118 protein-coding genes, 1 tRNA gene and 1 pseudogene (1 of these 120 running past the window's edge) are annotated in these 107,623 nt (G+C 63.7%); 63 read left to right on the top strand and 57 right to left on the bottom strand.

Annotated features, from left to right (window positions below; all coding sequences use genetic code 11):
- On the bottom strand, positions 1-11 hold the 5' end (the start) of the coding sequence (locus tag ACO07D_RS05840) for a FlgB family protein (protein WP_421702010.1). It extends 382 nt beyond the left edge of the window; 11 of the gene's 393 nt are visible here — the first part of the coding sequence; it begins with the start codon at positions 9-11; the stop codon falls past the left edge of the window.
- A gap of 84 nt (positions 12-95) precedes the next feature.
- On the opposite strand from ACO07D_RS05840, the gene ACO07D_RS05835 reads away from it, so the two are divergent.
- On the top strand, positions 96-1,433 hold the full coding sequence (locus ACO07D_RS05835) for a FliI/YscN family ATPase (RefSeq protein WP_421702009.1): 1,338 nt from the start codon (positions 96-98) through the stop codon (positions 1,431-1,433).
- 27 nt (positions 1,434-1,460) lie between these two features.
- Here ACO07D_RS05835 and ACO07D_RS05830 read toward each other — a convergent pair whose 3' ends face one another.
- The 6 genes from ACO07D_RS05830 to ACO07D_RS05805 form a co-directional block, all read right to left on the bottom strand.
- Positions 1,461-2,261: a DUF1217 domain-containing protein gene (locus tag ACO07D_RS05830; RefSeq protein WP_421702008.1), complete on the bottom strand. Its 801-nt coding sequence runs from the start codon at positions 2,259-2,261 to the stop codon at positions 1,461-1,463.
- Positions 2,258-2,659: a flagellar biosynthesis repressor FlbT gene (gene flbT / locus ACO07D_RS05825; protein ID WP_421702007.1), complete on the bottom strand. Its 402-nt coding sequence runs from the start codon at positions 2,657-2,659 to the stop codon at positions 2,258-2,260. The genes ACO07D_RS05830 and flbT overlap by 4 nt, the downstream gene beginning before the upstream one ends.
- On the bottom strand, positions 2,656-3,018 hold the full coding sequence (gene flaF / locus ACO07D_RS05820) for a flagellar biosynthesis regulator FlaF (protein ID WP_421702006.1): 363 nt from the start codon (positions 3,016-3,018) through the stop codon (positions 2,656-2,658). The genes flbT and flaF overlap by 4 nt, the downstream gene beginning before the upstream one ends.
- Before the next feature lie 99 nt (positions 3,019-3,117).
- Positions 3,118-4,455, bottom strand: a complete 1,338-nt coding sequence (locus tag ACO07D_RS05815) for a flagellin (protein ID WP_421702005.1) — start codon at positions 4,453-4,455, stop codon at positions 3,118-3,120.
- Positions 4,456-4,682: 227 nt separating this feature from the next.
- Positions 4,683-5,045: a hypothetical protein gene (locus ACO07D_RS05810; RefSeq protein ID WP_421702004.1), complete on the bottom strand. Its 363-nt coding sequence runs from the start codon at positions 5,043-5,045 to the stop codon at positions 4,683-4,685.
- Positions 5,032-5,316, bottom strand: a complete 285-nt coding sequence (locus ACO07D_RS05805; protein WP_421702003.1) for a rod-binding protein — start codon at positions 5,314-5,316, stop codon at positions 5,032-5,034. Before ACO07D_RS05805 ends, ACO07D_RS05810 begins: the two co-directional genes overlap by 14 nt.
- A 1,716-nt stretch (positions 5,317-7,032) precedes the next feature.
- Here ACO07D_RS05805 and ACO07D_RS05800 point away from each other — a divergent pair.
- The 3 genes from ACO07D_RS05800 to ACO07D_RS05790 all read left to right on the top strand — a co-directional run bounded on the left by ACO07D_RS05800 (position 7,033) and on the right by ACO07D_RS05790 (position 9,118).
- Positions 7,033-7,473 carry a flagellar hook-length control protein FliK gene (locus ACO07D_RS05800; RefSeq protein WP_421702002.1) on the top strand — a complete coding sequence of 147 codons (441 nt, stop codon included), beginning with the start codon at positions 7,033-7,035 and terminating at the stop codon, positions 7,471-7,473.
- A 10-nt stretch (positions 7,474-7,483) separates the two neighbouring features.
- Positions 7,484-8,161 carry a flagellar hook capping FlgD N-terminal domain-containing protein gene (locus ACO07D_RS05795; RefSeq protein WP_421702001.1) on the top strand — a complete coding sequence of 226 codons (678 nt, stop codon included), beginning with the start codon at positions 7,484-7,486 and terminating at the stop codon, positions 8,159-8,161.
- 75 nt (positions 8,162-8,236) lie between these two features.
- Positions 8,237-9,118, top strand: a complete 882-nt coding sequence (locus ACO07D_RS05790; RefSeq protein WP_421702000.1) for a phosphotransferase — start codon at positions 8,237-8,239, stop codon at positions 9,116-9,118.
- Here the strand turns inward: ACO07D_RS05790 and ubiB are convergent.
- Together ubiB and ubiE are read right to left on the bottom strand one after the other, a co-directional pair.
- Complete coding sequence (gene ubiB, locus ACO07D_RS05785) at positions 9,104-10,633, bottom strand: 2-polyprenylphenol 6-hydroxylase (protein ID WP_421701999.1); 1,530 nt, start codon at positions 10,631-10,633, stop codon at positions 9,104-9,106. The genes ACO07D_RS05790 and ubiB overlap by 15 nt on opposite strands.
- A gap of 1 nt (position 10,634) precedes the next feature.
- Positions 10,635-11,384 carry a bifunctional demethylmenaquinone methyltransferase/2-methoxy-6-polyprenyl-1,4-benzoquinol methylase UbiE gene (ubiE, locus tag ACO07D_RS05780; RefSeq protein ID WP_421701998.1) on the bottom strand — a complete coding sequence of 250 codons (750 nt, stop codon included), beginning with the start codon at positions 11,382-11,384 and terminating at the stop codon, positions 10,635-10,637.
- A gap of 97 nt (positions 11,385-11,481) precedes the next feature.
- Here ubiE and ACO07D_RS05775 point away from each other — a divergent pair, with 97 nt between their 5' ends.
- A complete protein-coding gene (locus ACO07D_RS05775; RefSeq protein WP_421701997.1) occupies positions 11,482-12,150 on the top strand; it encodes a hypothetical protein in 669 nt (222 codons plus the stop codon).
- Here the strand turns inward: ACO07D_RS05775 and ACO07D_RS05770 are convergent.
- The 4 genes from ACO07D_RS05770 to era all read right to left on the bottom strand — a co-directional run bounded on the left by ACO07D_RS05770 (position 12,147) and on the right by era (position 14,846).
- Positions 12,147-12,812, bottom strand: a complete 666-nt coding sequence (locus ACO07D_RS05770; protein ID WP_421701996.1) for a DNA-3-methyladenine glycosylase I — start codon at positions 12,810-12,812, stop codon at positions 12,147-12,149. The two genes, ACO07D_RS05775 and ACO07D_RS05770, sit on opposite strands and share 4 nt — an antisense overlap.
- On the bottom strand, positions 12,809-13,534 hold the full coding sequence (gene recO, locus ACO07D_RS05765; RefSeq protein ID WP_421701995.1) for a DNA repair protein RecO: 726 nt from the start codon (positions 13,532-13,534) through the stop codon (positions 12,809-12,811). The genes ACO07D_RS05770 and recO overlap by 4 nt, the downstream gene beginning before the upstream one ends.
- A 74-nt stretch (positions 13,535-13,608) precedes the next feature.
- Entirely contained in the window at positions 13,609-13,941 is a 333-nt protein-coding gene (locus tag ACO07D_RS05760; protein ID WP_421701994.1) for a DUF1491 family protein, read from the bottom strand.
- Positions 13,938-14,846 (bottom strand): GTPase Era, encoded by a 909-nt coding sequence (gene era / locus ACO07D_RS05755; RefSeq protein WP_421701993.1) that lies wholly within the window; start codon positions 14,844-14,846, stop codon positions 13,938-13,940. The genes ACO07D_RS05760 and era overlap by 4 nt, the downstream gene beginning before the upstream one ends.
- Before the next feature lie 204 nt (positions 14,847-15,050).
- Here era and ACO07D_RS05750 point away from each other — a divergent pair, with 204 nt between their 5' ends.
- The gene (locus ACO07D_RS05750; RefSeq protein ID WP_421701992.1) at positions 15,051-16,985 is read left to right on the top strand and encodes a methyl-accepting chemotaxis protein; all 1,935 of its coding nucleotides are present in this window, start codon (positions 15,051-15,053) and stop codon (positions 16,983-16,985) included.
- Between the two features lie 6 nt (positions 16,986-16,991).
- Here ACO07D_RS05750 and rnc read toward each other — a convergent pair whose 3' ends face one another.
- The 10 genes from rnc to folK form a co-directional block, all read right to left on the bottom strand.
- Positions 16,992-17,672, bottom strand: coding sequence for a ribonuclease III (rnc, locus tag ACO07D_RS05745; RefSeq protein WP_421701991.1), 681 nt, complete (start codon positions 17,670-17,672; stop codon positions 16,992-16,994).
- A complete protein-coding gene (gene lepB, locus ACO07D_RS05740; protein ID WP_421701990.1) occupies positions 17,669-18,451 on the bottom strand; it encodes a signal peptidase I in 783 nt (260 codons plus the stop codon). The genes rnc and lepB overlap by 4 nt, the downstream gene beginning before the upstream one ends.
- A 67-nt stretch (positions 18,452-18,518) precedes the next feature.
- A complete protein-coding gene (gene acpS / locus ACO07D_RS05735; protein WP_421701989.1) occupies positions 18,519-18,932 on the bottom strand; it encodes a holo-ACP synthase in 414 nt (137 codons plus the stop codon).
- Positions 18,929-19,561 (bottom strand): LysE family translocator, encoded by a 633-nt coding sequence (locus tag ACO07D_RS05730; RefSeq protein WP_421701988.1) that lies wholly within the window; start codon positions 19,559-19,561, stop codon positions 18,929-18,931. The genes acpS and ACO07D_RS05730 overlap by 4 nt, the downstream gene beginning before the upstream one ends.
- Before the next feature lie 3 nt (positions 19,562-19,564).
- On the bottom strand, positions 19,565-20,542 hold the full coding sequence (locus tag ACO07D_RS05725; RefSeq protein ID WP_421701987.1) for an NADPH:quinone reductase: 978 nt from the start codon (positions 20,540-20,542) through the stop codon (positions 19,565-19,567).
- 54 nt (positions 20,543-20,596) lie between these two features.
- The gene (locus ACO07D_RS05720) at positions 20,597-21,349 is read right to left on the bottom strand and encodes a pyridoxine 5'-phosphate synthase (RefSeq protein WP_421701986.1); all 753 of its coding nucleotides are present in this window, start codon (positions 21,347-21,349) and stop codon (positions 20,597-20,599) included.
- A gap of 155 nt (positions 21,350-21,504) precedes the next feature.
- Positions 21,505-22,152 (bottom strand): DUF2062 domain-containing protein, encoded by a 648-nt coding sequence (locus tag ACO07D_RS05715; RefSeq protein WP_421701985.1) that lies wholly within the window; start codon positions 22,150-22,152, stop codon positions 21,505-21,507.
- 21 nt (positions 22,153-22,173) lie between these two features.
- Entirely contained in the window at positions 22,174-24,333 is a 2,160-nt protein-coding gene (locus ACO07D_RS05710) for a RelA/SpoT family protein (protein ID WP_421701984.1), read from the bottom strand.
- 12 nt (positions 24,334-24,345) lie between these two features.
- Positions 24,346-24,702, bottom strand: coding sequence for a DNA-directed RNA polymerase subunit omega (rpoZ, locus tag ACO07D_RS05705; protein ID WP_300515782.1), 357 nt, complete (start codon positions 24,700-24,702; stop codon positions 24,346-24,348).
- Positions 24,703-24,791: 89 nt separating this feature from the next.
- Complete coding sequence (folK, locus tag ACO07D_RS05700; protein WP_421704995.1) at positions 24,792-25,379, bottom strand: 2-amino-4-hydroxy-6-hydroxymethyldihydropteridine diphosphokinase; 588 nt, start codon at positions 25,377-25,379, stop codon at positions 24,792-24,794.
- 99 nt (positions 25,380-25,478) lie between these two features.
- On the opposite strand from folK, the gene ACO07D_RS05695 reads away from it, so the two are divergent.
- The 6 genes from ACO07D_RS05695 (at position 25,479) to ACO07D_RS05670 (ending at position 29,552) form a co-directional block, all read left to right on the top strand.
- Positions 25,479-26,078, top strand: coding sequence for an NYN domain-containing protein (locus ACO07D_RS05695; protein ID WP_421701983.1), 600 nt, complete (start codon positions 25,479-25,481; stop codon positions 26,076-26,078).
- A gap of 177 nt (positions 26,079-26,255) precedes the next feature.
- On the top strand, positions 26,256-27,206 hold the full coding sequence (ispH, locus tag ACO07D_RS05690) for a 4-hydroxy-3-methylbut-2-enyl diphosphate reductase (protein WP_421701982.1): 951 nt from the start codon (positions 26,256-26,258) through the stop codon (positions 27,204-27,206).
- A gap of 61 nt (positions 27,207-27,267) precedes the next feature.
- Complete coding sequence (locus tag ACO07D_RS05685) at positions 27,268-27,879, top strand: LysE family translocator (protein WP_421701981.1); 612 nt, start codon at positions 27,268-27,270, stop codon at positions 27,877-27,879.
- Positions 27,876-28,487: a class I SAM-dependent DNA methyltransferase gene (locus tag ACO07D_RS05680; RefSeq protein WP_421701980.1), complete on the top strand. Its 612-nt coding sequence runs from the start codon at positions 27,876-27,878 to the stop codon at positions 28,485-28,487. The genes ACO07D_RS05685 and ACO07D_RS05680 overlap by 4 nt, the downstream gene beginning before the upstream one ends.
- Positions 28,480-28,932: a ribonuclease HI gene (gene rnhA / locus ACO07D_RS05675; protein ID WP_421701979.1), complete on the top strand. Its 453-nt coding sequence runs from the start codon at positions 28,480-28,482 to the stop codon at positions 28,930-28,932. Before ACO07D_RS05680 ends, rnhA begins: the two co-directional genes overlap by 8 nt.
- Entirely contained in the window at positions 28,929-29,552 is a 624-nt protein-coding gene (locus ACO07D_RS05670; RefSeq protein ID WP_421701978.1) for a trimeric intracellular cation channel family protein, read from the top strand. Before rnhA ends, ACO07D_RS05670 begins: the two co-directional genes overlap by 4 nt.
- Before the next feature lie 13 nt (positions 29,553-29,565).
- Here ACO07D_RS05670 and speB read toward each other — a convergent pair whose 3' ends face one another.
- The 5 genes from speB to def (ACO07D_RS05645) form a co-directional block, all read right to left on the bottom strand.
- Positions 29,566-30,387 (bottom strand): agmatinase, encoded by an 822-nt coding sequence (gene speB, locus ACO07D_RS05665; protein WP_421701977.1) that lies wholly within the window; start codon positions 30,385-30,387, stop codon positions 29,566-29,568.
- 53 nt (positions 30,388-30,440) lie between these two features.
- Positions 30,441-30,677 carry a GlsB/YeaQ/YmgE family stress response membrane protein gene (locus ACO07D_RS05660; RefSeq protein ID WP_421701976.1) on the bottom strand — a complete coding sequence of 79 codons (237 nt, stop codon included), beginning with the start codon at positions 30,675-30,677 and terminating at the stop codon, positions 30,441-30,443.
- Positions 30,678-30,713: 36 nt separating this feature from the next.
- Positions 30,714-31,613: a methionyl-tRNA formyltransferase gene (gene fmt, locus ACO07D_RS05655; protein ID WP_421704994.1), complete on the bottom strand. Its 900-nt coding sequence runs from the start codon at positions 31,611-31,613 to the stop codon at positions 30,714-30,716.
- Between the two features lie 183 nt (positions 31,614-31,796).
- A complete protein-coding gene (def, locus tag ACO07D_RS05650) occupies positions 31,797-32,291 on the bottom strand; it encodes a peptide deformylase (RefSeq protein ID WP_421701975.1) in 495 nt (164 codons plus the stop codon).
- Positions 32,288-32,809 (bottom strand): peptide deformylase, encoded by a 522-nt coding sequence (gene def, locus ACO07D_RS05645; protein ID WP_421701974.1) that lies wholly within the window; start codon positions 32,807-32,809, stop codon positions 32,288-32,290. The genes def (ACO07D_RS05650) and def (ACO07D_RS05645) overlap by 4 nt, the downstream gene beginning before the upstream one ends.
- Positions 32,810-32,917: 108 nt before the next feature.
- On the opposite strand from def (ACO07D_RS05645), the gene ACO07D_RS05640 reads away from it, so the two are divergent.
- The 3 genes from ACO07D_RS05640 to ACO07D_RS05630 all read left to right on the top strand — a co-directional run bounded on the left by ACO07D_RS05640 (position 32,918) and on the right by ACO07D_RS05630 (position 35,391).
- A complete protein-coding gene (locus tag ACO07D_RS05640) occupies positions 32,918-34,099 on the top strand; it encodes a MalY/PatB family protein (protein ID WP_421701973.1) in 1,182 nt (393 codons plus the stop codon).
- Positions 34,100-34,164: 65 nt separating this feature from the next.
- Positions 34,165-34,704, top strand: coding sequence for a L,D-transpeptidase family protein (locus ACO07D_RS05635; RefSeq protein WP_421701972.1), 540 nt, complete (start codon positions 34,165-34,167; stop codon positions 34,702-34,704).
- Positions 34,705-34,758: 54 nt separating this feature from the next.
- The gene (locus tag ACO07D_RS05630; RefSeq protein ID WP_421701971.1) at positions 34,759-35,391 is read left to right on the top strand and encodes a LysE family translocator; all 633 of its coding nucleotides are present in this window, start codon (positions 34,759-34,761) and stop codon (positions 35,389-35,391) included.
- A 6-nt stretch (positions 35,392-35,397) separates the two neighbouring features.
- Here ACO07D_RS05630 and ACO07D_RS05625 read toward each other — a convergent pair whose 3' ends face one another.
- A complete protein-coding gene (locus tag ACO07D_RS05625; protein ID WP_421701970.1) occupies positions 35,398-35,748 on the bottom strand; it encodes a hypothetical protein in 351 nt (116 codons plus the stop codon).
- Positions 35,749-35,922: 174 nt separating this feature from the next.
- On the opposite strand from ACO07D_RS05625, the gene ACO07D_RS05620 reads away from it, so the two are divergent.
- On the top strand, positions 35,923-36,897 hold the full coding sequence (locus tag ACO07D_RS05620; RefSeq protein ID WP_421701969.1) for a glutathione S-transferase family protein: 975 nt from the start codon (positions 35,923-35,925) through the stop codon (positions 36,895-36,897).
- A 112-nt stretch (positions 36,898-37,009) separates the two neighbouring features.
- Here the strand turns inward: ACO07D_RS05620 and smpB are convergent, their stop codons facing one another.
- The gene (gene smpB / locus ACO07D_RS05615; protein ID WP_421701968.1) at positions 37,010-37,489 is read right to left on the bottom strand and encodes an SsrA-binding protein SmpB; all 480 of its coding nucleotides are present in this window, start codon (positions 37,487-37,489) and stop codon (positions 37,010-37,012) included.
- A gap of 119 nt (positions 37,490-37,608) precedes the next feature.
- On the opposite strand from smpB, the gene ACO07D_RS05610 reads away from it, so the two are divergent.
- Complete coding sequence (locus tag ACO07D_RS05610) at positions 37,609-38,037, top strand: CBS domain-containing protein (protein WP_421701967.1); 429 nt, start codon at positions 37,609-37,611, stop codon at positions 38,035-38,037.
- A gap of 199 nt (positions 38,038-38,236) precedes the next feature.
- On the opposite strand, the gene tsaA is transcribed toward ACO07D_RS05610, so the two are convergent.
- On the bottom strand, positions 38,237-38,713 hold the full coding sequence (gene tsaA, locus ACO07D_RS05605) for a tRNA (N6-threonylcarbamoyladenosine(37)-N6)-methyltransferase TrmO (protein WP_421701966.1): 477 nt from the start codon (positions 38,711-38,713) through the stop codon (positions 38,237-38,239).
- Positions 38,713-39,585 carry a 4-hydroxy-tetrahydrodipicolinate synthase gene (gene dapA, locus ACO07D_RS05600; RefSeq protein WP_421701965.1) on the bottom strand — a complete coding sequence of 291 codons (873 nt, stop codon included), beginning with the start codon at positions 39,583-39,585 and terminating at the stop codon, positions 38,713-38,715. The genes tsaA and dapA overlap by 1 nt, the downstream gene beginning before the upstream one ends.
- Before the next feature lie 144 nt (positions 39,586-39,729).
- On the opposite strand from dapA, the gene ACO07D_RS05595 reads away from it, so the two are divergent.
- The gene (locus tag ACO07D_RS05595) at positions 39,730-41,658 is read left to right on the top strand and encodes a lytic transglycosylase domain-containing protein (RefSeq protein WP_421701964.1); all 1,929 of its coding nucleotides are present in this window, start codon (positions 39,730-39,732) and stop codon (positions 41,656-41,658) included.
- Positions 41,659-41,772: 114 nt separating this feature from the next.
- On the opposite strand, the gene ACO07D_RS05590 is transcribed toward ACO07D_RS05595, so the two are convergent.
- Positions 41,773-42,639 (bottom strand): DMT family transporter, encoded by an 867-nt coding sequence (locus tag ACO07D_RS05590; RefSeq protein WP_421701963.1) that lies wholly within the window; start codon positions 42,637-42,639, stop codon positions 41,773-41,775.
- Positions 42,636-43,295 carry a tRNA (5-methylaminomethyl-2-thiouridine)(34)-methyltransferase MnmD gene (gene mnmD / locus ACO07D_RS05585; protein WP_421701962.1) on the bottom strand — a complete coding sequence of 220 codons (660 nt, stop codon included), beginning with the start codon at positions 43,293-43,295 and terminating at the stop codon, positions 42,636-42,638. The genes ACO07D_RS05590 and mnmD overlap by 4 nt, the downstream gene beginning before the upstream one ends.
- Positions 43,296-43,348: 53 nt before the next feature.
- On the opposite strand from mnmD, the gene ACO07D_RS05580 reads away from it, so the two are divergent.
- A complete protein-coding gene (locus ACO07D_RS05580; protein WP_421701961.1) occupies positions 43,349-44,389 on the top strand; it encodes an NAD(P)/FAD-dependent oxidoreductase in 1,041 nt (346 codons plus the stop codon).
- 16 nt (positions 44,390-44,405) lie between these two features.
- Here the strand turns inward: ACO07D_RS05580 and ACO07D_RS05575 are convergent, their stop codons facing one another.
- Positions 44,406-45,404: an asparaginase gene (locus ACO07D_RS05575; RefSeq protein WP_421701960.1), complete on the bottom strand. Its 999-nt coding sequence runs from the start codon at positions 45,402-45,404 to the stop codon at positions 44,406-44,408.
- 184 nt (positions 45,405-45,588) lie between these two features.
- On the opposite strand from ACO07D_RS05575, the gene ACO07D_RS05570 reads away from it, so the two are divergent.
- The 5 genes from ACO07D_RS05570 (at position 45,589) to ACO07D_RS05550 (ending at position 49,013) form a co-directional block, all read left to right on the top strand.
- On the top strand, positions 45,589-46,107 hold the full coding sequence (locus tag ACO07D_RS05570) for an invasion associated locus B family protein (protein WP_421701959.1): 519 nt from the start codon (positions 45,589-45,591) through the stop codon (positions 46,105-46,107).
- Between the two features lie 132 nt (positions 46,108-46,239).
- Positions 46,240-47,229, top strand: a complete 990-nt coding sequence (locus ACO07D_RS05565; protein WP_421701958.1) for a Hint domain-containing protein — start codon at positions 46,240-46,242, stop codon at positions 47,227-47,229.
- Positions 47,230-47,282: 53 nt separating this feature from the next.
- Positions 47,283-48,464: a 23S rRNA (adenine(2503)-C(2))-methyltransferase RlmN gene (gene rlmN, locus ACO07D_RS05560; protein WP_421701957.1), complete on the top strand. Its 1,182-nt coding sequence runs from the start codon at positions 47,283-47,285 to the stop codon at positions 48,462-48,464.
- A 66-nt stretch (positions 48,465-48,530) separates the two neighbouring features.
- Complete coding sequence (locus ACO07D_RS05555) at positions 48,531-48,683, top strand: ribbon-helix-helix protein, CopG family (protein ID WP_421701956.1); 153 nt, start codon at positions 48,531-48,533, stop codon at positions 48,681-48,683.
- A 135-nt stretch (positions 48,684-48,818) separates the two neighbouring features.
- Positions 48,819-49,013 carry a hypothetical protein gene (locus tag ACO07D_RS05550; protein ID WP_421701955.1) on the top strand — a complete coding sequence of 65 codons (195 nt, stop codon included), beginning with the start codon at positions 48,819-48,821 and terminating at the stop codon, positions 49,011-49,013.
- A gap of 42 nt (positions 49,014-49,055) precedes the next feature.
- Here the strand turns inward: ACO07D_RS05550 and ACO07D_RS05545 are convergent, their stop codons facing one another.
- Positions 49,056-49,901 (bottom strand): TIGR00730 family Rossman fold protein, encoded by an 846-nt coding sequence (locus tag ACO07D_RS05545; protein WP_421701954.1) that lies wholly within the window; start codon positions 49,899-49,901, stop codon positions 49,056-49,058.
- A gap of 175 nt (positions 49,902-50,076) precedes the next feature.
- Between ACO07D_RS05545 and ACO07D_RS05540 the strand changes: the two genes are divergently transcribed.
- Both ACO07D_RS05540 and dapD read left to right on the top strand, forming a co-directional pair.
- Positions 50,077-50,676: a GntR family transcriptional regulator gene (locus tag ACO07D_RS05540; protein ID WP_421704993.1), complete on the top strand. Its 600-nt coding sequence runs from the start codon at positions 50,077-50,079 to the stop codon at positions 50,674-50,676.
- Positions 50,677-50,785: 109 nt separating this feature from the next.
- Positions 50,786-51,613 carry a 2,3,4,5-tetrahydropyridine-2,6-dicarboxylate N-succinyltransferase gene (gene dapD, locus ACO07D_RS05535; RefSeq protein ID WP_421701953.1) on the top strand — a complete coding sequence of 276 codons (828 nt, stop codon included), beginning with the start codon at positions 50,786-50,788 and terminating at the stop codon, positions 51,611-51,613.
- On the opposite strand, the gene ACO07D_RS05530 is transcribed toward dapD, so the two are convergent.
- From ACO07D_RS05530 to ACO07D_RS05520, 3 genes are all read right to left on the bottom strand, one after another.
- Positions 51,591-51,893, bottom strand: a complete 303-nt coding sequence (locus ACO07D_RS05530; RefSeq protein ID WP_421701952.1) for a DUF6525 family protein — start codon at positions 51,891-51,893, stop codon at positions 51,591-51,593. The genes dapD and ACO07D_RS05530 overlap by 23 nt on opposite strands.
- Positions 51,894-51,967: 74 nt before the next feature.
- A complete protein-coding gene (locus ACO07D_RS05525; RefSeq protein WP_421701951.1) occupies positions 51,968-52,591 on the bottom strand; it encodes a hypothetical protein in 624 nt (207 codons plus the stop codon).
- Between the two features lie 94 nt (positions 52,592-52,685).
- Positions 52,686-52,874: a DUF1674 domain-containing protein gene (locus tag ACO07D_RS05520; protein ID WP_421701950.1), complete on the bottom strand. Its 189-nt coding sequence runs from the start codon at positions 52,872-52,874 to the stop codon at positions 52,686-52,688.
- Between the two features lie 68 nt (positions 52,875-52,942).
- On the opposite strand from ACO07D_RS05520, the gene ACO07D_RS05515 reads away from it, so the two are divergent.
- The 10 genes from ACO07D_RS05515 (at position 52,943) to ACO07D_RS05470 (ending at position 65,232) form a co-directional block, all read left to right on the top strand.
- Positions 52,943-54,184, top strand: coding sequence for an RsmB/NOP family class I SAM-dependent RNA methyltransferase (locus ACO07D_RS05515; protein WP_421701949.1), 1,242 nt, complete (start codon positions 52,943-52,945; stop codon positions 54,182-54,184).
- 211 nt (positions 54,185-54,395) lie between these two features.
- Positions 54,396-56,147 (top strand): heparinase II/III family protein, encoded by a 1,752-nt coding sequence (locus tag ACO07D_RS05510; RefSeq protein WP_421701948.1) that lies wholly within the window; start codon positions 54,396-54,398, stop codon positions 56,145-56,147.
- Between the two features lie 23 nt (positions 56,148-56,170).
- Positions 56,171-57,760 (top strand): bifunctional phosphoribosylaminoimidazolecarboxamide formyltransferase/IMP cyclohydrolase, encoded by a 1,590-nt coding sequence (purH, locus tag ACO07D_RS05505; RefSeq protein ID WP_421701947.1) that lies wholly within the window; start codon positions 56,171-56,173, stop codon positions 57,758-57,760.
- Between the two features lie 7 nt (positions 57,761-57,767).
- Positions 57,768-58,226 (top strand): signal peptidase II, encoded by a 459-nt coding sequence (lspA, locus tag ACO07D_RS05500; protein WP_421701946.1) that lies wholly within the window; start codon positions 57,768-57,770, stop codon positions 58,224-58,226.
- 51 nt (positions 58,227-58,277) lie between these two features.
- On the top strand, positions 58,278-58,814 hold the full coding sequence (locus ACO07D_RS05495; protein WP_421701945.1) for a DUF3035 domain-containing protein: 537 nt from the start codon (positions 58,278-58,280) through the stop codon (positions 58,812-58,814).
- A gap of 110 nt (positions 58,815-58,924) precedes the next feature.
- On the top strand, positions 58,925-60,265 hold the full coding sequence (locus ACO07D_RS05490) for a M16 family metallopeptidase (RefSeq protein WP_421701944.1): 1,341 nt from the start codon (positions 58,925-58,927) through the stop codon (positions 60,263-60,265).
- On the top strand, positions 60,262-61,578 hold the full coding sequence (locus ACO07D_RS05485; RefSeq protein ID WP_421701943.1) for a M16 family metallopeptidase: 1,317 nt from the start codon (positions 60,262-60,264) through the stop codon (positions 61,576-61,578). Before ACO07D_RS05490 ends, ACO07D_RS05485 begins: the two co-directional genes overlap by 4 nt.
- Positions 61,579-61,706: 128 nt before the next feature.
- The gene (gene mutL / locus ACO07D_RS05480; RefSeq protein WP_421701942.1) at positions 61,707-63,557 is read left to right on the top strand and encodes a DNA mismatch repair endonuclease MutL; all 1,851 of its coding nucleotides are present in this window, start codon (positions 61,707-61,709) and stop codon (positions 63,555-63,557) included.
- Complete coding sequence (locus ACO07D_RS05475; protein WP_421701941.1) at positions 63,554-64,774, top strand: DNA recombination protein RmuC; 1,221 nt, start codon at positions 63,554-63,556, stop codon at positions 64,772-64,774. Before mutL ends, ACO07D_RS05475 begins: the two co-directional genes overlap by 4 nt.
- A 65-nt stretch (positions 64,775-64,839) precedes the next feature.
- A complete protein-coding gene (locus ACO07D_RS05470; protein ID WP_421701940.1) occupies positions 64,840-65,232 on the top strand; it encodes a DUF3775 domain-containing protein in 393 nt (130 codons plus the stop codon).
- A gap of 79 nt (positions 65,233-65,311) precedes the next feature.
- Here the strand turns inward: ACO07D_RS05470 and ACO07D_RS05465 are convergent, their stop codons facing one another.
- Genes ACO07D_RS05465 through ACO07D_RS05450 form a run of 4 tightly spaced genes read right to left on the bottom strand, consistent with a single transcriptional unit; the run spans position 65,312 to position 68,790 of the window.
- Entirely contained in the window at positions 65,312-66,454 is a 1,143-nt protein-coding gene (locus tag ACO07D_RS05465; protein WP_421701939.1) for a saccharopine dehydrogenase C-terminal domain-containing protein, read from the bottom strand.
- A gap of 2 nt (positions 66,455-66,456) precedes the next feature.
- Positions 66,457-67,506: a saccharopine dehydrogenase gene (locus ACO07D_RS05460; protein WP_421701938.1), complete on the bottom strand. Its 1,050-nt coding sequence runs from the start codon at positions 67,504-67,506 to the stop codon at positions 66,457-66,459.
- 8 nt (positions 67,507-67,514) lie between these two features.
- Positions 67,515-68,129, bottom strand: coding sequence for a glutathione S-transferase family protein (locus ACO07D_RS05455; protein WP_421701937.1), 615 nt, complete (start codon positions 68,127-68,129; stop codon positions 67,515-67,517).
- 10 nt (positions 68,130-68,139) lie between these two features.
- Positions 68,140-68,790 (bottom strand): histidine phosphatase family protein, encoded by a 651-nt coding sequence (locus tag ACO07D_RS05450; RefSeq protein ID WP_421701936.1) that lies wholly within the window; start codon positions 68,788-68,790, stop codon positions 68,140-68,142.
- Positions 68,791-68,944: 154 nt separating this feature from the next.
- On the opposite strand from ACO07D_RS05450, the gene ACO07D_RS05445 reads away from it, so the two are divergent.
- From ACO07D_RS05445 to ACO07D_RS05435, 3 genes are all read left to right on the top strand, one after another.
- On the top strand, positions 68,945-70,126 hold the full coding sequence (locus tag ACO07D_RS05445) for a leucine-rich repeat domain-containing protein (RefSeq protein ID WP_421701935.1): 1,182 nt from the start codon (positions 68,945-68,947) through the stop codon (positions 70,124-70,126).
- A gap of 102 nt (positions 70,127-70,228) precedes the next feature.
- Entirely contained in the window at positions 70,229-72,994 is a 2,766-nt protein-coding gene (gene fdhF, locus ACO07D_RS05440; protein WP_421701934.1) for a formate dehydrogenase subunit alpha, read from the top strand.
- Positions 72,995-73,198: 204 nt separating this feature from the next.
- Positions 73,199-73,705 carry a pentapeptide repeat-containing protein gene (locus ACO07D_RS05435; RefSeq protein ID WP_421701933.1) on the top strand — a complete coding sequence of 169 codons (507 nt, stop codon included), beginning with the start codon at positions 73,199-73,201 and terminating at the stop codon, positions 73,703-73,705.
- Positions 73,706-73,750: 45 nt separating this feature from the next.
- On the opposite strand, the gene ACO07D_RS05430 is transcribed toward ACO07D_RS05435, so the two are convergent.
- The 5 genes from ACO07D_RS05430 to ACO07D_RS05410 form a co-directional block, all read right to left on the bottom strand.
- Entirely contained in the window at positions 73,751-74,107 is a 357-nt protein-coding gene (locus ACO07D_RS05430) for a VOC family protein (RefSeq protein WP_421701932.1), read from the bottom strand.
- Positions 74,108-74,217: 110 nt separating this feature from the next.
- Complete coding sequence (locus ACO07D_RS05425; RefSeq protein WP_421701931.1) at positions 74,218-74,379, bottom strand: hypothetical protein; 162 nt, start codon at positions 74,377-74,379, stop codon at positions 74,218-74,220.
- Positions 74,379-74,777 (bottom strand): MAPEG family protein, encoded by a 399-nt coding sequence (locus tag ACO07D_RS05420; protein WP_421701930.1) that lies wholly within the window; start codon positions 74,775-74,777, stop codon positions 74,379-74,381. The genes ACO07D_RS05425 and ACO07D_RS05420 overlap by 1 nt, the downstream gene beginning before the upstream one ends.
- A 64-nt stretch (positions 74,778-74,841) precedes the next feature.
- A complete protein-coding gene (locus ACO07D_RS05415; protein ID WP_421701929.1) occupies positions 74,842-75,543 on the bottom strand; it encodes a response regulator transcription factor in 702 nt (233 codons plus the stop codon).
- Entirely contained in the window at positions 75,540-77,459 is a 1,920-nt protein-coding gene (locus tag ACO07D_RS05410) for a PAS-domain containing protein (protein ID WP_421701928.1), read from the bottom strand. The genes ACO07D_RS05415 and ACO07D_RS05410 overlap by 4 nt, the downstream gene beginning before the upstream one ends.
- A 202-nt stretch (positions 77,460-77,661) precedes the next feature.
- Here ACO07D_RS05410 and ACO07D_RS05405 point away from each other — a divergent pair, with 202 nt between their 5' ends.
- The 6 genes from ACO07D_RS05405 (at position 77,662) to ACO07D_RS05380 (ending at position 85,033) form a co-directional block, all read left to right on the top strand.
- Positions 77,662-79,821, top strand: coding sequence for an AMP-binding protein (locus ACO07D_RS05405; protein ID WP_421701927.1), 2,160 nt, complete (start codon positions 77,662-77,664; stop codon positions 79,819-79,821).
- A 38-nt stretch (positions 79,822-79,859) separates the two neighbouring features.
- Positions 79,860-80,672 (top strand): ABC transporter ATP-binding protein, encoded by an 813-nt coding sequence (locus ACO07D_RS05400; protein ID WP_421704992.1) that lies wholly within the window; start codon positions 79,860-79,862, stop codon positions 80,670-80,672.
- A gap of 13 nt (positions 80,673-80,685) precedes the next feature.
- The gene (locus tag ACO07D_RS05395) at positions 80,686-81,684 is read left to right on the top strand and encodes a branched-chain amino acid ABC transporter permease (protein WP_421701926.1); all 999 of its coding nucleotides are present in this window, start codon (positions 80,686-80,688) and stop codon (positions 81,682-81,684) included.
- A 3-nt stretch (positions 81,685-81,687) separates the two neighbouring features.
- Entirely contained in the window at positions 81,688-82,764 is a 1,077-nt protein-coding gene (locus ACO07D_RS05390; RefSeq protein ID WP_421701925.1) for a branched-chain amino acid ABC transporter permease, read from the top strand.
- 82 nt (positions 82,765-82,846) lie between these two features.
- Positions 82,847-84,133, top strand: a complete 1,287-nt coding sequence (locus tag ACO07D_RS05385) for an ABC transporter substrate-binding protein (protein WP_421701924.1) — start codon at positions 82,847-82,849, stop codon at positions 84,131-84,133.
- Between the two features lie 75 nt (positions 84,134-84,208).
- Entirely contained in the window at positions 84,209-85,033 is an 825-nt protein-coding gene (locus ACO07D_RS05380) for an ABC transporter ATP-binding protein (RefSeq protein WP_421701923.1), read from the top strand.
- A gap of 89 nt (positions 85,034-85,122) precedes the next feature.
- On the opposite strand, the gene ACO07D_RS05375 is transcribed toward ACO07D_RS05380, so the two are convergent.
- A complete protein-coding gene (locus ACO07D_RS05375; RefSeq protein ID WP_421701922.1) occupies positions 85,123-85,911 on the bottom strand; it encodes a hypothetical protein in 789 nt (262 codons plus the stop codon).
- 130 nt (positions 85,912-86,041) lie between these two features.
- Between ACO07D_RS05375 and ACO07D_RS05370 the strand changes: the two genes are divergently transcribed.
- The 3 genes from ACO07D_RS05370 (at position 86,042) to ACO07D_RS05360 (ending at position 88,839) form a co-directional block, all read left to right on the top strand.
- Entirely contained in the window at positions 86,042-87,259 is a 1,218-nt protein-coding gene (locus tag ACO07D_RS05370; RefSeq protein WP_421701921.1) for a phenylacetate--CoA ligase family protein, read from the top strand.
- A gap of 111 nt (positions 87,260-87,370) precedes the next feature.
- A complete protein-coding gene (locus ACO07D_RS05365; protein ID WP_421701920.1) occupies positions 87,371-88,150 on the top strand; it encodes a hypothetical protein in 780 nt (259 codons plus the stop codon).
- Positions 88,151-88,242: 92 nt separating this feature from the next.
- A complete protein-coding gene (locus ACO07D_RS05360; protein ID WP_421701919.1) occupies positions 88,243-88,839 on the top strand; it encodes a L,D-transpeptidase in 597 nt (198 codons plus the stop codon).
- Positions 88,840-88,928: 89 nt separating this feature from the next.
- On the opposite strand, the gene ykgO is transcribed toward ACO07D_RS05360, so the two are convergent.
- Positions 88,929-89,054 carry a type B 50S ribosomal protein L36 gene (gene ykgO / locus ACO07D_RS05355; RefSeq protein WP_005850168.1) on the bottom strand — a complete coding sequence of 42 codons (126 nt, stop codon included), beginning with the start codon at positions 89,052-89,054 and terminating at the stop codon, positions 88,929-88,931.
- Positions 89,055-89,121: 67 nt separating this feature from the next.
- Positions 89,122-89,196 (bottom strand) — tRNA-Val (locus ACO07D_RS05350).
- A 157-nt stretch (positions 89,197-89,353) separates the two neighbouring features.
- On the opposite strand from ACO07D_RS05350, the gene ACO07D_RS05345 reads away from it, so the two are divergent.
- The gene (locus ACO07D_RS05345) at positions 89,354-90,217 is read left to right on the top strand and encodes an N-formylglutamate amidohydrolase (RefSeq protein WP_421701918.1); all 864 of its coding nucleotides are present in this window, start codon (positions 89,354-89,356) and stop codon (positions 90,215-90,217) included.
- Between the two features lie 3 nt (positions 90,218-90,220).
- Here ACO07D_RS05345 and ACO07D_RS05340 read toward each other — a convergent pair whose 3' ends face one another.
- Together ACO07D_RS05340 and ACO07D_RS05335 are read right to left on the bottom strand one after the other, a co-directional pair.
- Positions 90,221-90,607, bottom strand: coding sequence for a CZB domain-containing protein (locus tag ACO07D_RS05340; protein ID WP_421701917.1), 387 nt, complete (start codon positions 90,605-90,607; stop codon positions 90,221-90,223).
- A gap of 133 nt (positions 90,608-90,740) precedes the next feature.
- A complete protein-coding gene (locus tag ACO07D_RS05335) occupies positions 90,741-91,994 on the bottom strand; it encodes a DNA polymerase IV (RefSeq protein ID WP_421704991.1) in 1,254 nt (417 codons plus the stop codon).
- 34 nt (positions 91,995-92,028) lie between these two features.
- Between ACO07D_RS05335 and ACO07D_RS05330 the strand changes: the two genes are divergently transcribed.
- The 7 genes and pseudogenes from ACO07D_RS05330 (at position 92,029) to ACO07D_RS05300 (ending at position 96,158) form a co-directional block, all read left to right on the top strand.
- Positions 92,029-92,475 carry an NUDIX hydrolase gene (locus ACO07D_RS05330; protein WP_421701916.1) on the top strand — a complete coding sequence of 149 codons (447 nt, stop codon included), beginning with the start codon at positions 92,029-92,031 and terminating at the stop codon, positions 92,473-92,475.
- Between the two features lie 48 nt (positions 92,476-92,523).
- Entirely contained in the window at positions 92,524-93,420 is an 897-nt protein-coding gene (locus ACO07D_RS05325; RefSeq protein WP_421701915.1) for an SPFH domain-containing protein, read from the top strand.
- The gene (locus ACO07D_RS05320) at positions 93,417-93,686 is read left to right on the top strand and encodes an NfeD family protein (protein ID WP_421701914.1); all 270 of its coding nucleotides are present in this window, start codon (positions 93,417-93,419) and stop codon (positions 93,684-93,686) included. Before ACO07D_RS05325 ends, ACO07D_RS05320 begins: the two co-directional genes overlap by 4 nt.
- A gap of 407 nt (positions 93,687-94,093) precedes the next feature.
- A complete protein-coding gene (locus tag ACO07D_RS05315; RefSeq protein WP_421701913.1) occupies positions 94,094-94,276 on the top strand; it encodes a hypothetical protein in 183 nt (60 codons plus the stop codon).
- 30 nt (positions 94,277-94,306) lie between these two features.
- Positions 94,307-94,561 (top strand): annotated as a pseudogene (locus ACO07D_RS05310) (phage minor head protein); the annotation flags it as partial.
- Positions 94,562-95,244: 683 nt separating this feature from the next.
- Entirely contained in the window at positions 95,245-95,592 is a 348-nt protein-coding gene (locus ACO07D_RS05305; protein ID WP_421701912.1) for a hypothetical protein, read from the top strand.
- Entirely contained in the window at positions 95,589-96,158 is a 570-nt protein-coding gene (locus tag ACO07D_RS05300; RefSeq protein ID WP_421701911.1) for a contact-dependent growth inhibition system immunity protein, read from the top strand. The genes ACO07D_RS05305 and ACO07D_RS05300 overlap by 4 nt, the downstream gene beginning before the upstream one ends.
- A gap of 436 nt (positions 96,159-96,594) precedes the next feature.
- Here the strand turns inward: ACO07D_RS05300 and ACO07D_RS05295 are convergent, their stop codons facing one another.
- From ACO07D_RS05295 to ACO07D_RS05280, 4 genes are all read right to left on the bottom strand, one after another.
- Positions 96,595-97,689 carry an IS110 family transposase gene (locus ACO07D_RS05295; RefSeq protein WP_421701910.1) on the bottom strand — a complete coding sequence of 365 codons (1,095 nt, stop codon included), beginning with the start codon at positions 97,687-97,689 and terminating at the stop codon, positions 96,595-96,597.
- Positions 97,690-97,800: 111 nt separating this feature from the next.
- Complete coding sequence (locus tag ACO07D_RS05290; RefSeq protein ID WP_421701909.1) at positions 97,801-98,082, bottom strand: hypothetical protein; 282 nt, start codon at positions 98,080-98,082, stop codon at positions 97,801-97,803.
- Positions 98,083-98,097: 15 nt separating this feature from the next.
- A complete protein-coding gene (pyrF, locus tag ACO07D_RS05285; RefSeq protein WP_421701908.1) occupies positions 98,098-98,814 on the bottom strand; it encodes an orotidine-5'-phosphate decarboxylase in 717 nt (238 codons plus the stop codon).
- Positions 98,815-98,875: 61 nt separating this feature from the next.
- Positions 98,876-99,142: a hypothetical protein gene (locus ACO07D_RS05280; protein WP_421701907.1), complete on the bottom strand. Its 267-nt coding sequence runs from the start codon at positions 99,140-99,142 to the stop codon at positions 98,876-98,878.
- Between the two features lie 180 nt (positions 99,143-99,322).
- On the opposite strand from ACO07D_RS05280, the gene clpB reads away from it, so the two are divergent.
- The 7 genes from clpB (at position 99,323) to msrQ (ending at position 107,338) form a co-directional block, all read left to right on the top strand.
- On the top strand, positions 99,323-101,938 hold the full coding sequence (clpB, locus tag ACO07D_RS05275; RefSeq protein ID WP_421701906.1) for an ATP-dependent chaperone ClpB: 2,616 nt from the start codon (positions 99,323-99,325) through the stop codon (positions 101,936-101,938).
- A gap of 57 nt (positions 101,939-101,995) precedes the next feature.
- Entirely contained in the window at positions 101,996-103,345 is a 1,350-nt protein-coding gene (gene dgt, locus ACO07D_RS05270; RefSeq protein WP_421701905.1) for a dGTP triphosphohydrolase, read from the top strand.
- A gap of 74 nt (positions 103,346-103,419) precedes the next feature.
- Complete coding sequence (locus tag ACO07D_RS05265; RefSeq protein WP_421701904.1) at positions 103,420-103,875, top strand: DUF962 domain-containing protein; 456 nt, start codon at positions 103,420-103,422, stop codon at positions 103,873-103,875.
- 129 nt (positions 103,876-104,004) lie between these two features.
- Positions 104,005-105,498, top strand: a complete 1,494-nt coding sequence (locus ACO07D_RS05260; RefSeq protein WP_421704990.1) for an FMN-binding glutamate synthase family protein — start codon at positions 104,005-104,007, stop codon at positions 105,496-105,498.
- A gap of 105 nt (positions 105,499-105,603) precedes the next feature.
- On the top strand, positions 105,604-106,518 hold the full coding sequence (gene msrP, locus ACO07D_RS05255) for a protein-methionine-sulfoxide reductase catalytic subunit MsrP (RefSeq protein ID WP_421701903.1): 915 nt from the start codon (positions 105,604-105,606) through the stop codon (positions 106,516-106,518).
- Positions 106,519-106,520: 2 nt separating this feature from the next.
- Positions 106,521-106,727 (top strand): GDCCVxC domain-containing (seleno)protein, encoded by a 207-nt coding sequence (locus ACO07D_RS05250; protein WP_421701902.1) that lies wholly within the window; start codon positions 106,521-106,523, stop codon positions 106,725-106,727.
- On the top strand, positions 106,724-107,338 hold the full coding sequence (msrQ, locus tag ACO07D_RS05245) for a protein-methionine-sulfoxide reductase heme-binding subunit MsrQ (RefSeq protein ID WP_421701901.1): 615 nt from the start codon (positions 106,724-106,726) through the stop codon (positions 107,336-107,338). Before ACO07D_RS05250 ends, msrQ begins: the two co-directional genes overlap by 4 nt.
- The last annotated feature ends 285 nt before the right edge of the window (positions 107,339-107,623 follow it).

Raw genomic sequence — 107,623 nt, 5'->3', positions numbered from 1 at the left:
TTGTCGAACATCGGGGCTTCTCCCTCGATTGGCTTCAACCAAGGCTTAACCCTGATTCCTTTAGAAAGGGTTTCAGACAGACAGGAGACCCGGAAATGCAGACAATCGGTTTCGACCAGCTGACCGCAGAAGTGGCTGCCGTGCGCCCCGTGCGTGACATCGGGCGCGTGGTCGCGATCGGGCGCGGCACCCTGGAAGTGTCCGGCCTGTCCGATGTCGCGGCACAGGGTGACCTGGTGGAAATCGGTCCCCCCGAGGGAAAGGGACGATTGGGGGAGGTGCTGAACCTCTCTGCCGATACGGTGACCGTGCTGCCCGATGGCGATGTCGAAGGGTTGCAGATCGGCGCGGCCGTGTCCCTGCGTGGGGCCAACCAGATTGCGCCGGATGACAGTTGGATCGGTCGGGTGATCGACCCGTTCGGCCAGGCGCTTGACGGACGGCCGATCTTACGCGGGGCCGAACCGCGTCCCCTGCGTGGTGTGTCGATGAACCCGACCGAACGGCGCGTGCTGGGTGCACGGCTGGAGACCGGCATGGCCGTGTTCAATACGCTGTTGCCCCTGGTACGCGGGCAGCGGATCGGGCTTTTCGCGGGCTCCGGCGTGGGCAAATCCACCCTGCTCGCCAAGCTCGCGCGCGGGGTGCATGCGGATGTTGTCGTGATCGGGTTGATCGGCGAACGCGGCCGCGAGGTGCGTGAGTTCGTCGAACGTGTGCTGGGCCCTGAGGGCATGAAACGTGCGGTTGTGGTGGCCGCGACCTCGGATCAGTCACCGCTGGTGCGGCGACGCTGTGGCTGGGCCACGATGGCCGTGGCAGAGCATTTCCGCGACCAGGGCAAGCACGTGTTGCTGCTGGCTGACTCGGTGACCCGTTTCGCCGAAGCGCATCGTGAGATTGCCTTGGCCTCTGGCGAGGGTGGGTCCCTGCGCGGATTCCCCCCGTCGACAACTCACCAAATCACCTCGCTCTGTGAGCGGTCCGGCCCCGGCACGGGAACGGCGGGCGACATCACCGCAATCTATTCGGTGCTGGTTGCCGGATCTGATATGGAAGAACCGGTTGCCGATATTCTGCGCGGGGTGCTGGACGGGCACGTGGTACTGGATCGCAAGATTGCCGAACGCGGGCGTTTCCCGGCCATCGATCTATTGCGTTCAGTCTCCCGCGCCTTACCTGGTTGCGCGTCGGAGGCCGAGAACGCGCTCATTTCGGCAGCCCGCCAGCGGTTGGGGGCCTATGACCGGTCTGAGATGATGATCCAGGCGGGGCTTTATTCTGCGGGCACCGATCCGGCGCTGGACGCGGCTATACAGGCTTGGCCGAAGCTGGATGGGTTCCTGGCAGAGGATGAGTGGGACAATATCCAGGCCAGCTTCCGCCGTCTGGGTGCCTGCATGGTTGCTGAAACTCCAGAGAAGCCTGACTGATAACGGTGCGGGCGCGTGCGTCTTCAGTCAGCCGAAGGCGTTCTGCAGAAGGGTCAAGGCAATTGACCCGCCAGACAAAGTGGTGAACCCGTTGTTGAGTTGCGACTTTGCCAGGTAGAGGCGGGTAAGCTCTTCCATCCTCTGCGGATCACCGAACTGATCCACAGAACTGTCCCCGAAATAGGCCTCGGCCTTTTCCTGGAACCGCACGAGCTGATCATCCACATCCAGCGCAGCAAAGGAGCTGGGCAAACTGAACGCGGTTTCGAAAACGGATCGAAGCGCAGGGTTGCCCATGACCGAATACCATTTCCCGGCGTCTGAGGTCTGCCTGTCAACGATGTCGCCCAGGTCGCGATCAAGGCTCATCATGAGCCGCATATCGGTGTCCTGATCGCCAACGGCAATCTCGAATTGCCGCTCCTTATAGGCATCGACGATCTCTGTCGCGAAATCACTAACCTTGGTGCTTGGGATGCCGTAGTCACCGAACCCGAAGGCTTGGGAAAAGTCGAGATAGCGTTTGTCCGCCAGCTTGTTGGACAGCGCCTCCGGATCCAGGGTGCCGTCTTCGAGCACCTTGCGAATGAAGTATTTGCTGTCGATATCCTCGTCGAGACCGAATGCCCCGAGGGCCACGCTGAGCAACCGGCGGTCATTCACCAGCTGCTCGGCCGTGTCGATTTTGCCGATGTTTTCAAGAAAGTAGTCGGTGTCGCGCTGGATCACCGGGCTATCCTCGAAGGCATCCTGCTGGGCCTCCTGGGTGCGTTGCAGGAAGGCCCAACCGGCCATGCCGCCATAGGGTATGACCGGTTGATAAGTCATGACGCCGCAGCCATCAGCCGTTCCTCACGCGGCAGCAGAGACCGCAATGCTTTCAGCGCTTGATAGAACTGATCCTCCAGCACCGCCTCGGTCGCGTGATCCAGCTGGACTCTGCTGTCGTGGTCGGTCAGCACCTGGCTGAGCTGTTCGATCCCGCGTAGAAGCTGCATGCGTGCCTCTTCCTTATCGGCGTCACCGGACAGGACGAGTTGAGCGATATAACAGACGCGTCGGACCGGGGTATTCACCTCTTCCGGGTGGATTGCGTCGCGCAGGCGCAGGATGTTGGCATTGGGGGTCACGATCGACAGGCGCGACCGGCGGTCGCCGTTTTCGATCACCGCCCCATTGATGAGGACCCGTTCCTTGGGGCCGAGTTTCAGGACAAGACCGCTCATGCCGCTTCTGCCTTCTGTTTCAGACCACGCATGATGGCAGTATTGATTTCAACGAGAACAGCGACCTCTTCGGGGTCTTGCAGAACCTTGCGGGAATGATGGTTCGTGAACTCGTAGAGATAGAAGATCCGGGCGCGTAGCTCGGCCGGCAGGCCATTGTCCGTTGCGGAAACGTCGGCGGCCAGCAGGGTCCAAAGACGCCGGTTTTCGTGAATGGCCTGCGCCAGCTGTCCGAAGCCGTTGCGACCTTTCTCGGCCGAGGTTTTCAAGCGGTGTGTGATTCGGGCGAAGGCCTCGTATTCGATGCCGCGTGGGGTGCGGACCGAGTTTTGTGATGCCGCGTAGGCCGTTTTGGCCATGTTCATAGCGTTCACGGGATTTCCTTCCGTTAACGATTGAAGTCAGGGAGCGATAGGGGTAGGCGGGGCGCCCTTTTGTGCGCCCCGCCCAATGGTCCCTTAACGGAACAGCGACAGGATGTTCTGCGGCGCTTGGTTGGCGATCGACAGAGCTTGCGTGCCAAGCTGCTGCTGCACCTGCAGCGCCTGCAGTCGGGCCGAAGTCGCCTCCATATCGGCGTCAACCAGGGCACCGATCCCGGAGGTCAGCGAGTCCGACAGCGTCGAGATGAAGTTGCTTTGCGTTTCGATCCGGCCCTGGGCCGAACCGAAGGCGGCAGCTGCGTCGATCGACTGGCCGATCAGACCTTCGATGGCCGTCAACGCGCCGGTTGCACCGGAGTCCGTGGTCACGTCGATGGTCTGCAACGCGCCCAGACCACCGGACGAGGTCGTGGTCCCCGGTGTACCGCCGGTTTGTGCCCGCACGCCGACATTGATGGCGTCCGTAACACCGCCAGCCCCATTGGTAATGGTGAACTGGTTGGTGTTGCTGCCAGTACCCTGTGCGATCGAGTAGGCCTCGGTCGAACCGGTGGCCGCCGCGAAGAAGGCGCTGATCTGCGAGGTCAACTGCTGCGCGACGTCAGCGGTACCATCATTGGCGCCGGCCACATATTCGAACGTGCGTTGGCCAAGCGAGGTGCCGCCACCGGAAACATTGACGTTTACATCATCCAGGATCACCTGGTAGCTGTCGCCTTCGCTGACAGATCCGATGGTAAAGGTCAGAGTGCCGCCGTCGGCAATTGTCGCGACCGGTGAGGTCGGGTCGAACGCCGCGTCATCGAACTGGGTGTTGTTCGCAGCCGCCTGGATCAGCGCGTTGGCCGCGGCCTGGTCAGCCGGGTCGGTCGTGCCGAACGCGGCCGAGGTCACCGGCGTGGTCACCGACAGGTTCTGACGGTCGACGGCGATGTGGCGGGCGGTGACGCCGCCCGACGAGTCGCGGTCAAGCGAAGCCAGAACATCCATGGAGTCGGTGCTGGTGCCATCGATCAGGTTCAGACCGTTGAACTGCGCAGCGTTGACAACCGAACCGATCTGGTCGCGCAGGGCGGCGATGTCGGTTTGCAGTTTCGAACGATCGACGTTCTCTTCCTGCGCGGCAACGATCTTGCTCTTCATCTGGGTCAGCAGGTCGGTCACGGTTTCCGAGGCGTTCTGCGCCACCGCGATGGTCGATTCACCAAGCGACAGGCTTTCCGAGATGCCCTTGAAGCCTTGAACGTCGGATTCCATGACTTTTGAGATGGCCCAGACCGCAGCGTTGTCTTTCGCCGACCCGATTTTCTTGCCGGTCGAGATCTGCGACTGCGTATCTTGCAGGTTCGAGTTGATGGATTTCAGCGTCTGCAGCGCCACCATCGCGCTGTTGTTGGTCAGAATGCTGGACATTGACTAGTTCCTTCAGTCTTTTCAGCGCGTTCGCGCCGAGTTTGATTTTCTGCCCTTCAAGAGCAGGTTCATGGCCGTTCTGACCGCTACGGACATTCAGGCTTGGCCGGTCCGCGCCACCCCCTCTGGATGCAAGCACAGCCTGAAAGCGAAGTGCTAAAAGAACCCTAAGACCTGCCTCTGGAATGTTTCGAATTTGAGGGATTGCGCTGGCCTCCTGCCCGGGATCAGGCACGCCGTTCGAATTTCGACTTGCCCGGGGTCAATTGGGCCGAGCGCCCACCCTGGTCATAGGTCGAAAACCGTGCGCGTCCGCTCTGCTGTGCCTTGAGCGCATCAAGACGGCGCGACACGGTGCGCACGCCTCGGGCCACCGCCATCAGAAGCTGTTGATTTCGATCCGCCTTTTGCCGCAGGTGATCAAGCGCGTGCACCCCTCCGTGGGATTGCCCAAGCCGGGCCAGCAAACGTTCCTTCTCTGCCGAGATCTGCGCCAGTGCCTCGATGCGGCCAGACAGAATCAACTGCCGCTCCTGGTCAAGAAGCCGCTCCAGCGCGGCATCCAATGGTGTGGGTTTAAACAGCCCCATCGGCGCGCTCCTTCAATGCTTCAAACAGGCTTTCCGCCAGGCCGATACCTCCGGCGTAGACCATCTGTTCTGCCTGGGCCATGCGCAGGAAAGACCCGAATTGATCCTCGCCGCTGCCGCCGCCGAACAGCTCCGGCGTCTTGCCCAGCCCTGCACTCTTAAGCAATTCGGCCAGGAAGTTTGCCTCCAGGTCCTTGGCGGCCTGCATCAGTTTGTCATCCCGCGTGGGCGCCTGGGGTGCCCCTGCGGATACCGGGGAAATCGACGACATGGCGTTTCCTTCGATTGCTTCGATTTCCCCCACTATGACCCGCGGGAGTAAAGAAAGCGGTAACCCGGATCTGCCTATGATCAGCCAACGGAGTCAGAATACCCGGAGATGAACATGCAGATCGCCATGCCGATTTTCGCGCCTGCTTCCCCCGATGAGTCGGGAGGCGGTGGGTATGCCGTTCCTGTTGCCGGGACGCAGGAAGGGGAGGTGTCTTTCCTATCCATCATGGCGATAGAACAAGGCACAGGCATGCAACCCGCTCTGCCCGAAGGTTCGTTGCTGACGAACCTGCCCATGTCCGCCCAGGCCGGGCCCGAATCTGTCGCGGCCGACCTGTCCGAACTGGTCGGGGGGGACGGGGTGTTTCCGAATGCCGATCCTGCAGCCACTGGCCCGATCTTCAATTCTCAGACCCCTGAATTTTCACGAGGATCCTTTGTGAGTGGGGTTGTGGAGGCCGTGAACTCCGCCGACGGAACACGATTGAGGCGGCCGATCTCTGAACCTCAGGCAGAGGTCCCTGTCCTGCGTGGGGACATGGATGGGTGGTTGCCTGATGGCAGCTTGCCAGAAGCGGATGGTCCGGTGCTGGAGCCTGACCGCGCACGGCTGCAACCTGCTCCGACCACTGATTCAGTCGTGACAGCGGTCGGGCTATCTGGAGTCTTGGCGTCACCGACGAACGAGATGGGTGAAATCAACCAAGACCCTGGCGATCCAGCCGCCGCCTTGAATGCTGAGGTGATTCGCGCGCCCTCCGGGGAGGCGATCACATCACAGGTGGTCGTGGAGGTTTCCGGCCGTCCTCTGGGGCAAGAGGGGGTAACCGCCGGGATGGCAAAGGTCGTGCCGACACAGCTGCCCCCGCAGCCCCCGGTGCAGGGTATTGAAACCCTTGTGGCTCAGCCCCCCGCAGACAGGTTCGGCTCAGCTTCTGCCCCTGTGCGTGATCAAGCGGCACAGGTGCCAATCACGCACGACATCCTTCAAGCGCAGCCGCGTGAAATGGCTCAGTTGCCTGGTGCTGTGCAAATGGAAGCGAATCCACCCCGGGCACATGTCCCAACGCGAGCGGTAAACCCTGTCGAAGGTGAGGCGGTTGCGCAGGCTTTACCCCTCAAGCCGACTTCGGTTCCGCAGGAAAGGGGACAGGTTCCCTCCGGCCCCTTGGCTCCGCAAGCCCCTCAAGCCGACACGCGCATGCCACAAGTTCAGCCAATTCACCCGGCGACTACGGCTGAGGCACGCCCGAGCATGGCCGCGGTGCCCGTGGCCGATGCGCAAACGAAGAGCGCCCCTGTCCCGCAGCCGTGGGAAATGAGGGGCGCCTTTGTACATGAATCCGAACAAGGGGCTGGTACCGCCCAGCCCGCGGACGTGCCGACAGGAGTGCGGGGAGGGGAGGCTTCAGGCATATTGGCTGCCAGGGCGCAGGTGCAGCAGCCCAGCGGCCGCGGCAGGCCCGGAGCGTCGGAGACGTTCATTCCTGGCGAGGTTGCGGAACCCGCTCCCACCCCGGCCGCTGATCAGACCCGTCGCCAGGTGGAAAACACATCTGCGACACAGGCGATCCCCGCGACCATGGCTGCCCCGCCGTCGGTGGCGGCCCCGATCTTCTCCACCGCTGAGGTTGGCGAGCGTCGGGTAGGGGAGGCAGGCGATGCGGAGCTTGCGCCGCTTGAACTGAAAGGCATGGATCTTCCCTCCAGCAAAATGGACACCCTGTCTGCCCGCGCTGATCTGCCCCGCCACCTGGCGCAACAGGTGGCAGATGTCGCCCGCATGATGCCCGACCGCCCGGTGGAGTTGACCCTCAGCCCCGAAGAGCTGGGCCGCCTGCGCCTGACCTTTACCGTTGACGGTGGGTCGATGGCCGTTGCGGTCAATGCCGAACGCCCGGAAACCCTGGACCTTCTGCGCCGCCATATCGATGCGTTGGCCCAGGAGCTGCGCGAGATCGGCTATGAGAATGTCAGCTTTGATTTCAACCAGGGGGGCGATGCTCAAGGGGACGCCCAAGGCAAAGACGCTCTCGACACGGCGCTTTCGAGTTTTGAACAGGAGGGAGGCACCGCGACCCCCTCCACTCCAACCCACCCCGACCCCGCGCGCCTGCGCCTGACGGCGAGCGGCGGGATCGACATTCGTTTGTAGGGAGAGAAACATGGACGTGACCTCCAATTCATCTGTCGCTGGTTTCGGCGGCGCAACGGGTCAATCCCAGACCCAAACGCAGAACGATGCCTCGATGATCACCTCGGATTTCGAGACCTTTCTGACCATGCTGACCGCTCAGCTGGAAAACCAAGATCCGCTCAACCCGGTTGAATCGACCGACTATGCGGTGCAGCTGGCAACGTTCTCCGGGGTTGAGCAGCAGGTGCAGACCAATGATTTGCTCAAGGACCTGGCCGGGCAATTGGGCGTGATGGGCATGGCGGACCTCGCTAGCTGGGTCGGCAAAGAGGCGCGGGTGGCCGCCCCAGTGCATTTCGACGGCAGCCCGATCGAGTTGAACGCGAAGCCGCCGGCAGCGGCGGACCTTGCCTATCTGGTGGTGACAGACTCGACCGGCGCCGTGGTCAGCCGCACGAGCGTTCCCGTCTCGGACGAGCCGATCACCTGGGCCGGTGTGGACGAAGATGGCGATCCGCTGCCTGAAGGGGTCTACAAATTTGAACTGGAGACCTATGGCAACGGTGTGCATATCTCCACCGACACGATGGAAAGCTACGCGCGGGTGGCCGAGATCCAGACCGAAGGCAGCTCCATGTACCTGGTGCTGGAAGGCGGTGCGCGGGTGGATGCGGATGACATCACCGCGCTACGTGATCCGGTCTGAGGTCGCGGTCGGGCGCTTGTGTCGCCGGAGTGAGCCGCGTAGCGTGGCGCGACGCTCAACCCGCAGGATGCGCCCGTGCCTGACACCCGATCCCATGACCTTCCCGGCCCGTCGGCCGAAGCGCCCGCCGCACTGAAACGCCATTGGCAGGTGGCAGGTCGCGTCACGGCCGATGCGGTCTGGACCCCCCTGTCCGGCGGCCGCACCAACCCGATCTGGCGCATAGATGGGGATGCAGACCCGCTGGTCTGCAAGCTTTTCCTGCCGGATGCGGCCACGCCGCTCTTTGCCAATGATCCGGCGGCCGAATGGGCCGCGCTGAGGGTGTTGTCCGGCCAGGGCATTGCGCCGGAGCCGGTGGCCTCGTCGCGCACCGCGCTGGGGGACAGTCTGCTCTATCGTCATGTATCCGGTCAGCCGTGGGCCACCGATCCAACCGCTGTGGCCCGCCTGCTCAGGCAGTTGCATGATGCCCCGCCGCCCCGTGCCCTTCCGCGGGCCTTGCCGGACGCCACCGGGCTGATCGAACAGGGGCGCGCGATGTTGGCGCAGATTGGTGCGATGGGCGCGCTTCCCCCTGCGCCCACCGCCCATGCCGCTTTGCAGGGCGCGGCGTTTCTGCACGGTGATCCGATCCCCGGCAACATCCTGCAAGGGGGCGACCAGCTGACCTTGATCGACTGGCAATGTCCGGCGATTGGTGATCCCTGCCTGGACCTGGCGCTGTTCCTCTCGCCCGCCATGCAGAGGGTGAATGGAAACGCGCCGCTGTCGGCGGACCAGGTGACGGCTTTCCTGGAGGCCTATGGCGACCCGCAGCTCGCCCGGCGCTACCGGGCGCTCGCGCCGCTGTTTCACTGGCGCATGGCCGCCTATTGCCTGTGGAAGGCGCATCACGGCGATGCGGCCTATGCGCCCGCCATGCCGTTGGAGCTGGCCGCCTCAGAGCAGGGTTGAGATCCAGACCGCCGCCAGCGACAGCCCGCCGCCCAGGGCCACGTAAGCCATGGCACGCAGCGGGCGGGCCCGGTCGGGTTCGGGCTCGGGCATGGATTGTGCGATCAGCGCGGCCTCGGCCAGGGCAGGCAGGCGCGGGCCGAACCGGGCCAGCACGCGCGCGGTCTTCGCCAGGTCCGTCAGCAAAGCCTTCGGCCCGATCGAGTTGGTGATGTAGCTTTCCACCACCGGCTTGGCGACCTGCCAGATGTTGATATGCGGGTTCAGAGACCGCGCGACCCCTTCGACCACCACCATGGTGCGCTGAAGCAGGATCAATTCGGTTCGCGTCTCCATGCCGAATTTCTCGGTCACTTCAAACAGATAGTTCAGCAGGCGCCCCATCGAAATCTGCGTCGCATCCATGCCGAAGATCGGCTCGCCCACGGCGCGCAGGGCACGCGCGAATTCCTCGACATCGCGGTCGGCGGGCACGTAGCCGGCCTCGAAATGCACCTCGGCCACGCGGGTGTAGTCACGCATGATGAAACCATAGAGGATTTCCGCATAGACCCGTCGGGTGTATTCGTCGATCCGGCCCATGATGCCGAAATCAAGCGCGATGATATCGCCGTTCGGGGCGAATTTCAGGTTGCCCTGGTGCATGTCGCCGTGAAACAGCCCGTCGCGCAAGGCGTGGGACAGGAACAGCTGCAGCACGCGTTCGCCCAGCCGGTCCATGTCCAAGCCCGAGGCACGGATGTCATCAAGCTTGTTGGCCGGGATGCCTTCGCCCCAGCCCAGCGTCATTACCGTCTTGCCGGAATGACCCCAGCGTACCTGGGGCACGACGAAGCCTTCATCACCCTGGGTGTTCTCGGCAAATTCACTGGCCGAGGCGCTTTCCAGCCGCAGGTCCAGCTCGCCCATGACCACGCTTTCGAAATGCGCGACCACGTCCTGCGGGCGCAGGCGGCGGGTCTGGGGCAGCAGGAATTCGATCACTGCGGCCGAGAAATGGAAGGCGTCGAGGTCAGTACGGAAGGCGCGTTCGATCTTGGGGCGCAGCACTTTCACGGCCACTTCGGACCCGTCCACGGCCAGGCGCGCGCGGTGTACCTGCGCGATGGAGGCGGCGGCGACGGGTTCCGAGAACTCGGTGAACATCTCGTCGACCGGGCGGCCGAGCTCTTCCTCGATCATCTTGCGCGCCACATCCGTGGGGAAGGGCGGTAGCTTGTCCTGCAGGTATTGCAGCTGATCGGCCAGCTCGGCGCCGACCACGTCGGGCCGTGTCGACAGGATCTGACCGAACTTGATGTAGGCGGGTCCCAGCGCGGTAATGGCGCGGGTCACCGGCGGCAGGTCCGGGTCACCCTTCTTGCCGAGCCAGGCAAAGGGAAATCCGATGATGCGGGCGGCCAGGCGTAGCTGCGGCGGGGCGTCCAGCGCGTCCAGGACCACGCCCATGGCGCCGGTGCGCTGAAAGGTGGCGCCGGTGCGGATCAGGCGCCAGATATTGTGCGGACCCTTCATCTCAGATCTTCCAGCCCGAATGCAGCGCGGCAATGCCCATCGACAGGTTGCGGTATTTCACGTTCTCGAACCCGGCGGTGCGGATCATGGTCGCGAAGGTTTCCTGATCCGGGAATTTGCGAATGCTTTCAACCAGATACTGGTAGCTGTCCGCATCATCCGCGATCACCTTGCCCATCTTCGGAATGATGTTGAAGGAATAGAGGTCATAAAGCTTCTGCATGCCGTCATTGGGCAGCTGGCTGAACTCCAGCACCATCAGGCGGCCACCGGGGCGCAGCACGCGGTGGGCCTCGGCCAGGGCGTCGGGAATGCGGGTCACGTTGCGGATGCCGAAGCTGATCGTGTAGCGGTCGAAGCTGTTGTCCTCGAACGGCAGCGCCATGGCGTCGCCCACGACCCAGTCGAGCTTGTCGGCCTTCTGTCCCGCTTCGGCGCGTTTGCGCCCCTCGACCAACATGCTTTCGGTCATGTCGCAGACCACTGCAGAAGCCTCCGGCGCGCGGCCAAGGAACTTGAAGGACACGTCCCCGGTGCCGCCCGCCACGTCCAGCAGGCGTTGGCCATTGCGCGGGGCAAGCCAGTCCATCATCGCCTCTTTCCAGATGCGGTGAATGCCGACCGACATGACATCGTTCATGATGTCGTATTTCGAGGCCACATTGGTAAAGACCCCATGCACCTTGCCGGCCTTTTCCGACTCGGGCACGGTCTGGAAACCGAAATGGGTGGTTTTATCTTCGCCGGACATCTTGAGGTTCCCGATTTTTTCGACCTGTATACCGTGGCTGGACAGTGGCGTATATGCGTCATCCTTGCCCGGTATTGGCGTGACAGGAACCATAGATATGACGATTATTGAAGACCTAAAGGGCGTTTGGGCCTTTGCCAGCGAAGAACCGGTCCTGTTTTTTGGTCTGATGGCCGTGTTTCTGCCGCTGATCTGGTGGAAATGGCGGGTGATCGGCGGGGCTGAGCGGCGCGCGATGGCGCAGACGCGAGCTGGTTGGACCGAGGATGCCACCCCCGGTCAGATGCCGCATGAGACCGGGATCGGACAGGTGGACGTTCTGGTCATGCGGCCTTCGCAGAGCCTTGTGACAGTTCTGGCGATACTTGCCTTCTTCGGTAGCGGAGCCGCGTTCTACGCACTGGTCGTGCTGCCATCCGCCGAGGTCACGCCAAAGGATTGGGCGGTGTTTACCATCATGTGCGGGCTCAGTCTGATCGGGCTGCTGATCCTGTATATGTCTTTCACCCGCCTGTCCGTTGGCGCGACCGAGATCACGCGGTCGGGCCTGTTGCGGCGTGGGCGGGCATTTCCGTTCTCGGCATTGAGAGGCACGGAGCCTCTCGGCAAGACGATTGCAGGCGGGGTAAAGCTTGATTTTGGCGAGCACGGCCAACTGAAAGTGCCCGCGCAATATGCAGGTTATCGCCAGTTGCTGGCGCGGCTGGCGAAGAATGATCCGAAGTTGCGCATGATGATGCGCCTGTTGGACCCACGCCGGGGCTAGTCCGGCACCGCGTAGGCCAGCACCCGGCTGATCACCGCGTGGCTCTCGCCGCTTTCCTCGGCCCAGGCATTGAACGCCTCTTGCGCCGCCGTCTGCGCCTTTTTCGAGGTGGCCGCCCCGTCGATCACGCCCGCCAGGTTCAGCGCGGCGACCACGGATTTCGACAGGATGAAGTTGTCGTAACCGAGCGCGCGCAGCGCATAGGGCCCGGTCATGCCGCCCAGCCGCGCGCCGCGTTTCTTCAAGAGCGCGAACAGCCCCACCGCATCCTCGCGCGGCCAGTTGCCCAGGTGGCCCGCCGCCGAGCCATGTTCACGGGCGAGGTCGGACAGGAAGATGGCGTTGTCGCGCACCGACAGGATCTTGCCTGCGTGGCGCACGATGTCCGTGTTGCGCAGGTCGTTGTCGAGGTCCTCGTCCGACATGAAGGCGTTGCGCCCCACGTCGAAGCCGTGAAAGGCGGTCTCGAACCCGGGCCATTTGGCGTCTATGACCTTCCAGCTGAACCCGGCCTGGAACACGCCGCGGGCAAAGGTCGCCAGCACGCGGTCATCCGTCTGGTCGCGCAGGGGCACGGCGGGTGCGGTGGGCATATGGGCGGCCAGGAATTCCTCGCCCTTGCGGGCCACGGCCATCTCGCGCATCTCGGCAAAGCTTTTCATGCGGCCTCCCTCTTCAATCGATCCATCAGCCGTGCCCGGGCTTCGGGCAGGGGCTTGTCATGCAGACTATGGGCAAGTCGGGTGACAAGGAAGTGGCCGGTGGTCACAAGCCCTTGCAGCACGCCGGTCAGGTCGCCGCTGCCCACGCCCAGCAGTTCGGGGGGTAGGGGTAGCAGCCGGTCGGCCCAGTCACCCGCGCCTTCCGCACTGACCGCGCGGCCGGACTTCGGTGAGACATAAGCCAGGTCCTCGCGCACCCCGGTCACCGCGCATTCCGACAGGTCGAGGCCGAAGCCGAGTTCCTCCAGCAGTGCCAGCTCCCATTTCAGATAGGCCAGCGGCCAGGCCTCGTTGGTGGACAGAAGGTCCAGCATGGCTTGGGTGCGGGTGTAAAGCACCGGGTGGGGTTCACGTTCGGGCAGGGCAAAGACCAACAGCGCGCAGATCGCGTTCAGCCCGGCCAACGCGGTGCGATCCGACAGCACGGCGGCGCGGCTTTTCACCGGTTCGACGGTAAAGCTGCCGATATGTTCTTCCAGCCGGGCCCGCCAGGCCACGTCCAGCTGCGCGCCGGGTTGCAGGATCGGCGCGATCTTGCGGCTGACACCGCCGCGCACCACGCCGGCGTGGCGGCCATGTTCGGCCGTGAAGACCTCGATAATCGCCGAGGTCTCACCATGTTTGCGCGCGCTCAGTAGGGCGCCCTGATCCCGCCAGTCCATAGGGGTACTGTGCCGTCTCGTGGGGGTGGGTCAAGGGGAGAGGAGGTCCCGGGTCAAGTCCGGGACGGGAAAGGTCAGTCCGCCAGCCCCGGCTCGTCCAGCAGGTGCCGCCCTGCGCGGTCCTCGACCTCGATCACCCAGAGGTCCGGGTCGAAACTGCGTTGGCGGGCCAGGGCCTCGTCCACAGAGCGTTCCTCGCCTTCCGACAGCACCACCCAGGTGCGTTCGCCGCTCATCAGGTCAAAGCTGCGTTGATAGGCCGTGGCCTGGCCGTCCAGCGTGTTCAGCTTGACCAGCACGGCGCCCGCGGTCAGGTCGCCCTTCTTTACGACAAAGGCCGGAATGTCCTGCAGCCGTAGGCGGGTCAGATAGGCCGAGACCCAGACATCCGCCGTCAGCCGTGTCACGTGTTGCCGTCCCGGAAATCCAGACCCATTTCCGAATAGCGCTCTTTTTCTTCCAGCCAGTTCGGGCGCACCTTGACCTGCAGGAACAGGTGGATTTTGCGGCCCAGGAACTCTTCCAGCTCGGCGCGGGCGCTTTGCGAAACCGCCTTGATCGTCTCGCCCTTCTTGCCCAAGACGATGCCCTTGTGGCCGTCGCGCATGACATAGATGATCTGTTCAACCCGGGCCGAGCCGTCCTTGCGTTCCTCCCAGCTTTCGGTCTCGACGGTCAGCTGGTAGGGCAGTTCCTGATGCAGGCGCAGGGTCAGTTTCTCGCGTGTCATCTCGGCGGCGATCATGCGCAGGGGCAGGTCGGCGATCTGGTCCTCGGGATAGAGCCAGGGACCTTCCGGCATGCGCTCGGCCAGCCATTTGCGCAGGTCGTCCACGCCATGGCCCTTCTCGGCCGAGATCATGAAGGTTTCGATGAAGTTGAACCGCTCGTTCATGTCCTTGGTCAGGGCCAGCAGGTCTTCGGCCTGAACCCGGTCGATCTTGTTGATGGCGAGCGCGATCTGGCGACCACGACCGATTTCCTCCAGCCCGTCGAGGATGCGTTTCACCCCGTCCGTTACGCCGCGATGGGCCTCGATCAGCAGGACGATGATGTCGGCATCTGCGGCCCCGCCCCAGGCGGCGGCGACCATGGCGCGATCCAGACGGCGGCGCGGCTGGAACAGGCCGGGCGTGTCGACGAAGACGATCTGGCTGTCGCCCTCCAGTGCCACGCCGCGAATGCGTGCGCGGGTGGTCTGCACCTTGTGGGTGACAATCGAAACCTTCGCCCCCACCATGTGATTGGTCAGGGTCGATTTGCCTGCATTGGGCTCTCCGATCAAGGCGACGAAACCGGCACGTTGGGTCATGGCATGTCCTTTGTTGCGGTTTCGGGGTGTATCGCATTCCGGCGCGGGGGGCCAGTGCGTCACGTCGAGCACGTTCTGCGAGAATGCTGTGGATCAACTCCCTTATCGGGTGAAATACGACAGCTCTGCCGCTTTTTTACGCATTCTTGAGACATTCCCCTTAGTGGAAAGAGTGAACGCGCGCACCACCAATAAGGAAACAACATGTTGATGACCCTGTATCAACGCCTCTCCACCCGCATTTATGCGGTGGTGGCGCTTGCCGTCCTGCTGACTGCCTTATTGACGCAGTTCCTCCTCTCTCAGGCGGTTGTCAACGCCTACGAGATGCGGGAACAGCACTTGTCTGACGTGGTCGAAACCGGGTTGGGGGAGCTTCACGCCTTACAGCACGATGTTGATGCCGGGCGCCTGGCCCTGGAGGAGGCGCAGGAAATGGCCAAGGAGCATCTGGCCAGCCTGCGATTCGGCACGTCGGGTTATTTCTTTACCATTGATGAAGAGATGACGATCCTGTCCCATGGTGCGAAGCCGGACCTCGTGGGGACGAACCAGTCCGGCTACAAGGATGCCAATGGGCTCGCGCTCTATGTGGCGCTCAGGGATATGGCCGTCGACAATGGGCGTGGCATGGTCGAGTACGAGTTTTTCAAGCCGGGCTCAGACATTGCCGAGACCAAGCTTGGTTATGTGATGCATTTCGAACCCTGGGGCTGGATTGTCGGATCGGGGGCCTATGTTTCCGACATCCGCGCCGATCTGGCCCATCTTCGGTACGTGTCCTTTGGGGCGCTGGCGGTGATGCTGTTGTTGCTGATCATCCCCTCGGCCTTCCTGGTGCGCAGCGTGACCGGTCCAATCGGTGCGTTGATCGAGCGTATGAAAGGGATGCGCGCGCAAGACACTGAAACGCCGGTGCCGCATGTGGCATCGGGTGGTGAAATCGGGCAAATGGCGCGATCCATCGAGGTGTTCCGCGAAGGGTTGGTGGAACGTCGGCGGTTGGAACAGGAACAGGCGGCGCGGGATGCCGAAGTGTTGCGAGAGCGCGAAAAGGCGCTGGAAAAGGAAATGGCCTTGCAGGAGGCCGAGGCGCGGGCCGAAAGGGAGCGGCTGCAAGAAGACGCGCGCCTGCAGGCCGAACGTGAGGCTGAACGTGCCCAGATCGAAGCGGAGCGCGAAGCCGCGCGGGCCGAGCAGCAGCGGGTGACCGACACCTTGGCCGCAGCCCTTGAGGCGATGTCAGTCGGGGATCTGGACGTCCATATCTCTGAAACCTTTCCCGAGGCTTACGAGGGGTTGCGACAGGACTTCAATACTGCTGCGCGCACCATTGCCGATCTGATCGGCTCGATTGTGGAAGGTTCGGCCGTGATCAAGGGCGAGGCCCAGAATCTGAATGTGGCGGCCATGGAGTTGAGCCAACGGACCGAAGGTCAGGCGTCGTCCCTGGAAGAAACCGCCGCCGCCATTACCGAGCTTTCCGCCACGGTCGAGAATACCGTCGAAGGCGCGAATGAGGCGCGCGCTGCGGTCAAGAATACCCTGACCAGCACCGCCGCCGGGCGGGATGTGGTCAGCCGCACCATTTCGGCCATGACCGAGATTTCGGACAGTTCGCGCCGGGTGTCGAAGATCACCAGTGTAATTGACGAGATCGCTTTCCAGACCAACCTTCTGGCGCTGAATGCCGGGGTCGAAGCGGCGCGTGCAGGTGAGGCCGGGCGCGGCTTTGCGGTGGTTGCCTCCGAAGTGCGTGCCCTGGCGCAGCGGTCCTCAGATGCGGCGCATGAGATCGCCGGGCTGATCTCGACATCGGGTGAACAGGTGGACGCCGGGGTTGAGCTGGTCAATGCCTCCGGAAAGTCTCTGGAGGAAATTGAGGAACTGATCGACAAGCTGAACGGTTTGGTCGGTGCGATTGCTGAGGCTTCTGGTCAGCAAGCCGACAGCCTGTCCGAGATCACGACAGCGGTGAACCGGCTGGATCAGGTCACGCAGCAGAATGCCGCCATGTTCGAAGAAACCAGTGCCGCGGTTAACATGCTCGACGAGCAGGCGCGCGGGCTTGAACAGGACGGTGCCCGGTTCCGACTGCCGGGCAGCAATGGCGAAGAGGGGCTGGCGATCGCTTCGTGATCGGGGTCAGCCCTTGAGTTCTGCCAAAAGCGCCTTGGCGGCCGCCTGTTCGGCCGCCCGTTTCGATGGCGCCTTCGAAGTTGCGCTGCGTCCGTTTTCCAGCCGAACTTCGATTGTGAAGACAGGGGCGTGATCCGGCCCTTCGCGCGACAGCTCGACATAAGAGGGCGGGGGCAATTTGCGCGCCTGGGCCCATTCCTGCAGTGAGGTCTTGGCGTCGCGGGCATCGGCCTCGACATTCTGAATTCGGTCGCCCCACAGGGCCAGGATCACCGTCTGTGCCGCCTCGAACCCGGCGTCCAGATAGATCGCGGCAATCACCGCCTCCATCGCATCGCCCAGCAGCGCCAGCTTGCGGCGCCCGCCGGTCTTCATCTCGGATCGGCCGAGTTTCAGGACCGCACCGATGTCGATCTGACGCGCCACATCCGCGCAGGTTTCCTTGCGCACCAGCGCGTTGTAGCGCGGCGCCAGCGTGCCTTCGGGCGCATCGGGATCATCCTTCAGCAGCTTTTCGGCCATGACCAGGCCCAGCACTCGGTCCCCCAGAAACTCCAACCGCTGGTTGTCGGGCCGTGTGTTCGAGCTGATCGAGCCGTGCGTCAGCGCGCGGATCAACAGCTCTGGCCGCGCAAAGCTGTGACCCAACCGATCCTCGAAGGATTTGAGGTCGGTCGACAGTTTCACTCGATTGCCTCGAAAAAACGGTCCCCGCGCCAGGTCCAGAAGTAGACCAGCCGCTTGCCGGCGGAGGAGAAGATCACGCGATCAGCCCGTCCCAGAAGGTATTCGGCGGGCACCATACCGACACCACCTGCCTGCTGAGCGACCCGGCTGTCGGTTGAGTTGTCGCGGTTGTCCCCCATGAAGAAGTAATGCCCCTCGGGCACGGTGAAGACACGCGTGTTGTCGGTACCGTTGCGCATCGTGGCGTTCAGGACCGCATGTTCAACGCCGCCCGGTAGGGTTTCGATGAATCGCTCTTTCTCACAGACGCCGCCCTGGCCGACCGGGTCGTTGGAACAGCGCGGCACGGTGCCGAAACGCCCCTGCGGTGCCTTGATCTCCTCGAAGATGCCAGTTGGTTCCTGCGGCGCAGCTTCTCCATTGATGTAAAGCACCCCGTCCTTCATCTGGATCTTGTCGCCCGGCAGGCCGATCAGACGTTTGACGTAGTCGGTGTTCAACACCGGGTGACGGAACACGACTACATCGCCGCGCTCGGGTTCCGAGGCAAAGATCCGCCCGGAGATGGGGCACATCGAGAAGGGGCAGGAATGGCGCGAGTAGCCATAAGCCATCTTGTTCACGAACAGGAAATCGCCGATCAGCAGCGTGTCCTTCATTGACCCGGTGGGGATCCAGAAAGGTTGGAAGAACAACGTGCGGAAGAGGCCCGCGATGATGAGCGCCCAGAAGATCGTTTTCACGTTCTCCCAAAGGCCGTCCTCTTTCTTCTCTGCCATGATCTGTCCTGCCTGTTGCTGCGAGTGCGGGCTGTTCGGGGCTATGTGGGCGGATGGCGGCGCCAAGTCAACCCGAAGTCGGGGTGAGAGGTCGTGCCTCGATCACCACGAAGGCCTGCGCCCAAGGGTGATCATCAGTCAGGGTGACGTGAATGATTGCCTCATGCCCGGGTGGGGTCATCTCGGCCAGCCGTTCGGCGGCCCAGCCGGTCACTTCCATCACCGGCTGTCCGGTGCGCAGGTTGGTGACCGCCATGTCGCGCCAGGAGATGCCCATGGCCAGTCCGGTTCCAAGCGCTTTGGAACAGGCTTCTTTTGCCGCCCAGCGTTTGGCCAGCGTACCCGCCTCGTCCTTGCGGCGTGCGGCCTTGGCGAGTTCGGTTTCGGTAAAGACGCGGGTGCGAAACCGGTCGCCGAAGCGATCTAGGGTGCCTGCAATGCGCTCGATATTGGCAAGGTCGGTGCCGATGCCCAGGATCATGTGGCGTCCCCCAGTTTGGCAGTCAGCACCTTGAGGCTGGCAAAGCCGAAGAACCCGGCAAAGACCAGTTCGAACCAGCGGCGCAGGCGGGCATAGGTCGCGACCACGCTGGGGGTGGAAAACAGCACCGCATAACCCGGGAAGATCAAGAGCGAGCCGGAGTAGAGGAAGGCAAAGAGGCCGAAGACCTGCGCCGGAGAGGCCCCCGCGGGCAGGACTAGGGAATAGATCGAGGCCCAGCTGAGGATGGCTTTCGGATTGGTCAGGTGGATCAAGGCACCCTTGGTGAAGATCTGTGCTGCGGCCCCGCCATGGGCGCGGCCCTTGGTCGGCATCTGCGGGCTGAGCGCCGAACGCAGGGATTTCAGCGCCAGGAACAGCAGGTAGCTGGCACCTGCATAGCGCAGGATCTCGAAGATCCAGGCATTGGCCTGCATCACCGCGCTCATCCCGGCGGCGGCGGCCAGGCCCCAGCAGGCAGATCCGAACAGGATGCCGGTGGAAAAGACCAGGCCCGCGCGGCGCCCGTGGGTCATTGAGGTGCCCGCGATCGACAGGGTGGCCGGTCCGGGGCTGCCCCCGGCCAGGACCCAGGCCACCCAGAGCGCGATCCATTCAAGCCCGATCATCGCTCAGACCTCGACCACGACGGTGCCCAGCTTCTGCCCGGCTTCGACCTTGGCATGGGCGGCAGCCGTATCGGCCAGGGTGCCGCCGGGCACGACCGCATGGGTCAGCTTGCCTGCAGCCAGCCAGTCGGACAACTGCGCCTCACCCCGCGCATGGGTGGCATGGTCGAGCTGGTAGATGATCAGCATCTGCAGGGTCACGTTCAGAAACATGAACGGGTAGAAGGCCAGCTCCGGCGCCATCTGGCTGGCGGAGGCGTAGGAGGCGATGGTGCCGCCCGGTTTGATCAGCGCCAGGCTGGCGGCCTGGTTGGCGGCGAAATCGACCTCGACAATCCGGTCGACACCGTCGCCACCGGTCATGTCGCGCACCGTTTCGGCCACGTCCGCCTCGCGGTAGTTCACCCAGTCCGACGCGCCGCTATGGGCGGCCTTTTCGGTGGAGGATACCGTGGTGATCACCCGCGCCCCGCCCAGGGCCGCCATCTGGCAGGCATAGCGCCCGACCGTGCCCGCGCCGCCGGTGATAAGCACGGTCTTGCCCGCGATCGGCCCGTCGCGGAACAGCGCATACCAGGCGGTCATGGCGGGGATGCCCAGGCAGGCGCCTTCGGTGAACGATGTGCCGTCCGGCAGGGGCACGGCCTGGTGGGCGGGCAGGGCGACATATTCGGCGGCGGTGCCAAGGGCGCGTTGCCAGCAGGCGTTCCACAGCCAGACCCGCTGGCCGACCCGGGCGGGATCGACCCCTTCGCCCACCGCCTCGATCACGCCCGCGCCATCCGAATGGGGCACGATGCGCGGATAGGCCATGGTCGCGCCGGGCCGCGCGCCCGCGCGCAGTTTCACGTCCGAAGGGTTGATGCCGGAGGCATGCACGCGCACCAGAACCTCACCGGGGGCCGGATCGGGCGTGGGCATCTCGCCATGGATCAGCACCTGATCGGCGGGACCGAACCCTTCGTACCAGACTGCTTTCATGTCCCGTCCTCTCTGTTGCGCGACAAAACTTTTCTGAAAAGTTTTGGACCCGCTTTACGCCCGCGCCTCGTCCATCATCCGGCGCATTTCGGCGATGGCGGGGGTCAGGCCGCGGAAGATTGCTTCGCCAATCAGGAAATGGCCGATGTTCAGCTCCATCACCTCTGGGAAGGCCGCAACCGGCGCGACCGTGTCATAGGTCAGCCCGTGGCCCGCGTGCACCTCCAGACCCAGGGAATGGGCGAAGGCGGACATTTCGCGCAGGCGCTCCAGTTCGGCGTCGCGTTCGTCGAACCGGCCCTCGGCGTGGTAGTCGCAATAGGCGCCGGTGTGCAGCTCGACAACCTCGGCGCGGATGCGCGCGGCGGCTTCGATCTGGGCCCGGTCGGCGGCGATGAAGATCGACACCCGGCAGCCCGCGTCGCGCAGGGGCTTGATGTAATGGGCCAGGCGGTTTTCCTGGCGCGCCACTTCCAACCCGCCCTCGGTGGTCAGTTCCTCGCGCTTTTCGGGCACGATGCAGACCGCGTGGGGTTTGTGACGCAGGGCGATTTCCTGCATCTCGTCGGTGGCTGCCATTTCAAAGTTCAGGGGCACGGTCAGCGCCTCCATCAGCGCATCGATATCCGCGTCGGCGATGTGGCGGCGGTCTTCGCGCAGGTGGGCGGTAATGCCGTCGGCGCCGGCCTCCTCGGCCAGTTTGGCGGCCCGCACCGGGTCCGGATAGGCCGAGCCGCGCGCATTGCGCACGGTGGCCACGTGGTCGATGTTCACACCCAGCCGCAACGGGCCCAGAAAGTCGGTCATCGCGCGTTCCTTTTCGCCTAAAGCGTTTCGTCCAAAACCTGAATCACAGGTTATGGAGGAAACGCCCACAACATTGATATGTCCCGTAGCGTCACGCCTTTACCCTGACCCAGGATAAAGGCGTGACGTTAGTCTCAGGCGAATCCATAGCGCCTTTATTCGGCTACGTCAGCCTCCGTGCGCGCGGCCATGCGTTTTTCATATCGCGCGCGCAGCTTCTTGATGCGGCGACGTTGATAGGCGTGGATGACCGGGCGCGACAATCCGTAGGCCATCATGCCTGATCCCACTCCGGGCAGCAGTCCGCCAACCAGGTAGGGCAGAAAGACGCGGTGAAAGAAATGGTGCAGATCACGCCAATCGGCACGCGCATCGGAAAAGGCCGCCTTGAAGTTGAACCACAGGTCGCCCAGCGCAGCGCCGAAGGCTTCGACGATCTGGGGCAGGTGGATGTCCATCGGCAGCCCCATGAACCGCGCGCCCAAGCTGATCGACAGTTCGGCAATCAACGGAAAGGTCAGTGGGTTGCCGAAGAAGGTTGCAAGCAAAGAGGCCAGGATATTGCCGCGAATCACCCAGGCGACAATTGCGGCGAACAGGAAATGCATGCCGAAGAACGGGGTAAAGCAGACGAAGACCCCGGCGGCGATCCCGCGCGAGATACGGTGGGGCGGATCAGGCAACCTGCGCACGCGATGGATCACGTAGCCCGCCGCACGATACCAGCCACCGCGCGGATAGAAGAACTCCGCGACGATCCTGAGATAGCTGCGTGGGTTGCGCTTGAACACGCTTGCCCCCATCTGGCTGGACCTTGCGGCCGGTTACGGTTTTCGGTCGAGATCCCGATGGCGGCGCAGAGCGGCCACGTCACTGTCGGCCTCGAGCGCAAGCATGACAGCATGCAGATGCTCAAGATCACGTAAATCGACATCGACGATCAGCCGGAAATAATCCGGCTTGCGATCCAGGAACCTCAAGTCCGAGATATTGGCCTTCTGCTCGCCAATCAATGTGCAAATACGCCCAAGCACGCCAGCGTCATTCGCAATCGTGGTGTCCAGGCTGACCGTGTGCACCGCAGGGTGGCGGCCGGAATGCCATTGAATGTCGACCCAGCGGTTGCTTTCGTCCTCAAGTTCGGCAAGCGACTTACAGTCGATCGTGTGCACCATCACGCCCTTGCCGCGATAGGTGATGCCGACGATGCGTTCGCCCGGCACCGGTTGGCAGCAATCGGCGCGTGTAAAGGCCTGGCCGGGTTCCAGCCCGACCACGGCGGCGTCCACGTCGATCTCGTCGCCCACGGAATGAAGCTCCGGATAGACCGTGGCAATCACCTCGACCCCGGTCAGTTCGGCGCTGCCTAGCCGGGCCAGGACTTCGCTGGCGTCCTTCAGGCGCAGCTGCTTGGCGGCGGTCTCCAGCACCCGGTCGGTGACCTTGCGCCCGACATGTTCAAAGGCCACGCGGGCAAGCTCGCGGCCCAGGCGGATGAACCGGTCGCGGTCCTCTTCGCGCAGGCGGCGGCGAATGGCGGCCTTGGCGCGGCCGGTGACCACGATGTCGATCCAAGTGGCCTGCGGGCTCTGCCCCTCGGCGGTCATGATCTCGACCGATTGGCCGTTCTTGATCCGGGTCCACAGCGGCACGCGGATCCCGTCCACCTTGGCGCCGACGCAGCTGTCGCCAATCTTGGTGTGGATCGCATAGGCGAAATCCAGCGGGGTCGCACCGCGCGGCAGTTTCACCACTTCGCCCTTGGGCGTGAAGCAGAAGACCTGGTCCGAATACATCTCGAGCTTCACATGCTCGAGGAATTCGTCATGATCATCCGCGGTCTCGAACCGTTCGGTCAGGGTGGCGATCCACTTGGCCGGGTCGACCGCGAAGGGGTTTTCGGACCGCACCCCGTCCTTGTAGGACCAATGCGCCGCGACGCCGGTTTCGGCCACGTCATGCATCGCGCGGGTGCGGATCTGCACTTCGACCCGCTTGCCGTCGCGCCCCGATACGGTGGTGTGGATCGAGCGGTATCCGTTCGATTTCGGCTGGCTGATGTAATCCTTGAACCGGCCCGGCACCGCGCGCCAGCGTTGGTGGATGGCACCCAGAGCGCGATAGCAGTCGCCTTCGCTAGCGGTAATGATGCGAAACCCGTAGATGTCCGAGAGGCGTGAAAAGCTCTGCTCCTTCTCCTCCATCTTGCGCCAGATCGAATAAGGTTTTTTGGCACGGCCCAGCACGGCCGCGTCGATCCCGGCTTTGGCCAGCTCGATGCGGATGTCGCCAGTGATCTTCTCGATCACGTCACCGGTCTGTTTCTGCAGGCTGAGGAAACGGCGCATGATCGACATGCGCCCGTCCGGGTTCAGAACGGAAAAGGCGAGGTCTTCCAATTCCTCGCGCATCCACTGCATGCCCATGCGCCCGGCCAAGGGGGCATAGATGTCCATCGTCTCGCGCGCCTTGATGATCTGCTTTTCCGGTCGCATCGCCTTGATGGTGCGCATGTTGTGCAACCGGTCGGCAAGTTTGACCAGGATCACCCGCATGTCCTTGGACATGGCCATGAAGAGCTTGCGGAAGTTTTCGGCTTGCTTGGTCTCGGACGAGGACAGTTGCAGGTTGGTCAGCTTGGTGACCCCATCGACCAGTTCGGCAATCTCGGCGCCGAATTTGTCGGTGACCTCGGAGTAGGTCGACCCGGTGTCTTCGATCGTGTCATGCAGCAGAGCGGTGATGATCGTGGCATCGTCCAGTTGCATGTCGGCCAGGATCTGCGCCACCTCGAACGGGTGGGTGAAATAGGGATCCCCGGAATGGCGATACTGGCCAAAATGCATCAGGCCGCCATATTCGAAGGCGGCCCGGATCAGGTCCGAATTGGACTTGGGATTGTAGGTGGCGATGAGCTCGATCAGCCCGTCGATGTCGAGATGCTCAAGCTCGTCTTTCCAGCTCGCCACCCGCGATGCTCCCATTCGCAGAGGGGGTTAGCCCTGGCCTTGCGCTTCCATCAGCGCGCGCAGCAGCTTTTCTTCGGACATGTCGTCCTCGGCCGGCTTGTCGGCAGCTTCGGCACCCATGAGCAGGGCCATCTGGTCCTCCTCGGGTTCGTCCACCTCGATCTGAGTCTGGTGGCTTTCGATCATGCGCTCGCGCAGCTCGTCCGCCGTCTGGGTCTCGTCGGCGATTTCACGCAGCGACACGACGGGGTTCTTGTCGTTATCGCGATCCACGGTAATCTCGGCACCAGCGGACACTTCGCGCGCACGATGTGCGGCGAGCATTACCAGCTCAAACCGGTTCGGGACCTTGTCAACGCAATCTTCGACCGTCACGCGGGCCATGTGCAGCTCCATCCTTGCAAGGGGTGTGAAGTGCCTATTTAGGGGCTTGACCGTATGAAGGCAAGCCGATTCGCTGCAGGGCCGCACCGCTAGAGCGGCGCAATCTCGTCAATTTCGCTTTCTGGCAGGGCGGCCAGCATTTCGGTGACGGTCCGGCCCAGTTGCGGGTGGCACCAGTCAGGCGCGATGTCGGCCAATGGCACCAGTACAAACCCGCGGTCCTGAATGCGCGGATGGGGCAGAATCAGTTGGTCCGGTGCTTCTCGGGTCTGGCGTTCCAGCGGCAGGTCAATCCAGTGGGCCAGTGTTTTCGAGTCGGGCAGAACCCGTTCGCCCATGGCCAGAAGGTCCAGGTCGACGACCCGTGCCTCCCATCGGTTGTTCCGCTCACGGCCCAACTCAGCTTCTACCTTATGCAGGCGCTCAAGCAGGACATTCGGGGCAAGATGTGTTAATATCACAGCTGCGGCATTCACGAAATCCGGGCCCGCACCGGGAGGAAAACAAGGCGTGCGGAAGAAACGAGACACGGCCGCGATTTCAATGTCCGGGGCTGCCAGCGCTGTCAGGGCGTGACGCAGAATTTCCTCGGGCCTACCATGGGTAGAGCCAAGGTTGCCACCTAGCGCGATTAGCGCATTTTCGCCTGAATTCGACGCGGATTGGGGTTGCGACATGGCCAAACTTCCCTAAGTTGCCTAAATCTTTCGTCGGCGTATAGATCAATCCCATACCACTCACGACATGTTCGGCGAAAGAATTCGAAAGGATGCATTATGTTCTACCGAGACGAACGGCTCGCGCTGTTCATAGATGGATCGAACCTCTACGCGGCGGCGAAGTCGCTCGGGTTCGACATCGACTACAAGCTGCTCCGACAGGAGTTCATGCGCCGAGGCAAACTGCTGCGTGCCTTCTACTACACCGCACTTTTGGAGAATGACGACTATTCTCCGATCCGTCCGTTGGTGGATTGGTTGCACTACAACGGTTTCTCGATGGTGACGAAACCGGCCAAGGAATATACCGACTCGATGGGACGGCGTAAGGTCAAGGGCAACATGGATATCGAACTGACCGTCGATGCCCTGGAAATCGCTGCCCATGTGGACCATATCGTGCTGTTCTCCGGCGATGGCGATTTCAAGCCGCTGGTGGCTGCGCTGCAGCGCAAGGGCGTACGGGTGTCGATCGTGTCGACGATCCGGTCGCAGCCGCCGATGATCGCTGATGAGCTGCGCCGTCAAGCTGACAATTTCATCGAGCTGGACGAGTTGAAAGATGTCATCGGTCGGCCCCCGCGCGAACCGCGCGAGTTCACCGATCGCGCCCCGACCACCGCCGATGAGGGCGATGGCGAGGGTGACGAGGGCTGAACCCTGCCGATCAGAAGCGCCAAGGGAGAGGGACACTCCGATGGCGTGGACAAGAAGACCGAAGAACCGGGGCCATTCGCTCCGGTTATTTGCATTGCGCCTGTTTCAATATTGATTGGACCCTTGCCGGTGGATGGCGATATGAAGGGCCGCGAACAGACCCATGGTGGATGCCAGATGACCAAGCCCCCGCTGACCCTCTACCTTGCCGCGCCACGTGGCTTCTGCGCCGGTGTCGACCGCGCCATCAAGATTGTCGAAATGGCGATCGAGAAATGGGGCGCGCCGATCTATGTGCGTCATGAGATCGTGCACAACAAATTCGTGGTGGACGGGTTGCGGGCCAAGGGCGCGGTCTTCGTCGAGGAGCTGGAAGACTGCCCCGACGACCGGCCGGTGATTTTCTCGGCCCACGGGGTGGCCAAGGTGGTGCCTGCTGAGGCCGAACGCCGCCAGATGGTCTATGTCGACGCCACCTGTCCGCTGGTGTCCAAGGTACATATCGAGGCTGAACGCCATCACGCAAACGGGCTTCAGATGGTGATGATCGGCCACGCGGGTCACCCCGAAACCATCGGCACCATGGGTCAACTACCCGAAGGCGAGGTGCTGCTGGTCGAAACCCCGGCGGACGTGGCGACGATTGCCCCGCGTGATCCGGAGCGCCTGGCCTATATCACCCAGACCACCCTGTCGGTGGATGACACGGTGGAAATCGTCGCCGCCCTGCGCGCCCGCTTCCCCGCAATCATCGGCCCGCACAAAGAAGATATCTGTTACGCCACCACCAACCGGCAGGAGGCGGTGAAAGCCGTGTCGCCGAAGGTTGAAGCTCTGCTGGTGATTGGCGCTCCGAACAGCTCGAACTCGCGCCGCCTGGTTGAGGTTGCGAAGGCCGCTGGCTGTAACTACTCGATGCTGGTTCAACGCGCGGCCGAGATCGACTGGCGCGCCATCGAAGGCGTGCGCGGGGTCGGGCTGACCGCCGGGGCCTCGGCGCCGCAGGTGCTGATCGACGAGGTGATCGACGCCTTCCGCGACCGCTATGACGTGACCGTCGAACTGGTGGAAACCGCGCAGGAAAACATCGAATTCAAGGTCCCCCGCGTGCTGCGCGAACCGGCCTGACGCAGGGCTTTACTTTCCCTGCGCCCTCCTGTCCCATGCGGCCAACAGATGGGAGGTTCACATGTCACCGGAATTTCTGGCCACCGCGCTGATTGTCGTACTCGCCCCGGGCACCGGGGTGATCTACACGCTTGCAACGGGTCTGACACAGGGCCGCGCTGCCGCCGTCGCTGCTGCGGTTGGTTGCACCCTGGGCATCGTGCCCGCAATGCTGGCGGCGATCCTGGGGCTGGCGGCGATCCTGCATGCCTCGGCCATCGCCTTCCAGGTGGTCAAATTCGCTGGCGTTGCCTTCCTGCTCTACCTCGCCTGGGCTACGCTTCGGGATCGCGGCGCGCTGAGCCTCGATGCTGCGCCCAGCACCCGCACCCTGCGCAGGATCGCCACGCGCGGGGCGCTGATCAACGTGTTGAACCCGAAGCTCTCCATCTTCTTCCTGGCCTTCCTGCCGCAGTTCCTGTCGGGCAGCCCCGCCACTGCCACCGCCGAAATGCTCAGCCTCGGCGGGGTCTTCATGGCGATGACCTTCGTTGTCTTCGTGGGCTACGGCACCTTCGCGGCGCTTGCCCGCGATCGCGTGCTCTCCAGCCCGCGCGCGATGACCTGGATGCGCCGCAGCTTTGCCGCCGCCTTCGCCGGTCTGGGTCTCAAACTGGCGTTCGAGAAAGCATGAGCGACCGCGAGACATTGTCGGTCTATACCGAGGCGGCAGCGCTCTATGCCGATGGGCACGCCGATACACGGGATATCGAGCAGCAGAACGATATCGCCGCCCTTCTGGCCGATGTGCCGGAAGGCGGGCACATCCTGGACCTGGGCTGCGGGCCGGGTCAATGGGCGGTGCAGTTTCGGGATCTGGGCTACCGGGTCACGGCCCGCGACGCCACGCCTGCCATGGCCGAATTGGCGCTGGAGAAATACGGGTTGAAGGTCGAGGTGCAGACATTCGACGCCTTCGATGACATTGCCCGGTTCCATGCGATCTGGGCCAATTTCAGCCTGCTTCACGCGCCCAAGGCGGACTTCCCCGGCCACCTCGCCCGCCTGCACCGCGCGCTCACCCCGAATGGGGCCTTGCATCTGGGCATGAAGCTGGGCACAGGAGAGGCCCGCGACAGCTTGGGTCGCTTTTACAGCTACTATCAGGAGGATGAGCTGGTGCAGCTTGTGACAGAGGCCGGATTTACCGTGACCCGAACACGCCGTGGCAATGGCGAAGGTCTGGCAGGCGGGGTGGAGACCTTCGTGATCCTGACCGCTACGGCGCGCACCGATGGCTGAGTTCTTTGCCTATACCGATGGCGCCTGTTCCGGCAACCCCGGGCCGGGCGGCTGGGGCGCGCTCTTGCAGGCCAAGGAGGGTGGCAAGTTGGTCAAGGAACGCGCGCTGAAGGGCGGCGAGGCAAATACGACCAACAACCGCATGGAGCTTCTGGCGGCAATCAATGCGCTCGAGACCCTGGGCAAGCCCTGCGCCATTACCGTGGTGACCGACAGCCAATATGTGAAGAACGGCGTGACCGGCTGGATCCACGGCTGGAAGCGCAACGGGTGGAAGACTTCGGCCAAGAAGCCGGTGAAGAACGCCGACCTGTGGCAGCGGCTGGACGAGGCCCAGGCGCGTCACCATGTGACTTGGGAATGGGTCAAGGGCCATGCGGGCCATCCCGAAAACGAACGCGCGGACGAACTGGCCCGCGAGGGCATGGCGCCCTTCAAATCATGATGACGCCGCAGGTCCTCGATTACCTGTCCGTTTTCGTCTTCGCGCTGTCGGGCGCGCTGGTCGCCAGCCGCGCGCAGTTGGATATCATCGGCTTCCTGTTCATGGCCTGCCTGACAGCGGTGGGCGGCGGAACCGTGCGCGACCTTCTGCTGGATCGCGACCCGGTCTTCTGGGTCGGGGACCCGATGCCGCTGGCGATAGCCTGCGCGGGCGCGGTTCTGGTGTTCTTCACCGCGCATCTGCTGGAAAGCCGCTACCGGGCGCTTCTGTGGCTGGACGCCGCCGCGCTGGCAATCGCCGTTGCCGCCGGGGCGAGTGTCGCCATGGGCCTGGGGCAATCCGTGCCCATCGTGCTTGTGATGGGGGTTGCCACCGGCACGCTGGGGGGGCTCATGCGCGATGTGGTCTGCAACGAGGTGCCGCTGGTGCTGAAACAGGGAGAGCTCTACGTGACCGCTGCTTTCGCCGGGGCGGGCGCGGCTTTGCTGGCAGCTGCTTTCCTACCCCAACCCATCGCCCCGGTGCTGGCCTGTATCCTTGTCACCTTCGCCCTGCGTGCGGGATCGCTGGCCTTCGGCTGGCGCCTGCCGGTCTACCGCGCCCGGCCGCCGCGGGACTGATCCGCGCGGGCAATCACCGCGTCAGCAGCCGCGCGCCGATTTCCTTGACGAATTTCGCCGCCACCATCGCGGTCATGCCATAGGGGTCGCGATGAGGGTTCAGCTCGACAATGTCGGCACCCACCAGCTGGCCTTTGAAGCGTGCGATCAGGTCGATCACCTCGCGGGTGGACAGCCCGCCCGGCTCGTGATGCGACACGCCGGGCGCAAAGGCCGGGTCCAGCGCGTCCAGATCCAGTGACAGGTAGACCGGCCCGTCGAACTCGGGTGTGTAGTCCGCGCTCCAAGATCGCATGTCCACCACCTCGACCCCGAAGCGATCCGCCTGTTCGCGCTGATGCGCGTTCATCGTGCGAATGCCGACCTGTACCAGGCGCTTGATCTTGCCGGTTTCCATCACCCGTGCGAAGGGGCAGCCATGGCCAAGCTTGCCCAGCGGCTGTTCGTCATAGAGGTCCGGGTGCGAGTCGATATGCAGCACGTTCAGCCCCTCGTAGCGGTCGGCATGGGCGCTGATGAGGGGATACGCCACCGAATGGTCCCCGCCCAGGGATAGAAGTCGTGCGCCGGTGGCAAGACGTTCGGCCGCGCCCACCTCGATTTTGGCAATCGCCTCAGGCCCGAATTGCTCGAACACGTCCAGGTCGCCGGTGTCCTTGAAACCGGGATGGCTGCCCAGGTCGGTGCCATCCTCGGCGGTCAGGTTGGCCGCACCAGAATGCAGCGCCTCGCGGATGCGCCCGGGCGCAAAGGCCGGGCCTTGGAGGAACGAGGAGTGCATGTCCAGCGGCACGCCCATCAGGGCGACGTCACCGGAGGTCAGGGTATCGGTCATCAGGGGCTCCTCTATTCAACTCCGGCGAGGATTGGCCGGGTAAGGCGGGCAGGTCAACCGCGGAAATACGTCTTCCAGAGCCAGATCAGTGCCAGTGCCCCCAGCACCGCACCCGCGAAGCCGAAGGCCAAACCGGTCATGGCCAGCGCCAGGCGCAGCAGCAGGCTGCCGACCAACGCGCCCAGCACACCGATCGCCACGGTCACCGGGACCGAGGTCTGCACGTCCATCAGCCGTGTGGCCAGGAACCCGGCGGCAGCGCCGACGATGATGAGAAACACGATGGGCATATCCCCAATATGGGGTCTGTGCGGGCGATGTGAAGGTCAGGAAATCCGGTCCGGCAGGTCGAAGCCGCGCAGGAAGTCTTCCGCCTCCATCGCGCGTTTGCCGGGGCGCTGGGCGCGCAGGATCTCGACCGCGCCGGTCCCGCAGGCAATGGTCAGCCCGTCCAGCACCTGGCCCGGTGCGCCCGCGCCATCCACCAGACGCGAGGCCAGCAGCTTGACCTGTTCACCGGCAATATCGCATTTCGCGCCGGGAAAGGGCGAGAGGCCGCGGATCAGCCGATCGACCTCGACGGCCGGGCGGGTCCAGTCGATGCGTGCCTCGGATTTGTCGATCTTCTCGGCATAGGTCGCACCGTCCTCGGGCTGCACCTCGGGCACCAGGCTGCCCAGCTTGCCCAGGGCCTCAACGATCAGACCCGCGCCCATGTCGGACAGGCGGTCATGCAGCCCGGCGGTGGTTTCCTCGGCGCCGATCAGCGTGGCTTCGCGCAGCAGCACCGGGCCGGTGTCCAGCCCGGCCTCCATCTGCATGATGCAGATGCCGGTTTCCGCGTCGCCCGCCATGATCGCGCGGTGAATGGGCGCGGCGCCGCGCCAGCGCGGCAACAGGGACGCGTGGATGTTCAGGCAACCATGCGCGGGCGCATCCAGAATGGCCTGCGGCAGGATCAGCCCATAGGCCACGACCACGGCGACATCAGCACCCAGAGCGGCAAAGGCCTCCTGTTCCTCGACCCCTTTCAGCGACACCGGGTGGCGCACTTCAAGCCCCAGCGCCTCGGCCCGGGCATGCACGGGTGTCGGCCGGTCCTTCTTGCCGCGCCCGGCGGGGCGGGGCGGCTGGCAATAGACGGCGGCGATCTCGTGACCGGCGTCGACCAGAGCGTCCAGGACGGGGACCGAGAAATCGGGGGTTCCCATGAAAATGATGCGCATCATTCTTCCCTTTCGATGGGCTGGTCCGGCGGCAACGCCGGGCCGCGCCCGACCCTCCCCACGGGAGGGCGCTTTTGCAACGTTTCTATCCTCGGCAATGGTCCGAGTGTGGCGGATACGGCGCAGGATAGCTGTGTTGGCACGCGCCCACCCAGGGTCGGGCGCGGCCCTATCAACTGGCCCTTATCGCAGCTTCTTCGCCTTCTTCATCAGCATGTCGCGTTTCGTCTTCGACAGGTTGTCGAAATACATGCGCCCGTTCAGGTGGTCGATCTGGTGCTGCACCGAGGTGGCCCAGATGCCGACGAAATCCTTGCGGTCCCAGACACCCTGCTCGTTCAGGAACCGCACCGTGACCGCACGCGGGCGCATGAATTTGGCCGAGACGCCGGGTAGGTTGGGGCTGGCTTCCTCGTGTTCGCGATACTCGACCGAGGCATGCAGGATTTCAGGGTTGGCCATGCGCACCGCCTGGCCACGCTCGTCCGAGGCATCCACCACCGCCAGCCGCTGCATGATGCCCAGCTGCACGGCGGCCAGACCGACACCGGGCATGGCATCCATCGCCTCGATCATCTCGTCCCAGATCGCGCGGGTCTCGTCGGTGACGGCCTCGACGGGATCGACCGCCGATCGCAACCGCTTGTCGGGCCACATGAGGAAGGGTCGGTGGCTCATCCGCGCGCCATCTCGCGCTTCAACTTCTGCATCTTGCGGGTGATCATCTGGCGCTTCAGCGGCTTCAGATAGTCGATGAACAACACCCCGTTCAGGTGGTCGATCTCATGCTGCACGCAGGTCGCCCAGAGACCGTCGAAGTCGCGTTCCTGCACATTGCCATCCATGTCCAGCCAGCGCACGCCGACCTCTTTCGGGCGGGTCACCTCGGCAAACTGCTCGGGGATCGACAGGCAGCCTTCCTCATAGACATTGGTGTCGTCGCTTTCGCGAATGATCTCGGGGTTGAACATGATCGTGGGCTGGGGGGCGGCGTCCTCTTCCTTGACGCAGTCCAGCACGATCAGCCGTTTGGTCACGCCGATCTGCGGCGCGGCCAGGCCGATGCCGGGCGCGTCATACATGGTCTCCAGCATATCCTTGGCCAGCGTGCGCAGCTCATCCGACAGGTCGGGTACGGCATCGCAGACCTTCTTCAGGCGCGGGTCGGGGTGGATCAGGATCGGTCGCAAAGTCATGGGGTTCATGTATGCGATGACCGGTTCCGGCGCAACGCCCCTTGCGCGCGGCGAATTCGGCGCTAGCTTGTGCCGGATGACGCAGGCCGCGAGTACACGGAGATCCGAATGACCACCCCCATCAACTTTGACGAGGACATCAACCGCATCGGCACCCATTCGGTGAAATGGGACATGATGGAGAAGATCTATGGTGTGCCCGCCGATCAGGGGATTTCCATGTGGGTGGCGGATATGGATTTCCGCCCGCCGGCGGCGGTGCAGAAGGCGCTGCAGGGCATGCTGGATCACGGCATCTATGGCTATTACGGCGACGATGCCAGCTACAAGGATGCGATCCGCTGGTGGATGAAGACGCGGCATGATTGGGAGGTCGACGCGGGTGCGATCTTTACCACCCACGGGCTGGTGCATGGCACCGCCATGTGTGTCGATGCCTACACCCAGCCGGGCGATGGTGTCGTGCTGTTCACCCCGGTCTACCACGCCTTTGCCCGGGTGATTTCCGCCGCCGGGCGCGAGGTGGTCGAGATGCCGCTGGTCAACAACGACGGCCGCTACGAATACGATTTCGACGCCTATGACGCGGCGATGACCGGCAAGGAAAAGATGGTCATCCTGTGCTCGCCGCACAATCCGGGCGGCCGCGTCTGGACCCGGGAAGAGCTGGAGGGTGTGGCCGCCTTCGCCAAGCGCCACGACCTGGTGCTGGTGTCGGACGAGATCCACCATGACCTGGTGATGCCCGGCAGTACCCACATCCCGATGGCGAAGATCCCGGGCATTGAAGACCGGCTGGTGATGATGACCGCCACCACCAAGACCTTCAACATGGCGGGCAGCCACGTGGGCAACGTGATCATCCATGACGAGGGGCTGCGCGCCAAGTTTGCCGGACGCATGGCGGCGATGGGCATTTCTGCCAACAGTTTCGGCCTGTTCATGGCCGAGGCCGCCTATAGCCCGGACGGTGCCGACTGGGTCGATCAGCTGGTCGCCTATCTGGACGGCAATCGTCGCCTGTTCGACGAGGGGATCAATGCGATCCCGGGCCTCAGCTCGATGGGTTTGCAGGCGACCTACCTGGCCTGGGTGGACTTTGCGGGCACCGGCATGGGGCGCGAGGAGTTCACCAAGCGCACCGAGCAGGAGGCGCGCATTGCCGCCAACCACGGGCCGACCTTCGGCCTGGGCGGCGACAGTTTCCTGCGCTTCAACCTGGCCACGCCGCGCGCGCGGGTGGCCCAGGCGGTGGAGCGTATGCAGGCAGCCTTTGGCGATCTGCAGTAAGCGGTGACTTGCCGGGTGCGGGCCGTCGGCTTGCGCCCGGGCGTTGCCCCGGGTGACATGGCGCCATGTTGCGTCTTGCCCGCCTGTTTTCCGCCCTTACCTTTCTGCTGATCCTGACCGGGGCGGCGGTGGTTCTCTATGACCGCTATAGCCCCGTCGCCCCGCCCGTAACTGTGGCTCTGCCCGACCGGATCGACCGCATCCTGATCGAGAAATCCGCCCGCCGCATGACCCTGTGGAAGGATGGCGAGGTGGTGCGCACCTATGACATCGCGCTGGGCTTCGACCCCGAGGGGGACAAGGACCGCGAGGGCGACGGGCGCACGCCGGAAGGCACCTTCACCATCGACCGGCGCAACCCCAACAGCGCCTATCACCTGTCGCTGGGCATTGATTATCCGCAGCCCGAGGATGTGGCACGGGGCCGCGCGGGCGGCTATTCCCCCGGCGGCGACATCATGATCCACGGCCAGCCTAACGGGCTGGGGCGGATCGGCGCCATACCCTATGACTGGACCGCGGGCTGCATCGCCGTGTCGGATGCCGAGATGCGCGAGATTTGGGCGGTGGCAGGCATCGGCACCGAGGTCGAGATCCGCCCCTGACTTGCTCCGTTATCTGAACGCCCCTAGGGTCTCCTTACACCCAAAGGAGGCCCCGTGCCCTCAGCCGATATCCTGATCGCCTTCGTTCTGGCCACCGCCGTCTTTGCCTATATGCCGGGGCCGTCGATGCTTTATACCGCCGCGCAGACCCTTGCGCGCGGACCGCGTGCGGGTTGGTTTGCGGCCATGGGCATCCACGTGGGCGGCTACGTGCATGTCTTTGCCGCCGCGCTGGGGTTGGCGGTTCTGTTCCAGGCCGTGCCGGTGCTCTATGCCGTGTTGAAACTGGCCGGGGCGGCCTATCTGATCTGGCTGGGAATCAAGCTGATGCGCAATCGCGAGGCGGGCGTGACGGCGGATGCACGGGTCGAAGCCAAAAGTCCGCGCCGCGCCTTTTGGGAAAGTATCAGCGTCGAGGTGCTGAACCCGAAGACTGCGATTTTCTACGTGGCCTTTCTGCCGCAGTTCACCGATCCTTCGGCCGCCCTGCCGCTCTGGGCGCAGCTGATGGTGCTGGGCACCGTGGTGAACGTGATGTTCTCCAGTGCCGATGCGATCTGTGTCGTGCTGGCCGAACGCATTACCCGGGCCCTGCGCGGATCGGACCGGGCCGGGGTCTGGCTGCACCGTCTGGGCGGTGGCATCTTGATCGGCCTGGGTTTGCGTCTGGGTCTGGCGCGCGGCTGAGCGGGCTCAGACCATGCGCGGGATCAGCCCGATGGGTGCATTTTCCTCGCGGGCGAAATCCAGGGGCGCGCGATCCTCGACCGCGGTGCTTCGCTTGAACTCGTATTTCATCTGGCCGTCTTCCTCCTCGGAGGCGACGATCAGGCATTGGTACAGGTGGCGCGAGCCGTCATAGAGGTCGACCAGCCCGCGCAGCCGGGGTGCGCGTTCGATATCCAGCGCAAAGCCGGTGTCCCAGAACTTCAGCACCGGGAACACCTCTTCGTTCACGCGCACGCGCAGGCGGGACTTCTTCTTCAGGTCGCGTTTGCGGGCCGCTTCCAGGCCTTCGCGCACCTCTTTGGGCAGAAATTCCATAGTCCATCCTCCAAGACCGAAGCCAATCATGCCATTCGCTTGGTTACGGTCAAGTTAACCTTTGGTGACACTGCGTTTCCCGGCCTGCCTGTGCAGATTTGCAACGCCCCTGCGCGGGGGTGCCGGTTTTCGCACCGGGGCCAAGTGCCTAGGTTGGTCGGGAAAGGAGATCCCATGGGACAGCTTGTTGATGGCACCTGGCATGACACCTGGTATGACACCAAATCCACCGGTGGCGCCTTTGTGCGCAAGGAGGCCAAGTTTCGCAACTGGGTGACGCCGGACGGGGCCCCGGGCCCGTCGGGTGAAGGCGGGTTTGCCGCGGAAAGCGCGCGGTACCACCTTTATGTCTCCTATGCCTGCCCCTGGGCGCATCGCACCTTGATCTTTCGTGAAATCAAAGGGTTGTCGGATCACATCGACGTCTCGGTCGTGCATCCGGACATGTTGTCGGACGGCTGGACGTTCGAGGCGGATTTTCCCGGCGCAACTGGCGACACGCTGCACGGGGCGCGTTTCATGCGCGAGGTTTATACGCGCGCGGTGCCCGATGTCTCGGGTCGGGTGACGGTGCCGGTGCTCTGGGACAAACAGCGTGACACCATCGTGTCCAACGAAAGCTCCGAGATCATCCGCATGTTCAATTCGGCCTTCGACGGGCTGACCGGGAATGGCGATGATTACTGGCCGGACCCCCTACGGGACCGTATTGAAGAGGTAAATGCGCGCATCTACAGCACCGTGAACAACGGCGTCTACAAGGCGGGCTTCGCGACCAGCCAGGCGCCTTATGACGCGGCGGTCGGCGAACTGTTCGACAGTCTCGACTGGCTGGAGGGGCACCTGGCCGACAACCGCTACCTGCTGGGCGACCGTCTGACCGAGGCCGACTGGCGGCTCTTCACCACGCTGGCGCGGTTTGATCCGGTCTATCAACTGCATTTCAAATGCAACCGCAAGCGGCTGGTGGATTACCCGAACCTCTGGGCCTATACGCGGGAGCTCTACCAATACCCGGGCGTGGCGGGCACGGTGCATTTCGACCATATCGTGCGGCACTATCACTACAGCCACGAGACCATCAATCCGCATCGGATCATCCCGATCAATCCGGTGTTGGACTGGGAGGCGCCGCACGGGCGGGGCTGAGTTGCGCCCCGTCGTCAGACGCGCTTCGCGCTTTTCCTCCGGGTCGCGGTGCCGGGGGGCTAGCCCCCCGGACCCCCAGGATATTTGTGGAAAGATGAAAGGGTGAGGCGTGTCAGCCCTTGTCGCGCAACAGGCGGGCCTTCTGGCGGTTCCAGTCCTGCTTGGCCGCGTCCGCGCGCTTGTCGTGGTGCTTCTTGCCCTTGGCGATTCCGATCTTCATCTTCGCCAGGCCCTTGTGGTTGAAGTAGAGCACCAGCGGCACCAGGGTCATGCCCTTGCGCTGGGTCGCGTTCCACAGCCGCGCCAGTTCCCGTTTCGAGGCCAAGAGCTTGCGCTTGCGCCGTTCCTCATGCCCCCAGGTCTTGGCCTGGGCATAGGGCGCGATGCGGCCGTTGACCAACCACAGCTCGCCTTCTTCCACGGCGGCGTAGCTTTCGGCGATATTGGCCCCGCCTTCGCGCAGGGACTTGACCTCGGACCCCATCAGCACGATGCCGACCTCGAGATCTTCGTCGATCGCATAGTCATGCCGCGCGCGCCGGTTCTCGGCGATCACCTTGTAGTTTGGGTCGGATTTGGGTTTCTTGGCCATGGCCGGGATGTAGGCGCCCCGGGGGGCGCTGTCCAGACCCTGTCCAACCCCGGTGTGCAATGCTTGCGCCCCTGTCGTTTGCGCACCATAGTTCGGCCACGCAACCGACAGGAGACCTCATGAGCACGACCACCCTTCGCAAGATCCTGGGCGACCGCCCGGTGCATACTGTTTCACCGGAGGCCACGCTGCGCGCGGTTGCGGGGGTGATGGAGGCCAATCGCGTGGGCGCCGTGGCCGTGGTCGAAGGGCGCGCGTTGAAAGGCATCGTGACCGAGCGCGACATCGTCTTTCGCGCCGTGGCGCAGGGGATGGACATGGCCGCGACGCAGGCCAGTGCGGTGATGACGGCGGATCCGGTCACCGTCGGGATCGACGATGCGGTGTCCGATGCCTTGGCGGCCAAGCTGGGCGATGCCTTTCGCCATCTGCCGGTGATGGAGGGCGACCAGCTGGTCGGGCTTCTGTCCTATCGTGACATCCCGGCGGAATACGTGATGCTGTTCGAGCGCTTCCGCGAAATGTCGACGGCGCGGGCGGACGGGTAGGCCAGCACTGAGCGGGGCGGGTAGCGCCCGAACCTGGGTGGGCGCCTCGCAACGGTTCTTTGGGGCACGCGGTGGAAGATGCCGAAACGTTTGTGGTGTTCTCAGCGTCGCAAAAGCGCCCTCCCGTGGGGAGGGTCGGGCGCTGCCCGGCCTGCGGCCGTGCAACTTGCTCAGCTTTGGTGACGCTATCCGTGCCGCTTCAGCCCTGCGGCATGTCGATGGTTTCGATCCAGGGTTTGATATCCACCACCGGGGTGCCGTCGAAACAGTCGATCGCGTCGATGCCGATCACGCCTGTTTCCATGTCCAGAGCGGTGATCTGGACCGTCGACATGGCAATCGGGTTCGGACGTACCGGGCTGCGCAGGGAAAAGACACCACGTCCCGAGGCCGTGTGGCGCGGGCTTTGCACAATCAGGTCGCGCCGTCCCCGGTCCATCCAATACATCAGGATGATGTGGCGCCCGACCTCCAGCCCCTGCAGGCCCTGGGCATAGCCGGGCTCCAGCTCGACCGTCGCGGCGGCCCCTGCCTCGCGCGCGGACCCGATATTGCGCGGCGCGTCACCCGGTTGCCATTGCGAACGTACGCGGCCGATGAAGGCCACCCGAGGTCCGTCACTGTCGGCGGGGTCGAAGGGGAGGGCGACCTCCCCCTCTCGTTTTTCAAAGCTCATCAGATGAGGCCGGCATGGGCCATGGCGCTGTCGATCAGCGCCTTGGTGCTGTCTTCCAGCTCGGTCAGCGGGCTGCGCACTTCGGTCGAGCAGCGACCAAGTTTCGACAGGCCATATTTGGCGCCGACCAGGCCGGGCTCGGTAAAGATCGCCTTGTGCAGCGGCATCAGCTTGTCGGCGATCTCCAGCGCGCGTCCGTAGTCACCTTCCAGCGTCGCCGCCTGCATCTGCGCGCACAGGCCCGGCGCCACGTTCGCGGTGACCGAGATGCAGCCGGTGCCGCCCTGGGCGTTGAACCCATGCGCGGTGGCGTCTTCACCGGACAGCTGGCAGAACTCGGGGCCGCAGGTCAGACGCTGGTCGCTAACGCGGGCCAGATCGCCAGTTGCGTCCTTCACCCCGACGATGTTTTTGTGCTTGGCCAGCTCGCCCATGGTCTCGGGCGACATGTCCACCACGGACCGGCCGGGGATGTTGTAGATCACGATCGGCAGGTCCACCGCGTCGGCCACGGTGGTGTAATGCGCGATCAGGCCCCGCTGGGTCGGCTTGTTGTAGTAAGGCGTCACCACCAGGCCAGCGGCAGCACCGACGCGCTTGGCGTGTTCCATGAAACGCAGCGTCTCGGCGGTGTTGTTCGAGCCCGCACCCGCGATCACCGGCACACGACCGGCGGCGGCTTCCACGGTGGCCTCGATGACCGCCTCGTGCTCCTCGTGGGTCAGGGTCGGGCTTTCGCCCGTCGTTCCCACCGGCACCAGGCCCGAGGAACCTTCCTCGATCTGCCAGTTGACCAGGTGCTTGAGCGCGTCGAAATCCACTGCGCCGTCCTTGAACGGCGTGACCAGGGCAGGAAGAGATCCTTTGAACATGACACGCTCCTTTGTTGTTGTCCGTTTCAGTGTTGGCCGGGCATTCGAGTCACCCCGCTGCAAACGCGGCGGAAACTAGCCGGGATCAGAACAAATGCCAAGTTTGTGTATTGTCCCGTGACATTGCGGCGCTACCTTTTCCGCATGACACGGATTCTGACCCTGTTGGCCGCCGCCTGGTTGGCCTTCCCCGCCCTTGCCCAAGATGCCTCTCAGGTCGCCGCGCTGACCCGTGCGATGGAGGCGGTCACGGAAAAGGATTGGCCTGCGGCTGCCGAGGCTGCCGGAGCAGGTTTGCCTGGGGAGCTGGTTACCTGGCACCGGCTGCGCGCCGGTGAGGGCACATTTTCCGAGGCGCGTGCTTTCCTGGCGGAGAACGCCGACTGGCCCGGATTGAAACTGCTGCGCCGCCGGATGGAGGGGGCGATTGGCCCCGATACGCCCGGTGCCGAGGTGCTGGCCTATTTCGCCAATCAGCCGCCGCAAACCGGCCATGGCGCTTTGCAATATGCCCGTGCTTTGAAGGCGACAGGGGCTGAGGAAGAGGCCAAGGGGCAGGTGATCCTGGCCTGGATTTCCATGTCGCTGTCCTCGTCCGAGGAAGCTGCGTTCAAATCCGACTGGCGTGCCACGATCCGGGACCACCACTGGGATCGGCTGGATATGCTTCTGTGGCGGGGTGAAACCAAGCAGGCCGCGCGCATGGTGCCGCTGGTGGGGGCGGATCACCAGAAGCTTGCCGAGGCGCGCATTGGCCTGCGTCGCAAGGTCAATGGCGTGGACGCTTTGATCACAAAGGTGCCCGCCGCGCTGAAGGATGATCCGGGTCTTGCCTATGAACGTTTCCTCTGGCGCGCCTCCAAGGGGCGCAACGAGGATGCCGCGGCGCTGGCGCTGGAACGGTCGGGTTCCGCGGCCTCGTTGGGCGAGCCCGAGCGTTGGGCCTCCTGGCGTCGGGTGTTGGCGCGCTGGCTGATGCGCGAGGGGCGGGCGGAGGAAGCCTATCGCCTCGCGTCGTCCCACCACCTGTCCGGTGGGTCTAACCAGAACGATTTGGAGTGGCTGGCGGGTTACCTGGCCCTGCGCAAGCTGGACAAGCCGGGGGTCGCGCTAGAACATTTCCGCACCTTCCGACTAGGGGTCGAGACGCCGATCTCGCTTGGCCGGGCCGGGTACTGGGAGGGCCGCGCGCAGGAGGCGGTTGGCAATGAGCTGGCCGCGCAGGCCGCTTACGAATTTGGTGCCGAGTATCAGACCAGTTTCTACGGCCAATTGGCCGCCGAGAAGGCAGGTCTGCCGATGGACCCGGCGCTGACCGGCACCGAAAGCTTTCCGCCCTTTGCCGAGGCGGGGTTCTGGGGTGGCGAGGTGATGGAGGCCGCGCGGCTTTGGCATGCGGCGGGTGAGCTTTACTGGGCCGAACGTTTCGTGGTGCATCTGGCGGAAAGCCAGACCCGTACGGGGATAGGCCAGTTGGCGGATTGGGCCGGGTCGGTGGATGAGCCGCATTTGCAGGTCATGCTGGCCAAATACGCTGCACGGCAGGGCTGGGTACTGCACGGGCCGTATTTCCCGACCCCGGATATCGGGCGCGGCAACCGCTCGGTCCCGCGTGCGCTGGAGCTGGCGATTGCCCGGCGCGAAAGCGAGTTCGACCCGTCCGTCGTTTCGCACGCGGGCGCGATGGGGCTGATGCAGCTGATGCCGGGCACGGCCAAGGACATGGCGGCCGAGGTCGGCGTCGCCTATGAAAAGGCGCGGCTGACCACGGATATGGCGTACAATACGCGTCTGGGATCCGAGTATCTGGCCGGGTTGATCGAGCGGTTCGACGGCAACCCGGTGCTGATCGCGGCGGGCTATAATGCCGGGCCGGGGCGGTCGATCCGCTGGTCGGAACGTTTCGGCAATGTGCGGTCCCCGGATGTGGACATCATCGACTGGATCGAACACATCCCGTTTCGTGAGACCCGCAATTACGTGATGCGGGTGACCGAAAGCCTGCCGGTCTACCGCGCGCGGCTGACCGGCAAGGTGGCGCCGCTGGAGCTTTCGCGGGAGTTGAAGCGGTAGAGGCATATCGCGAGGGGTTGCGCCGTCTCTTTACGCGCCTTCGGCGCATTCCTCGACGTCGCGGTGCCGGGGGGCTGCCCCCCCGGGATACTTGTGGAAAGATGAAAGGGTAGGTCAGGCCGCCTTGCGCGCGCGGATCAGGGTAAAGGTGCCTGCGCCCACGACGATGGCGGCGCCGAGGATCACGTTGGCCTCGATTGTCTCGTTGAACACGGTGACCCCCAGGATCGACACGAAGACCAGCTGCAGATAGGCGAACGGCTGCACTGCGCTGGCCTCGGCGACCTCGTAGCATTTAATCAGGAGCCAGTGGCCGAAGGCGCCGGATAGGCAGAGTGTGCCCATCCAGATCCAGTCGCGCCCATTCATTGGCTCCCAGAACCACACGCCCACCGCGGTCATCACCACCGCGCCGGTCGTGCCAGTCCAGAAGAAGCTGGTGGCGGTCGTATCCTTGCGCGCGGCGTATCGCGTCAGCAGCCCGTAGAGCGCGAACATGGCCGCGCCCACCAGGGGCACGATCGCGGCGGGGGAAAACACGCCAAAGCCCGGCTTCAGGATGATCAACACGCCGATCAACCCGACGCCGATGGCGGCCCAGCGGCGCCAGCCGACCTGTTCGCCCAGCACCGGGCCCGATAGGGCCGCCACGATCAGCGGGTAGCAGGCGAAGACCGCGTGGCTTTCCACCAGGCCCAGGATGGTAAAGGCCAGCACGGTGACGCAGATCTCGGCTGCCAGCAGCGTGCCACGAAAGGCTTGCAGGAAAGGCTGTTCCGTCGCCGCCGCCTTCCACAGGCTGCCCGCCTGGCGCGCCGACAGGGCCATTACAAAGGCGGCAAAGAACCAGTAACGCACCATCACCACCATGTAGACATTGGTCACCTCGGCCAGGTGGCGCGAGATACCGTCCTGCATGGCGAAAACGAAAGTGGTGGCGACCATGAGCCAGATGCCCAGGCGATTGTCCGTTCCGCTCATTGTTTGACCCCTACCGTCATGTGGCGTTTGTGGCCGTAGCCGGGGATGCGGGTGATCTCGAACCCGGCATCGCTGAGCGCGCGGCGCACGAAGCCCGCCGCCGTATAGGTGGCGCAGGTTCCATTCGGTGTCGTATGGGCGCCGACCGCCAACATCAGGTCTTCGCCCCAAAGCTCGGGGTTCTTGGCCGGTGAAAACCCGTCCAGGAACCAGGCGTCGGCTTCGCCATCCCAGGCGGGCAGGGTCTGGCGCGCATCGCCTTCGATCACCTCGACCGTGAGCTGGCCAAGCTGGAACTGCCGGGCACCGCTGGCCCAGGCGTCGAGGAAGGGATCAGCAATCGCGCGCGCCTCGGGAAAGGCGTCAAGCGCACGGGCGATGTCGTCCGCCGCCATGGGGTAGGCCTCGAAGGAGGTAAACCGCACGGGCACCTCGGCCACCAGCGCAAGCGCCAGCATGTTCAGTCCGGTGCCGAAGCCCAGCTCGGCCACGTGGAACCCCTCGCACAGCCGCGCAGGCAGGTCATTGCCCGCTAGAAAGACATGACGCGTTTCCTCCAGCCCGTTCTGCAGACTGAAATAGGGGTCGTCGAAACGCACCGCCACCGGTGTGGCGCCGTCCTTCCAAGTAAGCTCGGCTGTCTGGTCCTGTCCCATGTGATCGCCTATGAGTGGGGGCAACTGGGCGACAATGGGGAAGGATTTGCGCTTTGGCAATCACTGATGTGACCGTGATGGGCGCGGGCGTGTTCGGGTTGAGCGTGGCGTTTGCCTGCGCGCTCAGGGGCGCGAAGGTGCGGGTGGTGGAACGCACCGGCGTGGCGGCGGGGTGTTCCGGTGGCGTGGTCGGCATGCTGGCCCCCCATGCACCGGAGAAGTGGAATGATATCAAGGCGTTTCAGTTTCAGAGCCTGATCGCGGCGGAAGGGTTCTGGGGGCGGGCGGCGGAGCTGTCCGGCCTGCCCACCGGCTATGGCAGGGTCGGGCGGTTGCAACCCATCGACACCGACCGCGCGCTGGAGCTGGCACGCGAACGGGCCGAGACGGCGCGCGGCTGTTGGCAGGGCCAGGCGGTCTGGGAGGTGGTGGACGCGCCGGGTGGGGATTGGTCGCCCACCTCCGAGACCGGGCTGGTGATTCACGACACGCTCAGCGCCCGCATCCATCCGCGGTCTGCCTGCGAGGCGCTGGCCGGGGCCATTCGCGCGCTGGGCGGCGAGGTGGTGATCGGCGAGGCGCCTGCCGAGGGCCGCGTTGTCTGGGCCACCGGGTTGGCCGGGCTCAAGGCCCTGTCGGATGATCGCGAGAAACAGGTCGGCAACGGGGTCAAGGGCCAGGCTGCCGTGCTGGGGCTGGATGCGCGCAGCATGGCGCAGGTCGCGGCCGGGCCGGTGCTGATCGTGCCGCATGAGAACGGGACCGTGGCGGTCGGATCGACTTCGGAACGGGACTATACGTCACCGGATGGAACCGATGAGCTGCTGGATGACATCCTGCTCAAGGCGGGCGAAGTGCTGCCTGTGCTGAAGGCTGCCCCCGTGGTGGAGCGTTGGGCGGGCCTGCGTCCGCGCGCCCGCAGTCGCGCGCCAATGCTGGGCGCCTGGCCCGGGCGGGACGGCGAATTCATTGCCAATGGCGGCTTCAAGATCGGCTTTGGAATGGCCCCGAAAGTGGCCGAGGTCATGGCCGACCTGGTACTGGACGGCGCAGACCACATCCCCGAGCGGTTCCGGGTGGAGGCGAGCCTCTGACCGCCTCCGCCTGATCTTACCTGCGCAGGGTCGCTGCGGGGCGGATGAAGCCTGTTTCGACCCCGCGCCAGTTTTTCACCACCGCGTCCATGCGTTTCAGTGTCGCCGGATGGTCCGCGTCCAGCACACCGTGGCGCACCAGAAGGGCAGCGATCACGCATTCCGCTGCCCGCGTGCCGCCGTCGTCGATCTTGACCGAGATGCCAAGCCCCTGTTCGGGCAGCATGGCGACGAAATAGGCCTCGGCGCCTGTCTTGATCGCTGCCGCCCCACCCATGGCGCGCATGAGTTCGGTGCAGGCGCGGCCTTCACCTGCGACCAGTTCGGGATGCAGCGCCATCGCGTCGCGCAGCCGGGCGGCGGCACTTTCGCGGGCTGATCCGCCCTCGCGCGCATTTGCAAAGAAGGCCATCGCCCGGGCCATGCCCTGCATGGTGGTGGCGAAGTTCGGCGCTGAGCAGCCGTCGATGCCGAAGCCGGGGCTGGGGGCGCCGGTGACCTCTTCGAATGCCTCGCGCACGCCGAGCTGCACCGGGTGATCGGGGTCGATATATTCGGGGCCCGCGCCGATGTGTTTGGTCAGGGTCAGAAAGCCCGCGTGTTTGCCCGAGCAGTTGTTGTGCACCTGGCAGGGTTTGCGATCGGAGCAGATGATCGCCTTCTTGGCCGGACGGTCATTGGGCATCTGAGGTCCGCAGCGCAGGTCGTCGTCGCCTAGGCCCAGGTCGGACAGCCAGCGTTTCACCGGATCGGTGTGGATCGCCGCGCCCTCATGCGAGGCACAGGCCAGCGCCAGGTGTTCGGGCGCCAGATCCGCCGCATCCGCCGCGCCGCTCTCCACCAGACCCAGCCCCTGGATCATCTTGGCCGCACTGCGCGGCAGCACCACCTTGTCCGGATCGCCCCATGCCTCGACGATCTCGCCATCCGGCCCGCAGACCACCGCATGGCCCATGTGGCGGCTTTCCATGAAGTCTCCACGCCAGATTTCGCACAGCAGCTCGGCGTTGCTCATGTTTTTGCTCTCCTATCCGGGGTCGAACGCGCGAAATTCCGCCAACGGGTCTTTCACAAATCGGCAATGTTACGTTAAACTGTGCGCGCAGAGATGAAAACGGCCAGCTGCGGAAAATCGCCGCCTAGAACGGATGACGCAGAGGGCCCCTTTGAGGCAGAGGCAGCTGGAGGCTGTATTGACCATGAGATCCATCCTAATTTCGGGCGCCCTGGCCTTGTCGCTGGCCGCCACGGGCGCGGTTGCGCAGGACTCGGAAAGCCGCGTGGGTGCGAACACCGCCTGGAGCGTGTTCGAAGAAAGCGGCAGTGGCGAATGCTGGGCGGTTTCCGCGCCCACGGAAAGCACTGTGACCCAGGACGGGCGTCTGGTGTCGGCCCGCCGCGGCACGATCCTGATGTTCGTGAGCTACTGGAAGGGTGAAGGCGGGGCCGGTCAGGTCAGCTTTGCCGCCGGTTATCCGTTCCGCGATGGCTCCACCGTGGCGATGACCATCGGCAGCTCGAACTTCGAACTGTTCACCGACGGCGAGACCGCCTGGTCGCGCAGCCCCGAGGACGATGCCAAGATCATCGCGGCGATGAAACGCGGCGCCAAGGCGGTCGTGGTCGGCTTCTCGTCGCGCGGCAAGCGAACCGAGGACAGCTTCTCGCTGCTGGGCTTTACCGCGTCGGTCGACGACGCGCAGAAACGCTGCAACTGATCCGGATCTGATCTGCGGTACGGCCGGGGTTTCCCGGCCGTACCGCACCCATGTCCAATTTTCGGCTTAATCTTTTGGTAACCATTTCCCATCCCCGACACCTGCCGGGGGCGGAAGACGTATGAGTGGAGCATGCCCGAATTCACGCCCTACCTGTCCGAGATCAAGTACCGCGGCGCCGGGTCGCAGGACTTTATCGAGGTTGTTTTGGACAACGGCGCCGACCCGTCGGTGGTCGAGGTCGTGATCTACAACAACAATGGCACGGTGCGCTCGACCAATGCCCTGCCGGCAACGCCCGACAATACGATTGCCGGTAGCGACGTCTATTCGGTTCAGGCCGGCGTGCACCGGTTGGGCGCAGTGGCGCTTGTCGTGGATGGCACGGTGGTCGCCTTCGTCTCGTTCGACGATGGGGTGACCGCGACCGAAGGGGCAGCGGACGGCCTGACCTCGACACAGATCGGCACGACGGGGCAGGGGGAGAGCCTGGTGTCGACCGATCACGGCGCCAGCTATACGACCAGCACGACGCCCGATCGTGGGGTCATTCCCTGCTTTCTGGCCGGCACGCGCGTGGACACGCCCGAGGGGCCGCGCCCAATCGAAACACTGCGGCCCGGCGACCTGGTGCTGACCCGGGATCATGGAGCACAGCCGGTGGCTTGGATCGGGTCGCGCCGGGTGTCGGCCTCCGAGACGCGCCGCCATAATCTGCATCCGATCCGTATCCCATCGGGCGCGCTGGGCAATGCCCGCGACATCTGCGTCTCGCCGGCCCACCGTGTGGCCCTGGATGGGCCGCTCTGCGAATTGTGGTTCGGCGAGGCGGAGTTGCTGGCTCCGGCTGCTCGGCTGGTCGGCTGGCGCGGCATTCATGTCGCCCATGACATTCCCGCACCGGTCTACCTGCATCTGATGTTCGACACCCACCAACTGGTCACCACCGACGGGCTGATCAGTGAAAGCTTCCATTCTGGCGCCCGGGCTCTGGGCGGGCTGGACGGGGCGGCTCGGTCCGAGCTGTTCCAGCTCTTCCCCGCGCTGGCCGAGGCCCCCGTCACGGCGACTGCGCGGCGCTGCCTCAATGGCCATGAAACCAAGGTGCTTCTGGCCGCGTGACAAGGCCTTCCGCTTACGGTATAGACTGCGTCCCTGACCTCAGGAAACGCGCCATGACCACCGATACCCCGATCACCCAGGATGTTCTGACCATCCCCCGCAAGGCCCCGGAAGGCGACAAGAAGAACCTTGTCGGCCTCACGCGCGAGCAATTGCGCGAGGCGCTGATCGCGGCTGGTACGCCGGAGAAACAGGCCAAGATGCGCACCGGCCAGGTCTGGCAGTGGATCTATCACTGGGGCGTGCGTGACTTTGACGCGATGACCAACCTGGCCAAGGCCTATCGTGCCCTCCTGGCCGAAAACTTCGTGATCGAGATCCCCGAGGTCATCCGCCGCCTGGTCTCCGAAGACGGCACGCGCAAATACCTGGTCCGCATCGCCGGTGGGCACGAGGTCGAGGTCGTCTATATCCCCGAGGAAGGGCGCGGCACGCTGTGCATTTCCTCGCAGGTGGGTTGCACCCTGACCTGCAGCTTCTGCCACACTGGTACGCAGAAACTGGTGCGCAACCTGACCTCGGCCGAGGTGGTCGGCCAGATCATGGTGGCGCGCGACGATCTGGAAGAATGGCCCGTGCCCGGCGCGCCGAAGGATGAGACGCGGCTTCTGTCCAACATCGTGCTGATGGGCATGGGCGAGCCGCTTTATAACTTCGAGAACGTGCGTGACGCGATGAAGATCGCGATGGATGGCGAAGGCATTGCGCTGAGCCGCCGCCGCATCACCCTGTCGACCTCCGGCGTGGTGCCCGAGATCGCGCGCACCGCCGAGGAAATCGGCTGTCTGCTGGCCGTGAGCTTCCACGCCACCACCGATGAGGTGCGTGATGTGCTGGTGCCGATCAACAAGCGCTTCAACATCGAGACGCTGATTGCGGCCCTGCGCGACTATCCGCGTCTGACGAACTCGGAACGCATTACCTTCGAATATGTGATGCTGGACGGGGTGAACGATTCGGATGAGGATGCACGGCGGCTGTTGAAGCTGATCGAGGGCATCCCGGCCAAGATCAACCTGATCCCGTTCAACGAATGGCCCGGCTCGCCCTACAAGCGCTCGTCGAACAACCGCATCCGCGCCTTCGCCAACATCATCTACCAGGCCGGTTACGCCAGCCCCATCCGCAAGACGCGCGGGGATGACATCATGGCGGCCTGCGGGCAGTTGAAGTCCGACACGGAACGCCAGCGCAAGTCCAAGCGCCAGATCGAGGAAGAGGCCGGGCTGCGCTGAGCCTGCGCCTTACCTTTGTCAATTTTCCTTAACCGACGATTCACCAAGGGGCGGGATGATGGGCGCATGGAATCGATCACGTTCAACCTCCCCGCTCCCACCCTTGACGCCCTGAAAGAGATTTCGGAGCGCGACAAGATCTCCATCAGTCAGATCCTGCGTGCCGCCATCGTGAAAGAGGTGCACCGGCGCAAACCCGAGGAGATGGTCACGCATTGATGTCTGTCGGTTTGGAAACAGTCTTCGCCCGAGGCGCCACTGTTTCCACATGCCTCACAATGGCCCGATTTGCGCACTCATTCCGCCATGCTGCCGGTGAAGATTGACCTTGAGCAGACATGAAGGAGCGTACAAATGCGCCGAACCGAACAAGCAAACATCCTTGACTTCGTCATCAAGCAGCGTGCCCATGTGCTGAGCTTTCGGGAATGGAAACACCGTTTGGCGGGGTTCGGCTTCTCGATCGACAAGACCGAGGCGGGCCACATGATTACCACGCTGCCCGCCCGCCGTCGGGTCTGCAAACTGCCCGAACAGTTCTGTATGTGACCAGAGGGTGGGGCTTGCGAAAGGCCCCGTTCGAACCGGGGATCAGCGCCCCGGTATCGCCCCGCGAATCTCGCCCTTGCCATCCCAGTCCGCAATCGCGTTGACCGCCTCCTGAGCGGTTTCGACATAGCGGAACAGATCCAGGTCCTCGTCCGAGATCGTGCCGGCATCGGCCAGCGCTTTCCAGTTGATGATCCCCTCCCAGAAATCCCGCCCGAACAGCAGGATTGGCACCCGTTTCATGCGGCCGGTCTGGATCAGGGTCAGGCTCTCGAACAGCTCGTCCATGGTGCCGAAGCCACCGGGGAAGATGGCAATCGCCTCCGCGCGCATCAGGAAATGCATCTTGCGAATGGCGAAATAGTGGAAGTTGAAACACAGATCCGGCGTGACATATTCATTCGGCGCCTGTTCGTGCGGCAAGACAATGTTCAACCCGATCGACACGCCGCCCGCGTCCTGGGCGCCGCGGTTGCCGGCCTCCATCACGCCGGGGCCGCCACCGGTCACCACAACATTTTCCTTGTGGCCGTTCTGCTTGCTTTCCAAGGTGATCAGCCGGGCAAACTCCCTTGCTTCGTCATAATACTTGGACAGGTTGGCCAGGGTTTCGGTCCGTGCCGTGTCCTTCTTGGCGGGTTCCGGAATGCGCGCTCCACCGAACAGGACCACGGTCGATTCGACGCCGTACTCCTGCATCAACATCTCGGGTTTCAACAGCTCCAGCTGCAGCCGCACCGGGCGCAGCTCGTCCCGGCACATGAACTCCTGGTCGTCATAGGCCAAGCGATAGGCCGGGGCCCGGGTCTGTGCCGTATCAGGTGTCTTGTGGGCCTGTTCCCGATCCTGGTGGCTGTCACGCAGCGGGTGTTTGCGGTCGTCTTTCATGCGCGCGTTTCCTTTTACTCGAACTCCCTCAAGACCTAGCGCGTGGGCGCTAACATGACCAGACACCCCGCGTCACCTTCACGCGATTTCCCTGTTGCGATGCACGCAGGGCGGTTTTATCTATTATCTCGAAACCGAGGGATCCCCCATGACCACCACGATGACCACCACGACGATGAGCGCCACCATGGCCGACAGCATCTATGATGCGCTGAGCGCGCGGATCGTGGCCGGGGAACTGCCTGCGGGCGAGAAGCTGCGCCAGGATCACATCGCGCGGGAGTTCGGCACCAGCCATGTGCCGGTGCGCGAGGCTCTGCTGCGGCTGGAGGCCCATGGGCTGGCGCAAAGCCAGCCGCGCCGGGGCATGCGGGTGACCGCGCTGGACCCGGAAGAGGTGCGCGAGGTGATCGAGATGCGCGTGGCGCTGGAGACCCTGGCCCTGACCCACGCCATCCCGCGCCTGACCGCCGGGGACCTGCGCGCCGCCGAGGCCGCGCGCATCGCCTGTGATGCGGCCGAGGACATGGCGGAGTGGGAGCTGAAAAACCGTGCCTTTCACCGCACCATCCTGACCCCCTGCGCCATGCCGCGGCTGCTGGCGACCATTGATGATCTGCACATCGCATCGGCCCGCCATTTCCACGCCCATTGGCGCCACAAATGGGTGCAGCGTGTCGACAAGGACCACGCCGCCATCCTGGGCGCGATGCAGCGACGTGACGGCCAGGCGGCGGTGGAATTGCTGCGCCGCCACCTGAAACGGGTGCGCTGAGGCCCATCCTGCCGCTTTCCCACCCTTTCCCGACGCTCGCAGTGATTGCGCAACAGGCCCCGGCCCCTTAGAAGCAGGGCGAATCCAAACAAGGGACAGGGAGCGAGACATGTCGAACGCCCAACTGGAAACCGCGATCGAAGCCGCCTGGGAGGCGCGAGACACGATCACCCCGTCGACTGGCGGCGAGACCCGCGAAGCCATCGAGGACACGCTGAACGCGCTGGACAGTGGCAAGCTGCGCGTCGCCGAACGTCAGGAGAACGGCGACTGGCACGTGAACCAGTGGGCCAAGAAGGCGGTGCTGTTGGGCTTCCGCCTGAAGGACATGGAACAGCAGGACGGCGGCCCGCAGGGCGGCCACTGGTGGGACAAGGTCGACAGCAAGTTCAAGGGCTGGGGCGATGCCGAGTGGACCGAAGCCGGCTTCCGCGCCGTGCCCAACTGCATCGTGCGCAAATCGGCCTATATCGCCCCGGGCGTGGTGCTGATGCCGTCCTTCGTGAACCTGGGCGCCCACGTGGACGAGGGCACCATGGTCGACACCTGGGCCACGGTCGGTTCCTGCGCGCAGATCGGCAAGAACGTGCACCTGTCGGGCGGCGTCGGCATCGGCGGCGTGCTGGAACCCATGCAGGCCGGTCCGACCATCATCGAGGACAACTGCTTCATCGGTGCCCGTTCGGAAGTCGTCGAAGGCTGCATCGTGCGCGAGGGCTCGGTCCTGGGCATGGGCGTGTTCATCGGCCAGTCGACCAAGATCGTCGACCGCGAGACCGGCGAGGTCATGTATGGCGAAGTGCCGCCCTATTCCGTGGTCGTGGCTGGCTCGATGCCGTCGAAGAACGGCATCAACCTCTACTGTGCGGTGATCGTGAAGCGGGTGGACGAGAAGACCCGTTCGAAAACCGGCATCAACGAGCTGCTGCGCGACTAAGCGCGCCCGCAGCTTCGCAAGGATAGGACGCGCCCCAAATTCGGGGCGCGTCTTTGTTTAGGGACCGCTGTTCGGCGCGGCGCAGGGCGGCCAGCGCCTGCGCCTCGCAGCCGTTGTAGCGTTTCAACGCCTTTTCCCACGCCCGTTTCACCGAAGGGGCCGACCAGGGCAGGGCGGCTTCGCTCAGAAACCCGCGCAGGGCGGGTGGCAGGCGATCATATTCGCGCATCGGATCCGCACTGCGGCGGCGGCATTTCAGGCGGGTGTTGAGGTTGCGCATGATCGGATACGTTATGATATTACATAACTTTTCTTACCCGAGGGTTTGCCGACCCGCAAGGGCCCGGGTCGGCCTCAGCTCAATTCGCGTTGTGGGATAAGCCGGTCGAAGGGATCGCCGGTCAGACACTCTGGCAGAGGTTTGTTTTCCTCGAAATCTGGCAGATAGAGCCCCTGCGTCCAGCGTTCCGGCAACCTGTCGACGATCTTGCCCAGGCGCTGGCTGATCCGTGCGGCACGGGCGCGGATTTCCTCGGCCCGCTCGGGATCGGCCTCCTTCTTGCGTCGGTACCAGGCGACAACCATTTCGGCGACGCGGTCCGGACCCAGCGAGAAATAGGTGATCAGCCCGACCATCAGCGCGAACAGGGCCATGCCAAGAACGGCCAGGGGCCGCAGGAAGACAATCAGGACCAGCAGTGCCAGGGACAGGCGACGCGGGGCCTCGGGTTGGGCCAGGAAGGCCTTGACCTGCTCTAGTGCGGCCAGAGCCAGGCGGGCCACACGGCTTTCGCGCTTCGGGGTCGGCGCAGGGGTCTCCGGGTTCGGCGTCGGCGTGGCGGCACGTTCCGACGGACGTTCAGCGCCCGCAATCTCGACCACCGCAGCCGGGGTGCGGCGCGGCTGTGTTTCGATCAATTTACGAATGGCTTCAAGATCCGGGTCGTTCTCGACCGCGGTCTTCGCAGTTTCGTCCATCTGTCACCTCATACGCGATACGAGATGCCCCCAAGACGCGAGTCTACGTCCAGAACATGGCGGAAATGTGGCGCAGACCTTTGGGAAGGCGTGATCAGAAGTCGATCGCTATGCCCTTCTTCTCCCAGTCGCCATAGCGGGCCGGATCCAGCCCGTCGCGCCCGCCGTATTCCTTGGGCAGCTTCTTGGCCTCGGCCTTCTTGCGGCGCTCTTCGGCCTCGGCCAGGGCGCGAATGGCGGCGGGGGGCAGATCTTTGCGTTCGGTGTTGATGTCGTCGGACATGTGAGCTTCCTTGAGGCCGTAACGCCTTTGATATAGGCCGGTCGGCGAGAAAACGCAAAGGACGGCAGATGGTATCGGACGCGGCAAAACCCCGCAAACTGGCGGTGGACCTGATGGGCGAGGTGATCGAAGGCGGGCGGCTGCTGTCCGAGGTCATGCCGCGCCGGTTGGAAAAGCTGGCGCCTGAGGAGCGCGCGCGGACCCAGCGCCTGGTGCTGGAGGCGTTTCGCGGCATGGACCGCGCCGACCGCCTGCTGGGCCCGTTCCTGAAGAAACGCCCCTCCCCGCGCGTCTTGAATATCCTGCGCCTCGGCGTGGTCGAGATCTGTTCGGGCGGGGCGGCCCATGGGGTGGTGAACGCCTGTGTCGAGATAGCCAAGGCCAACCCGGAAACCCAGCGCCAGGCCGGTCTGGTCAATGCGGTGCTGCGCAAGGTGGATGTGGAGAAATGGGCCGCCCTGCCGGTGCCGCGCCTGCCCAAGTGGCTGCGCAAGGTTCTGGTGGCGGATTTCGGCAAGGAGGATGTTGCGGCGATGGAGGTGGCGCATTTCGCCGGTGCGCCCCTGGATGTAACGCCGAAGGGCGCGGTGGAGTTTGGCGAGGCTCTTCCGACCGGGTCCAAGCGTCTGCGGGATTATGGCCAGGTGTCGGCCCTGCCCGGATACGAGGCGGGCGACTGGTGGGTGCAGGATGCCGCCGCCGCCTTGCCCGCCAAGGTATTGGCGCCTGCGAAAGGTGCGCGGGTGCTGGACCTCTGCGCAGCCCCCGGCGGCAAGACCATGCAGCTTGCGGCGATGGGGGCGGATGTGACGGCCGTCGATATCTCCAAGTCGCGCATGGGCCGCGTTGAAGAGAACCTGGCGCGCTGTGGGCTCACCGCCGAGCTGGTCGTGTCCGATGCCCTGGAGTATGAGGCCGCGCCTTTCGACGCGGTGCTGCTGGATGCGCCCTGCACCGCCACCGGCACGATCCGGCGCCACCCGGACCTGCCTTATGCCAAGGATGGCGGCGATTTCCCGTCGCTCTTCGAGTTGCAGGAGCATCTGATCGACCGGGCGCTGGGCCTGTTGAAACCCGGCGGGCGGTTGGTGTTTTGTACCTGCTCCCTGTTGATCGACGAGGGTGAGGAACAGGTGCGTGACGCCATGCTGCGCCACCCGGATCTGGAGCTGGATCTGGAGGCCTTGAACCTGCCCGGTGTGGACGCGAGCTGGATCGGCCCCGAGGGCCTGCGCCTGCGTCCGGATTTCTGGGCGGACCGGGGCGGCATGGACGGGTTCTTCATCACCGCGTTCCGAAAGCCCGGCTGAGCGTCGTTGGGGGTCCCGGGCAATTTTCCGCAGGAAAATTGCCCCCGCCCGCCGCAGGCGCCGGTTTTTCGAAGAAAAATCGTTCCCATCACCCCAAGAACATCCCGCGTGCGATAGCGCATGACACCCGGGCTCAAGCGGCGTATGCTTGCCGCCAAACAGGCCCGAAAAAGGGCCGTGACAGGGCAGAGATTGGTCACGGGGCGCGCAGGTGTCGAAACATCAGGATGTCTTTTCGCGACGGCGGGTGCGCTGGGCGAATCGGTGGCACGCCCGCCGAGCGGCCCGCGCACGACCGGCAACCGGCTTTGTCAGCCAGCCCGAACCGCGCACCATCGGCGCCTATGCGCGCGGCAAACAGTTGGTGGCGGGCAACTTCCTTTTTGCAGGCCACCATGTTGCCGATCCTGTTGCCTCGATCTGGCAGATTGACACCCCCACGCCGGAGTTTGCCGCGGAATTGCAGGGCTTTGCCTGGCTCGATGACCTGGCATCATTGGGCGATCATGAGGCGCGCAAGCGCGCCCAGGCTTGGCTGGCCGAATGGATCGCGCTTTATGGCGGCGGTAAGGGGCCGGGCTGGACCCCGGACCTGGCCGGGCGGCGGCTCATCCGGTGGATCAACCACGCGCTGTTTCTGATGCGCGGGCAAGAAGGCGACGACAGTTTCGCCTTCTTCCGCTCCCTGGGCCAGCAGACCATTTTCCTGTCGAAACGCTGGCTGGCGGCCTCGCCGGGTCTGCCCCGGTTCGAAGCGCTGACCGGGTTGATCTACGCAGGCCTGTCCCTGACCGGCATGGAGGAACATGTCGATCCCGCCATGCAGGCGCTCGCGCGGGAATGTGCCGATCAGATCGACGGCCAGGGCGGCATTCCGACCCGCAACCCAGAAGAGCTGCTGGAGGTCTTCACCCTGCTGAACTGGGCCGCGATGGCCCTGTCCGAGGGCGGGCGCATGGCCGCATCAGAACACGTGGCGGCAATCGAACGTATCGCCCCCACACTGCGCGCGCTGCGCCATTCCGATGGCAGCCTGGCGCGGTTTCATGGCGGGGGGCGCGGCCTGGAAGGACGCCTGGATCATGCGCTGGCAAGCTCCGGCGTGCGCGCCACGGCGAACATGGGCCTGTCGATGGGCTATGCGCGGCTGTCGGCCGGGCGCACCTCGGTGATCATGGATGCGGCCAGCCCGCCCACCGGGCTCGCTTCGGCCAATGCCCATGCCTCCACCCTGGCGATCGAGGTAACCTCGGGTCGCCGCCCCTTGCTGGTCAACTGCGGCTCCGGCGCGCAGTTCGGCGAGGAATGGCGCAAGGCGGGGCGCGCGACGCCCTCGCACAGCACCCTGCAGCTGGCAGGCCTGTCCAGCGCCCGCACCGGCAGCCCGCGCAAGGTCGGTGGCGTTGAACGCACCCTTCTGGTCGAAGCGCCGGGTGACGTGCGCATCCAGCAGGTGGCCGAAGAGGGTGTGACAGGGTTTGTCGCCGGTCATGACGGCTATGTCGGGCTGAACGGGCTAACGCATATTCGCCGGATCGAGCTGACAGTGGACGGGCGCGACATCCGGGGCGAGGACACGGTCGCCGCCATCGGCGAGGACGAGCAGCGCGTCTTCGACCAGGCGCTTGACCGCACCGCACTGCAAGGCGTGCCCTTCAAGATCCATTTCCATCTGCACCCGGACGTGGACGCGGAGCTGGACCTTGGCGGCACCGCCGTCTCGCTGGTTCTGAAAAGCGGTGAGATCTGGGTGTTCCGCTACGACGGATTGGGCGAATTGACGCTGGAAAGCTCGGTTTACCTTGAAAAGAACCGTCTGAAGCCCCGTGCGACGAAACAAATGGTTCTATCTGGCGTCGCAATGGATTATGCGACGCGCATCCGCTGGTCTCTGGCCAAGGCGCAGGACACGCCCTCTGCGATCCGCGACCTTGAGGTGGAGGGTCCGGCGGGGCTGCGATGAATTGACCTGAGGGACCCGACGACATGACCGACCTGACACCCGTGCGCCGCGCGCTGATTTCCGTTTCCGACAAGACCGGGCTGATCGACCTGGGCAAGGAATTGGAGGCCCGTGGGGTCGAAATCCTGTCGACCGGCGGCAGCGCCCGCGCGCTGCGCGAGGCGGGCGTGGCGGTGAAGGACGTGTCCGAAGTCACCGAGTTCCCCGAGATGATGGACGGCCGCGTCAAGACCCTGCACCCGCGCGTGCATGGCGGCCTGCTGGCGCTGCGTGACAATGCCGAGCACGTCGCCGCGATGGAAGAGCACGGCATCGGTGCGATCGACCTGCTTGTCGTGAACCTCTACCCGTTCGAGGCCACCGTGGCCGCGGGTGCCGATTATGACACCTGTATCGAGAACATCGACATCGGCGGTCCGGCGATGATCCGCGCGGCGGCCAAGAACGCGGCTTTCGTGAACGTGATCGTGGATGTGGAGGATTATGCCAAGCTGCTGGGCGATATGGACCAGCATGGCGGCGCGACCTGCCCGAAATTCCGCAAGAAACTGGCGCAGAAGGCCTATGCCCGCACCGCCGCCTATGACGCCGCCGTGTCGACCTGGATGGCCGAGCAGCTGGAGCTGGAAGCGCCCAAGCGCCGTGCCTTTGCCAGCGAGCTGAAACAGACCCTGCGTTATGGCGAGAACAGCCACCAGAAGGCGGCCTTCTACACTGATGGCTCGAACCGTCCGGGCGTCGCCACCGCGCGTCAGCTGCAGGGCAAGGAACTGTCCTACAACAACATCAACGACACCGACGCGGCGTTTGAACTGGTGGCCGAGTTCGACCCGGCCACCTCGCCCGCCGTCGCCATCATCAAGCATGCCAACCCCTGTGGCGTCGCCGTGGGCGAAAGCCTGGTGGACGCCTATCAGAAGGCGTTCGACTGTGACCGCACCTCGGCCTTCGGCGGGATTGTCGCGCTGAACCAGCCGCTGGACGCGGAGACCGCCACCAAGATCGTCGAGATATTTACCGAGGTGGTGATTGCCCCGGGTGCCTCGGACGAAGCCATCGAGATCTTCGCGGCCAAGAAGAACCTGCGCCTTCTGCTGACCGATGGTCTGCCCGACACGCGCAAGCCGCTGACCGCCTACAAGCAGGTTGCCGGTGGCATGCTGGTGCAGGACAAGGACGTGGGCTACGTTGGCCTGGATGACCTGAAGGTGGTGACCAAGAAGGCGCCGACCGAGGAACAGCTGAACGACCTGCTGTTCGCCTGGAAGGTTGCCAAACACGTGAAATCCAACGCCATCGTCTACGTCAAGAACGGCGCCACCGTGGGTGTGGGCGCCGGTCAGATGTCCCGCCTGGACAGCGCCAATGTGGCGGCCGCCAAGGCCGAGCGCATGGCTGCGGAACTGGGCCTGGACGAGAGCCTGGCCAAGGGCTCGGCCGTCGCCTCGGACGCGTTCTTCCCCTTCCCTGATGGATTGCTGGAAGCGGCCGCGGCGGGCGGCACCTGCGTGATCCAGCCCGGCGGCTCGATGCGCGACAAGGAAGTGATCGAAGCCGCGGACGAGGCTGGTCTGGCCATGGTCTTCACCGGCATGCGCCACTTCCGCCACTGAAGCAACGATGCGCCGTCTGATCCCATACGCCCTGTTGGCCCTGGTCCTTGATCAGGCCAGCAAACTGTGGGTTCTCAAGGGCTTGGAGCTGGACACGGTGGGCCGGATCGAGGTCTGGCCCCCCTTCCTGGTCTTCCACATGGCCTGGAATTACGGCATCAACTTCGGCCTGTTCGAAGGTGGCAGCCGCTGGCTGCTGATCGGCGTGGCGCTGGCGATTTGTGTCTGGGTCGTGCTCTGGGTCTGGCGCGGCATGAACGCCTGGGGCCAGGTCTTTGCGGGCCTGCTGATCGGCGGTGCGCTGGGCAATGTCGTGGACCGCGTGGCCTATGGCGCGGTGGTCGACTTTCTGAACATGTCCTGCTGTGGTATCGCCAACCCGTTTTCCTTCAACATAGCGGATGCGTTCATCTTCATCGGTGCGTTCGGGCTGATCCTGTTCGCAAAGGACAAAAACGCCACGTGACCTTGCCTTGGCAATGGGTTAGAACTCGGGGAAATTGACAAGGGAGGTTCCATGCGGACCGTTCTGGGCAAAACTGTTTTGATCCTCTGCGTGGCAGCGACGGTTGCGGCCTGTAGCCGACGCGAACCGGATTTGATGAATTTCGAATCGTCGAGTGTGGGTCCGGACGAGTTTTCGGTTCTGCCGACCAAACCCTTGGAAGCACCCGAGAATTTCGCGACCCTGCCGGAGCCGACCCCGGGTGGGGCGAACCGGACCGATCCGACGCCGAACGCGGATGCGGTGGCAGCTCTGGGTGGCAATCCCGAGCGGTTGAACAGCGGTGCGACCACCGGGGAATCGGCGCTGATCGCGCATGCGTCACGCCACGGTGTGGCGGGCGATATCCGCGCCGTTCTGGCCGCCGAGGATCTGGAATGGCGCAAGGGCAATCGCGGGCGGGTGCTGGAACGCTGGTTCAATGTGAACCTCTACTACCGTGCCTACGAGCGGATGGCGCTTGACCAATATGCCGAACTTGAACGCCTGCGCGCGCGCGGCGTCTGGACACCCACCGTGCCGCCGGAAGGCGCGCAGGCAGGTCAATAAGAGGCGGGCGGTGCATTTACCGCCCGTTAAGCATGATCACATGATCGTTGGACAGGGTTGAACCCTGCGCGTTCGGGCACAGGTTCTGTCCGACAATACGGGAGCTTTGCATGAAACGAATTCTGTCCCTTGCGGCGCCGCTGATCGCCGTTCTGACCACACCAGCTCTGGCGCGGGAGGTCACGGATTTCACCTTGGATAACGGCATGCAGGTTGTGGTGATCGAGGATCACCGCGCCCCGGTCGTGGTCAACATGGTCTGGTACCGGGTCGGCGCGGCGGACGAAGCCCCCGGCAAATCCGGCATCGCGCATTTCTTCGAACACCTGATGTTCAAGGCCACGGACGAGCTGGAAAGCGGCGAGCTGTCGCGCATTGTCGAGGCCAATGGCGGGTCTGACAACGCCTTTACCAGCCAGGATTACACCGCCTATTTCCAGCGCGTGGCGGCGGATCGGCTTGGGCTGATGATGAGCCTGGAAGCTGACCGGATGCGCGACCTGACCCTGACCGAGGAAGAGGTTGCCACCGAACGCGACGTGATCATCGAGGAACGCTTCACCCGCACCGACAGCGACCCCAATGCGCTGTTTCGTGAACAGATGGCCGCGGCGGCCTATCTGAACCACCCCTATGGCATCCCGATTATCGGCTGGCGCCATGAGATGGAGCAGCTGAGCCGTGAAGACGCCCTGGCCTTCTACCGCACCTATTACGCGCCCAACAATGCCATCGCGGTGATCGCCGGCGACGTGGACCCGGACGAGGTGCGCGCACTGGCTGAACAACATTACGGCGTGTTGGAACCCAGCTTGGACCTGCCCGAACGCGCCCGTCCGCAGGAACCGCCGCAGCTGGCCGAGCGGCGGCTGAGCTACTCCGACCCGCGCGTCGGGCGGCCTTATCTGGTGCGCCGTTACCAGGCGCCGGAACGCGACCCGGGCGACCAGGAGGTCGCCGCTTCGCTGGTCTACCTGGCCGAGATCCTGGGCGGCGACGGTGCGACCTCGGTGCTGGGCCGGGCGCTGCAGTTCGAGGATCCGAAGGCAGTCTATACCTCGGCCAGTTACCGGGCGACTTCGCTGGACGATACCGCCTTCAGCCTGATCGCCGCCCCTAAGGACGGGGTCAGCTTGGAGGAGATGGAAGCGGAAATGGACGCAGTGATCGCCGAGTTTTTCGAGACCGGCATCGATTCCGAGCAATTCGCCCGCCTGAAGATGCAGCTGCGCGCCGCCGAGATCTATGAACAGGACAATGTGCAGTCCCTGGCTGACGAATACGGGCGCAGCCTGACCTCGGGCCTGACGCTGGAAGATATCGCCGCCTGGCCGGACGTGCTGCAATCCGTCACCGAAGAGGATGTGATGGAGGCCGCGCGCATGGTCTTTGACCGCCGCCGCGCCGTCACCGGCTTCGTCATGCCTGAAAACGGGGAGATGACCCAATGAACCGCCTGTCGCTGATTGTATCCACCCTTTTTCTGGCCGTTCTTGCCGCGCTGCCCGCCCGGGCCGAGGTGGACATTCAGGAGGTGACCTCCCCCGGCGGCCTGAAGGCGTGGCTGGTTGAGGAACACTCCCTACCCTTCATGGCGCTGGAGATCCGCTTCCGCGGCGGGGCCTCGCTGGATGCGCCGGGCAAACGTGGTGCCACCAACCTGATGGCCGCGCTGATCGAGGAAGGCGCGGGTGATCTTGACGCACGCGGCTTTGCCGAGGCGCGCGACGGGCTGGCGGCCTCGTTCCGCTTCGACGTGCATGACGATGCGCTGACCGTGTCCGCCCGCTTCCTGTCCGAAAACCGCGATGAGGCCGTGGCGCTGCTGCGCACGGCCCTGACCGCACCGCGTTTCGACCCTGATGCCATCGACCGCGTGCGCGGCCAGGTCCTGTCGAGCCTGCAATCGCGCGCGACCGATCCGATGGATATCCTAGGCGAGGCCGCCGACCGGCTGGCCTTTGGCGACCACCCCTATGGAAGCTATCAGGGCGGCACGCCGGACAGTGTCGCGGCCCTGACCCGTGACGATATCGTGGCGGCCTTCGACGGCGCCGTGGCCCGCGACCGCATCTATCTTGGTGCGGTGGGCGACATTACCGCCGAGGAGCTGGGTATGCTTCTGGACGAGCTGTTTGCGGACCTGCCCGAGACCGGCGCGCCGATCCCCGAACCGGTGCCCTTCGGCCTGCCCGAAGGCGGCGTCACGGTGGTGCCCTTCGACACCCCGCAGTCGGTGGCGCGTTTTGCCCATCGCGGCATTACCCGCGACGACGACGATTTCTTCGCCGCCTATGTGCTGAACGAGATCCTGGGCGGCGGCGGCTTCAACTCGCGCCTGATGGACGAGGTGCGCGAGAAACGCGGGCTGACCTATGGTATTGCCACCTATCTGGTGGCCAAGGATCTGAGCGAATATGTGGTCGGCCAGGTTTCGTCACAGAACGCGACCATGGGCGAGGTCGTGAATGTGGTGCGCGCCGAGTGGGAAAAGATCGCCACCGAGGGTGTGACCGCCGAGGAGCTTGAGGGCGCCCAGACCTACCTGACCGGTGCCTACCCGCTGCGGTTCGACGGCAACGGGCCGATTGCCCGCATCCTGGTCAGCATGCAGATGGAGGGGCTGGGTATCGATTACATCGCCACGCGCAACGACAAGGTGCGCGCGATCACGCTGGAGGAGATCAACCGCGTGGCCGCCCGGATCTATGACCCCGAGGCGCTGCATTTCGTCATTGTCGGCCAGCCCGAAGGGGTCGAATGACCCGTTGATGCCTCTGTTCGCCCGGTCCCCAACCGGGCGGCGGATCATCCCCTTTTGTTCCGTTTCCCCATGGCAGAATCGGCGCGATCCGTGCTAGGTTTAGTGTCATGCACGACCCAGACCCCCAAATGAGCGGTTATCCACAGGCTGACCGCCCTGTCATTCGCCAGTTGGACGACGCCGCGATCAACCGGATTGCGGCCGGTGAAGTCGTGGAACGGCCCGCTTCGGCGGTGAAGGAGCTGGTGGAGAACGCCCTGGACGCGGGCGCCAGCCGGGTAGAGGTCTGTTACGCCGATGGCGGCAAGACGCTGATCCGGGTCACGGACAACGGTTGTGGCATCGCCGCCGACGATCTGCCGCTGGCGCTCTCGCGCCATGCGACATCGAAGATCGACGGCTCGGACCTGCTCGATATTCACACGTTCGGCTTCCGGGGCGAGGCGCTGCCCTCCCTGGGCGCGGTCGGGCGTCTGTCGATCACCTCGCGCATTCCCGGCGCCGAGGCCGCAGTGATCCGCGTCGCGGGCGGTCAGATGGAGCCGGTGAAACCCGCCGCCCTGTCCGAGGGCACGGTGGTCGAGCTGCGCGACTTGTTCTTCGCGACGCCTGCAAGGCTGAAATTCCTGCGCACGGATCGGGCCGAGGCCCAGGCGATCACAGATGTGGTCAAGCGTCTTGCGATGGCAGAACCCCATGTGGGCTTCGTGCTGCGCGATGTCTCGGGTGGCGGCGAAGGCCGCGTGACCTTTCGCGCGGACCCGGAACAGGGCGACATGTTCGACGCACTGCACGGGCGACTGGGCACGATCCTAGGCCGCGAGTTCGCCGAAAACGCCCTGGCGATCGACGCCGAACGCGACGGGCTGCGGCTGACCGGTTATGCTGCCCTTCCGACCTATTCGCGGGGCGCGGCGGTGGCGCAGTTTCTCTTCGTCAATGGCCGCCCGGTGAAGGACAAGCTGCTGACCGGGGCGCTGCGCGCGGCCTATTTCGATTTCCTCAGCCGCGACCGCCATCCGGCGGCGGCGCTGTTCGTGAGTTGCGATCCGCATCTGGTCGACGTGAACGTGCATCCGGCGAAATCCGAGGTGCGCTTTCGTGAGCCCGCCACGGCACGCAGCCTGATCGTGTCGGGCCTGCGCCACGCGTTGTCCGGGGCGGGGCATCGTGCCTCCACCACCGTGGCGGGCGCCACGCTGGATGCGATGCGCCCGGAAGCGCCGGTCGACACTCCGCGCGTCTACCAGATGGACCGCCCGTCGATGGGCACGCGGCCGATGGCCTATCAGGCGCAGGCGCCGTTGCCCGAGACGCCGGGCTTTGCCGAGATGTCGACGCCCTCGGCCCGGTTCGAACAGGTCGTGGACGAACCTGAGGCACCGCAGCCCGTCGAGGCCCTTCCCCTGGGCGCCGCCCGCGCGCAGCTGCACGAAAACTACATCATCGCCCAGACCGAGACCGGCATCGTCATCGTCGATCAGCACGCGGCGCATGAGCGGCTGGTCTATGAGAAACTGAAACGCCAGATGGCGGAGAACGGCGTGGCGTCGCAGGCGCTGCTGATCCCCGAGATCGTTGAATTGTCGGCCGGTGACACCGCGCGACTGCTGGAGGTGGCGCAGGATCTGGCGAAACTCGGCCTGGTGATCGAACCCTTCGGCGGCGCGGCCATCGCGGTGCGCGAAACCCCCGCGATCCTGGGCGAGGTCAACGCGGGCGACATGATCCGCGATGTGCTGGATGAACTGGCGGACCTGGGCGACAGCCAGACCGTGCAGGCCCGCATCGAGGCGGTGCTCTCCCGCGTGGCCTGCCATGGCTCAATCCGCTCCGGCCGCTGGATGCGCGCGGAAGAGATGAACGCGCTCCTGCGCGAGATGGAGGCAACGCCCCATTCCGGCCAGTGCAACCACGGGCGGCCCACCTATGTGGAGCTGAAGCTCAGCGATATCGAACGGCTGTTCGGGCGCACATGATCCAGGTCGGTACACAGGAGATAACCTTCGAACAGTTGATGCTGGCGGGGGCCGCGCTGGCGGTCCTGCTGCTGGTTCTGGTGCTGCGCCGGGCGGGGCGGTCTGCGCGGGTGGCCGAAGACCTGGCGGGCCAGATGACGGGCCTTGGTCAGGCGGTGCAGGTGCTGGCGCAGGGGCAGGACCAGTTGTCGGGCGGGCTGAAACACGTCTCGGACGCCCAGACCACCGGCCAGACGCAGATGATCCAGACCATGGACGCGCGGCTGGCGCAGGTGCAGCAGCAGATGAACGACCGGCTGCATGACAACGCGCTTCGGTCTGCACGGACGCTGAGTGAAATGCAGGAACGCATGGCCGAGAACCTGCAAGGCTCGGCGGTAAAGACCACGCAGAGCCTCACGCAGTTGCAAGAACGGCTGGCGGTGATCGACAAGGCGCAGGAGAAGATCACGCGGCTGTCGGGTGATGTTCTGTCGCTGCAGGATATCCTGTCGAACAAGCAGACGCGCGGGGCATTCGGGGAAATTCAGCTGAACGATATCGTCTCGAAGGCGCTGCCCTCGGACAGCTATGCGCTTCAGGCGACCCTGTCGAACGGCAAGCGTGCCGATTGCCTGATCCACCTGCCGAACCCGCCCGGCCCCATCGTGATCGACGCCAAGTTCCCACTGGAAGCCTATGAGGCGCTGCGCGCCGCAGAGGGACCGGCGCAGGTTCAGGAGGCGGCACGGGCGATGCGGACCTCGGTGCGCAAGCACATCAGGGATATCTCCGAGAAATATATCCTGGAGGGCGAAACCGCCGAGGGTGCGTTGATGTTCCTGCCGTCGGAGGCGGTCTATGCCGAGCTGCACGCGAACTTCCCCGAACTGGTGCGCGAGGGGTTCGCGGCGCGGGTCTGGATCGTCTCGCCCACCACCTGCATGGCGACGCTGAACACGATGCGGGCGATCCTGAAGGACGCGCGCATGCGTGAGCAGGCCGGCGCCATTCGCAAGGAACTGGCGCTGCTCTCGGCGGATGTGGGGCGTCTGGGTGACCGGGTGACCAATCTGGACAAGCATTTCCACCAGGCGTCCAAGGATATTTCCGAGATCAAGATCTCTGCCGAGAAGGCCGGGCGCCGCGCGCAGCGACTGGACAATTTCGACTTCGAGGAACTTGCGCCCGACAGCGCCGCCGCGGTGGTTCCGCTGACCCGCCCGGAGGCCGAATAGGTCTTTCCCTTGGGGCGGGGCTTTGGCAAGATGAACGCGCCCAAGTGCAAAAGAAGGATCGGAAAATGCTGGAAATCAGCCCCCGCAAAGTGGCCCGCGTGATCCTGCGCGCGCGTGAGCTTGGCTCGAAAGTGGGCCGGTGGGATGCGCCCGGCGATGCCGCCGACGCGGATTCGATCCTGGAAAACCGCCCGTCGGACGGGACCGAAGCCGAGCTGCGCTCCTATATCGCGGATATGAACAATGACGAGCAGGCGAGCCTGGTCGCGATTGCCTGGATCGGGCGTGATACGTTCGATGCCGCCGAATTGGCCGAGGCGATCGAGACGGCGAAGGAGGAAAAGACCTCGCCGACCGAGGATTATCTGTTGGGCATGCCGCATCTGGCGGCCCATTTGGAAGCCGGGCTGGAGGCGCTGGGGCATAATGTCGAAGAGGCGGGCGAGGGGATATTCTGAGCCACTGACAAGCCCCCCGAACCAAAAAACGCCGCCCGGTTGGGGCGGCGTTTCTGTTTTAAATCAAGGGGAAAGCGGCTCAACCCGTGTGATCCACCACTTCGAGGTGCTGGGCCAACCCGTCGATCACCTGCATCCAGTCCTTGATCAGGGCGGGTTCGGACGGGGCCGCCGTGACACCCGGGTAGATGCGCCGTTTCAACACGCTTTCCACCGCCATCGACACCGGGAAGGACACCAGGCGTGCCATCGCCGTGCCGCGGTCGTCGCCCCAGGCGTCCATCACATAGGTCTTGTGATAGGCGGTCTGCCCGTCCTTTTCCGCCTTCAGCGCAACGCAGAGCACGACGCGGTCCGGTTCGCCCTCGTCATAGGCGTTCTCGGCCCAAAACTGATCGGACATCTCCTTGAGCCGCGCGTCGCCTTCGGGGCCGGACAGGGTCTCGATCTCGGAAAACACGTCGCCCCAGGCCTCGGCCCAGCCGTTCAGGCGCAGGGTGCCGCGCACGAATTCCTGCACCTTCCAGGTGGGATCGAACTTGTAATCCTCCATGAAGGGGATCGAGTCGCGGTTCGGGTAGACCTCGAAGCTTTCGGGCGCGGGCAGGGGCGCCTGATAGCTGGAAATCGCATCCCAGGGCCGCGCCACGTCATACTCGGCAAAGTCGCGGATCGACTTCGAGGGCGACCGCAGTGCCTTCAGCACGCCCAGGGGCGACCAGCTGAACTTGTAACGAAACGGGTTGGCGTGTTTCGGGATGCCGCCGCAATAGCTGATGAAACTCAGGGTGTTATCGGCGTCATAGGCGTCCGAGGCGCGGTAATCCGCGACCAGCCAATGGGCCATCAGGTGGTCGATGCCGGGATCTAGGCCAACCTCGTTCACGCAGGCCACGCCAGCGGATTTGGCGGCCTCGTCCAGCGCGCGCATTTCCGGCGCGATGTAGGAGGACGAGACGAAATGCGCACCCTTGGCGATGCAGAGCTCGGCCAGCGGCACGTGCCAGTCGCCGGGCAGCATGGACACGGCCACGTCGCCCGGGGCCAGGACCGCGCCCAGGGCATCGATGTCGAAGGCGCGAATGTCCTTGGCAATGTCGCCCACCGCGGCCTCGGCCTTGTCGATGGTCCGGTTCCAGACCACGACGTCGTGACCGCGCTCGATCAGGCGGCGCAGGCCGGGAATGGCCGACAGGCCGGTGCCACACCAATGGATGGTCATGCTCAAACTCCCTGCATGTGTTCGTTGAAGGTCGCTTCGGCCCGGCCCCAGACCCCTGTGGTGAGGGCGTCGAGGGTCAGGAGCGACGGCAGAAGTTGCCCGGCATAGTCGATCGAGCTTTCGACCGGCAGCATGGAGGGCAGGTTGTCGATCGCCATGACGTCCAGCACGGGCGCCTCGGCCACGCGCAGCGCGGGCGTGGCCCAGCTGGTGGCGCGGTCATAGATCGGGATCGGGTTGTAATCGCTGTCCGGGTCGCAGGCGACGTCGCCGATGGCGGTCAACTTGCGGTCGGCGGTCAGGGCGTCGCGGGGCACGAACACGGGCGTGCCCGGGCGGGCGAGGATGCAGTTGATGAAGAGGTCATGGTCCAGGATTTCCGGAAACGGCCCGCCGCTGGCGGTCTCGGCCATGTCCCATTTGGTCACTGTCACGCCCATCTCGGTCAAAAGGTCCGAAGCGCCGGTGCCGACCCGCCCCAGCGCGCCGATGACGATGGCGGTGGGGGCGTCAAAACCGGCGATCTCGCCCTTCAGCTCGGCGATCAGCGCATCCTTGCCTGGATATGCGCCGACCGGTGGGCAGGTCTCGCCGCGTTGCTGGGCGGCCCAAGTTTTCAGCGTCACCGCGGCACCCGCGAAACCCGCCCAATAGCCGAAGGCGGCGACGCGTCGGCCGTCTTCGTCGACCAAGTATTCCAGGTCATAGAGCGTGCCACCCCCGGCCTTGAAGCGTTCCAAGAGGGCGCGACCGGAATGCTGTCCCTTGAAGGCGTGGCCGAACATGATGTGGCGGTGGGGCAGGGGGCTGCCGTCTTCGGGCAGCTCCTTCAGGCCGAAGATGATCGCGTCCGCAGGGGCGCTGGGCCAGCTGTTCTCGGTCGCCACCTCGCAGCCCGCGTCGATGTAGCCTTGCATCGGGATGGCGCGGACCGAGCTTTCCTCGACCGTCACCCGAATCCCCTTGTCGATCAAAGCCTTGGCCCCTTCAGGCGTCAGGCCCACGCGGTCTTCGTTCGGGCGCTGCTCGGCCCGAACCCAGAGATGTGTCATAGCATTCCTCACAACATTCCCGCGGTTTTCACCGCCTTGATCGACGCCCGCGCCTCCATCGCTTTGATGAAGCGGCAGAGGCGGGGAAACTCTTCCACCCGGACGCCGTCGCCGGGCAGCCAGGTGCAGATCACATACAGGTAGATGTCGGCCAATGTCAGCCCACCCGCGACAACAAAGGGCGCAAAGTCACAGGTGGCTTCCAGATGGGTGCAGCAGGCGGACATGGTTTCGGGCACCTTGGCGGTCATGTCGGCGTGGCTCTCAGGCTTGTCGGCCCAACGGGCGCCGCGCAGCTTGTGTGCGTGGGCCACATGCATGGTGGTGGCGAGGTAATACATGACCTCGCGCATACGGAAAGCGGCCATGGGGGCGGCTGGCACCAACCCGGCCTGAGGTGCGAGCGTCGCGATATGTTCCAGAAGGGCACCGGTTTCGGTCAGGATCTGCCCGTCAATGACCAGGGCCGGTACGCGGCCCTTGGGGTTCACGGCCAGGTATTCGGGTTGTGATTGTGCACTGGAGGCGAAGTCCACAAGGCGGGGCGTATAGGTGATCCCGGCTTCCTCCAGTGCGATTGCCGTGGCGACCGAGATTGAGTTGGGGGCGTAGAACAGGTCCATCGGGGCCTCCTCAGAAATGCGTCTGCGCGTCGTGACGCGCAGGGTTCTCAAGGTGAGGCACCGCGTTGAACTGGGTCAGGGTCAGCCCGGCGGGCATCAGGCGCATCTTGTGCACGGAAGAGTTCATGATCGGCAGGATCGCCCGGGTAAAGGGCCCGATATCCAGCCCCATGACCACGCGGGTCGCCATGCCGATGAAACCGCCGGAGGTAAAGGCGATGACATTGTCGCCCGCCCCGGCGAGGTCGTGGATCACGTCCGAGACGCGGGTCTGGAAGTCGTGGAAGGTTTCGGAGACGCCGTCGATCTTGCCCTCCTGCCAGGCCGAGAAGGTCAGGGGCAGGTGATCGACGAATTCCTCATGCGTGCGCGGCACCGCGATGCCGAATTGCGCGTGCATGCGTTCGGACAGGTCGAAATAGCGCACCTCGTTCAGGCGCTCGTCCACTGTGAAGGCCTCGGCACCCCATTCTTCGGCGGTCTGCTGATGGCGGATCAGTGAGCCGGTAAAGACCTTGTCGAACTCGGCCCCCGTGGCGCGCATATGTTCGCCCAACCAGCGCGCCTGCTGGCGGCCCAGGTCGGACAAGCGGTCATAGCCGTCCTCGGTCGTGGCCGTGTTATTGGCCTGGCCGTGGCGGATCAGGGTGAGCGTGGTCATGGGATGCCTCCGTATTGCCCGGCATTGGTAGGCGAGCGCGTGGAGTGAGGAAAGGGGCTTTGGGTGAGAATTTGAAACTGGCTCATCTTTCGCTTGAAACTGGACCAGCGCTGGTGTTGCTTTCGCGAAATCGCCCTTGATCGGAGTTCCCCGCATGCGTTTTCTTCCCGGCCTTCTGGCACTCGGCCTGTTTTTGTCCAACCCTGCGGTTGCAGAGGAGGAATGCGTTGAATTTGCGGGACAATGTCAGAAGCGCGATGATACCTCCCTGACGGTGCGTTTGGATGGTGACACGCCCAATCTGAGCGGTATTGAAGCCCTGGAATGGGTCACTTGGGTCAATGTGCGCGGCGATGGGCGCGCGGTGGACCTGACCCCGCTCAGTACGCTCAAAGGGTTGGAGAAACTGTCTTTGGAGCGGGTCGAGGTTGAAAGTCTCTCCCCTCTGGTTGGGCTTCCCCTGCGCCATCTGGCGTTGAAAGAGTTGGGTGCAACTGACCTTGCCCCCCTGGGTGGGATGACAGAGCTGCGGGATGTCTTTTTGTCCCGTGTGCAAGTCGCCCCCTTGAACCTCGCTGTCCTGCCTCCTCTGGAGCGGCTGTCGCTGATCGAAACCCCTGTGGCCGGGCTGGAGGGGTTGGTGGGCTGGCAGGATTTGCGCCAGTTGGCCCTGGCGCATACTGGCGTATCGGACCTGTCGCCTCTGTCCGGCATGACCCTGAACAGCCTGTTTCTGCGTGGCGCGCGGTTGACCGATCTGTCCGGCCTGTCCGGAGTTAAGGGGCTGACCCATCTGACCCTGAACGGTGCCGAGGTGACCTCGCTGGACGGGGCGCCTTTCGGGCCGGGGTTCCGACGACTGTCGGCTGAGGGGTCGGCCTTGACGGATATCTCGGCCCTCTCGGCGGCGGTCAATTTGGAGGGGCTGAACCTGCGGGGCAGTATGGTGTCGGACCTGACGGCGATCAGTGGGATGCAGCGGCTCAAGCAGTTGGACCTGCGCGAGACGCCTCTGACCGACCTGTCGCCCCTGATTGACCTTCCCGCGTTGAAACAGCTGGACCTTTCGGACACCCAAATCGCCGACCTTTCCCCCTTGGCCGGGCTGGTGTCGGTTCAGCAGATCAGCCTTTCGCGTATCCCCGCCACGGACCTTTCGCCCCTGGCGAATATGGATGCGGTTCAGGGGCTGTGGTTGAACGAAACCAGGGCCACGGACCTCACCCCGCTCATGGAAATGGACAGCCTTGAGGCCATGCGGATCGACGATGCGCGCATGGTGACCAAGGGCGGATTGCCGGACTATATCGCCACCCGCATCCCCCCGGGGGAATAGGCGAAAGGCCGTCTGGCGCAAAAAGCGCGTGGTTTGTCGGCTTTGGAAGACTGCGGGTTCGGGCAGCGTGGTGTATACTGCCCGGACTACGCGGAGGCATATATGTCGGACGGAATCAAATTCACCCTGGACGGGCGCGAGGTTGTCGCGCGCGATGGCGAAACCATTTGGGAGGTCGCAAAGCGCGAAGGCACGACCATTCCCCACCTGTGTCACAAGGACCAGGTCGGCTATCGCTCGGACGGTAACTGCCGGGCCTGCATGGTCGAAGTCGAGGGTGAGCGCACCCTGACCGCCTCCTGCGTGCGGGCGCCAGCCGAGGGCATGGTGGTCAACTCCGACAACGCCCGCGCCAAGACCGCGCGCAAGATGGTGATGGAGATGCTGGTCGCCGACCAGCCCGCCCGCGAGGAAGCGCACGATACCTCGTCACATTTCTGGGACATGGCCGAGGCGCAGGGCGTGACGGAAAGTCGCTTCCCCAAGCTGGAAGAGGGCCGCATTCCCCTGCTGGACGACAGCCATGTCGCGATGCGCGTGAACCTGGATGCCTGCATCAGCTGCAACCTCTGTGTGCGGGCCTGTCGAGAGGTTCAGGTCAATGACGTGATCGGCATGGCGGGGCGCGGCCACGATGCCTACCCTGTGTTCGACCAGGGTGATGACATGGGTGCCTCGACCTGCGTGGCCTGTGGCGAATGCGTTCAGGCCTGCCCAACCGGCGCGCTGATGCCCGCCACGGTCCAGGCCGACAAGCAGGACTTCGACAAGGAAGTCGAAAGCGTCTGCCCCTTCTGTGGCGTCGGCTGTCAGGTCTCGATGAAGATCAAGGGTGACAAGGTCGTGCATGTCGAGGGCATCAACGGCCCGGCCAACGAAGGGCGCCTCTGCGTCAAGGGTCGCTTTGGCTTCGACTACATCAACCACCCGCATCGCCTGACCAAGCCGCTGATCCGCAAGGAAGGCGCGGAAAAAGGTCTGAACGTCGATCCCGCCAACCCGCTGACCCATTTCCGCGAAGCGACCTGGGAAGAGGCGCTGGATGTTGCCGCTGCGGGCCTGACCCGTCTGCGCGACACCCATGGGGGCGAGGCGGTGGCCGGGTTCGGCTCGGCCAAATGCACCAACGAAGAAGCCTACCTGTTCCAGAAGTTCATCCGCCAGGGCTTTGCCCATAACAACGTCGACCACTGCACCCGCCTGTGCCACGCCTCGTCGGTGTCGGCTCTGCTGGAAAATGTCGGATCGGGCGCGGTGACGGCCAGCTTCAACGAGATCGAGAACGCCGATGTGGCCATCGTCATCGGGTCGAACCCGATCGAGAACCACCCGGTCGCGGCGACCTATTTCAAGCAGTTCACCAAGCGTGGCGGCAAGCTGATCGTGATGGATCCGCGCGGCGTCGGCATGGGCCGGTTCGCCACCCACCGCTTGCTGTTCAAGCCGGGCGCGGATGTGTCGATGCTGAACGCGATCATGCATGTGATTGCCGAGGAAGGGCTGCAGGACGATGACTACATCGCAAAGCACACCGAGAACTGGGAGGCGATGCGCGAGCATCTGAAGGCCTTCTCGCCGGAAGCGATGGAGGAGATCTGCGGCATCCCGGCCGACGAGCTGCGTGCTGCGGCCCGCACCTTTGCGGCGGGCAAGAACGGCATGATCTTCTGGGGCATGGGCGTCAGCCAGCACACCCACGGCACCGACAACTCGCGCTGCCTGATCGCGCTGGCGCTGATGACCGGCAACGTGGGGCGCCCGGGCACGGGCCTGCACCCGCTGCGCGGTCAGAACAACGTGCAGGGCGCGTCGGACGCGGGGCTGATCCCGATGTTCTACCCGGATTACAAGCCGGTCGGCGACCCCGAGGTGCGCGCCAAGTACCAGGCGCTTTGGGGCACGGACAACCTGTCTCCCGACAAGGGCCTGACCGTGGTCGAGATCATGGACGCCGTCTATGACCGCAAGATCAAGGGCATGTACATCCTGGGCGAAAACCCGGCCATGTCCGACCCGGATGTGAACCACGTGCGCGAGGCGCTGAAACGCATGGAGTTCCTGGTCAGCCAGGACATCTTCCTGACCGAAACCGCCAGCTATGCCGACGTGGTCCTGCCCGCTGGCGCCTTCGCCGAAAAACGCGGCACTGTGTCCAACACCAACCGCACCGTGCAGATGGGCCGCCCGGCCGTACCGCCCCCGGGCGAGGCGCAGGAGGATTGGTGGATCACCACCGAGCTGGCCAAGCGCATCGGTCTGGACTGGACCTACGAGCACCCGCGTGACGTCTACGGCGAGATGGAGCAGGCGATGCCCTCGCTGGCGAACATCACCTGGGACCGCCTTGAGGCGCAGAACGCGGTGACCTACCCGTCGCTGTCGCCGGAAGATCCCGGTCAGGCGGTCGTCTTCGGTGACGGCTTCCCGCGTGCCGGTGGCCGGGCGCGTTTTGCCCCCGCCACGATCATCCCGCCCGCCGAAACCCCGGATGACGAATACCCGATGGTGCTGACCACCGGCCGTCAGCTGGAACACTGGCACACCGGCTCGATGACCCGCCGCTCGGTGGTTCTGGACGCGATCGAACCGGAGGCGAACTGTTCGATGAACCCCAAGACCCTGCGCGACATGGGCGTGGAGCCGGGCGACCTGGTGCGCCTGACCACCCGTCGTGGCACGATCACCGTAATGGCGCGGGCCGATTACGCGATTGCCGAGAACATGGTCTTCCTGCCCTTCGCCTATGTCGAGGCGGCGGCAAACCTGCTGACCAACCCGGCGCTGGACCCCTATGGCAAGATCGCCGAGATGAAGTTCTCGGCCGTGCGGGTCGAGAAGGCGAACGAGCCGGGAATCGCTGCTGAGTAATAAAAACTCCATAATATACAGATGATTCGATAAGCGCCCTGCGGACCTCCGCGGGGCGTTTTCTTTGTGGGAATGTGGCATTCTGCCCTGCGGCACTTGATCTCGGTTAGGTTCGGCGCGGGGGCTGCATGCAAGGCTCAATGATCCCTTGAGACTGATCGGAGAGACGCGATGACAATGGACAAGATGCTGAAACTACCCCCCATGAGCCTTTCTTTGTGCGCCGCCGTTCTGGCGGTGGCGACCACCGGCACCGCTCTGGCCTGGTCGGAGGAAACCACCAACGACCGTGACTACAACGGCGTCTGCGATTATGTGCCGGAAGCGCAATGCGCGGGCGCGATCCGCATGGATGCGGACATGTCCGGTGTGGATATGACCGATGCCTCGATGACCACGATGCGGCTGGATCGCGCGAACCTGTCGCGTGCCACCCTGACACGCGCCATCCTGCACATGACCAATCTGGCCGATGCCAACCTGATGTTGGCCGACCTGACCGGCGCGCACATGCACGCGGTCAACCTGCAGGGCGCAGACCTGACGATGGCGAACCTGACCGGCGTGAACCTGCTGGATGCCGACCTGCGCGGTGCGAACCTGCTGGGTGCCAAGATGACTGATGCAATCCTGATCGAAGCCAATCTGGTCGGTGCCACCTGGACCGATGGTCGCACCTGCGGCGAGGGCTCCATCGGCGAGTGCAAGTAATGCTCGGGATCTGACTGTGCCCGGCCTGTCCGGGCGCAGTCGGCCTCAGTCGGAGAAGCAGAGTTTGTTGCGGTCCAGGTCCCGCACATAGGCGGAAAACTTGGGTTCGCGCTGGCCGGGCTCGCCCGCGCAACTGCCGCCAAGGGCGATGGCCTTTGCGTGAAGCCGTTTGACCTCGTCCGCAGATCCGACCGCGAAGCCCACCATGGTCCCGTTGCCGTTGGTGGCCGGGTTCTGATCGAACGGGATCGCCAGGGCAAAGGCGAAATCCTCACCCAGCCAATAGGTCATGCGATCCGACGCCGGGACATGGTTCAACCCGGTCCCGTCGAAAAGCGCGGCGTAGAAGGCGGTCGCTGCCGCCATGTCATTCGTGCCGAGCACGACGTAGTTCAGTTTCATGATGCGAGACCCCGGACTGTTTTCGGTTGTAGCCCGCCTATCCTTGTTCTCGGGCACCGCGCTAGATCACGCCGCTGTCACTGGTGACAGGATGCGTCAGCAGAGGGCCGTTAGAGCCCCATCGCCGACTTCAGCATCGGCAGCACCGCAGCCGCAATGATCCCGACCAACGCGCCGATACCCAAGCGCAGGAAGGGGCGGCCCAGGCTCGGCGCGGCCAGGCTCAACAGCCCGCAGATCACCGCGTAGAATCCTAGCGCAACCGGGTCCATCAGATCGCGCCCAGCACGCGCAGGGCGAGGCCCGCAGTTGACAGGGCGGCAACGGCGAAGGCCAGGGTTCTGAGCACGACGATCCCCGCGCAGTAGATCACGTAATGCGCAACGATGCCGACGAAGAAGGTCGAGGCCAAGAGGCCCGGGTAGGGGTCCTCGGGGATCAGGATCATCGCCATGACGGCCAAGGGGGCGAAGGCCACAAAGGCCTCGACATTGACCCGATGCGCGCGCATGGCGCGTTGGGCCCAGGCCGATTGTGGCCGCGCGTTCGGGTCGTAATTCGCCAGCGCCCCCATCAGGCCCCGGGTGGCAATGCGGTCAAGAATGTAGGGCACCCAGGACAGCGCCACCCACAGCGCGGTCAGGGCGGTATAGAATTGCAGTTTGTCCATCGTTCGCTCCTCCTGTGGTGGAGGATAGCACAGACGGCAGGTTTCCCCGAATGCACGCGCGGGATCAGCCCCAGCGCACGTCACCCAGAAAGATGTACCCGGCCCCATAGATCGTCTTGATCAGGCGGGGATTTTTCGGATCTTCGCGCAGTTTCGTGCGCAGGCGCGAGATGCGCACATCCATCGCGCGGTCGAAGCTTTCGCCGGCCACTCCGCCCAGGCTTTCCTGCATCTGCGCGCGGGAAATCAGCCGCTTGGGCGCGTCCAGGAACAGGCGCAGCACCTCGCCTTCAGCGTGGGAGAACGTCACCTCCTCGCCCTTTTCGTCCTCCAGCACGTAACGGTCGAAATGGGCGGTCCACCCGGCAAAGCGCGCGGTGTTGGACGCCTGCGGGCCGGGTTTGGCCGACCGCAGGCGCGCGCGCACACGGGCGACCACCTCGGCCGGTTCAAACGGTTTGATGATGTAGTCATCGGCGCCCAGCTCCAGTCCCGTCACCCGATCCTGCACCTGCGCGCGACCCGAGATGATGATGATCGAGGCGCCTGATTCCAAAGCCAGCCGGTGCACGAGCGTGAGCCCGTCGCGGTCCGGCAGGCCCAGGTCGACCAGGCAAACATCGGGGGACATGGAGGCCAGCGCCGCCTCGAACTCGGTCGCGCGGGCGAAGCTGGCGGTGCGAAAGCCAGCGTCCTCCAGGGCGCCCGACAGCATGCGGCGGATTTCCGGTTCGTCGTCCAGAATGGCAACCAAGGGTTGGGTCATGGGGAAACCTCCTGGGACAAAAAGGCGCAAAGCTCGGCCTGGGTAAAGGGTTTGGGCAACACCGGCACCGGCGCGGTGGCGCGGCGGGTATCATCGGGCGGCAGCGAGGTCATCAGGAGCGCGGGGATCGACAGGCCCGCGTCCAGCTGTCGGCGCAGGAAGTCGGGGCCGGTCTCGTCCCCTTCCAGCACGATGTCGGACAGGATCAGACCCAGCCCGTCGAGCCCCACCAGCGCTTCGGCTTCCTCGGTCGAAGCCGCTTCGACCACCTGGTGACCCATGACGATCAGCATCTCGCGCACTGCCTCGCGAATGTCGGGGTTGTCTTCGACCAGCAGCACAAGGCGCGGGGCCATTGGTGCCTGTGCGGCGCGCAGGGGCAGGCGCATCGACACCACAGCGCCGCCGCAGTCACCGTTCATGATCTTGACCTGGCCACCCGCCAGCTTGGCCTGGTCGTAGACCATCGCCAGCCCAAGGCCGGAGCCATCCCCGCCCTTGGTGGTGAAGAACGGGTCCAGCGCGTGTTCCAGTGCCTCGGGCGAGAAACCCGGGCCGGTGTCGGTCACGCGGAACTCGATCCAGGTTTCACGGATCGCGCGCACGGTCAGCCAGATCGTGCCCCCAGCGGAGCCGATCGCGTGGGTCGCGTTGATGATCAGGTTCAGAAGCGCGTCTTGAACCGATCCGGCGTCCATCAGCACCGGTTCGTCCAGCCCCTCCAGCGTGATGTCCAGGGCAATACCTTCGGGCAGGGTGGGGCCGGCCAGCGCTTCAAGTCCACGCAGAAGCTCGGGTATGTCGGTTGCCTCGAAGCGCATTTCGCGATGCCCGGAGATCGACGCGATCCGGTCCAAAAGAGTGCCGCCCCTACGCACGGCAGCATGGGTGGCGTCCACCAGTTCGCGCGCGTCCCCAGTCAGTTCCATGCCGGACAGGCGCGATTGCAGCCCCAGGATGATGGTCAGTAGGTTCGAGAAATCATGCGCCATGCCATTGGTCATCTGCGCCGCCAGCTCGCGTTTGCGGGTCTGGTTCAGCGCGGCGCGGGCCTGGGCTTCTTCTGTGACATCCATCGACAGGATATAGACGCCGGTGATCTCGCCCTCATCCAGATCCGGAGTCAGAGCGACCCGGATGCGACGGCCGGAGCCTTCGTGGGTAAACTCGAACACCGAGGGTTCTCCGGCAAAGGCACGTTGGAAATAGGGGGCAATTCGGCCATAGGCCTCTTCCCCCAGCGCCTCGGAGGCGTGCAGCCCCAGCAGGTTCGACGGCCGCCCCGGCATGACAGACCCCAGCCGCCGGTTCGAGAAGGTGTAATACTGATCCGTGTCGATACGCGCGATATGGGCGGGCATCATCTCGGCGGTCAGGCGGGTGCGGCTTTCCATCTCGGTCAGCTGGCGCTTGGTTTCCTCCAACTGCGCGTTGGCGGCGGCCAGCGCGCGGTTGGTCTGGGCCAGCTCCTCGGAATGAGTCAGCACCTGGTCCGACAGCTCTTCGGATCGGGCACGCAAGAGCGTCTCCTGCCGTTTGACCTGGGTAATGTCGGTATAGACCGTGACCCAGCCGCCTTGGGGCAGCGGGCTGCCTTCGATCGAGATCATGCGGCCATTGGCGCGGGTCCGTTCGACGTAATGCGGCTCAAACGCCAGGGCCTGTTCAACCCGGCTCTGCACGAACCCGTCGGGGTCCAGCACCTCGCCATATTCGCCGCGATCGACCAGGAAGCGGATCGTTTCTGCAAAATCCGCGCCCGGCGTGGTCAGGCGGGCGGGCAGGGTGAACATCTCGGCGAACTTGCGATTTGACACCGCCAGCTTCAAATCCGAATCATAGATCGACAGGGCCTGCTGGATCAGGTTCAGACCGGCCTGGGTCAGGGCGGGCGTGTCGTAAGATTTGCGTGGCATGGGCCTGTCCTCCCCTCTCTCGCTAACACTCGAAGCCCTTGAGTTAAAGGGTTCGCGCGACTGCCGCAGCGTCCGTAACAATTCGTTAGGATTGGGAAAAACTGCGGAAACCTTTGCACCTGAAATTTTTTGTGGTCAGGCTGCTGGGCAAAACGGCTCGCGCAGTCATGAACGTCGGACAGACCGACGGTGGGAGGACAATTTGGCACAAGAACTAGCCGCCGCAGGCGCGTTTGCTTCCATTCCGGCATTGCTTGCCCGGAATGTGAAGGAATTCGGGAACCGCCCGGCTTACCGCGAAAAAGAATTCGGGATCTGGCAGAGCTGGACCTGGGCCGAGGCGGCCGAGGAAATCCAGAACCTCGCGCTGGGTCTTATGGCTTTGGGCATCAACAAGGGCGACCACGTCGCCATCATCGGCCGCAACCGCCCGGCCCATTACTGGGCCATGGTCGCCGCACAGAAATGCGGGGCCGTGCCGGTGCCGCTGTATCAGGATGCCGTCGTCGACGAGATGGAATACGTGCTGGAACATTGCGGCGCGCGTTTCGTCATCTGTGGTGACCAGGAACAGGTCGACAAGGTGATCGAGGTCCAGGACAAGATCCACCACATCGAACATGTCGTCTATTACGACAAGCGCGGCATGCGCAAATACGACCACAGCCACCTGAACTGGTATCACGACATCCAGGAGGAAGGCCGCGTTGCCCACCACCGCCTGGAAGGCGAGATGGCCGAACGTGAGGCCGAGCTGGATTACGACAGCACCTGCGTGATGCTCTATACCTCGGGCACCACCGGCAAGCCCAAGGGCGTGGTCCTGTCGAACCGCAACATCATCGAAAGCGCAAAGAACTCGTCCGAGTTCGACGCCCTGTCGCCTGGTGAGGACATCCTGGCCTATCTGCCGATGGCTTGGGTGGGCGACTTCATCTTCTCGCTGGGTCAGGCCATGTGGTGCGGCTTCTGCGTGAACTGCCCGGAAAGCGCGGACACGATGATGACCGACCTGCGCGAGATCGGGCCGACCTACTACTTCGCCCCGCCGCGCGTGTTCGAAACGCAGCTGACCAACGTCATGATCCGCATGAATGACTCGGGCGATCTGAAATACGCGATCTTCCACCACTTCATGGAGTTCGCGAAGGGCGGGATCGGCGAGAAATACGGCATGCCGAAGCGCCGCCTGGCCAAGCCGGACATGAAACGCCGGGTAAAGACCGCGTGGAAATATGCCATGGGCATCGGTTTCGCGATGGAGACCATCGTCGAAAACGCCGTGCGCCTGGGCTTTGCCAAGCTGCGCCACGGCAAGAACGTGCGCAATCACTTCAAGGCGAAGGACCCGATCCTTCTGAACCTCTATCGCGGCAACCTGCGCGATTACTTCAAGTATCGCATGGGCAACGTGCTGGTCTACGGCCCCTTGAAGGACACGCTGGGCTTTGGCCGCATCCGGGTGGGTTACACTGCCGGTGAAGCGATCGGCCCCGAGATCTTCGAGTTCTACCGCTCGCTGGGGATCAACCTGAAACAGCTCTATGGTCAGACCGAGGCCACCGTGTTCATCACCGTGCAGCCGGATGGCGAAGTGCGCAATGACACGGTCGGCGTGCCCGCCCCGGGGGTCGAGATCAACATCGCCGAGAATGGCGAGATCTTCTATCGCTCCCCCGGCACCTTCGTCGAGTATTACAACAACCCGGACTCGACCAAATCCACCAAGGATGAGGAAGGCTGGGTGGCGACCGGTGACGCGGGCTTCTTCGACAAGAAGACCGGGCACCTGCGCATCATCGACCGCGCCAAGGACGTGGGCAAGATGGCCGATGGCCGGATGTTCGCGCCCAAGTACGTTGAAAACAAACTGAAGTTCTACCCGGACATCCTGGAAGCGGTGGTCTTCGGCAATGGCCGCGACATGTGCACGGCCTTCATCAACATCGACCTGACCGCCGTCGGCAACTGGGCCGAACGCAACAACATCGCCTATGCTTCCTACCAGGAACTGGCGGGCCATCCGCGGGTGCTGGAGACGATCCAGGAGCATGTGGAGACCGTCAACAAGTCGGTGGCCGAGGACGAGATGCTGTCGGGCTGCCAGATCCACCGCTTCCTGGTCCTGCACAAGGAACTGGACGCGGATGACGGCGAAATGACCCGGACCCGCAAGGTGCGCCGCGTGGTGGTCGAGGACAAGTATTCGCCGCTGATCGACGCGCTCTACACCGGCAAATCGGAACAGTTCATCGAAACCGAAGTGACCTATGAGGACGGCCGCAAGGGCGCGATCAAGGCCACGCTGGATATCCGCGATGCCGCGGTGGTGGACAGCAAACAGGGGATGGCCGCGGAATGATGGATGCAGTGAACATGAGCACCGATGCAAACCCGGCCATGAGCCCGGACAGCTATGTCACCGAGGATGGCCGCACCATTGGCGGCGTGGTGATGGACCTCAAGAACATTACCCTGCGCTTTGGCGGTGTGGTCGCGATCAAGGATATCTCCTTCGACATCCGCGAAGGCGAGATCCGCGCGATCATCGGCCCGAACGGCGCCGGTAAGTCCTCGATGCTGAACGTCATCTCGGGCTTCTACAAGCCGCAGGAAGGCGAGGTTTGGTTCCGTGGTGCGAAACGCCCGCCGATGAAACCTTACCAGGTGGCGCAGCAGGGCTTGGCCCGGACCTTCCAGAACATCGCCCTGTTCGACGGCATGTCCGTTCTGGACAACATCATGACCGGTCGCCTGAACTACATGAAAACCAACATGTTTCAGCAGGCCATGTGGTGGGGCAAAGCCGAGCGCGAAGAGCTGGAAAACCGCGAGAAGGTCGAGAAGGTGATCGACTTCCTCGAGATCCAGCACATCCGCAAGACGCCGGTCGGTCGCCTGCCCTACGGGTTGAAGAAACGCGTGGAACTGGCCCGGGCGCTCGCCGCCGAACCGTCGCTGCTTCTGCTCGACGAACCGATGGCTGGCATGAACGTCGAAGAGAAAGAGGACATGAGCCGCTTCATCCTCGACGTGAATGACGAATTCGGCACCACCATCGCCCTGATCGAACACGACATGGGCGTGGTCATGGACCTGTCCGACCGTGTGGTCGTGATGGATTACGGCAAGAAAATCGGGGACGGCACGCCGGACGAGGTGCGCAACAACCAGGATGTGATCGACGCCTATCTTGGCGTGGCGCACGATTGAGGCGGGGGAAGACATGCCTACACAACTTCTTTACGCGATAGAGGTCACCCTGAACGGTCTGATGGCCGGGGTGCTCTATGCGCTTGTCGCGCTGGGTTTCGTCCTGATCTTCAAGGCGTCCGGCATTTTCAACTACGCCCAGGGCGTCATGGCGCTGTTCGCGGCGATGACCCTGGTCGGCATCCAGAAGGGCCAGGTGCCCTTTGCCCACCTGATCAACGCGGTGCTGGGCACGGAAATCCACCATTTCGGCTGGCATGTGCCGGCGGTTCTGGCGATCCTGCTGACCGCCTGCGTCATGGTGCTATTCGCCTGGATTGTCGAGAAATACATCCTGCACCACCTGGTCGGTCAGCCGGATATCATCCTGTTCATGGCGACCATCGGTCTGGCCTATTTCATGGAAGGTTTCGGCGACATCATGTGGGGCTCGGAAATCAAGACCCTCGACGTCGGCCTGCCGCAGGGCGGTTCATTCTGGATCGAAGAAAATACGGCCTGGCTGGGCGGCGATGACTTCTATGGCTTCTTCATCGACCAACTGGACATTGTTGCGGCCCTGGTCGCGGTTGTCCTGGTGGCCTCGCTGGTGGCGTTCTCGCAATACACCAAACAGGGCCGCGCCATGCGCGCCGTGGCCGATGACCACCAGGCCGCCCTGTCGGTCGGCATCTCGCTGCGCTTCATCTGGGTTCTGGTCTGGTCGCTGGCCGGTTTCGTGGCCCTGGTCGCGGGCATCATGTGGGGCGCCAAGTCGGGTGTTCAGTTCTCGCTGTCCCTGATCGCGCTGAAAGCCCTGCCGGTTCTGATGCTGGGTGGCTTTACCTCGATCCCCGGCGCCATCGTCGGCGGCCTGATCATCGGTGTGGGCGAGAAACTGTTCGAGTTTGCCATCGGTGCGCCCTTCCTGGGCGGTGCTACTGAAAACTGGTTCGCCTATATGCTGGCGCTTCTCTTCCTCGTGTTCCGGCCGCAGGGCCTGTTCGGCGAAAAGATCATCGAGAGGGTCTGATACATGTTCTACCGTGAAGCTGGAGACTTCAAAACGTCCTATCGCGAGGACAACCAGACCTTTCCGATCCGCCTGGATCGTGCCGGATACTGGACTGCCATCGCCGTCGCCTTCCTGGTGATCCCGTTCTTCGTGAACGACTACTGGGTGAACTCGGTCTTCGCACCGTTCTTCATCTACGCGATTGCCGCGCTGGGGCTGAACATCCTGACCGGTTACGCCGGGCAGGTCAGCCTGGGCACGGGCGGATTCATGGCGGTGGGGGCCTATGCCTGCTACAAGCTGATGGTCGCCTTCCCCGAGATCTCGATCGTGATCCATGTGCTGCTGGCCGGTGGGATCACCGCCATGGTCGGGGTCGCCTTCGGCCTGCCGTCGCTGCGGATCAAGGGGTTCTACCTGGCCGTGGCCACCCTGGCCGCTCAGTTCTTTCTGGTCTGGCTGTTCAACAAGGTGCCGTGGTTCTACAACTATTCGGCCTCGGGTCAGATCAACGCGCCGGAACGCACCGTGTTCGGTATCATCGTCACCGGTCCCAACACCGAAGCCTGGGCCAAATATCTGATCTGCCTGGTGTTCCTGGTGTTCGTGGCCTGGATTGCGCGCAACCTGACGCGCGGCATGACCGGGCGCAAGTGGATGGGCATTCGCGACATGGACATCGCCGCCGAGATCATCGGGGTGAACCCGCTGATGGCCAAGCTGACGGCCTTTGCGGTCAGCTCGTTCTTCGTCGGCATCGCCGGTGCGCTGTTCTTCTCGGTCTACCTGGGCGCGGCGGAAGTCGGTGAAGCCTTCGGCATCCAGAAGTCGTTCCTGATCCTGTTCATGATCATCATCGGCGGCCTGGGCTCGATCTTCGGCAGCTTCGCCGGCGCGGCCTTCATGGTCCTCCTGCCGGTGCTTCTGAAGAACACGCTGGTGGGTGGCCTGGGCTGGCCCACAGACCTGGCGGCCCACCTGGAGTTCATCATCGTCGGCGGTCTGATCATCGTCTTCCTGATCCTCGAGCCGCACGGGCTGGCGCAGCTGTGGCGCCTGACCAAGGAGAAACTGAGATTGTGGCCCTTCCCGCACTAAGCGGGCAGGCGCCACTACCCGAGTTCGCGACCCGGTGGAGGTCGGGCGCGGAAAATTTGCAAACCTAGGGAGGAAAGCAAAAATGAAATTGAAGAAACTCGCAACGGTAGCCGTCGCTACCATGATGGTCGGCGCCCCGGCGATGGCGGACCTGGTGTTCCCCTCGCTCAGCTATCGCACTGGCCCCTATGCCGCCGGTGGCATCCCCTACGCCGACGGTTATGCCGACTATTTCACGCTGCTGAACGAGCGTGACGGTGGCATCGGTGGCGTTCCGGTCAACGTGATCGAATGCGAAACCGGCTACAACACCGAGAAGGGCGTTGAATGCTACGAGTCGACCAAGGGCGAAGGTGCGCTGGTCTACAACCCGCTGTCGACCGGTATCACCTACCAGCTGATCCCCAAGGTGACCGCGGATAACATCCCGCTCTACACCCCGGGCTACGGCCGTACCTCGGCTGCGAACGGCAACGTGTTCAGCCACGTGTTCAACTTCCCGGCCAACTACTGGAACGGCGCCTCGCTGGCGGTGAACCACCTGCTGGAAATCAACGGTGGTGACCTGAGCGGCAAGTCGATCGCGCTGGTGTTCCACAACTCCGCCTACGGCAAGGAACCGATCCGCACGCTGGAAGGCCTGGCCGAAAAGCACGGGTTCAAGTTCACCGCGATCCCGGTTGACCACCCGGGTCAGGAACAGAAGTCGCAGTGGCTGCAGATCCGCCGCGAAAAGCCCGACTATGTCCTGATGTGGGGCTGGGGCGTGATGAACCAGGTCGCGATCCAGGAAGCCGCCAACATCCGCTTCCCGATGGAGAACTTCATCGGCGTGTGGTGGTCGGGTGGTGACCATGACGTGACCCCGGCCGGCGCCAAGGCGCAGGGCTACAAGGCCGTGACCTTCCACGGTGTGGGTTCGGATTACCCGGTCTTTGCCGACATCCAGAAATACGTCGTGGACAGCGGCAAGGCTGCCGGCGCCGGCGACAACATCGGCAAGGCGATCTACAACCGTGGCGTCTATGCCGCCATGCTGATGGCGGAAGCTGCCCGCAAGGCGCAGGAAATCCACGGCACCGCGGACATCACCCCGGCGATGATGCGCGACGGCATGGAAGCGCTGCAGATCACCGATGAACGCATGGCCGAACTGGGCATGGGCGGCTTTGGCCCCTCGTTCGAAGTCAGCTGTGCCAACCACGGCGGTCCGGGCACCGGTGCGATCCAGCAGTGGGACGCTTCGGCTGGAAAATGGTCGCTGATCTCGGATTTCGGCGGGTCGGACATGGATGTGATCCAGCCGCTGATCGACGAAGATTCGGCCGCCTACGCCGCCGAGAACAACATCGCGGGCCAGTGCCAGTAAGCATCTGCCTGTGAAAGACACGTTCGGGCCTTCGGGCCCGGACACCCCTCAACGAATTACTACAGGACGACCAACATGCTGGACGCCGGTAAGACCGAAGAGACCCTTCTGGAGGTCAACAATATCGAGGTGATCTACAATCACGTGATCCTCGTGTTGAAGGGCGTGAGCCTGTCGGTGCCCAAGGGCGGTATCACCGCGCTTCTGGGCGGCAACGGGGCGGGTAAGACCACCACGCTCAAGGCCATTTCCAACCTGCTGCATTCCGAACGCGGCGAAGTCACCAAGGGCACGATCGAGTACCGCGGTGAAAACGTTGCAGCGCAGAGCCCCTCGGCCCTGGTGGAACGCGGCGTGATCCAGGTGATGGAAGGCCGCCATTGTTTCGAACACCTGACCGTCGAGGAAAACCTGCTGACCGGTGCCTACACCCGCAAGGATGGGCGCGCCGAGATCGCCAAGGACCTTGAAATGGTCTACCACTACTTCCCGCGCCTCAAGGAACGCCGCAAATCGCAGGCGGGCTATACCTCGGGCGGGGAACAGCAGATGGTCGCGATGGGCCGCGCTTTGATGAGCCGCCCGGAAACGGTGCTGCTGGACGAACCCTCGATGGGTCTGGCCCCGCAGTTGGTGGAACAGATCTTCGAGATCGTGAAATCGGTGAATGAGAACGAGGGTGTGACCTTCCTTCTGGCCGAACAGAACACCAACGTCGCACTGCGCTATGCCCACTATGGCTATATCCTGGAATCGGGTCGCGTGGTGATGGACGGCCCCGCCCAGGAACTGCGCGAAAACCCGGATGTGAAGGAATTCTACCTGGGCATGTCGGACGAGGGTCGCAAGAGCTTCCGCGACGTGCGCTCCTACCGCCGCCGGAAGCGTTGGCTGTCGTAATGACCCCGAAAACCGGTCATATCAGGGCGTGTTTCGGCACGTCGCCGGGCGGGGTGTGTCTGCCGTCAGGCCAGATGTCAGGCGACGTCTCAGGCCACCTGGGCGCGCAGCGCGTCCAGCTCGGCGACCGCCTCGGCGCGGGAATGCAGCGGGTGGATGGCGACGACCTGGTCGTTTTCCAACGCGGCTTCACCGTAGCGCACCTGGCCCAGGCTGAAGCCCAGGCGCAGCCGTTTGGCGGCGCGCGATTGGCTCAGCCAGGCGGTCTGCTCGACGCTGAGCCCCTCGGTATTGATCAGGAAGAACCACTTGCGGCCGGTCTCGGCCAGCAGCGCGGAGAGCGTGTCATAGACCACGTTCACGTCACCGGAATGGCGCAGGCTCAACCCGCTCAGGTCGATCTCGGCCACGCGGGCCGCCTCGTCCAGCCGCAAGCGCGTGGCGACCTGCGCCGCGTCGTATTGCGGCGTGCGGTCGAGTTTGGGCAGGCGCAGGGACGGGAGCTGGGCAATGCGCGCCAGCGCCGCCTCGCGGGAGGCAAAGAGGTTCGGGTTGAACGCTTCCGTGCCCGCCGTGCGCGCCAGCTCGTCCCGGGTCATGTCGCTGTCGTCCAGCTTGACCGTGCCCATCGAGTATTTCTTGGTCAGCGCCTTGCCGCGACGGCTCTGGGTCACCCAGGCAAAGCTGTCCACGCGCAGGTCGGTGACGTTCAGAAGCACGAACCACTTGTCCCAGTCGCTGGCGGCAAGCTGGGCCTCGATCTGATCGTAGAGTGCGTTCACCTCGGCGCCCGAACCCAGGAACAGGTTCGAGAAATCAAGCTCCACCGTTTCGGTGGTCTCATCAAAGCGAATGCGGTTGGCCAAATCGATTGTCATCGCGTGGTCCCTTCTGCGTTGCCGCGGAATATAGCCCACACAACCCCCAGTATACAATTGCATGCGGTGCATGGCCGGGTTTCCCCCGCCGAAAGGCTCCGCAGCACCCCCAGCAGGAAGGGTCACTGTCATGTCTGAGTATTTCGACGCTCTGGAAACCCGTTCGGCGGATGAGCGCGCCGCCGCCCTGGCCAGCGCCCTGCCCGACCAGATCGCCCGCGCCAAGGCGCTGTCGGGCTATGGTTCTCTGGCGGATGTCGATCCTGCGACGGTGACCTCGGCCGAGGCGCTGGCAGCCCTGCCGGTGCTGCGCAAGTCGGAAATCGGCAAAGCCCAGGCGGCGGATGGCCCGCTGGGCGGCTATGCCGCGCTGCCCGCGCACAAGTTTGCCCATATCTTCCAGTCGCCCGGTCCGATCTATGAACCTGGTGGGGCGGATCATGATTGGTGGCGCATGGGGCGGTTCCTGAACGCCTGCGGCATCGGCGAGGGTGACATTGTGCAGAACTGTTTCGGCTATCACCTGACGCCTGCTGGCATGATCTTTGAAAATGGCGCGCGCGCGGTGGGGGCTGCTGTGGTGCCCGCAGGCGTCGGCCAGACCGAGCTGCAAGTGCGCGCCGCCGCCGATATCGGCACCACGGCCTATGCGGGCACGCCCGATTACCTGAAGGTGATCCTGGACCGCGCCGATGCGGAAGGCGTGAAACTGAAAATCACCAAGGCCGCCGTGGGCGGGGGCGCCCTGTTCCCCTCGCTGCGCCAGGAATATGCCGACCGCGGCATCACCTGCCTGCAAAGCTATGCCACCGCCGACCTGGGCAACATCGCCTATGAGAGCCCGGCGATGGAGGGTATGATCGCGGACGAGGGCGTGATCGTCGAGATCGTGCGCCCCGGCACCGGCGATCCGGTCGCGCCGGGCGAGGTGGGCGAGGTCGTGGTGACCACGCTGAACCCCGACTACCCGCTCATTCGCTTTGCCACCGGCGACCTGTCCGCCGTCATGGCGGGGACCAGCCCCTGTGGCCGTACCAACATGCGTATCAAGGGCTGGATGGGCCGCGCCGACCAGACCACCAAGATCAAGGGCATGTTTGTGCGCCCCGAACAGGTCGCGGCCTTCGTCGCCAAACACGAGGACGTGGCGAAGGCCCGGGTCATCGCCGCCCGTGAAGGCGAAAGCGACGTGATGCTGGTCAAGATCGAGACCAACAAGACCGACGCCGCCGCCTATGGCGCCTCGATCATCGAGAGCCTGAAGCTGAAGGCCAAGGTCGAGCTGGTCGCGCCGGGCTCGCTGCCCAATGACGGCAAGGTCATCGAGGATACGCGCAGCTACGACTGACGCGTTCGTTAACGCGCGGCCAACCCGCCTTGCGGTCGCGTGTTGGGGTTTCCTCCCCGGAAAGGCCCTGTGGCATTGCGCTGCGGGGTCTTTCTCGTGCACCCTGCGGGCATGTCTTTTCAGAATGATTTGATCCGCTACGGGCTGCACAAGTTTTCGCAGAAGGGCGACCGGGTGCTGGTTGGGCTGGGCGTGGACAAGGCAACGGGCCGGGAGGCGACCGGCATGCTGGGCACCCATATCGAGGCGATTTCCTTTCTTGAGGCGTCCGAACAGGTGGCCCTGATCGAACGCTTCGCCGCCTCGCCCTATGCGGCCACGGTCAAGCGCATGTCCATCGGCACGTCCCATGACTACGCCCAGGGCCACAACCCGCCCTATGACTTCGCGCCCGCCATTGCCGCTTTCAGCACCGGTGCGTACCCGGCGTTGGAGGTGCTGGCGCTGGGCGACATGGAGAAACTGTTCAACGGTCACAGCTACTACGGCAAGCTTGGGGCGGTGGATGATGCGCTGGCTACCTGTCCCTCCCTGCGGGAGTTGTCGCTCTACGGCCAAGCGATTTTGTCAAAACCGGTCACGCACAAACGGCTGGAAAAGCTCGCGCTCTGGGCGGATGAGATCGGTGTGTCGGGTGGGCCGATTGATCCCGATACCGTAACTGCCTTCCTGACCTCGGACCTCCCGCGTCTGGCAGAGGCGGATTTTGAACTGGACGAAGGCGAGCGGGACTTCCTCTATGACCTGCCCGAGGACTTCCTGGCGGGCCGCACCCTGCCAAAGCTGAAAACGCTGAACATCGACTGCCTGATGCCGCAGTCCGAGGCCGCGCTGGAGGACTGGCGCGCGCGCCGGGGCAGGGGGCTGATCGGCAGGCTTCTCGGGCGGTGATCCGCCGCACGGGCCTCTTTCACGGCTTTGTGCATTGAAACAGCACGGGCGCGGGGCCATTTGGGCGAAAACCCCGTGTTGGAGAGCCGCCCGTGTCCAAGTCCGAACTGACCCGCCGTAGCCTGCTGATCACCGCTGGGGGCGCCCTGAGCGCCACGGCCTTGCGCGCCCAGACCGCGCCTGTTGACACGGCCGCCCAGCCACTCGCCGCGCCCGAGATCGCGCGGCGCAATATCTCGTCCTTCCGGACGCAGAACTGGCAGGACCATTTCGAGACACTAGGCGTGGGCTGCCTGTTGGCGGATATCACCAGCAGGGCAGTGCATTACTGGGGCGGAGATGAGCAGACCTACCGCCTCTACCCTTCATCAATCCCGCGCAGCGAGGAGCTGACCAAACGCGGTTATACCGAGGTGGTGCGCAAACGGGAAAACCCCAGCTGGACGCCGACCGCCTCAATGCGTGAGGAGTTTCCGAACCTGCCGATCCGCATGGAGGGCGGTGACCCCGGAAATCCGCTGGGCACACGCGCCATGTACCTGACCTGGCCCGCCTATCTGGTGCACGGCACCCATGACACGCGCAAGATCGGGCGGCAAAGCTCGTCCGGCTGTATCGGGCTCTACAACAGCCACGTCGAGGAGCTTTATGCGCTGGTGAAGATCGGCACACAGGTACGGCTTCTGTAAGCCGCCCGCGCGCACGGCAAGTTGCATACAGACAAAAGAAAAGACCCGCCGGGTTTCCCCAGCGGGCCTTTTTCATAAGCTCGGCTATCTTAACCCTGACGGGCCTTGAAGCGGCGCTGCGTCTTGTTGATCACGTAGACGCGGCCTTTACGGCGCACCACGCGGCAGTCGCGATGCCGGTTCTTCAGCGAGCGGAGCGAGTTGCGGACTTTCATGTGCCCTTCTCCTTTTCCCGGCGCGCATGCGCCTTGTTGCCGTTTGCCGGATCTCTCCGACGGTTCATGGTGGGCGATACTGGGATCGAACCAGTGACCCCTTCGATGTCAACGAAGTGCTCTACCGCTGAGCTAATCGCCCGGAATTTCTGACTGAACCCGGTATGCGGCCCGGGCCCAAACAACGCGACGCGGGACTGACCCGCGCCGGTTTGAGGGTCTATAAAAGGAGTCGCCGCCGGGTTCAAGGGCTTTTGATGCAGGAAATTTTGCTTTTATATGGGGGTGAAGGAAGATGCATGCCAAACACGCCCTTTAGCCTGAAGATGCCCCGTATCCGCACCACCGGTGTGGTGTTCGCCTCGCCCCATAGCGGGCGGGACTATTCGCGTGCCTTTCTGAAGGCATCTGTGCTGGATGACCATACGATTCGGTCCTCCGAGGACGCTTTCGTCGATCAGCTTTTTGCCGCGGCTCCGGAACATGGCGCGCCCTTGCTGTCCGCCAATGCACCGCGCGCCTATGTCGATCTGAACCGTGGGGCCGAGGAGTTGGACCCTGCCCTGATTCGCGGCGTGCCGAAACGCCCGGGCCACAACCCGCGCGTGGCCTCCGGGCTGGGCGTGATTCCCCGTGTGGTGGCCGGGGGGCGGGCAATCTATCGCGGCAAGATGACCCTGGGCGATGCGCAGGCGCGACTGACCGAGGTCTGGCACCCGTACCACGACCGTCTCACCCGCTTGTTGGAGGAAAGCCGCCGCCTGTTCGGCCAGGCGATCCTGTTTGATTGCCATTCGATGCCGCATGAGGCGATCGAAAGCCTCAGCCGCCGCGGCAAATCGCGACCTGAAATTGTGCTCGGCGACCGGTTCGGCGCCTCGGCGGCGTCAGGGATCGTTGACCGGGTCGAAGCGGCGTTTGTTGCCGCCGGGTTCGCGGTGGCCCGCAACGCGCCCTTTGCCGGGGCCTATATGGCGCAGCATTACGGTCGCCCGGCGCGGGGCCAGCATGTGGTGCAGATCGAGATCGACCGCGCGCTTTACATGAACGAAGGCTTCATCCGCCCGAACGGCAATTTCAACAACCTGCAGCGCCAGCTGACCACGATCATGGCGGAACTGGCCGAGATGGGTCGGCCGGAGCTGCCCCTGGCGGCCGAATAGGGCTCAGGGCTCGATCTCGGCGACAACCTCGCCCCGCCATTTGTTCAGCGCCCGCTGCAGCTTGTCCGACTTGGCGCGATAGTCCCCGTCCATCAGGCGAAAGGCCTCGCTTTTCTGGCCAGCAAGCGCCAGCGCGGCGACTTCATGGGCGGCCCGGTGAAATTCCGCATGCAGGCGCTTGGTCACCTGGTAGGGCTTGCCCGCCTTGGTGGCATCGTCGATCTCGGGCCCGTAGAGCCATTTGCCGAAGGCACATTTGTTGTCGCAGCCGATGTCTTCCAGGGGCGTTTCGCTATGGCCCCGGTTGATCGTGGTGGTCAATTTCAGCTTCCAGGCGCCATGCGCGGCGACGGCGGACTGGATTTCATTTTTCAGCTTGGTCTTGTCCATACGGATGTCCCTTGTTTGTCCCAAAACCCGCAATGACGCGGTTGTGCAAACCTGCGGGCCAGGAAACAGACTTATGCGAATGTCTGAAAATTTCGTTGCCCGCCAAGCGCAATTCGCGTTTTCAATCTGGGGTTTAGAGGATGGCCCGCCCCTTGAGGATCGCCCCGTCACCAAACCGCGCGCGGATCGCGTCCGTGGCCTTTTCCGCCGCGCGCCGCTGTGCCGCCTGCGGATCCAGAAGGTCGCCCGCGCTGTCCGCTGCCTCGGCCGAGCCCAAATCACTGATCCCCACGCCGATCAGGCGGAACGGGCCTTCATTCGCCACCGTAGCAAACAGTTCGCGTGCGGTGCGATAGATGCGGTCGGCGCTTTGCGTCAGGTCCGGCAGGCTAACCCGGCGGCTCAGCGCGGAATGGTTCGCGCGTTTCAGCTTCACCGTGACCACCCGCCCGGCGGATCCCTTGGCCTTGGCCCGATCCGCGACCTTTTCCGACAGGCGCCAGAGGTGACCGTCCAAAATGTCAGGGTCCGAAGTGTCCTCGAAAAACGTGGTTTCGTTCGAGATCGACTTCATCGGCGCATGGGCCGAGACCCGACGATGATCCTGACCGCGCGCGAGATTCCACAGCCGGTCCCCCATCGAGCCGAAGCGGTCATGCAGGTCGCGTTTCTCCCATCTCAGAAGGTCGGTAAAGGTGCGAATCCCTGCCTTGTCCAGGCTGGCCTGCGCCGCTGGACCCACGCCCCAGATCAGCCGCACCGGCTTGTCGTGCAGAAACGCGGCCGTCTCGGCCTTACCGATGATCGAGAATCCGCGCGGCTTGTCGAGGTCCGAGGCGATCTTGGCCAGGAACTTGTTGTGGGACAGGCCGATGGAGCCAGACAGGCCCAACTCGTCCTCCATGCGTTTCACCAGCCGCGCCAGCATCACCGCAGGCGGGTGGCCGTGCAATTTCTCGGTCCCGGTCATGTCCAGAAAGGCCTCGTCCAGCGACAGGGGTTCGATCGCGGGGGTCAGCTCGTCCATCAGCGCGCGGATCTGTTTCGACACGGCGGCGTAGTGGCTGCCCCGCGGCTTGATCACCACCGCGTCGGGGCAGAGCTTCAGCGCCTGGAACATCGGCATGGCAGACCGCACCCCGCGAATCCGTGCTACGTAACAGGCGGTCGACACCACCCCGCGTTTGCCGCCGCCGATGATTACCGGCTTGTCCATCAGCTCGGGATTGTCGCGCTTCTCAACGCTCGCATAGAAGGCGTCGCAATCCATATGCGCGACCTTCAGGGAAAACAGCTCGGGATGCGACAAGACACGCGGAGACCGGCAGGAGGGGCAACGCCGTCCTCCCTCGAAGGTGGTCAAACAGTCTCGACACAGCGCGGGCATGGGACGAATATACATCCGGACAGTGGAGGGAGCCATGGGCAACGAACCGGATTTCAGCGGTGCCAAGCTGGTCTGTCTGATTGGTGACAGGCTGCTGACACTGCTGCGCGATGACCGACCTGACATTCCCTATCCCGACCATTGGGACCTGCCCGGTGGCGGGCGCGAAGGTGCGGAAAGCGCCGAGGCCTGCGTGCTGCGTGAAACCCGTGAGGAATTCGGTCTGCATCTGACCGCGGATGCCCTGGCCTGGCGCCGATGGTTCCATAGCCCGACCGTGCCCGGCACATGCTCCGCCTGGTTCGCGGCCCGCCTGCCAGCTGGGGTCGAGGGGCAAATTCGCTTCGGCAATGAAGGGCAGCGCTGGGCGCTGATGGACCCTGACATCTGGCTGGACCATGACAAGGTGGTGCCCCACTTTCCCGCCCGCGTGCGCGAAGCTCTGGCAGGCATCACGCAAGCGCTTGAAAACAAGGGCTGACTGCCCCATATCTGGACCATTGAAACCCACATAAGAACGGGAGTTACCATGCGGGAAGAGGACATTATCGGGCTGTTGGGCAGTGCAAGCATCGTGCCGCTGCTGCTGGGCCTTTTCATCATCATCTGTGTTTTCCTGGCCGTGCGCATCGTGCCGCAGAGCCAGAAGTTCGTGGTTGAACGCTTTGGTCGACTGCAATCGGTGCTGGGCCCGGGCATCAACTTCATCGTGCCCTTCCTGGACCGCGTGCGTCACCGCGTGTCGATTCTGGAACGTCAGCTGCCCACAGCCAGCCAGGACGCAATCACCAAGGACAACGTGCTGGTGCAGGTCGAAACCTCGGTCTTCTACCGTATTCTGGAGCCTGAAAAGACCGTCTATCGTATCCGCGACGTGGACGCGGCGATTGCCACCACCGTGGCGGGGATCGTGCGTGCGGGCATTGGCGAGATGGACCTGGATGAGGTGCAATCGAACCGCCAGCAGCTGATCGAACGCATCAAGATGCAGGTGGCCGATGCCGTCGATGACTGGGGCATCGAGGTCACCCGGGCCGAGATCCTGGACGTGAATCTGGACGCCGCCACCCGCGAGGCGATGCTGCAGCAGCTGAACGCCGAACGCGCCCGCCGCGCCCAGGTGACCGAGGCCGAGGGTCAGCGCCGTGCGGTCGAACTGGCGGCCGATGCCGAGCTTTACGCCGCCCAGAAGGAAGCCGAAGCACGCCGCATCACCGCCGATGCCGAGGCCTATGCGACCGAGGTCGTGGCCAAGGCAATCAAGGAAAACGGTATCGAGGCCGCGCAATATCAGGTTGCCTTGAAACAGGTCGAAGCGCTGACCGCCGTGGGTGCGGGCGAAGGCAAGTCCACCGTTATCGTACCTGCAAATGCGCTGGATGCCTTTGGTGACGCGTTCAAGCTGCTGAAAGGACTGCCGAAATGATCTGGGACATCTGGTGGGTCTGGGTCGCGGTCGGCCTGACCCTGGCGATCCTCGAAATCTTTGCCCCCGGCTTCATCTTCCTGGGCTTCGCCATTGGCGCGGCCCTGGTCGGCGGGCTGATCGCATTGGGGCTCGGCCTGTCCTTGCCGTGGCTGCTGGTTGTCTTTGGTGTCGTGTCTCTGGTTGCCTGGATTGTCATGCGACGCGCTTTCGGTGTGCGCAAGGGCCAGGTGAAGACCTGGGACACGGATATCAACGAGAACTGAGTGGTATATTGATGGGCGCCTCCCCCTCGGGACGCCCACCCGCCCTCCCCGTCCCGAGGGGGAGGCGCGGAGCCGGGATGTAATGTGAAAAGACCCCAGATCGGTAACGGGCTGGGGTCTTTCTTATGTGGACAACTGTCAAGTGTACAGCCAATGCTGCGGTTGCTCAATCTGCTCTCAAATGGCAGGAAAACCCTTTTTACCGGATGCTGCACAGTGAATGAATGTCCGTTCCGACCGACGAGAACTCATAGGCAACGTACGGTCTGATTTCATCCTGTTAACAGATTTCCTCGAAGTTGCCCCTCGTTCATTCGGATGCGGCGTGGTTCATGGAAACAAAGTTTACTCAATTTCTAAGGTCTGGCGGGAGCGGTGGTTTCGTGTTGTCGAGAGGCACGCGTGGCATGGTCGCGCGCCCGCTTTCGCGCAAGGCAGATATTCCCGGTCTCGCGGCCTTGCAGCAGCAATTTGCCACCAATCTGGACTTCGCCGATCAGATCAATGCTGATCTCCTGCTGCGGTTCACACGCGACGGGTTTGATGCCCCTCTTTCCGCTGCCGACTTGGCGGATGTTTCAGGCGACTAGGCAGCCGCGATTCAGGCGTGGTCGGAGCGGTTGGAAACGATTTGGGCCGATCATGGCGAGCGGCCAAGCCGCTTCAGCTCCGTCCGTCGTGCGATGGAAGAAAACCTGATCACGTCATTCTCCGGGCTGATTAATGAACGCAGGCAGCGCGCCCTTGGGATTGATCAGTACATCTGGCGATGCCGTGACGACGACAAAGTGCGCCATGTACATGCCGAGCATGACGATAAGGTCTTTGATTGGGACAATCCGCCGGAAACCGGTCATCCCGGACAAGCCTATAACTGCCGGTGTTTTGCCGAGCCATACCTACTTGATGAACCGAAATGTGAGCCTGATTTCGTGGCGGCTCAGGTTGCGCATGGTCGCGGTGTGGATGCGGGTGTTTGGGAAGCCATCAAGGACACCCTGGCGGACATTTGGCAAACGCTGAGTGAAATCCCTGAGAACCTCGCATGGGTCACCCGATTGGGCGTTCTGTCGGCGCGCGAACGGTTTGGAACGCTTTCGGAGGAAGAACAGGCCGAACTGGACGAAATGCGCCAAGCGGTTGAAGACCGTATCGAGGAAATCAAGGCATTTTGGCGCGATTTCCCGGAAACGGCGAAAGCGTTCGCGGAATATGCCTACGCTGTTGAGACCCGCCCCGGCTTGGTCATGGGAGAGTTTGCCCAATGCCGGGCAACCCTGGCTCAGGTGGAGGACGCCGCGCGAGAACGGGCCTATCTGAATACGTTGATCGCTTTGAACGTGGCCCCTGCGGGGCTGGCCGCGAAGCTGTTGCGCCGACGAGGGCGGCGTGGTGATACGAATGACCCAGACCGATTGCGCGACGAGCTTTTGGCGAGGCCGAAAACGCCCGTCGTCTGCCATCCGATCCCGACTGGGACACAATCGACAACCCCGGCATCCGCTGGGGCGGGCCGATCAAGGAGCAGGGCGGACCATGGGAAGATCACCTTGAGCGATTGGGAGGTCTGGGAGAACGTACACCTGACAACTTCAAGACCTTCGATTTCTGGGACCGCGATGCAGGTATTGCGACCAGCGCAAAGACGCTGGACACACGTGCGCCGGGATATGTGGACCGGCCTAGCCGTATCTATGGTGCATTGAAGCGATACATTGACCAGATCGACGGCTTTGATGGGTCCAATATCAATTCCTTCCCATTGGACCCGGGCGAAATCGACTTGAAACGCCTAGAACTCGCCATTCCGAATGACACGACACCTGAACAGTTTACCCAAATTCAACGGGCGATAGATTACGCAGAGAGTTTGGGGATCGACGTAGAAGTGAGCCGAATCCGATGAGAAAAGTCCTGACCACAGAAGAATGGATCGCGAAACGGCGTGCGGAAGCGGCTGAGCGGAAAAAACGCGCCAAGCCCCCCAAGGCGTCCAAGGACGCAATCATAAACGCGCATCGCGCGTTCACGAAGATTATCTCATTCGCGGTCTATCGACGGGGGTGCCCCGATCCCAAGGGGTACCATGAATACCACGGGCCAAACATGAATGCAGAAGACATTGGGCGTGAAGCGCGTGCGGCGCTCATGGCGAGCCGTTTCATAACGCCCGATGACCCGGAATGGGATGCCATCATGCGGTGGCCGACACCGGAGGAAATCAAGGCGCTGAACGAAGCCGAAAAGGCCCGCGCAGGTGTCAAGACCCTGAAAGCGCTGTACAACGGCGCAGGGAGCGTGACGCTGACCTTGCAGGACGCAAAGATCAGGCTCAAGCCATGGCGCTATCGCGGGCGTTCCAGTTGGGAGGGCATTCGCGGCCATGAAGATACGGTCTTGCCGGAAGACGTGTCGGACGAAGCGTTCGGCAAGGCCATTCTGGACGCACTGGACATCAGCCGTTCAGCGTAGGTTCTGAAGGCGAGACGCCAGCCAAAGCAGACCTTGGCGCAGCTGCGGCGAAAGCTCACTAAAGTCCGCTCCTCGATGGTCGAAGCAGCCCGCAGCGAAAGCGGGGTTTAAATTTCGAGCCTCAGACCGAATTTCAACGACCGCTCTGGCGAAGATCGCCGCGCTGCCAAATTCCCGGTGCCGCAGGTGCGAAGGTTTTCTGCGTGAGCAATAGCGGCGTCAGCAAAAGGCGGCAAAGTCCGCACTTCGGTCATTGATCGTTTGCATAGATATCCCGCCCCGCTTGCGTTGTGCGCTGCGGGTTTGACGCCAGCACGATGCTCTTAACCGGCCTGCGTAAGCCTTTTCTTATTCGTGCCTGTTTGGATGGAGGATCACCAAGTACCTCTTTCGGTACGCGCCGGTTGATGAGGGTGCCGCCCTTTTTTGTTGTCGGTTATCCCGACCACCCCCCGCGCGCTGCACCCTCGGCTGGCGAGGGCGGCGTTTCCACCGTCATGCGCCAGAGTTTGATCGCAAGCTTGCGGGCAACGGCGACAATGGCCTTCTGCCCGATCCCATGCTTCGCGAAATGGTGATTGTAGATGGCCTTGGCTTCCGGATCGCGCCAGGTCCATTGCCACGCAGCTTCAACAAGGACGCCGCGCAAACGTTTCTGTCCGACCGGGCGCAGCTTCGCCCGCGCCTTGCTGTTGCCGCTTTGGCTCACCACAGGAGCGAGACCGAGGTATGACGTGACTTCTTCTTGCCGGTTGAACCGCTCAGGTGAAAACAGTTCAGCCAGGAAAAATGACGCCGCGGTCTCGCCTACCCCTGTGATAGACGTCAGGCGTTTGAACCGATCCGGGTGCATCCGCATCGTTGCGGTCCTGATCTCAGCGCGCAGTAGTTTGTCCTCAGAAAGCAGGAACAAGTATTCCCGCACCATCGAAGCCAACGCCATACGGTGTTCCGCTGGGAGCGACAGCGTTGACAAGTCCTTTGATGCCGCCAGTGGCCACTTTTGCAGGCTGGCTGGTTCTTCAATGCCAGAGGCCAGAAGGAACCCTTTGATCTTCTGTTTGATCTTTCCACGGCTCTCTGCAATCCGTTTCCGCCTCCGAACGAGGGCGCGATAGCCCTCTTGTTCGGTGGTTGGGACGGCGATTGGGCGAAGCAATCCCCGCGCGAAGTAGGTCGCCAACTTCACCGCATCGATCCGATCCGTCTTGGGCGCCGCTGCAGACCCGCGTGGGATGCGGGAAGCGGCAATCACGGATACCGCGAACCCTGCCCGTTTCAAAGCACGCGACAGGGCGAAGCCAGTTGGCCCGGACTCATAGACGATATGCGCAATCTGGCATCCAAGCCCGGCCAATTGCTCCGTCAGGGCCGCTTCGCCCGACGGGCAGGTATAGGTCTCAACGATCCCGTCTTCAGGATCAAACAGCGCCACCGAATAGGTCTTTTTGTGAACGTCCAGCCCGACATAGATGGGCCGACCTTCGACGGCGGCGACGAAACGTGAAATCCGCGTTGCGTTCTTGACCATGCTGGAAACTCCTTGATTGGGAAGGTTCCTCCATCGCAGCAGTTAGCCGCGCCACCGTCCAGCATGGTATTTTTTATGTCTATGCTGGCTTTGAGATCCACAGCTTGTATTTCAACGTAAGCCCGCCTTGCGCCGCACGAGGGTCAAGGCGCGTTCGGGATCCTTGTGGTCGTCCCAGTTCTTGCCGTCGTCATCGGTGCCGAGCATCTGGTGGCTAAGCTTGTGTTTCCCACGCGAGGCGCCGGTCCCGTGGGCCTCCATGAACTGCACGCCAAACCCGAGGGCGAAAGCGGCTTCGGCGAATTGGGTGGTTTGTTCCACATCCATCCAGTCCGACCCGACGCCGCGCTGCGCCAGGTCGATTTGCCTTGGGATGAAGGTCTGATCGGTCATGGTGGCGTAGAGGCGTCAGACCCCGGCCAGCTCCGCCAGGATCGCCTGGGCGGCTGTGCGCGGGTCGGCGGCCTTGTTGATCGGGCGGCCCACCACGATGTGGTCAGCCCCGTCGCGAATGGCCTGGGCCGGGGTGGCCACGCGTTTCTGGTCACCCAGGTCGGCGCCGGCGGGGCGCACCCCGGGGGTGACAATCAGCTTGCCGGCGGCTTCGGGCAGGGCGCGGATCAGGGCGGCTTCTTGCGGGGAGGCGATGACACCGTCCGCACCCGCCTCCATCGCGCGGGCGGCGCGTTCCAGCACCAGGTCCTGCACCTCACCCGGCTTGATCAGCCCGGCGTCCAGGTCGGAGCGGTCCAGTGAGGTCAGGATGGTCACGGCCAGGATCTTCATGTCGCTGCCGCCCTTACCCTCGGCAGCCGCGCGCACCACGTGGGGGTCGCCATGCACGGTCAGGAAATCCAGGTCGAACTGCGACAGCCCGCGCACGGCGGCTTCGACCGTGTTGCCGATGTCGAAAAGCTTCATGTCCAGGAAGATCTTCTTGCCCAGCTCACCCTTCAGCTCATTGGCCAGTGCCAGCCCGCCGCCGGTCAGCATGCCTAGGCCGATCTTGTAGAAGCTCGCGCTGTCGCCGAGTTTTTCGGCCAGCTGCAACCCCTCCAGCGCGTTGGGCACATCGAGGGCAACGATCAGGCGGTCATCCGCTGGCAGAGTGGCGGGGAGGGTCATGGGGGAAACTCCTTAACATACGGGCAGGTTGCGCGCATGTGGGGCAATCCCCCCGGAAAGGTCAAGCCATTCGCACCTTGGCGGTGGTGATATCAACCTCGAACCCATCCTCGACACGCACGCCTGGCGTGCGTTTGGCCTGTTCCAACGCGTCGGTCATCAGGTCATAGAGCACCAGGGTCGACGGGCAGTCTGCGCCGCGTTCCGACCGGCAGGCCAGCTTCATCTCGACCTTCGTGCGCACGCCTTCCAGCGTCATCACGACCTCACCAACATGGTGGGTGCCGTCAAAGGCGACCCCGGTCACATCAATATTCTTCACCTGCATTTGGGCATCCTTCTTTGCCCCAGCCCTCATTCCCGTTTTGCCATGAAATGGTAAAGGGTTTCCTTCCATCCGCCCCCTTGCAAGCCGCTCATTTCGCCCCCACATTTTCCCTGAGGCCCAGAAGAGGATGTGCCGCCAAGCGGGCATTCCGGATAAGGGCGCTTGTAAAAGGAGAGAGACATGAACTTGGACAAGTTCACCGAGCGGTCGCGCGGCTTCATTCAGGCCGCCCAGACGATCGCGATGCGCGAGAGCCACCAGCGCCTTGCGCCCGAGCATCTGCTCAAGGCCCTGATGGATGATCCCGAAGGCATGGCGGCGAACCTGATCCGCAAGGCGGGTGGCGAGCCGTCGCGCGTGCTTGAGGCCGTGGATGCGACGATTGCCAAGACGCCGAAAGTGTCGGGCGATGCCAGCCAGCTCTACATGGACAATGCGACCAGCCTGGTTGTGGACGAGGCGCAGAAGCTTGCGCAGAAGGCGGGCGATTCCTTTGTGCCGGTCGAACGGCTGCTGACCGCGCTGGCGGTGGTGCGGTCGAAGGCGCGAGATGCGTTGGACGCGGGCGCGGTGGATGCGCGCAAGCTGAATGCCGCGATCAACGAGGTGCGCAAGGGGCGGACCGCGGATTCGGCGTCGGCTGAGGACACCTATGAAGCGCTGGCGAAATACGCGCGCGACCTGACCGAGGCCGCCGAACAGGGCAAGATCGACCCGATTATTGGCCGCGACGAGGAAATCCGCAGGGCCATGCAGGTCCTGTCCCGCCGGACCAAGAACAACCCGGTGCTGATTGGCGAACCTGGCGTGGGTAAGACCGCGATTGCGGAGGGCCTTGCCCTGCGCATCATCAATGGCGACGTGCCTGAAAGCCTGCGCAACAAGAAACTGATGGCGCTGGACATGGGCGCGCTGATCGCTGGTGCGAAATACCGTGGCGAGTTCGAGGAACGCCTGAAGGGTGTGTTGTCCGAGGTCACTGAAGCCGCGGGCGAAATCATCCTGTTCATTGACGAGATGCACACGTTGGTCGGCGCGGGCAAATCCGATGGCGCGATGGATGCCGCCAACCTGATCAAACCGGCGCTCGCGCGCGGGGAGCTTCACTGCGTCGGCGCCACCACGCTGGATGAGTACCGCAAATACGTCGAGAAGGACGCGGCGCTTGCCCGTCGCTTCCAGCCGGTTATGGTCGAAGAACCCACGGTCGAAGACACGATCTCGATCCTGCGTGGGATCAAGGAGAAATACGAGCTGCACCACGGGGTGCGGATCTCGGATTCGGCCTTGGTCGCCGCCTCGACGCTCAGCCACCGCTACATCACCGACCGGTTCCTGCCGGACAAGGCCATCGACCTGGTGGACGAGGCCGCCTCGCGCCTGCGCATGGAGGTGGATTCGAAACCCGAGGAGCTGGACGCGCTGGACCGGCAGATCCTGCAGATGCAGATCGAGGTCGAGGCGCTGAAGCTGGAGGATGACAAGGCGTCGAAGGATCGGTTGGAGAAGCTGGAAGGTGAACTCAGCGACCTGTCCGAGAAATCGGCCTCCCTGACCGCGAAATGGCAGGCCGAACGTGACAAGCTGGAAGGCGCGCGCGAGATGAAAGGGCATCTGGACCGCGCCCGGGCCGAGCTGGACATCGCCAAGCGCGACGGCAATCTGGCCCGCGCGGGCGAGCTGTCCTATGGCATCATTCCGGAGCTGGAGAAAAAGCTCGCGGACGCCGAAAACGCCGAGGCCGAAGCCATGGTCGAAGAGGCCGTGCGCCCGGAACAGATCGCCCATGTGGTCGAACGCTGGACCGGCATTCCGACCTCGAAGATGTTGGAAGGCGAGCGCGAGAAGCTATTGCGCATGGAAGACGAGCTGCACCGTCGCGTGATCGGGCAGGGCGCGGCGGTGACCGCCGTCGCCAACGCCGTCCGCCGTGCGCGGGCGGGGCTGAACGATGAAAACCGTCCGCTGGGCTCGTTCCTGTTCCTCGGCCCAACCGGGGTCGGCAAGACCGAGCTGACCAAGGCCGTCGCGGATTTCCTCTTTGACGACGACAGCGCCATGGTGCGTATCGACATGTCGGAGTTCATGGAGAAACACGCGGTTGCCCGTCTGATCGGCGCGCCTCCGGGTTATGTCGGGTACGACGAGGGTGGCGTGCTGACCGAAGCGGTGCGTCGGCGTCCTTATCAGGTCGTGCTGTTCGACGAGGTCGAAAAGGCGCATCCGGATGTGTTCAACGTGCTGTTGCAGGTGCTGGACGACGGGGTGCTGACCGATGGTCAGGGCCGCACGGTGGATTTCAAGCAGACGCTGATCATCCTGACCTCGAACCTCGGCGCCCAGGCGCTGAGCCAGCTGCCGGACGGGGCCGATGCCGCGGACGCAAAGCGCGACGTGATGGACGCGGTGCGGGCGCATTTCCGCCCCGAGTTCCTGAACCGTTTGGACGAGACGATCATCTTCGACCGCCTGTCGCGCGGCGACATGGACGGGATCGTCGACATCCAGATCGCGCGGCTGGCGCGGCGTCTGGCAAAACGCCAGATCGGGCTGGAGCTGGACGAGGCCGCGCGCACCTGGCTGGCCGACGAGGGCTATGACCCGGTGTTCGGCGCTCGGCCCTTGAAGCGGGTGATCCAGCGTGCGCTGCAAGACAGCCTGGCCGAGATGCTGCTGGCCGGCGACGTGGCAGATGGGGACACCGTGGCCGTCAGTGCTGGCGCTGATGGGCTGATCATCGGTGACAGGGTGGCAAGTTCGAACCGGCAACCGCCGGAGGACGCGGTGGTTCATTGACACCAACAGGGCCCCTTGGCAGAGGGGCCCTTTCTTTATGGGACAGGACAAAAAGACATGATGGAATGGGGCAGGCTGCTCAACACCGAGCGTTGGGACGACAAGGGCAAGGCAGAAGACCCGGCGCGACCCAGCTATGTGCAGGACGCGGATCGCATCACCTTTTCAGCGCCATTTCGCAGGCTTGCCAACAAGACGCAGGTGCATCCGCTGCATGACAATGACCACCTGCGCCATCGGATGATCCATTCGCAGGAAGTGGCCAGCGTCGGGCGTACCCTGGGCACACAGGTCGGTGCCTGGCTGGTCGATCAGGGGCACATCGCCCCCGGTGAGGAACACAAGCTTGCGGGGGTCGTGCATGCGGCCTGCCTGGCACATGACATCGGCAACCCGCCTTTTGGGCATTCTGGCGAGAACTCGATCGGATCGTGGTGCGCAGAGAACCTTGAAACGGCGCAGGGTGTGTTCAAAGGGGTTGGGGAAGACAAATGGCCCGAGTTCTGCGCCTTCGAAGGCAATGCGCAGGGCTTTCGCATCCTGACCCGGCTTGAGATGTACCGCAATCAGGGCGGCATGTGCCTGTCCCATGCGGTGCTGGGCGCCTTCATGAAATACCCGATGGCGGCCTGTACGTCTGAGGCGCTCAAGAAGGGGAAAGAGCCTCTTTACGTGGGCGCTAAGAAGTTCGGTTTCTTCGAAAGTGAACGGGAGATATTCCAGTCCTCGGCCTTTGAGATGGGTTTGACAGAAGAGCTTGGCCCGGATGGGCTGCTGTGGTGGCGCCGCCACCCGCTGGTCTACCTGGTCGAGGCGGCGGATGACATTTGCTACAATATCGTCGACCTGGAAGACGGGTTCACGGCGGGCGACTTGGCCTTTCAGCAGGTTGCTGACCTGCTGAACCCCATCGCCTTTGATACCAACCGGGATCAGAGCGCCTATTCCAACATTGAGAAGATCTCGTATCTGCGGGCGCGGGCCATCGGCGGAGCCGTGCAGGCCTGTGTCGAGGCGTTCAAGAAGCATCACGACGAGATCCTTAGCGGTGATTTCTCCAGTTCTCTGATCGAATGCTCGGACAAAGCCCGCGAGTTTGCCGCGATCAAGGCGATGGCGAACGCTCAGCTCTTTACGGCGCCGCGCAAGACCAAGCTGGAAGTCTACGGGCGCAATGTGGTGCGTCAGGTACTCAACGGTATTCGCCCGGTTTTCGACGCATTGAAGGAACAGGGTTGGGACGAGGCCAAGCTCCCGGAATATGAGCGCCAGCTGGTCCGTGCCGTGGGCTTGGACCTGCGGGACATTACCGACAGCTACTCGGCCCTGCATGCGATGACCGACTATGTCTCGGGCATGACGGATCGTTATGCGGTCGAGGTCTCGCAGATGCTGTCGGGCACCTGATCCTTGACGCGCGGTCACGCTTTGGGCCTGGCCGCGCCTTTGCGTAAGCTGCCTTCCCAAATGGGGAGGACAGGATGAAACGCATCGACGCTTTGCTGGAAGAATATGGCGAAAGCCACCAGAACCCGACCAACAAGGCGGTGCATTGGGTCTGTGTGCCGATCATTGTCTGGTGCGTGATGGGCTTTCTTTATGCCTTGCCCGCGCCCGGCGAGCTGGGCGGACCTGGTTGGCTGGGCGTCGTATCGGGTCTGGCGCTGCTTTATTATATTGCCCTGTCTCGGACCCTGGCGGTGGGCATGCTGATCTACCTGGCGCTGGGCTGGTGGATCATCTCGGCGGTGGAAGCCGTGGGTGGCTCGGTTTGGAAGGTCTCGGCCGTGGTCTTCGTTCTGGCCTGGATCGGTCAGTTCTGGGGCCACAAGGTGGAGGGCAAGAAGCCCTCTTTCTTCAAGGACGTTCAGTTCCTGTTGATTGGTCCGGCCTGGCTGCTCAGCTTTCTTTACCGCCGCCTCGGCATTCCTGTCTGAGGGCCGCACGGTAGGAATTCTCACGAAAACGATACGCTGCGTGGGGCCGCGGTGGCTGGCAATCCTCGGTGATCCGCGTCAGGATTTCGGCGGATATACCCGTCACAGCTGAGGAGGCCCCGCGCCATGATGGAATCAACGGTTTGGCTTGTGGAACTGCTGGCGCAGGTCCTGGTGTTTACCATTGGCGTGATAATCGCGCTGGCTGCGGTGGTTTATGTGATCGACCGGGTGCAGACCGCCGACGCGGTTCGGCGCAACTATCCGGTCATTGGCCGGTTCCGGCATATCTTTTCCACCTTGGGCGAGTTCTTTCGTCAGTATTTCTTTGCCATGGACCGAGAGGAGCTGCCCTTCAACCGGGCGCAACGGCATTGGATCGAACGGGCCGCGTCTGGGCATGGCAATACGATTGCCTTCGGCTCGACCCGAAACCTGGGCGTGGTGGGCACGCCAATCTTCGTCAATGCCGCCTTTCCGCCGCTGGACAATCAATATGCCGCCTGTGAACCGCTGGTGATCGGTCCGGGTGCCCGGGTGCCGTTCGAGGCCAAGTCGATCTTCAACATTTCGGGCATGTCCTATGGGGCTCTGTCCCGCCCGGCGGTCAAGGCCCTGTCACAGGGCGCGGCCAACGCAGGGATCTGGATGAACACCGGGGAAGGGGGCGTGTCGCCGTATCACCTCGAAGGGGGTGCCGACATCGTGTTCCAGATCGGCACCGCGAAATACGGGGTGCGGGACGAAGATGGCAATCTCTCCGACGACAAGCTGCGCGAAGTGGCCGCCCACGATCAGGTGCGTATGTTCGAGCTGAAGTTGGCCCAGGGCGCCAAGCCCGGCAAGGGCGGCATCCTGCCTGCCGCCAAGGTCTCGGCCGAGATCGCCGAGATCCGGGGGATCAAGGAAGGCGAGCCCTCGATCTCGCCCAACCGCCACCCTGAGATCGACGGTTGGAGCGACCTTCTGGACATGATTTGCCACATCCGCGAGGTGACCGGCAAACCGGTTGGGTTCAAGACGGTCGTGGGGGCGCTGGAACCCTTCGCCGAGCTCTTCGACCTGATCGTTGAACGCGGACCGGATTGCGCGCCGGATTTCATCACCATCGACGGCGGCGAAGGTGGCACCGGCGCGGCGCCGATGCCGCTGATCGACCTGGTGGGAATGCCGATCCGCGAGTCGCTGCCACTCATATGTGACCTGCGCGACCAAAGGGGCCTGCACGAGCGCATCCGCCTGGTTGCCTCCGGCAAGCTGGTCAATCCCGGTGACATCGCCTGGGCCATGGCGGCGGGGGCGGATTTCGTCACCTCGGCGCGGGGCTTCATGTTCTCACTCGGCTGTATCCAGGCGCTCAAGTGCAACAAGAATACCTGCCCCACGGGCATCACCACTCACGACCCGCATCTGCAAAAGGGCCTGGTGCCCGAGGTCAAGGCGGACAAGGTCGCCCACTATGCCAAGGGTATCGTGAAGGAGGTCGAGACCATCGCCCATTCGGTGGGCGTGGCCGATCCGCGCCAGATGCGTCGCTGTCACGTACGACTGGTGCAGGGCGATGGGCGGTCGGTGCCGATGAACGAGCTGTTCCCCTCCTATTCGCCACGCCCGGAGGGCTGAACCCTTCGGAATGTTACAAACCTCTGGCAGGTTCGTGAAATCATGTGCTTTGGCTTTGCGGCCCGGGCGTCTTAGGTCAGGATCAGACGAACGAAAGGGCAAACGATGAGTTTCAAGAGCGACCTCAAGTATTCCGACATCACACCGAAAGCCGCCTGGCTGAACCGGCGCCAGCTGTTTGCCGGTGCCGCGGGCCTGGCTGCGGGTGCCGCACTGCCTGCCGTGCCTGCTCTGGCGGCGGGTCGCTACTCCACCGATGAGACGCCCAATACCTTCGAGGAGATCTCGTCGTACAACAACTTCTATGAGTTCGGCACCGGCAAGGGCGATCCTGCCGCCAATGCCCATCGCCTGACCGTCGATCCCTGGTCGGTCCAGATCGACGGCATGGTCGACCGTCCCGGCTCCTATGACCTGGGCGATATCCTGGCCAAGATGAACATCGAGGAGCGCATCTATCGTTTCCGCTGTGTCGAAGCCTGGTCGATGGTCGTGCCTTGGAATGGGTTTGAACTGAACCAGCTGCTGAACATGGCGGGCGTGCAATCGGGCGCCAAATACGTTGCCTTTGAAACCCTGGTGCGTCCCGAAGAGATGGTCGGGCAAAACAGCCGCTTCATCGACTGGCCCTATGTCGAAGGCCTGCGTTTGGACGAGGCGATGCATCCGCTGACCCTGATGGCGACCGGGCTTTATGGAGAAGACCTGCCCAAACAGAACGGCGCGCCGCTGCGTCTGGTGGTGCCGTGGAAATACGGGTTCAAGTCAATCAAGTCGATCGTACGCGTGACCCTGACCGACACCCAGCCTCCGACCACCTGGAACATTCTGCAGCCGCGCGAATACGGCTTCTATTCGAATGTGAACCCCACGGTCGATCATCCGCGCTGGTCCCAGGCCACCGAACGCAAGATCGGCGGCGGGCTGTTTGCCAAGCGCCAGGACACGCTGATGTTCAACGGCTATGAAGATGAGGTCGCCAGCCTCTATACTGGCATGGACCTCGCCGCGAACTTCTGACCATGGCGGAGCGGCTTTCGACCCTGACCTGTCCGCACTGCGGACATGCCGACCGGGAAGAGATGCCGACCGACGCCTGTGTCTTCTTCTATCAATGTCGGGGTTGCGGCGTGGTGCTGCGCCCCGAACCCGGGGACTGCTGCGTCTTCTGTTCCTATGGAACCGTGCCGTGCCCGCCAATTCAGGACGGAAAGGACTGCTGTTCATGAAGGTGATCGACACAGTGAATACGGCCCTGCGCCGCGTGCCGGTCTGGCTGGTCTACCTGGTGGGCAGCCTACCGCCCTTCTGGTTCCTTTATCTGGGGCTGACCGGGGGCTTGGGTGTTGAGCCGATCAAGGCGCTGGAACATGAGCTGGGCGAACTGGCCCTGCAGGCTGTGATCCTCGGTCTGGCCGTTACTCCCCTGCGCGGCACGATCGGGCTGAACCTGATCAAGTTCCGCCGCGCCATCGGTGTGCTGACCTTCTATTATGTCTCCGCGCACCTTCTGGTCTGGCTGGTGCTGGACGTGCAGATCCTCAGCCAGATCTGGGCGGACATTCTCAAGCGTCCCTATATTACGGTCGGTATGGTTTCGTTCCTGCTGATGCTTCCGCTGGCGGTTACTTCGAACAACTTGTCGGTCCGCAAACTGGGCCCGCGCTGGCGCACCTTGCATAAACTCGTCTACCCGGCGGCAATCCTGGGCGGGGTACATTACGTGATGCTCGAAAAGACCTGGCAGCCGGAGCCCCTGACCTATCTGGGCATCATCCTGGCGCTTCTGGTCTGGCGGGTGGCGAAATCGGCGCAAAGATCCCGCCCGTCCCGCGCCTGACTTGCAAGATTCCGGAAAAGCCCTCCCTATGGAGGGCTTTTTTGATTCCGACGGGGGAATCGTGGCCCGACTCCCCGGTGACTCGGTGTGAATCGCGGCGATTCATCAGGGAGTCGGAGGTGAATCGAGTCAAAAAACCGGGAATCTGCCCTGCGAGTCTGTGGATAACTCCGGGAAAACGCGATCGACCGGAAAATGGCGCGGAATATTCTTGCGTCCGAGCATATGTTTTTGAAAGCTTCATGACGCAAGCCTCTGTAAAAGCGGAAAAAATCGGGTTCAGGC

It is taken from the genome of Aliiroseovarius sp. (assembly GCF_965228805.1).
Lineage (GTDB): Bacteria > Pseudomonadota > Alphaproteobacteria > Rhodobacterales > Rhodobacteraceae > JASBTN01.
The sequence above is the reverse complement of the archived record's forward strand: the minus strand, read 5'-3'. Positions and strand labels throughout refer to the sequence as shown.

Bases quoted from the DNA above. Each gene is read 5' to 3' on its own strand.
- ACO07D_RS05435 (WP_421701933.1), top strand. From the start codon at position 73,199: ATGAGCCTTTCTTTGTGCGCCGCCGTTCTGGCGGTGGCGACCACCGGC.
- ACO07D_RS05340 (WP_421701917.1), bottom strand. From the start codon at position 90,607: ATGGACAAGACCAAGCTGAAAAATGAAATCCAGTCCGCCGTCGCCGCG.
- era (WP_421701993.1), bottom strand. From the start codon at position 14,846: ATGACCCAACGTGCCGGTTTCGTCGCCTTGATCGGAGAGCCCAATGCA.
- pyrF (WP_421701908.1), bottom strand. From the start codon at position 98,814: ATGACCCTCCCCGCCACTCTGCCAGCGGATGACCGCCTGATCGTTGCC.
- ACO07D_RS05835 (WP_421702009.1), top strand. From the start codon at position 96: ATGCAGACAATCGGTTTCGACCAGCTGACCGCAGAAGTGGCTGCCGTG.
- ACO07D_RS05595 (WP_421701964.1), top strand. From the start codon at position 39,730: ATGACACGGATTCTGACCCTGTTGGCCGCCGCCTGGTTGGCCTTCCCC.
- ACO07D_RS05810 (WP_421702004.1), bottom strand. From the start codon at position 5,045: ATGGGGCTGTTTAAACCCACACCATTGGATGCCGCGCTGGAGCGGCTT.
- ACO07D_RS05380 (WP_421701923.1), top strand. From the start codon at position 84,209: ATGCTGGACGCCGGTAAGACCGAAGAGACCCTTCTGGAGGTCAACAAT.
- purH (WP_421701947.1), top strand. From the start codon at position 56,171: ATGACCGACCTGACACCCGTGCGCCGCGCGCTGATTTCCGTTTCCGAC.
- def (WP_421701975.1), bottom strand. From the start codon at position 32,291: ATGAGCCACCGACCCTTCCTCATGTGGCCCGACAAGCGGTTGCGATCG.
- ispH (WP_421701982.1), top strand. From the start codon at position 26,256: ATGACCAAGCCCCCGCTGACCCTCTACCTTGCCGCGCCACGTGGCTTC.
- ACO07D_RS05565 (WP_421701958.1), top strand. From the start codon at position 46,240: ATGCCCGAATTCACGCCCTACCTGTCCGAGATCAAGTACCGCGGCGCC.
- clpB (WP_421701906.1), top strand. From the start codon at position 99,323: ATGAACTTGGACAAGTTCACCGAGCGGTCGCGCGGCTTCATTCAGGCC.
- ACO07D_RS05280 (WP_421701907.1), bottom strand. From the start codon at position 99,142: ATGCAGGTGAAGAATATTGATGTGACCGGGGTCGCCTTTGACGGCACC.
- ACO07D_RS05635 (WP_421701972.1), top strand. From the start codon at position 34,165: ATGTTGCGTCTTGCCCGCCTGTTTTCCGCCCTTACCTTTCTGCTGATC.
- ACO07D_RS05530 (WP_421701952.1), bottom strand. From the start codon at position 51,893: ATGCGCAACCTCAACACCCGCCTGAAATGCCGCCGCCGCAGTGCGGAT.
- ACO07D_RS05660 (WP_421701976.1), bottom strand. From the start codon at position 30,677: ATGCCCATCGTGTTTCTCATCATCGTCGGCGCTGCCGCCGGGTTCCTG.
- ubiE (WP_421701998.1), bottom strand. From the start codon at position 11,384: ATGTCCGGCGAAGATAAAACCACCCATTTCGGTTTCCAGACCGTGCCC.
- ACO07D_RS05425 (WP_421701931.1), bottom strand. From the start codon at position 74,379: ATGGACCCGGTTGCGCTAGGATTCTACGCGGTGATCTGCGGGCTGTTG.
- ACO07D_RS05775 (WP_421701997.1), top strand. From the start codon at position 11,482: ATGACGATTATTGAAGACCTAAAGGGCGTTTGGGCCTTTGCCAGCGAA.
- ACO07D_RS05320 (WP_421701914.1), top strand. From the start codon at position 93,417: ATGATCTGGGACATCTGGTGGGTCTGGGTCGCGGTCGGCCTGACCCTG.
- lspA (WP_421701946.1), top strand. From the start codon at position 57,768: ATGCGCCGTCTGATCCCATACGCCCTGTTGGCCCTGGTCCTTGATCAG.
- ACO07D_RS05250 (WP_421701902.1), top strand. From the start codon at position 106,521: ATGGCGGAGCGGCTTTCGACCCTGACCTGTCCGCACTGCGGACATGCC.
- ACO07D_RS05800 (WP_421702002.1), top strand. From the start codon at position 7,033: ATGGACACCCTGTCTGCCCGCGCTGATCTGCCCCGCCACCTGGCGCAA.
- msrP (WP_421701903.1), top strand. From the start codon at position 105,604: ATGAGTTTCAAGAGCGACCTCAAGTATTCCGACATCACACCGAAAGCC.
- ACO07D_RS05720 (WP_421701986.1), bottom strand. From the start codon at position 21,349: ATGACCGACTTTCTGGGCCCGTTGCGGCTGGGTGTGAACATCGACCAC.
- lepB (WP_421701990.1), bottom strand. From the start codon at position 18,451: ATGGCAGAGAAGAAAGAGGACGGCCTTTGGGAGAACGTGAAAACGATC.
- ACO07D_RS05680 (WP_421701980.1), top strand. From the start codon at position 27,876: ATGAGCGACCGCGAGACATTGTCGGTCTATACCGAGGCGGCAGCGCTC.
- ACO07D_RS05610 (WP_421701967.1), top strand. From the start codon at position 37,609: ATGAGCACGACCACCCTTCGCAAGATCCTGGGCGACCGCCCGGTGCAT.
- ACO07D_RS05550 (WP_421701955.1), top strand. From the start codon at position 48,819: ATGCGCCGAACCGAACAAGCAAACATCCTTGACTTCGTCATCAAGCAG.
- ACO07D_RS05540 (WP_421704993.1), top strand. From the start codon at position 50,077: ATGAGCGCCACCATGGCCGACAGCATCTATGATGCGCTGAGCGCGCGG.
- ACO07D_RS05265 (WP_421701904.1), top strand. From the start codon at position 103,420: ATGAAACGCATCGACGCTTTGCTGGAAGAATATGGCGAAAGCCACCAG.
- ACO07D_RS05625 (WP_421701970.1), bottom strand. From the start codon at position 35,748: ATGGAATTTCTGCCCAAAGAGGTGCGCGAAGGCCTGGAAGCGGCCCGC.
- ACO07D_RS05445 (WP_421701935.1), top strand. From the start codon at position 68,945: ATGCGTTTTCTTCCCGGCCTTCTGGCACTCGGCCTGTTTTTGTCCAAC.
- mnmD (WP_421701962.1), bottom strand. From the start codon at position 43,295: ATGGGACAGGACCAGACAGCCGAGCTTACTTGGAAGGACGGCGCCACA.
- ACO07D_RS05575 (WP_421701960.1), bottom strand. From the start codon at position 45,404: ATGAGCAACGCCGAGCTGCTGTGCGAAATCTGGCGTGGAGACTTCATG.
- ACO07D_RS05375 (WP_421701922.1), bottom strand. From the start codon at position 85,911: ATGACAATCGATTTGGCCAACCGCATTCGCTTTGATGAGACCACCGAA.
- folK (WP_421704995.1), bottom strand. From the start codon at position 25,379: ATGTCGCAACCCCAATCCGCGTCGAATTCAGGCGAAAATGCGCTAATC.
- ACO07D_RS05415 (WP_421701929.1), bottom strand. From the start codon at position 75,543: ATGACCCAACCCTTGGTTGCCATTCTGGACGACGAACCGGAAATCCGC.
- dapA (WP_421701965.1), bottom strand. From the start codon at position 39,585: ATGTTCAAAGGATCTCTTCCTGCCCTGGTCACGCCGTTCAAGGACGGC.
- ACO07D_RS05715 (WP_421701985.1), bottom strand. From the start codon at position 22,152: ATGGGGGCAAGCGTGTTCAAGCGCAACCCACGCAGCTATCTCAGGATC.
- ACO07D_RS05730 (WP_421701988.1), bottom strand. From the start codon at position 19,561: ATGATCGGGCTTGAATGGATCGCGCTCTGGGTGGCCTGGGTCCTGGCC.
- flbT (WP_421702007.1), bottom strand. From the start codon at position 2,659: ATGAGCGGTCTTGTCCTGAAACTCGGCCCCAAGGAACGGGTCCTCATC.
- ACO07D_RS05590 (WP_421701963.1), bottom strand. From the start codon at position 42,639: ATGAGCGGAACGGACAATCGCCTGGGCATCTGGCTCATGGTCGCCACC.
- ACO07D_RS05430 (WP_421701932.1), bottom strand. From the start codon at position 74,107: ATGAAACTGAACTACGTCGTGCTCGGCACGAATGACATGGCGGCAGCG.
- ACO07D_RS05795 (WP_421702001.1), top strand. From the start codon at position 7,484: ATGGACGTGACCTCCAATTCATCTGTCGCTGGTTTCGGCGGCGCAACG.
- ACO07D_RS05485 (WP_421701943.1), top strand. From the start codon at position 60,262: ATGAACCGCCTGTCGCTGATTGTATCCACCCTTTTTCTGGCCGTTCTT.
- ACO07D_RS05460 (WP_421701938.1), bottom strand. From the start codon at position 67,506: ATGACACATCTCTGGGTTCGGGCCGAGCAGCGCCCGAACGAAGACCGC.
- ACO07D_RS05420 (WP_421701930.1), bottom strand. From the start codon at position 74,777: ATGGACAAACTGCAATTCTATACCGCCCTGACCGCGCTGTGGGTGGCG.
- rlmN (WP_421701957.1), top strand. From the start codon at position 47,283: ATGACCACCGATACCCCGATCACCCAGGATGTTCTGACCATCCCCCGC.
- ACO07D_RS05260 (WP_421704990.1), top strand. From the start codon at position 104,005: ATGGAATCAACGGTTTGGCTTGTGGAACTGCTGGCGCAGGTCCTGGTG.
- ACO07D_RS05620 (WP_421701969.1), top strand. From the start codon at position 35,923: ATGGGACAGCTTGTTGATGGCACCTGGCATGACACCTGGTATGACACC.
- ACO07D_RS05685 (WP_421701981.1), top strand. From the start codon at position 27,268: ATGTCACCGGAATTTCTGGCCACCGCGCTGATTGTCGTACTCGCCCCG.
- tsaA (WP_421701966.1), bottom strand. From the start codon at position 38,713: ATGAGCTTTGAAAAACGAGAGGGGGAGGTCGCCCTCCCCTTCGACCCC.
- flaF (WP_421702006.1), bottom strand. From the start codon at position 3,018: ATGGCCAAAACGGCCTACGCGGCATCACAAAACTCGGTCCGCACCCCA.
- fmt (WP_421704994.1), bottom strand. From the start codon at position 31,613: ATGCGCATCATTTTCATGGGAACCCCCGATTTCTCGGTCCCCGTCCTG.
- ACO07D_RS05365 (WP_421701920.1), top strand. From the start codon at position 87,371: ATGTCTTTTCAGAATGATTTGATCCGCTACGGGCTGCACAAGTTTTCG.
- rpoZ (WP_300515782.1), bottom strand. From the start codon at position 24,702: ATGGCCCGCGTGACGGTCGAAGATTGCGTTGACAAGGTCCCGAACCGG.
- fdhF (WP_421701934.1), top strand. From the start codon at position 70,229: ATGTCGGACGGAATCAAATTCACCCTGGACGGGCGCGAGGTTGTCGCG.
- ACO07D_RS05330 (WP_421701916.1), top strand. From the start codon at position 92,029: ATGGGCAACGAACCGGATTTCAGCGGTGCCAAGCTGGTCTGTCTGATT.
- ACO07D_RS05495 (WP_421701945.1), top strand. From the start codon at position 58,278: ATGCGGACCGTTCTGGGCAAAACTGTTTTGATCCTCTGCGTGGCAGCG.
- ACO07D_RS05325 (WP_421701915.1), top strand. From the start codon at position 92,524: ATGCGGGAAGAGGACATTATCGGGCTGTTGGGCAGTGCAAGCATCGTG.
- mutL (WP_421701942.1), top strand. From the start codon at position 61,707: ATGAGCGGTTATCCACAGGCTGACCGCCCTGTCATTCGCCAGTTGGAC.
- dgt (WP_421701905.1), top strand. From the start codon at position 101,996: ATGATGGAATGGGGCAGGCTGCTCAACACCGAGCGTTGGGACGACAAG.
- ACO07D_RS05640 (WP_421701973.1), top strand. From the start codon at position 32,918: ATGACCACCCCCATCAACTTTGACGAGGACATCAACCGCATCGGCACC.
- ACO07D_RS05370 (WP_421701921.1), top strand. From the start codon at position 86,042: ATGTCTGAGTATTTCGACGCTCTGGAAACCCGTTCGGCGGATGAGCGC.
- rnhA (WP_421701979.1), top strand. From the start codon at position 28,480: ATGGCTGAGTTCTTTGCCTATACCGATGGCGCCTGTTCCGGCAACCCC.
- ACO07D_RS05520 (WP_421701950.1), bottom strand. From the start codon at position 52,874: ATGTCCGACGACATCAACACCGAACGCAAAGATCTGCCCCCCGCCGCC.
- acpS (WP_421701989.1), bottom strand. From the start codon at position 18,932: ATGATCCTGGGCATCGGCACCGACCTTGCCAATATCGAGCGCATTGCA.
- ACO07D_RS05295 (WP_421701910.1), bottom strand. From the start codon at position 97,689: ATGGTCAAGAACGCAACGCGGATTTCACGTTTCGTCGCCGCCGTCGAA.
- ACO07D_RS05770 (WP_421701996.1), bottom strand. From the start codon at position 12,812: ATGAAAAGCTTTGCCGAGATGCGCGAGATGGCCGTGGCCCGCAAGGGC.
- ACO07D_RS05455 (WP_421701937.1), bottom strand. From the start codon at position 68,129: ATGGACCTGTTCTACGCCCCCAACTCAATCTCGGTCGCCACGGCAATC.
- ACO07D_RS05725 (WP_421701987.1), bottom strand. From the start codon at position 20,542: ATGAAAGCAGTCTGGTACGAAGGGTTCGGTCCCGCCGATCAGGTGCTG.
- ACO07D_RS05400 (WP_421704992.1), top strand. From the start codon at position 79,860: ATGAGCCCGGACAGCTATGTCACCGAGGATGGCCGCACCATTGGCGGC.
- ACO07D_RS05450 (WP_421701936.1), bottom strand. From the start codon at position 68,790: ATGACCACGCTCACCCTGATCCGCCACGGCCAGGCCAATAACACGGCC.
- msrQ (WP_421701901.1), top strand. From the start codon at position 106,724: ATGAAGGTGATCGACACAGTGAATACGGCCCTGCGCCGCGTGCCGGTC.
- ACO07D_RS05385 (WP_421701924.1), top strand. From the start codon at position 82,847: ATGAAATTGAAGAAACTCGCAACGGTAGCCGTCGCTACCATGATGGTC.
- ACO07D_RS05710 (WP_421701984.1), bottom strand. From the start codon at position 24,333: ATGGGAGCATCGCGGGTGGCGAGCTGGAAAGACGAGCTTGAGCATCTC.
- smpB (WP_421701968.1), bottom strand. From the start codon at position 37,489: ATGGCCAAGAAACCCAAATCCGACCCAAACTACAAGGTGATCGCCGAG.
- ACO07D_RS05395 (WP_421701926.1), top strand. From the start codon at position 80,686: ATGCCTACACAACTTCTTTACGCGATAGAGGTCACCCTGAACGGTCTG.
- ACO07D_RS05545 (WP_421701954.1), bottom strand. From the start codon at position 49,901: ATGAAAGACGACCGCAAACACCCGCTGCGTGACAGCCACCAGGATCGG.
- ubiB (WP_421701999.1), bottom strand. From the start codon at position 10,633: ATGAAGGGTCCGCACAATATCTGGCGCCTGATCCGCACCGGCGCCACC.
- ACO07D_RS05525 (WP_421701951.1), bottom strand. From the start codon at position 52,591: ATGGACGAAACTGCGAAGACCGCGGTCGAGAACGACCCGGATCTTGAA.
- dapD (WP_421701953.1), top strand. From the start codon at position 50,786: ATGTCGAACGCCCAACTGGAAACCGCGATCGAAGCCGCCTGGGAGGCG.
- ACO07D_RS05830 (WP_421702008.1), bottom strand. From the start codon at position 2,261: ATGACTTATCAACCGGTCATACCCTATGGCGGCATGGCCGGTTGGGCC.
- speB (WP_421701977.1), bottom strand. From the start codon at position 30,387: ATGACCGATACCCTGACCTCCGGTGACGTCGCCCTGATGGGCGTGCCG.
- ACO07D_RS05515 (WP_421701949.1), top strand. From the start codon at position 52,943: ATGGTATCGGACGCGGCAAAACCCCGCAAACTGGCGGTGGACCTGATG.
- ACO07D_RS05390 (WP_421701925.1), top strand. From the start codon at position 81,688: ATGTTCTACCGTGAAGCTGGAGACTTCAAAACGTCCTATCGCGAGGAC.
- ACO07D_RS05290 (WP_421701909.1), bottom strand. From the start codon at position 98,082: ATGACCGATCAGACCTTCATCCCAAGGCAAATCGACCTGGCGCAGCGC.
- ACO07D_RS05410 (WP_421701928.1), bottom strand. From the start codon at position 77,459: ATGCCACGCAAATCTTACGACACGCCCGCCCTGACCCAGGCCGGTCTG.
- def (WP_421701974.1), bottom strand. From the start codon at position 32,809: ATGACTTTGCGACCGATCCTGATCCACCCCGACCCGCGCCTGAAGAAG.
- ACO07D_RS05670 (WP_421701978.1), top strand. From the start codon at position 28,929: ATGATGACGCCGCAGGTCCTCGATTACCTGTCCGTTTTCGTCTTCGCG.
- ACO07D_RS05750 (WP_421701992.1), top strand. From the start codon at position 15,051: ATGTTGATGACCCTGTATCAACGCCTCTCCACCCGCATTTATGCGGTG.
- ykgO (WP_005850168.1), bottom strand. From the start codon at position 89,054: ATGAAAGTCCGCAACTCGCTCCGCTCGCTGAAGAACCGGCATCGCGAC.
- ACO07D_RS05345 (WP_421701918.1), top strand. From the start codon at position 89,354: ATGCCAAACACGCCCTTTAGCCTGAAGATGCCCCGTATCCGCACCACC.
- ACO07D_RS05300 (WP_421701911.1), top strand. From the start codon at position 95,589: ATGAGAAAAGTCCTGACCACAGAAGAATGGATCGCGAAACGGCGTGCG.
- ACO07D_RS05490 (WP_421701944.1), top strand. From the start codon at position 58,925: ATGAAACGAATTCTGTCCCTTGCGGCGCCGCTGATCGCCGTTCTGACC.
- ACO07D_RS05695 (WP_421701983.1), top strand. From the start codon at position 25,479: ATGTTCTACCGAGACGAACGGCTCGCGCTGTTCATAGATGGATCGAAC.
- ACO07D_RS05465 (WP_421701939.1), bottom strand. From the start codon at position 66,454: ATGACCATCCATTGGTGTGGCACCGGCCTGTCGGCCATTCCCGGCCTG.
- recO (WP_421701995.1), bottom strand. From the start codon at position 13,534: ATGGACTGGCGGGATCAGGGCGCCCTACTGAGCGCGCGCAAACATGGT.
- ACO07D_RS05570 (WP_421701959.1), top strand. From the start codon at position 45,589: ATGAGATCCATCCTAATTTCGGGCGCCCTGGCCTTGTCGCTGGCCGCC.
- ACO07D_RS05470 (WP_421701940.1), top strand. From the start codon at position 64,840: ATGCTGGAAATCAGCCCCCGCAAAGTGGCCCGCGTGATCCTGCGCGCG.
- ACO07D_RS05335 (WP_421704991.1), bottom strand. From the start codon at position 91,994: ATGCCCGCGCTGTGTCGAGACTGTTTGACCACCTTCGAGGGAGGACGG.
- ACO07D_RS05805 (WP_421702003.1), bottom strand. From the start codon at position 5,316: ATGTCGTCGATTTCCCCGGTATCCGCAGGGGCACCCCAGGCGCCCACG.
- ACO07D_RS05315 (WP_421701913.1), top strand. From the start codon at position 94,094: ATGGTCGCGCGCCCGCTTTCGCGCAAGGCAGATATTCCCGGTCTCGCG.
- ACO07D_RS05815 (WP_421702005.1), bottom strand. From the start codon at position 4,455: ATGTCCAGCATTCTGACCAACAACAGCGCGATGGTGGCGCTGCAGACG.
- ACO07D_RS05475 (WP_421701941.1), top strand. From the start codon at position 63,554: ATGATCCAGGTCGGTACACAGGAGATAACCTTCGAACAGTTGATGCTG.
- ACO07D_RS05555 (WP_421701956.1), top strand. From the start codon at position 48,531: ATGGAATCGATCACGTTCAACCTCCCCGCTCCCACCCTTGACGCCCTG.